The organism is Picosynechococcus sp. PCC 8807, from assembly GCF_001693295.1.
GTDB lineage: Bacteria > Cyanobacteriota > Cyanobacteriia > Cyanobacteriales > MRBY01 > MRBY01.
In genome coordinates this window covers 630,279-744,106 of sequence record NZ_CP016483.1, presented here as the reverse complement: position 1 = coordinate 744,106, position 113,828 = coordinate 630,279, and the positions used below count along the sequence as shown (strand labels likewise).

Below are 113,828 nucleotides of genomic sequence, written 5' to 3'. Positions count from 1 at the left end.
TGAATAAAGACCCTGGGGCCGAAGAAAAATTTAAAGAAATTAACCGTGCCTACGAAGTCCTCTCGGAACCAGAAACCCGGGCCCGCTATGATCGCTTTGGTGAAGCTGGTGTCTCTGGGGCTGGTGCTGCTGGCGCTGACTATGGCGACATGGGCGGCTTTGCTGATATTTTTGAGACCATTTTCAGCGGGTTTGGTGGTATGGGCACTGGTGCCACCGGGGGCGGCCGCCGACGCAGTGGGCCGATGCGGGGCGATGATCTCCGCCTAGACCTAAAGCTCGACTTTAAAGAAGCGATTTTTGGGGGCGAAAAGGAAATCCGTATTCCCCACCTAGAGACCTGTAAAACGTGCAGTGGCTCTGGAGCAAAGGCTGGTACTTCGGCAAATACCTGCGGCACTTGTAATGGCACTGGCCAAGTGCGGCGGGCGACCCGGACCCCCTTCGGTAGTTTTGCTCAAGTTTCCGTCTGTCCGACCTGTAATGGGGAAGGGCAAGTGATCGCCGAGAAGTGTGAATCCTGTGGTGGTGCTGGTCGCAAACAAGAAACGAAAAAGCTCAAAATCACGATTCCTGCCGGGGTTGATAGTGGCACACGACTGCGGGTATCGCGGGAAGGTGATGCTGGCGTTAAAGGTGGCCCCCCTGGGGATCTTTACGTTTACCTAGCCGTCAATGCGGATAAAGAGTTTCGTCGCGACGGTACTAATATCCTCTCGGAAATTGAAATTAGCTATCTCCAGGCAATTCTTGGGGATACGGTAAAGGTTAAAACCGTTGATGGTACAGAAGATTTGACGATTCCGGCTGGTTTACAGCCCAATAAAGTGCTTACGTTGGAAGGAAAAGGGGTGCCTAAACTGGGTAATCCAGTGAGCCGTGGTGATCATCTAATCACGGTAAAAGTCGTGATTCCAACGAAAGTAAGTCGAGAAGAAAAAGAACTGTTGCACCAACTGGCGAAATTAAAGGGAACCGAACACAGCAAAGGTGGTTTTGAAGGGTTATTGGGGAACCTATTCCATAACAAATGAGCAATCCGCAAGCATTAGAGGCAGACGCACGGTTAGATTTACGGGGGACTCCCTGCCCGATTAATTTTGTGCGCACAAAGTTACAACTCAAGAAAATGGCCGCCAATACCTTGCTCGAAGTGTGGCTCGATGCGGGGGAACCCATGGAGCAAGTGCCCGATAGTTTGACGATGGAAGGGTATTTGGTAGAAAAGGCGATCGCCCAACCGGAGGGCCACTACGTATTATGGGTACGTTGTCCGGCGACATGAGTGGTGGCTTAGTCCCAGAGAACTACCAGGGAACCGTAACGGCGGTTCAGGCAAACTTTTACCATGTGCAACTCCAAGCTGGGGCAGGACATTTGCTCTGTACAAGGCGAGCCCGCTTAAAAAAAATTGGTCAACGGGTCATGGTGGGAGACCAGGTCATCGTTGAAGAAGTTGATTTTCAAGATAGACGGGGAGCGATCGCCCAGGTTTTATCCCGCCGCACCGTTTTAGATCGACCCCCTGTAGCCAATGCCGACCAACTCTTACTGGTGTTTGCCCTAGCGGAACCATCCCTTGATCCCTGGCAACTGAGTCGCTTCTTAATCAAAGCAGAATCAACGGGGTTGCCGTTATTATTGGGTCTCAATAAACAAGATTTACTCTCTAAAAAAGAACAACATACCTGGGCTGAACGCTTACAGGAATGGGGCTATCGGGCTGTCTTTTTTAGTGTGCTCCAGGATGCTGGCATTGCCGCCCTAGAAGCCAGTCTTAAGGATAAAATCACCGTGGTGGCTGGGCCTTCGGGGGTGGGAAAATCAAGTCTGATCAACCGCTTAATTCCCCAGGTAGAGCTACGGGTGGGCGAAGTTTCAGGCAAATTGCAGCGGGGACGACACACCACCCGCCATGTGGAATTATTTCCGCTGCCCCAGGGGGGACTTTTGGCTGATAGTCCTGGGTTTAATCAGCCAGATTGGTCGGTGCTGCCCCAGGCGTTGGGGGGATATTTCCCAGAGATTCGTGCCCAACTCAAACAAGAAAATTGCCAGTTTAAGGATTGCCTACACCTGCAGGAACCCAACTGCGCGGTGGGACGGGATTGGGAACGCTATGAGATCTATGAAAAATTTCTCGAAGAGGCGATCGCCTACCGTGAAGCCCAGCAGCAGCAACGGGATGAAGAAGATCACCTCAAGATCAAAATTACAGCGGCGGGCAAACAAATCCACGAACCGAAACTAGCGACCAAAAAATATCGACGGACTTCCCGGCGGGAACGGCACCAAAATTTAAAAGATCTATACGAAAAGCAATCCCTCGATGAGTTGTATGGGAACGACGACGGCTAAATCTCTTTTACAATGAACAGTTACACAATACTGAGGTTGATGGTTCATGGCGGCAGTGTGGCAGCAGATTCTCTTTTTGCGCTTTCCCTTTGAGCCTTGGTTACGGGCCAGTGTCAGTTACCGGGTGTTTGGACTTTTGCAGGGCTGGCGGGGCGGCAGTTGGCTATTGCAGTGGGCAGAACCCCTGGGGGCAATGATTCTCTGTGTATTGTTGGTGGCAGCGCCCTTTGTCTCGACAACCTTAATCGGATTTTTGCTGTTGGCCTGTGCGGGTTATTGGATTTTGCTAAGTTTGTCTGATCTGCCCCTGGGACAAGTGACAGGAATTCATCTTTTGGTTGCGCTATATGGGGGCATCGCGGCGATCGCCACGGTCTTGTCGCCAGTTAAGGGGGCGGCCCTGTCTGGGTTGGTGCAGTTGTTGCTATATCTGATTTTCTTTGCGTTTTGTGCGCGGGTCTTGCGATCGCCCAAAATTCTCGCGGCGGTCATTTGGGTGTATTTAATGGTGTCCCTGGTGGTGAGCGGCTACGGCATTCGTCAGGAATTTTTTGGGGTAGAACAGTTGGCCACCTGGAATGATCCCTTGTCGGAGTTTGCCAACGATACTAGGGTTTACAGTTACCTCGGCAACCCGAATCTTTTGGCGGGTTATCTCCTGGGGGCGATCGCCTTTAGTGGTGTAGCGATGCTGATTTGGCGCACCAAGATCCAGAAAACTTTAGCAGCGGTCATGTTTGTAACCAATGCAGCTTGCCTATTTTTTACCGATAGTCGGGGGGGCTGGCTGGCGATGGTGGGAGCGGCCGTTGTGGGGGGATTATTACTCTACAGTTGGTATGGCGATCGCCTCAGTCCTTTTTGGCGTAAATGGTTGCTGCCCTTGTGTTTCGGCTTTGGGGCGGGGTTACTACTCATTGCGGTATTGGGCGTTGATGCCATTCGCCTACGGTTGCTGAGTATTTTTTCCTGGCGGGGCGATAGTAGTAATAATTTCCGGATTAATGTGTGGTTGGCGGTGCTGCGGATGATTGGCGATCGCCCCCTGCTGGGGATTGGGCCAGGCCATGATGCCTTTAATGCGGTGTACCCCCAGTATATGGAAAGTCGTTTTTCGGCCCTGAGTGCCTATTCAATTTTTCTGGAGACCGCTGTGGAAACTGGTTTACTGGGTTTGACCACATTTGTGTGGCTGCTGATCAATATCTTTAGCCAAGCTTTACAAAGCCTTAAAGACTTTCAGTCCCAGCATAAAATAGAAGGACTATGGTTAGTTGGGGCGATCGCCGCGATGACAGGACTGTTGATCCAGGGCCTCTTTGATACCGTTTGGTATCGTCCCCAGGTCAATACCCTCTGGTGGTTGATGGTGGGCATTATTGCCGCCCAGATCCCCCCGTGCCAACCCACTGGAAGAGACAACCCCAGCCCTTAATCTCGATTATTTTTCTGGCTGAGCTACCGGGGAACTTTTTGTCCCGTGGTTTCAGCGTGCGGCCTGAAATTTTGATCTGCATCTGCTCTTTGGAGAGGAGCGGTCTGATTTTTCTTCCCATTATCTCCTGCCCTGAGGTTTGCAATTTTGTCATGATTTTAGTCGGTGAGCACCAAGCCCATTTCCTTGAATTTTTCCTGGAGACCCTCCGGGGTATTGCCGCAGTGCAGGTTGCCCCCAGCGCCGCCCATCTGTCGGCTTTGGCGATCGCCAATCATCCAGAACTGATCATTGTGAACCTCGATTTTGTGTCCCGTCCGGAGCGCAAACTGTTTGCCCAGCTCAAAAGTGATCTGCACAGCCGCGATATCCCCCTGATTATTACCACCACGGATATCCATGCCCAAACCCGGGCCGAAGCTTTCTCGTTTGGGGCCGATGATGTGTTGCTATTGCCCTGCACCAGCACCGAATTACAAAAACGTGTCCAACAACAACTTAACCACAAACATCTCCAAGCCCTGTGGTCAAACCAAACCGAGCAACTGCAACGGACAATCACCCGCCAAAGAATTCTTCGCGTCGTGATCAATCGGATTCGTCGTACCCTCAACCTCAACGAAATTTTTCAGAGCACGACTAAAGAAATCCATGATGCCCTGCATTGTGACCGGGTGGTGATCTACAAGTTTAACCCCGACTGGAGTGGTCACTTTGTGGCTGAGGCCATGTCTCCCCAATGGCGATCGCTGATGAATGACGCCAGTGCGCGACAGCGTGAACTCCTAAAATATTCCGCAGTGCGTGATGACCGTTGTATTGTCAAAGTTTTTGAAAGTGAGCTACCGGGCTGGGTAGAAGATACCTATCTCCAGGAAACCCAGGGGGGCATTTATCGCCAAGGCAATACCTACCGGGCGGTCCATGATATTTACAAAGCCGGGTTTCCTCCCTGCTACATCGAGCTCCTCGAAAACTTCCAAGCCAAAGCCTATATCACCCTACCGATTTTTCTAGGCGATCGCCTTTGGGGACTCCTCGGCATCTACCAAAACAACGCCCCCCGCACCTGGCTTACCGAGGAAATCGAAATGCTGCGGCAGATCGCCACCCAACTGGGTGTGGCCCTCCAACAGGCCAAACTCCTAGAAACCCTACAGGCAGCCAAGGAAGAAGCAGAAAAGGCAAACCAAGCAAAAAGTCAATTTTTGGCCAATATGAGCCATGAACTCCGCACACCCCTCAGCGCTATTTTGGGGTTTACGGAGCTACTCACGGGGGATACTAACCTCACTGCCGATCAACTCGAATCCCTCGACATCATTACCCAGAGTGCCCAGCACCTGCTGAACCTGATCAACGATATTCTCTCCCTCTCAAAAATTGAGGCCGGGGAGACCAGCGTCCTTCGAGAAGCCTTTAATCTCGTTGAAGCTCTCAATGTTATCTACGATTTTGTTGTCCTTGCGGCGAAACAAAAGCAACTAGAACTGATCTTTGAGCGTGATGCCAATGTACCGGAGGTGATTTACCTCGATGAAAAAAAGCTCAAGCAAGTCTTAATCAATCTCTTGAGTAATGCCATTAAATTTACTGAGGTGGGTCGCGTTACCCTCAAAATTACCTATGATGCCCACCAACAGAACTTACACTTTGCCGTAATTGATACGGGGCCTGGCATCCCAGAACATGAGCAGAACAAATTATTTCAGGTTTTTCAGCAAACCAGCACAGGAATCCGTTCACGCCAAGGCACAGGCCTGGGTCTCGCCATCAGTCAGCAGTTGGTACAGCTCATGGGGGGAGAGATCCAGGTAACAACGGCAGAAAATCAGGGTAGTTGCTTTTGGTTTGAGCTCTCCCTCGCTTCGCCAGAAAAAGATCAAGCAGACATTTCAATTCAGGCTTTTGGAGAACACACGGGGCGATCGCCCAAAATTTTGCTCCTCAAGGATCAAGTCGAGCAGCGGGAATTACTCTGTCAGCGACTGGCCAGGGCTGGTATCGAAACCCAGGCGATCGCCATGGAAGCAATCTCCAATCACCCATGGCAACAATGGACACCAGACCTAATTTTGGTTGACCTGAAACTGGCCTCCGTCGATGGTGCGGAGATCTTGAGCAATATCCAACAACAGCTCCAAACAGTCCCCCTAACCGAAGACCCAAAACTCATCGTGATTACCGCCGATATCTTTCAAAATCAGCAAGATGAGCATTCGCGGTTAGCTTGTGATGACATTATTTATCACCCGGTCTCTTTGGAGGAACTTCTAGGTAAGGTTGCCCATCATTTAGAGCAACATAGGGGAATCTTGAATCCCGTTGATGCCCACCCAAAATCACAAACCTCCCCGTCCTAAATCCAGTTCGTTATGCTGAAGTTACCAGCGATTACCTTGTTTTAATCCCCTTGGCCTAAAGGCTACTAATCTTTAAATTTTGTCACCGCCGATGGCTTCTACTTCCCCGAAAAAACAACCGCCTCGCCTGATCACCTTTAAACAACTCATTAAAACCCACCATGGTCGCGCTTATTTCCTGGGTGGTAGTTGCTTGGCGATGTTAACCCTCACAAGTGTGGGCTTCGCAACCCTGGTCAATCCTCGGGTGCCGATTCCGGTGGTGGATAGTCTTTTGGGACAATTGCCAGCCCAGACAGCGGCGCGGGTTTTGGAGGAAACGGAATCCCCATCATCCCAAAAGGTCAGTGGTGCGGACGCCCCTCCGGCAACAACAACGCCGCCACCCGCCGAGACTAATGCTCAGACGAATTCCTCTGGGGGAGAACCGTCCGTGTTACCCCTCTGGATTTATGGAGTCATTGTGCTTTGTGCTTTGGTGGGGCCTTCTCTATTTACCTATGCCCTTTACCGACTCTATCAACAGTCCAGACGACGGCCTCAAATACAGAGACAAGCCTCTCCGGAAGTTGGGCGATCGCCGCTGCCGATGTCCCCTTCCCAAGACGGTTAAGGGCGAATTTATCGGGGGACGGCGGCCACCTCCCCTATAATGTGGAGGGTTAAAAAAACTTTTAGTGTATTTCCACAAACATATGGCTCTGTTGGATTCAAAAGGGCGTCTTTTCGGCAAAGTGAGCATCCTCGATCTGGGGGCGCTTCTGATCATTCTCGGCGTAATTTTTGGTATTTTTTTCCTCCCCGGTCGTTCGGGTTCCGTGGCCCAAATTGGGTCAGCCATGGAAGCGATCGAGGTGGAAGTCCTGGTGCGGGGCCTGAGTGTGAAGTCCCCAGAGACCTTTGTGGCAGAATTTCAAGGGTCTGAAACTACCTCCATCGTGATCCGCAATCAACCCTTTGCCAATGTCGGCATTAAGTCCATTGAGCTTTTACCCCGGACAACCCCTGTGCCCCAGCCGGACGGCTCTGTTTTACCGTTGAATGATCCCCGTCCTGAGGTGCAGAATATTGGGGATTTTCGGATTGTGTTAACCAGCGAAGCCCAGAAAACAGATAATGGCTATGTTTTTGGCAACAACAAGGTCAAAATTGGCCATACCCTGCGCCTTGAGGGGTTTAATTACGATTTCAATGGCAGCGTGATTGATATCCGGGCAGTGGAGAAATAGGCTCGACTCCATGGGCAAGTATTGGCGCATTTTAGGACTGTTTTGGAGTACGGCGATCGCCGCTGAATTGGAGTATCGTTTAAATTTTTTTATTGCGGCCCTCAGTAGTGTGGGGAATTTGGCGGGCAGCCTGTTCAGCCTCTTTTTGTTTTACCGCACGGGATATCAATTTTCCGGTTGGACTTGGCAAGAGGCGATGCTGGTGGTGGGCATGTTTACCCTCTTGCAGGGGGTGGCCAATACCTTCTTTTCGCCGAATCTCAACCGGATCGTGCAACAGGTACAGGAAGGCACCCTCGATTTTGTGCTGCTCAAGCCCATCAGTAGTCAATTTTGGCTCTCGGCGCGGATGATTTCCCCCTGGGGCTTGCCTGACTTGGTTTTAGGACTGGGAATTTTGATCTACATCGGGCTGCAGTTGGGTCTGTCACCGCTCAATTATGTGTTGAGCCTGATTCCCATCGGGTTTGGGATGTTGATCCTCTACAGCCTCTGGTTTATGTTGGGGGCAACGAGTATCTGGTTTGTGAAAATTTATAATGTCACCGAGGTGCTGCGGGGCTTCCTTGAGGCCGGACGTTACCCGATTGTGGCCTATCCGGGAGTCTTTCGTTTTTTCTTTACCTTCATTGTCCCCATTGTTTTTTTAACGACCATTCCTGCGGAAACCATGTTGGGGCGATCGCCTTTGGGGTGGATTGCTGGTGCCGGTTGTTTGGGCCTGCTGCTGCTGTTATTGTCTAATGTGGTGTGGCGGTTTGCCCTACGGTTTTATACCAGTGCTTCTAGCTGAAGCCTTAGCAAGAATTTAAACTTTGTCTCCTAGACTGCCGTTGTATGAAAAGAAAACCCATCCTATCGACCATTGGTTGGCGAGAATGTGTGGCGCTCCCGGATTTTCAGATCCCCGTGATTCGCGCCAAAATTGACACCGGTGCTGGCTCCTCTTCGATCCATGCCACCCGCATTCACTATTTTCACCAAGGCGATCGCGAGATGGTTCGTTTCCAAATTCACCCCCACCAGCACAATATCCATGACACCGTTACCATAGAAGCCCCTTTGGTCGAACACCGCAGCATCAAAAGTTCCAATGGCCAAAAGCAACTGCGGCCCGTCATCGAAACCCATGTTCAACTAGGCGAACACCGTTGGCTCATTGAACTCAATCTCACCAATCGCTCCTTAATGGGTTATCGGATGCTCCTTGGACGCCAGGCCCTGCGCAAACGATTCCTCGTTGATGTGAGCAAATCTTTTCTCCAAAGCCAACCGGATCATCCCCACCAACCATGAAAATTGCCATTCTCTCCCAAGATCCAAAACTCTATTCCACCCGTCGTCTCCGGGAAGCCGCCGAAAATCGCCACCACGACGTCCAGGTGATTAATTTCATGCGCTGCTACATGAACATCACCTCCCATCAACCCTTTGTCATTTACCAGGGGCAGCGGTTAGAAAATTTTGACGCGATTATTCCTCGCATTGGAGCATCGGCCACTTTTTACGGTACGGCGGTGGTGCGTCAGTTTGAAGTGATGGGAGGGTTTAGTGCCAATACATCCCAGGCGATTTCTCGGTCCCGCGATAAACTGCGATCGCTGCAAATTTTAGCCCGCAAAGGCATTGGACTCCCGGTGACAGGTTTTGCCCACGCGACCCAGGACATTGATGGCCTCATCGAAACCGTGGGTGGTGCTCCTGTCGTCATTAAACTTTTAGAAGGCACCCAGGGCATTGGTGTGGTGCTCGCGGAAACTCACCAGGCCGCCAAATCCGTGATCGAAGCCTTTCGGGGGTTGGATGCCAACATTTTGGTGCAAGAATACATCGCCGAAGCCAAGGGTACAGATATCCGCTGTTTTGTGGTGGGCGAGAAAGTCGTGGCGGCAATGAAGCGCCAGGGAGCAGAGGGAGAATTTCGGTCTAATTTGCACCGGGGCGGCAAAGCGGACAAAGTTCGACTCACCCCCGAAGAGCGCAGTACCGCTGTCCGGGCCGCTAAAGCGATGGGATTGCGGGTTGCTGGGGTGGATTTGTTGCGTTCAAACCACGGGCCTCTGGTGATGGAAATTAACTCTTCACCGGGATTAGAAGGCATCGAAAAAACCACCGGGGTTGATGTGGCCGGAAAAATTATTGAATATCTCGAAAAGAATGCCGCTCCTGGGAAAACCACCGATCGCATCCAGTATTAGAGGTCAGATTTTTGCCCACGGGCTAGAAGAAAAGCTGCAAAATTGTCTCAAGGCGATCGCCCCAGGTAAGTTCATCGTGGCGACCAAGGGGATCTTCAAGGGTAAAAAGATTCACATTTTCTTGGTATTGGAACTCTTCGATTAAAAGCGATCGCATTTCTTGGCCCCGTAATCTCGCCCGTGCCTCCTGGTGCTGGGCATCAGCCATTAAACCCCAGTCTAGGTAAATTTTGGGGCGCAGTTCAGGGTTGCTCAAAACGGGAGTCGCGGCAAAAACCAACGCCGAATTTTCAAGGGATATTTTAAAAGCTCCATCTAAACCATTTATGGACATGGGGTTTGCCTCCAGCCCCAGCCAAAAAGAGGGGGATAAAGCGGCCACTTGGGGAAACTGGCGGGGGTGCTGGGTAGCCGTGTAAAAAGCAGCCAACCCGCCTTGGGCAGCACCGACGATGAGCGTTTGATCGGTTTGGGTGCGGTATTGCTCATCGATAAAGGGTTTCAGTCCTTTGGCAAGATAACGGCTGTAATCAGCTAAACCACCACCTTGATCCGGGATGTGGGAATATTCGTAGCCATGATCATTGGGGCAAATGGCTACGACAATCAGTTTTTGCAATTGCTCCCGTAGATACAGCCGACTCAAGCGCTCTGCCACCTGCCAACATTGACCAAAATTCCCATCGGGGAAAAAAATATGGTCGCCATCGTTGCAGTAAAGTACGGGCAGGCGATCGCCAGTTACTTCATAATCTCGTGGTAAAAAGACATGAATTTTGCGGGGTTGATCAAAATGCGCCCCAAAACCCTTGAGTTGCAACTGATCATAGGTATGGAAAAAACCGCCCCAATGGCCCTGATCATGGAACCAAGCCCGTTGTCCACCTTTGTAAAATTCTTCTGCCATAGATGTTTTTTAACCTGCTGGGTTCAACCCATCCCCTAACCCAAAAATTCCAAAAACAACGGATGCTCACCTTCTACTAAGCCTAGGTTTTGCAGTGGAAAAAAGGGGATTTTCTCGCATTCTAGTGGCTTTTGCCAGAAACTTTTGCCCCTAGGGCCATTCCCACCAAAACAGTCCCTAAAGGATGATAAATTTGCCTGTCTGCTTCCCTTACAAATAGAAAATAACTGTTACAGTTCTTGACACTTGATCTATGGCGTAGGGGTCTGGTGATAGCATTTGCGAAACACCCTTTATTTAATAAAGATTTTTGAGCATGTCTAACGAGCTTACTGGAAAAACACCGAAATTCGGTGGCAGCACGGGTGGTCTACTCGCCGCTGCTGAACGGGAGGAAAAATACGCCATCACCTGGTCTAGCGCAAAAGAGCAGGTTTTTGAACTGCCCACCGGTGGTGCAGCGGTCATGAACGAAGGCGATAACCTCATGTACTTTGCCCGCAAGGAACAGTGCCTTGCCCTCGGGACTCAGCTGAAAACACAATTTAAGCCCAAGATTACCGACTATAAGATTTACCGTGTCTTCCCCTCCGGCGAAACTCAGTTCCTCTATCCTCTCGATGGTGTACCTTCTGAGAAGGTAAACGAAGGTCGCGAATACAAAGGGAAAGTTGACCGCAATATCGGGAGCAACCCCGAACCGGCAACCCTGAAGTTTTCTGGTGTGGCCCCCTACGAAGCCTAGATTTTTACCACAACAGTTCGGGCGGAAGTTGACAGTTTTAGTTTGAGTTATGAAGGCTTTCTTGGTGGCGGCGATTAGCCCAGACCGATGAAGAAAGTCTGTTATGATGAAAAGCTGAACAAAAGGCTTCCGCTTCTTTGTGTCTAGCTCTATTTTTACTTTTATCTACCGTCCCAGCGGCCCTCCATGTGCCCCAGGCGACCGACGCATTTCCTATGATTTTTCCTGATTTCGAGCAGTTTCGGCATCTCAGTCAACAGGGTAATTTTATTCCGGTCTATCAGGAGTGGGTGGCGGATCTCGAAACGCCAGTGTCGGCTTGGTACAAGGTTTGTGCAGATCAACCCTACAATTTTCTGTTGGAGTCCGTTGAGGGGGGCGAAAATATTGGTCGCTATAGTTTCCTCGGTTGCGATCCGGTTTGGGTCTTAGAAAATAAAGGCGATCGCACCACGCAAAAATTTCGTGATGGGGCCGTCCAAGAATTTAGCGGCAATCCCTTTGATGTGTTGGCCCAATGTCTCGCCAGCATTAAGCCTGTCCAACTGCCGGAATTACCACCGGGGATTGGTGGTCTATTTGGGATGTGGGGCTATGAGTTGATGCGCTGGATCGAGCCACGGGTGCCAGTGTACGAACGCCAAGAAGGGGATCTGCCCGATGGCCTCTGGATGCAAATTGATAGCTTGATTATTTTTGACCAAGTTAAACGCAAGATTTGGGTCATCACCTATGCTGACCTGCGGGATCCGGCGGTGCCCCTAGAAGAAGCCTACCTAAATGCCTGCGATCGCGTGACGAAATTAGTCCTCAAGCTCAAGTTGCCTTTGCCCGTTGCCGCCAAACCCTTAGAATGGCTCGCCAACCCAGACGGGGAAGCCCTCAAGTACGAAAGCAACACTTCCCAAGCACAGTTTTGCCAGAACGTCGCCAAGGCAAAGGAATACATTAAGGCCGGAGATATTTTTCAGGTGGTGCTGTCCCAGCGGCTCCAGACGAGCTACGAAGGCCATCCCTTTGATCTCTACCGTTCCCTGCGCCTGATTAACCCTTCCCCCTACATGTCTTTTTACAATTTTGGAGATTGGCAACTCATCGGTTCTAGCCCAGAGATTATGGTCAAAGCCGAGCAAACGCCAGACGGAAAACTCCAGGCGATGCTCCGACCGATTGCGGGCACTCGACGCCGGGGGAAAACCCAAGCTGAGGATTTAGCGTTAGAAAAAGACCTCTTGGCCGACCCTAAGGAAATCGCTGAACACGTGATGCTTGTGGATTTGGGCCGCAATGACCTCGGTCGCGTCTGCGAAAAAGGCACGGTCACAGTCGGGGATCTGATGATCATCGAACGCTATTCCCACGTGATGCACATCGTGAGTAATGTGATGGGAGATTTAGCCCCCGACCAATCGGCTTGGAATCTCCTCCAGGCTTGTTTTCCCGCCGGGACGGTCAGCGGTGCACCGAAAATTCGCGCTTTAGAAATTATCAACGAACTGGAACCCGAACGGCGCGGCCCCTACTCTGGCGTCTACGGTTACTACGATTTTGAAGGCCAACTGAATACGGCGATTACGATCCGGAGCATGATCGTGCGATCGCAGGGGAATCAGCACCAGGTCTTTGTCCAGGCGGGCGCGGGCATCGTCGCAGACTCCGAGCCGGAACGGGAATACCAAGAAACCCTTGATAAGGCCAGGGGGATGTTGGAAGCGATTCGCTGCCTTCAGGTTTAATGACGTCTGGGGACAGGGAATTTTAAAACATCGTTGAATCCAGGATTACAGCATCTCCCACTGAAATCTTGCCGGAGCTTGTGGGCATGAGGTTAATGCCAAAAAGAATGCCTTTGGCAGTGCGTCGAAAAGTGCCCAGAGTGCGGAGGGGTTCTTGAGTTGGGTGGCGATCGCCTGTGGTTTGATTTGTTGTAATCACAATGCAACGTTCGCAGGGTTTGGCGGTGACAAAGGTCGTGCCACCAATGTCCACAGTCTGCCAATGATCTTCCGCAAAGGGTTGTGCTGTCTCAACCACTAGGTTAGGACGAAACTGATTTATCGAAACGGCTGCCCCTAATTTTTCTTCCAGCAGCTTTAAAGAAGCAGTATTGGTGAGGAGCACCGGATAACCATCGGCAAAACTGACATTTTGGGTCTCCCATAGGGCATATTTTGGGTTAACGGGCCGGGGATGGTCGGGGGATTGGCGCACAAGACGGCAGGGGGTTTGTAGCACCTCCGAAAACCAAGCGGCAGCTTCAGGGCCTTGGTCAAGGGCTTGGGTCTGGTTGCGCCAGATTGTCACGGGTTTGAGGGAGCCTACGGTTTTGGGAGACAGTTTCAGGGGCGAAAAATCATCAAAAGTTAAGGTGAGATTATCCTCTATCATGTGGGGCTTAACCCTGGCCAGTTGGGGATATTGCCGTTGACTGAGAAATTTCCCGTCGGCATCAACAATCATCCATTGGCGATCGCCTTGAAAACCCTGGGTCAAAACCTCCACAGTCTCCAGAGAAATCCCGCCGCAGGACTTCACCGGATAAATCCATAAAGCCGTCACCCGTGCCACTCGCTAAACCTCTAACAAATCGTGTTGGGCCATATAGCTAAGGAGCCAACTGGCCATGGTCGCCCGCCGCGTCAGGCGCGGAATCAGTTGATCAACTGTGTAGCCCTTAAAGCCCATTTTTTCCTTGAGCAGAGCCTTATAGGGTTTGGGGATCGAGCGGGTCAGTTGCACCGTGGGGGGACGTTCCTCAATGAACTTAGGTGGTTCTGGATATTTTTCGGCCCAGGCTGGATCAACTTGGTCAAGATTCCAGCATTTTTGAGTTTCATCGTAACGGTAGCCGAGGTAATGCCAGACCAACTGATGGAGCGTTTCATCCTCAAGGCGATCGTCAATGATTTGCTGAATAGTGTCCGTTGTTAGGGGAGGCAAAGTCACGATAACAGAAAGAAAAAGTGTAGAGAAAGCTGGTTCAATTTTAGGCGATCGCCTCCACAAAATATGTGGCCGTTGCGCCGGATTCCCAAACCGTCTAGGTCACTCTCCAGGAAGTCTCGATGCGAGCAATAGAGATGGGACAATTCCTATCCAAATTTACTCAAAATCCGTAGCTGTGACCCTGGAGTGGCACAAACCGCACAGCGATCGCCTTTTCCATTTCCAAGTCAGTGCTGGTTTTGTGGAGGACTTCAAGGCGTTGGCCGACGGTGCCCACAGGTATTACCAGGTGACCGCCCACGGCCAATTGTTGCAGTAACGGTTGGGGCCGATGGTCTGGGGCCGCCGTAACAAGGATCGCGTCGTAGGGAGCAAATTCTGACCAGCCCTGGTAACCGTCACCAATCTTGTAGTGAATATTCTGATAGCCCAATGCTTCGAGGCGATCGCGGGCTTGCCGGGCTAATTCGGGCACAACTTCAACGGTAAAAACTTCCTGGGCAATTTCGGCGAGGATCGCCGCTTGATAACCGCACCCCGTACCAATTTCTAAAACTTTGCTGCTGGGCGTCAGGTGGGCCGCCTCGGTCATGTAGGCGACGATATAGGGCTGGGAAATAGTTTGGCCATAGCCGATGGTAAGGGGTTGATCGGCGTAGGCGAGATTTTGGAGAGAATCAGGCACAAAGCGATGCCGGGGCACTTGCTGGAGCGCGGCTAAGACGGCTGGATCGTTCACGCCCCTGGCGATAATTTGCTGCTTAACCATCCGCTGACGTAAAGCAACGGTGGGATCGGCACAGAAATCATTGGTGGGTGGAAGATCCATGGTCGCTGGCGAGGATCATTTCAGTATGAATCCTTCGACTTCCTCCTACCTCCATTGTACTCCTGGAATCTAGAGAAAGTCGGGCCGCTGTCGTTGGGTCGCTGTGAGGAATTGGGCGATTGCCTCCCAGTTTTCTGTTTCAAGATCTGCAATGACTTGATCTAACTGCTGCCGATAATGGGTGAGGGATTTTAACAACGCCTGTTGATTCCCCTGGGCCATCATCAACCCCAATTCTGGATTGCCACCGCCGACACGACTGGTATCCCGAAAGCCAGAACTCGCCAAGGCTTTAGCCATTTGTAGCACTTCCGGATTTATTTCCGATCCACAGGCCGCGATCAGACTCGCACTAACATAAACGGGTAAATGGGAAATCCAGGCCACCGCTTGATCGTGAATCTCCGGGGCGCAGCAGTAAAAACGACTCTGGAGCAGCGTGATTAAGTCCTTGAGGATTTTCACCGCATCAGGGGAAGTTTCATCGGTCGGCGTTAAAACGTAGGGTGCGTTGATAAACAATCCGGGGAGCGCGGCGTCAATACCCTGTTCGGCTGTGCCCGCCATGGGATGTCCCCCGACAAAGTTGGGCCACAGCGGGGCGATCGCCTGGACAATTTCCCCCTTCACCGAGGCCACATCGGTCAAAATCGCCGTGGATTTGAGGTGGGGAATAAGAGTTTGGGCCGTGGGCAAAATCGCTTTGATCGGCGTGCAGAGAAACACCACATCCGCATCCTTGAGAAGAGAAAAATCTGTGCTGGCTTGGTCGACAATTCCCTTCCTCAAGGCCGTTTCACAGGTTGTATTTTTCCGGGAAACACCCAATACTTCTAAGCCTTTTTCCCGAAAGGCGATCGCCAAAGATCCACCGATTAAACCCAGCCCGACAATGCCAATTTTCATGAATTTTTTCCCCATTAAAAATCCCCCGCACCGCAAGTGTGATCGGGGGAGCCGAACCCTGTCACGCGACAGCAATCACAAAAAAATTTAGAGGTCGCCGCGAATTTCTTCAACAACACCATCCCGGACCACAAGTTCAACATTCAGCTTGCGCACCAGATTATCGCCCACTTTCACTTCAAAGAAACTCTCCATCTGACCCTGGAGAAACTCTTGATCTAATTCTAAGTTTTGTACCTGTTGGAGCTGCTGGAGCACTTGGTTTTTCTTCTCAAGGAGTTCCCGCTTTTTTTGGTTAACCTGGAGTTGAATATTTTCCATTTGTTGAGCGACCTGGGGGGTATTGCCCTGTTGTTGAAGTTCACTAATGGTGCGATTTCCTTGGACATCCAGTTGTTGTAATTGACCATCAAAAGTCGCTATTTGTCCCTGGAGTTGCTGCTGTACTTCCTCTTTCCAGCGGGGGGTCACGATGACCTTCAGATTAATTGGGCGTTTGAGGGTAACAGTAGGCACTTGGTTTCCGTCCATGTGAATGTTTTCCTAGAGAAATGTAACTCGGTTTTGTTAAATCAGTGGGCTAAAGGTGCCCTATCTGCAAAATATTTTCAGGGTAGCATCAATACCCGAAGATTCCGCCATTCGGATCGCTTAATCTTTGTCGTAAAGGGAAGCAATTAAGGCCGCATATTTCTCTGCCACCACTGGCCGCTTTACCTTTAGCGTCTGGGTCATCAGGCCATTCTCAATGGAAAAAGGCTCTAGAATCAACGCAAAATCACTAATGCGGTCATCCACCCGATAGCCAGGCCGATTTTTAATTTCTCGATTCAGCTCCTGTTTAAATAAATTCAAGACTGGCTTACTGTACAAATCCGTTTGGGGCAGTTGTTCTGAAGGGGTGCCAAGATCTGGCAATTGCAAACCGAGGCCACCCTGGGACACCCACTGGCCGAGGGCTTCGAGGTTCGGCACAATTAAAGCACCGAGGGATTTTTGATCCTGGCCCACCAGCATAATTTGATCGATGTAGGGGCTGCGGGCGCAGGCATCTTCGATGGGTTGGGGTTCGATGTTTTCGCCGTTGGTGAGGACAATAGTATCTTTTGCCCGCCCAGTTAAAACGAGATCCCCTTGGGGCGTCACCCAGCCGAGGTCGCCACTGTCAAACCAACCTTCGGGGTCAATGGCCTTGGCGGTGGCTTCGGGTTTGCGGTAGTAGCCCTGCATCACCTGGGGGCCACGGATTAAAACCAGTCCCTTTTGGCCTTGGGAGAGGGTTTGTCGCGTTTCAGGATCAACAATGCGAATTTCGGTGCCCTTGAGGGCGGGGCCAGCGGAGCCACGCACATTGCGTTCTGGCCGACGGGCATTGGTCACTGGGGAGGTTTCAGTGAGGCCATAACCCACAAGGATATTGATCCCCACGATTTCAAAGAAGGTGTCGATGTGTTGGGCGAGGGAGCCGCCGCCGCTGATTACGTAGCGAATTTTGCCGCCAGTGGCCCCCCGAATTTTTTCGTAAACGAGTTTGTTGCCGAGGAGGTGAAAAGGATAAAGGGCGATCGCCTTTGCTCTAGCCATTAACCGCGTCAGGGAAGAAACATGGAAATGCTCCAGGCTGAGGTTGTTGGCGATACGCTGGGCCAGGACATAATTTTGGGAGCAGGTGAGGAAAAAGTTCACCAGCTTTTGTTTTTTGGCGGGTTGTTCCCGGAGATTTTTCTGCACTCCTTCGTAAATCGATTCCCAAATGCGCGGCACCGCAACCATGTAACCGGGCTTGTAGGTTTGGAGATCTTTTTTGATGTTGCGGATATTCGTATAAATTTGGGTGCAGCCCTGGGACAGGAGGAAATATTCAGCAGCCCGTTCATAGGAATGCCAGGTGGGGAGAATGCTGAGGGTGACATCGCCAGGATTCGGTTGAATCACCTGGTCGAGGTTGCGCACTTGGTAGAGGACATTGCCGTGGGAAAGCATCACCCCTTTGGGTTTGCCCGTCGTCCCAGAAGTGTAGATCAAGGTCATCAAATCTTGGGGCGATCGCCCAGGCATCGTCAGGGATTCTTGGCTGCCGAGGGTCATCAGTTGGGAAAAGTTAAAAATCGGGAGTTCCGTTTCTGGCACTTCTTCGTCGGTGAGGAAAATGACGGCCCTAGGTTGGAGATTTGTAATTTCTGGATTGAGGCGTTCAAAGGTTTTGCGGTCTTCGACGATGAGAAATCGACTTTCGCTGTCAGTATAGATGTAGAGCAGTTCTTGTTTTTCTGCCTGGGATGAGCGCACCGCATTCACGGCCCCCGCCGCAATACTACCCTGATCGGCGATGAACCAACGGGGGCTATTATCCGCAATCAGGGCGACTTTTTCCTGGGGTTGGAGGCCGAGGGCCTGGAGGCCAGCCCCAAATTGCTGAATCCCTTGCCAGAGCTGATGATAGGTCAGTTTGAATTCTGGTTTTTGGTGGGGATCATAGAGGGCAACAATGTCGGCATAACGCTCGGCGGCGATCGCCCAAATTTCTGATAAAGATTGGATCTGGTCGTAGGGAGCAGTGCTCATGGCAATTCCATTTAAAAGCGCAAAAAACAAGCCGAAATCATGGCTACAATCCTACTTTAAAACCAGATTTCACCCATCTCCCCAAAAGTAGACAGTTTTTCAAGTGTCACCCCCTTGGGATCGCCATCAACATTTCCTGACGAAGACCAGTGGCGATCGCCCTTGCAAGCTTTTGTGGAATCTGGAGGGGAGCTTATAATGATTTTTTTGCCACGGTAAGGAGCCGAAAACAGGATGAATGCACTCAAGGGTCGGGATCTTCTGAGCATTGCAGATCTCAGCAGCACAGAAATTATTGACCTGCTAAACCTGGCGGCAGATCTCAAACAGGGAAAAATCGCCCCCACCTGCCCCAAAACCCTCGGCCTGTTATTTTACAAAGCCTCTACCCGCACCAGAGTATCCTTTAGCGTGGCTATGTATCAACTGGGTGGCAATGTCATTGACCTGAACCCAAACCGCACCCAAGTGGGTCGCGGCGAGCCCATCGAGGACACCGCCAGGGTTTTAGACCGCTACCTCGATATTTTGGCGATTCGTACCTTCGATCAACAGGATCTCGAAACCTTCGCCGACTACTGTGAAATGCCGATTATCAACGCCCTCACAGATCTAGAACACCCCTGTCAGATGTTGGCGGATCTGCAAACGATGCAGGAAACCTTTGGCCAACTGGAAGGCCTCACCATGACCTATGTGGGTGATGGCAATAATGTCGCCCACTCGATCCTCCTCGGTGGCGCGTTAGTTGGCATGAATATTCGCATCGCTACCCCCAAAGATTACGAACCTAGCCCGAAAATTGTCGCCCAGGCCCAGGCCATTGCGGGCGATCGCAGTCAAATTTTAATTACCCATGATCCCAAGGAAGCCGCCGAAGGCTGCCACGCCATCTACACCGATGTGTGGGCCAGTATGGGCCAAGAAGACCTCGCCAACAGTCGCATACCCATTTTCCAATCCTACCAAGTTAACGCCGAACTCATGGCCCTTGCCGATAAAGAGGCGATCGCTCTCCACTGTTTGCCCGCCCATCGGGGCGAAGAAATTACCGCCGACGTGATGGAAGGCCCCCAAGCCAAAATTTGGGATCAAGCCGAAAACCGGATGCACGCCCAAAAAGCGCTGATGGCCAGTCTCCTTGGCATTGTCTAATTCTAATTACGGATCTAGCGGAGGGTGATTTGTAGCTGGAGATTGCTCATGCCCCACATCGCAAAAAATTTCCGCGATAGCTCTAGGCTGGCTTCGGTCATATCACCATCGGGAGCAACCAGCCCTCCCTCTAGGTAGCGACCCCCGTCCGTAACCAGATCAAGCCGTTGTTGATCGTTTTCGATCGGAGTTAAGACTAACTTCCCTCGCGCCAGAGTTTGACCGGCACGACTAATAATGGCACATCGCATCTTTTGGCGCTCTCCTTGAACTTGAATAAAAAAACCTTGTTGAGTATAGCCGAAAGCCCCGACCCCACAACATCCATTGGGGGATTTCTCACCTGTTTTCCCCTAGTCGATCTTGTTACGATACAAAGCAGTGCAACCCCACTTTTGGAGACAAAACACCACCATGACCGACAAAGTTGTCAAAACTGACGCCGAATGGCAAGCGCAACTTTCCCCAGAGGCCTACAAAGTTACCCGCAAACATGGCACCGAGCGGGCCTTTACGGGTGAATATCACGATTTTAAGGGGGAAGGCACCTACAATTGTGTGTGCTGCGGTGCGCCCCTGTTTACCTCGGAGACGAAGTTTAATTCGGGTACTGGCTGGCCGAGCTATTGGCAACCGGTGAATGATCAGGCGATCGCCGAAAAAAATGACTTTAGTTTCTTTATGAAACGGACAGAAGTGCTCTGCGCGAAATGTGATGCCCACCTGGGTCATGTATTTAACGATGGCCCCCCTCCCACGGGCTTGCGCTACTGTATCAATTCCGTGGCCCTGAAGTTTGAACCGAAGGCTGAGTAACACCCCTCTAACTCCCCTCCAGGGGAGAAGACCTCCGGCGGTACCTCCCTCTAGGGACATGCACCCTCCGCCTTCGGCACCTCCCTCTAGGGAGGATTTTTTTGTTATGACGTATTCGTTGATGATCCTCCCCTATGAAAACTCGCCTCGCTTTGACTATTGGTGATCCGGCCGGGATTGGCCCAGAGGTACTTTTAAAAGCTCTGGCGGATCCAGAAATTAGAGCGCTTTGTTCGATGACGGTCATTGGCGATCGCCCCTTGCTCGAAAAAACCTATCAGCACCTCAAAACTCGGACGGAATCTGATCTCCTTGATCCCAGTGAGTTAGAGATTGTCGAACCGAGTGGCAATGAATCTCTGAGAAATTTCACCTGGGGGGAAGGTTCGGCAGAAACAGGCGATCTCGCTTTCTGGTACCTCGACACGGCGATTGAAAAAACCCTGGGGGGAGAATTTTCGGGCATTGTCACCGCCCCCATTGCTAAATCCCTCTGGAAAGCAGCGGGCCACGACTACCCTGGCCAAACGGAGGTTCTCGCCCAAAAGAGCCAAACCACCCGCTATGGCATGGCTTTTATTGGCAAATCGCCCTATACGGGCTGGACATTGCGGAGCCTGCTAGCGACGACCCACATTCCCCTAAAAGCGGTGCCGGAAACCTTGAATCCAGGGCTGATGGATTTGAAACTTAGTCTTCTTTTGGAGTCGCTCCAGCAGGATTTTGGGTTAGAAAATCCCCAGGTGGCGATCGCCGGCTTAAATCCCCACAGTGGCGAAAATGGTCAATTGGGCACTGAAGAAATGGACTGGTTAGACGATTGGCTCCAGAGAGTACGACAACAATATCCGAAGGCTAATTTATCGGGGCTTTATCCCCCCGATACGATGTGGGTGAATGCGGGCAAAGCTTGGTATGGCAAACCAGAATTCAAACCCGCCGCCGATGCGTATCTGGCCCTTTATCACGACCAAGGGCTAATCCCAGTGAAACTGATGGCCTTTGACTACGCGATCAATACCACCATCGGTTTACCCTTTATTCGGACTTCCCCCGACCACGGCACCGCCTTTGATATTGCTGGTCAGGGCATTGCCAATCCCACCAGCATGAAAGAAGCGATTAAACTAGCCACAAACATTAGCCAAAATCGCGCCGCCACCACTGTCCCCCCACTTCTACCCCCCCCAGATCGCTCGTTGCTTGGATGAGGGGCGTTTTGTCCGGGGCGAATAGTTCGAGGGACATTTGGCCTCGCAGAGTATCCTGGCAACAAAACCGTAGGCCCGTGTGGGTCGGTGCTCGCAGGGGTTGTCCCGGTAGGTCGGTTTTCCCGCTGAGGTGAACCGTAAACCCTTGGCGATCGCCTGCGGTCATTTCCCACGTTCCCCAGGGCGAAAACTGCCAAGTAAGATTGCTTGTCCAGGGGGCAAATTCATAGAATTTTCCGTGGTGGTGAATGCCAATTAAACCCACTTCCTCTTCCCTCGCTAAAATTTGACGAATGCCACCAGCGGCAGTGAGGGCGAGATCTTTTTCTTCTTTGAAAGCATTGCAATTGAGCCAAAACCAAGCCTTTGGAAAGGATTTGCCCCAATTTTTTTCGCTATAGGCCGGGGCATCTCTGAATTCATAGCGTTTGCCCTGCCATTCGATCCAACCCGTACTCAACCCATGGGCGAGTAAAACTTGCCAACCGGGATCGTAAATGGGCAAAAAAGAATACCAATTGGCGGTCGGCTTAGCGGGCCTTCCCCAACCGTAGACCGGCTTTGTTTCGTAGTGCCAGTGGCAAATTTCTCCGCTGGCTGGATCGATAATACGGCCTTGGTTGAGGGTTGCCGTTGCCTGGTAGCCTTCGTGAATTTTCTCTTGGAAAACCCTGGGGGCGAGGGGTTGGGGTTTTAAATTGGGGGGGCAATGTCGCCAATGGCCCAGGGCGAGGCGTTGATGATCGGCCCAAAAATTTTCGACGTTTGGTAAGGTGCGCCAGAGATATTCATCCTGGAGGCCCAGAACTTGCACGGCACCACCACTATGGGGGCGATCGCCAAGGGGATCTTCGATGGAATACATGAAGGCAAAATTATCACCCAACTCCGGCAAGGTGACACGAAAGTACCAACCTTCAAAGAAACGGGGGGTGTGGTGATCCCAGTGGTAGCCACTGTGGGGTGGTTCACAAAAATTCATATAAAAAGGCGGTGATGGGCTTAAATCTAAAAACGATCTTAAAAAAAATTGCTTTTCGAGGTTCAGACGGGGGCGATCGCCACGGGTCTTCTTTTTTCTCGATAGGATAGGGACGATGGGGACGGCGTAGTTTTAGGAATTGATATGCAGCAGGAAGAAGATAGATATATGGCGACCGTGAATCAAGTTAAACAATATTTAGCCTACTGGTTTCAGGTGGGCAAACCGGTGATTTGTCCCAAGGGCGATCGCCAAATTTTACCGATGACCGTGCTCGAAGGAAATCAATATTCCCCAGATTTTGAGGCCTGTTGGCAAGACCTCAACGCAAACCGTGATTGTTATCTCCAGGGTACAACCCAAACCATCGCGGATCTGCTCTCAGAGCGCTGGGATATTGCCGATTGTCCCCGCTGTGCGATGCCGATGCCCTTCGATGCGGTGGGTTTGAAAAATGGCTGCCCCTGTGCGGATCTCGCAGATTGGCCGAATGTGAATATTCCCGTGCCCCACTGTCCTCACTATGCCCGCGACCAACTGTCTGCGATCCATAAACGCCTCCGGTCAAGGCAACACCATTCTGATCTATAGACCATAGCGCAGTCCGGTTTCCGTTAGGGAGTCACGTCCACCAGCATCAAATTCCATTGCCCCCGTCCGTTACTCTGGAAAGCGACCCGACGTCCATCGCCGCTAATGGTGGGATTTTGCACCGAACCCCGCAAATTCACCGTTAACAACTGCGATCGCCCCTGGTTGCGATCATAGACAAACACATCTTGGCGGCCCCGTTCGGTGGAAACATAGGCGATAAAACGGCCATCTTCACTGAGATCCGGTTGGTCTTGGCTAGAGTCGCGGCGGTTGAGATTAGGCAGGTTAACTAATTGATTAGTCTGGAGATCGTAGAGAAAAATATTGCGGCGGCCATCCCGTTCTGAGGCAAAGGCGAGATAACGGCCATCACCGCTGTAGCTCGGAAATTCTTCGGCAAAATTACTATTAATTCCCCCCGTGGCAATCTGGGGCTGATAGAACAAGGCTCGACCACAGCCCCCCAAGATCAATCCCATCGCGGCGATCGCCAACGGCCAAAACTTTTCCATCAGCTTAGTGGTCATTCGCCAAGATTGTGACCTGGGCATTGGGTTGATCCATAAATTTTTTGGCCTTTTGTTCAATGCGTTGGCGTTGTTTGAGGGCCAGGGAACAGGGGCTACCATAGCGCTGTTCGACCCGCTTACTGGCCAGGGTCAGGGCCGTTTGGGAGCGATGCACAAAATCCGCCAGGGCGTAGCCTTGTCCCACCTGAAAGTAGTCATGGACGACGGTGGAGGGGGAATAAAATTGATCCTGGGAGCCGTCGGGCCAAACAATATCAAAAGTAACGGCTGGCATAGAATTTAGGAGCCTCCGGTAAAGCCAGTGAGCGGAACATGGTCGAGGTGCCAAAAATCGAGGCTAGTTTCCCCCAGTTTAAAGGTCAAGGTGTGGCCTGGGGTGATGGTGGCGATCGCCTGAGCGACTAACCCCTGATCTTTGCACAACATCTGTACTTCAGAGACCTGCTCTGGCGGCACAGTCAGCAAAAACCCGTAGCTTGGAAAACTGAGGAGCCATTGTTGCAAATCGAGCTGTGGTGGACAGGGAACTGCGCCGATATCCAAGATGGCACCGCAATTAGACGTTTCTAAGAGCATCAAAGTTGTGCCGATAATTCCCCCCATACTGACATCTTTGCCAGCGCTACATAAACCCCGTTCAGCGAAGAGGGGCAGTAAATCCCATTGGGCCTGGAGTTGCGCTGGATCGGCTTGGGTGGCGGCATCCCAACAGTAGGGGAGGTGGGGCCGGGGTTGCCCCTGAAAATTAGCGACTAACACGAGGCGATCGCCCACCTGGGCATCAAAACTGGTAATCAGTCGTTTTGCCCGACCGAGAATCGCGACCCCCAAAGCATCATACGCACTATGGGTGTTGGTATGCCCCCCGACAATCGGTACCTGAAACTTTTCTGCCGCTGCCTGCATCCCGGCCCAAATCTGCCGCGCCTGCTGATCTCCACAGGCCCACAGAGCATCAACAACCGCCAAGGGTCGTCCCCCCATGGCATAAATATCACTGACATTCACGAGTACCCCACACCAGCCCGCAAACCACGGATCCTGCTGCACCAAGGCGGGGCTCATGCCCTCTGCGGCGAGAAGGAGAAAACCAGCTTGGTCTGGAATGGCTGCACAATCATCCCCAAGGCGAATGGCTTGCCCCTGGGCTGTAAATTGCCGTTGAAATTGCCGGGAAGCGAGTTGAATATCCCGTTTATGTAAAAGGCCCAAATTGTGGCGTAGGGTCTCTGCCAACTGGTGTAAGGTAATGTTCACGCCAAGTATTTCGATTATTTCTTCCTTTAGGAAACGAGCCAAGTCCCCAGGTCAAGTTGGGGTCGGGGATTCACTGCCGGTGGGTAAAAGTTTAAATCTGCCTCCATAAGATGATGGGGGCGATCGCAAATGTCCATTTCCGCCAGGGAATGCCAATGTTGCCGTTGGAAAAAACGCACATTCTGTCGCTGTACCGTCGCCAGAAACTTAGTACAGCCCCAACCATGGGCCGTTGTGACCGCTTTGTAGATTAATCCCTTACCAATGCGTCCCACGCGCCGAAACTCTGGCTGGACTCCCAGGCGACCACCATACCAAACCTGGGGCTCACTTTCGTAGATGCGCACAACCCCAACCACCTTACTCTGGGGGGATGAGCTCTTGTCTAAAGCGACAATCGGATAGGCAATGGGATCGAGGTCATCAAAATCATTCCCGTTAAAAATCCCCTGTTCTTCACAAAAAATATCCCGTCTCAGGGCAAAATAAGCGCGGATTTCCGCCGCAGACTGGGCCAGTTCAAACTGAAATCGTTGACGGCTCATTTCCCGTAACCTCCCTAATTTTCAAAGGTAGACAATGCTGAACAGGCACCACATTTTGCACAACCGGCTTTGATTGCCTGGGAAGACATCCCCGCCTCCTTAAGAATTTGACCCACCTTTTGGTAGAGAGCGAACATAAACTCTGGATCAGGGGCTGGATGGGTTGCCAAGGGCGTGCCAGAAATGGGGACAAAAGGCACCACAAAGGGATAAACGCCAAGGCTGACTAATTTCTCTGCCGCCGTCACAAGCGTTGCAAAACTATCTCCTAAACCTGCTAAAAGGTAGGTGCTGACTTGGGCCCAACCGAATACTTGCACTGCCGCTGCATAGGCTTGGTAGTAGTAGGAAACGGGGACTTCCGCTTTGCCCGGCATGATTTTGGCACGGACTGCGGGATCCACGGCCTCTAGGTGCATCCCTAAACTATCGACACCAGCGGCTTTTAAGCGCTCAAACCAGACAAAATCGGCGGGGGGTTCACATTGGGCTTGGATGGGAATATCGACTTTTGCTTTGATGGCAGCGGCACATTTGGTCAGGTAAGCTGCACCGCGATCGCCTGTGTTGGGAGTCCCTGTGGTCATGATTACCTGCTCAATGCCATCGAGCCGCACCGCCGCTTCCACAACCTCTGCTAACTGTTCCGGGAGTTTGCGGGCAATGGTGCGTTCAGCTTCTAGGGATTTTTCGATCGCACAAAATTGGCAGGCTGTACTTTCGTCCCGGTAGCGCATACAGGTTTGTTGCACCGTTGTGGCGAGCACATTATTGCTATGGAGAAGGGCAATTTTCCAGTAGGGAATTCCCTCTGCTGTCTCTAGGTCGTAGAATTTGGGACGTCCTTGCAGGGTAATGGGGGCAATCTCTTGGTGATGTTTCTGGAGCTTGGCTTCACTCCGTTGGGAATCTAGGGTGGCATGGTAAGGCGATCGCCCAGCGGTATTCGTATAAATAGGAACCATCACAGTGGTGCCAGCAATGGTCACTGCCCGGTGGTCTGAAGGCCCTGCCCCCCCTTGGCGTCCCGTCATCGTGGCCTCTGTCAGGCGGAGGCCGTGGGACTGGAGTTCTGTAATCAGACGTTGTTTATCCATGGGCATAGTCATAGGGATTGGTGATGGCGCGCTAGATTAGGGACAGGAGGCGGGAATATCTGGGGCCGGGGTATTCGGCAGTGGCGTTACTTCTGAGGGTAAGGGCAAGGAACTCGTGTTGAGGGTGGCCCAAGGTGCGTCATTGAGTTGTACCTGGAATAGATCAGGGCGGGAGTAATGTCCCACTGAATCCATCATTCGCTTGCGTTTGGTAATCAGGGAGAAATCTAAATCGGCGATCGCCAAACCTTCCCCTTCATAAATGGGGTCAGTTAAATGCTTACCTTCAGGGCTAATGATGGCCGTGTAACAACCACCACTGAGAGCCTTGTGCATTTTTTCATTGCTAGCTAATTGGGCCTTTTGTTCTGCCGAGAGCCACCCCGTCGCATTGACCACAAAACAGCCGGATTCAAGGGCATGGTGGCGCATGGTCACTTCCATCTGCTCCGTAAAAATTTGCCCCACCATGGATCCCGGAAATTGACCACAATGAATCTGCTCATGTTGGGCCATCAGACTATAGCGAGCAAGGGGATTATAGTGCTCCCAACAAGCTAAAGCACCCACACGGCCCACAGTCGTATCGACCGTCGTTAAACCAGCGCCATCCCCTTGACCCCAAACCATTCGCTCATGGTAGGTGGGAGTGATTTTGCGGCGCTTAAGGCGCAATGTCCCATCGTGATCAAAAATCAATTGGGTATTGTAAAGGGAACCCTCCTCCCGTTCATTCACCCCTAAAACCACGACCATGTCATGGGCTTGGGCCGCTTCAGCCACCGCTGTCGTGACGGGGCCAGGGACTGTGACTGCTTGCTCATAGAGCTGGAGATGGCTTTTCCCCATCAGCACAGGGGGCTCGATAAAAGAAAAATAAGGATAGTAGGGGACAAAGGTTTCTGGAAAGACAATCAACTGCACGCCCTCCTTGGCCGCCTGGGTAATTGTCTCCAGCACTTTTTCCGTCGTACCTGCACAACTAAACAAAACCGGACTAATTTGTGCCGCTGCCGCCCGAATTGTTTTCGAGGAATCAAGCATAATCGCTACCGGAAAAATAACAAACTCACGAAAAACGGATTTGGTAACCGAAAATATTCCAACAAAACCCTTTTAAAAAATACTCGGAAGTTTTTAAAGAGTGCAAAAAAAATCTAAAAGTTGTTCTTGTGAACTCTTTGGAAATTTTCGGAAGTAAAACCTTTGTTTTTACATCGTCCAGGTGTCAAGGATAAATGCCCCTTCTTTGCGGTGCATTAAAATTAAATCCATCACATCTAAGGGATTAATCGGGCGGATACCAGGAATCAAAGAAGGTTCTCCGTGGCCATAAAGAGCTTGTAGTGCAAAACGACAGGCATAGACCTTTCCGCCAGATTCCATAATCTTAACCAGGCGATCATTCATGGCTAAGTGCCCCGGAAAACCTTCATCGCCGAGTTTTGGAAAGCCCCGCTGAACCCCCAGAGTTACCCCAGGGCCATAAAGTAGCACAGACGTTTCAAACCCTTTTTTGATGAGGCGACTTGCTTGTAATAAATTGACTAAACCAATGGAACCTTCAAAGGCTACTGTATGAAAGGTAATCAGTGCTTTTTCGCCGGGCTCTGCTTGGACATCAGGAAAAACTTTTTCTTCGTAATCCACAAGAAAGTCACCGGTCTGATGAGCAGGGATTGTTACTTCAGGCATGGTCAATTTTCCTTTAGTTTTTAGGTTTTAATGCGTTGAGTTGTGCCTCACTTTAAAGGGATAATTCAAGGCGACCTGTATCATTGCTGACAAAAGGAGACCTTCTGTTTAAAGGAATAGTTTTTTGATTGAAAAGCCAATTTCTGGATTGTCTTTTTGGCTAGACTCAAGCTTGTTTGATAATAGCTATCTGAATGGTTTTGTCCTGATTAGAGGATAGTGATTGTGTCCTAAAAAGAACTATTGATTTCGCTAGGCTAGACCACAAAAATAGCGGCTATTTGGCAATAGTTCGTCGATCGCCTATGGGTAATCACAAACCGCTGGGATCGGTAACAATCCTTACAGGAACGGGGGTTGACCGGGTTTACAGTTAAGCCAAACACACCCAGGAACAGCGGCAATGCAGACCCATTACCCGGTAATAATTGTTGGGGGTGGCCAGGCGGGACTTGCCCTCAGCTATCTCCTCAAACAAAACAACATTGACCACCTTATTTTTGAGAAACATGAAATTGGTCATGCGTGGCGTAATGAGCGCTGGAATTCCTTTTGTTTAGTGACCCCCAACTGGCAATGTCGGCTCCCCGGTTTTCCCTATGCGGGGCCAAATCCTGATGGGTTTATGGCGAAGCAGGAGATTGTTTCTTACTTAGAAGCCTATGCCCGCTCCTTTAATCCTCCCATTCGAGAGGGGGTCACAGTCTCAAGGGTGAGTTCGTCTGGAACCCAGTTTGCAGTGGCAACATCCATCGGCGAATATACGGCTGATCAAGTGGCGATCGCCACGGGGGGATACCACGTTTCAAAGATTCCGCCCATCGCCGCCCAACTTCCCCATGAGTTGCAACAAATTCATTCCGTACAGTACAAAAATCCCCAGGATCTTCCCGATGAAGTCTTGATTGTGGGCACTGGCCAGTCGGGTTGTCAAATTGCGGAAGATCTTCATTTAGCGGGAAAAACAGTCCACCTCGTTACCGGTAGTGCGCCCCGGGCACCACGTCGTTATCGGGGTAAGGATGTGGTGGAGTGGCTCGAACTCATGGGCTATTATGACCTCCCCATCGACCAGCATCCCCAGAAAGAAACAGTCCGCCATAAAACCAATCACTACGTCACCGGGCGGGACGGAGGGCGTGATATTGATCTGCGCCGCTTTGCCCAACAAGGAATGCACCTCTATGGTCGCTTACAAGGTATTACCGGACAGACTCTCCACTTCGGGAACGATTTAAAACAAAATTTAGATCAGGCTGATGCCACCGTGGTGCGCATCCAACGTAATATTGATAAATTCATCGCCGATAATCACCTCACTGCTCCCCCAGAGGCCCATTATCAGCCCGTCTGGGAGCCAGAATTAGAACTATCATCCCTCAACCTCAAAGAAACTAATATTGGTGCAGTTATTTGGGCGACGGGCTTTCGCTTGAACTTTAGTTGGATTGATCTCCCCATCTTTAATGAATTGGGAGAACCCTTACATGACCGAGGGGTAACTGCCGTAGATGGATTATATTTCCTTGGTTTACCCTGGCTCTATACCTGGGGCTCTGGTCGTTTTTCCGGTGTCGCTCGCGATGCAGAATATTTGGCGACACAAATTACAGCAAGGCTTTTGGTTCCGGCTTCTGCTTAACAACCGAACGAAGGATTATTAATCCGGTTTCAGTTAAAAGACGTTCATTAGGAATTCTAAACTTCCTCAATCAAATAAAAACCGAGTTCCTGACTTAGTGGCGAGCAGTTTACTAAGTTATGATGATCATAGTTTTTCGATTTAAACATTATGGCTACTTCTGCTTTTCCTGTGCTGCAACGTTTGTCGAATTCCATACCGCTTGATGGTGCTGTTCAGCTTGATTTGGTGGAAGGGGTTCTGATTTTTCGAGCTTCAGTACAGGTACAGGCGCGGGTTGAAGTTTTGTTGGAGAAGCAGCAGTCTGAAGGATTGACCGAGGCTGAGGAGGAAGAATTGGACTGTTATGAAGAAATTGATGATTATTTGAGTTTTGTGAATCGGACAGTTCGTAATGCTGCTGCTGGGAGCATGGTGGCATAGGAAATGGGTAGGTCACCACTTCCAGAAAAAATTCAAAATAAAGTCAGAGCAAGGGCTAAGGGTCTATGTGAGTATTGTCATGGGGTGGAGTTATGGCAGTATGTTCGCTTCACGATTGATCATGTCATTCCACAGGCTCGGAGCGGTTCGGATGATGTGGAAAATTTGGCGTTGGCTTGTTTTCATTGCAATCATAAAAAGTCAAGTTTCGTGACAGGAGCTGATCTGCTGTCAGGGGCAGAAGTTCGCTTGTTTAACCCGCGTTGTGATCGATGGACTGATCATTTTGTTTGGGCAGAAGATGGAGTTATTTTGGTAGGTTTAACAGAAATTGGGCGGGCAACGATCGCCAGATTAGATATGAATCGGGAGCGCGTTCTGTTGATTCGGCAAGCGGATCGAGATGTTGGACGACATCCTCCGAAATTGGATCGGCTGTTGGGGGATAGTGGAACTAGCGATGATCGCGTTTAAATCAGACCTTGTTTTGTGGCTTGGTAAATGGCTTGGTAGCGGTTTTTAGCTTGTAGTTTACTCAAGGTGCGGTTTAGGTGGAATTTTACGGTACTTTCACTGATGTGGAGCTGCTGGGCAATGTCGCGATCGCGCAGCCCTTTGGTGAGGAGCGCTAAAACCTGACGTTCCCGTTGGGATAGTGATTCTTTTGATTTGTAGACTTGGGTGGTCGCTCCATAGGGCAAAGTAAGGCGAATTTGGTGAACTGCTTCCTGGGCGTTGATCCCGACATCGCAGTTCCCCCCAAGGGTTTGTACGAAAAATTCAATGTCGGCAAAAGGCGATCGCCCTGTGTTTTTCGTCGGGGTAGGGGCAGCGATGATGCCTTCGAGACAAATTTCCGTATCACCGTAGATGAGTCGGCAATAGTGACAGTTGAATTGATTGAGAATTTCTACGGTTTTAATCAAGAGATAGGTCGAACTCGGTGTCAGAGGTCGTTCCGTACCAATCAAACTAAGCTGGCTGGTACTTAAAAGGCTGCCCAGGTGATCCGAGAGGGGGTGAGATTCTCTTGTCTGGCTTTTGTTGGGATCTTGGGGGCTTTTTTGGGCGGCATCTAAGGCGATCGCCCCAGCCATACATAGCACCTGCAAAACCTCTAAAAATTCTGGTAAAAAAGTTTCATGGCTAAAGGCTGCTAACACACCAATAATTCGCTGTTGACTGGCAAGGGGATAACCCGCAAAACCTTGAATTTCGTTGGCGATCGCCCAGTCACGGTTTTTTACCCAAGCTTCTTCCGCCAGGTGATTACTCAGGAAAGGAATCCCATTTTTGGCAATTTTTCCGACCTTATAGGCGCCCATGGGAACCCGTGCAAAACTGCCGTTAATGTTTTCAGACAGACCCGATGAGGCCACTAACCGGAGAGATTCCTGATCTGGCTCAGTTAACCAAATTCGCGCAAAGGCGCAATTAAAGTCTTTAATCAATGCTTCGGTTAAACGTTTGGCGATCAGCGTTGGTTCCAGACAACCGGAAATGCCCTGGGTAATGCGCTGAACCTTTTGCAAATCAACAATCAAGCAAGCAGAATCAAGCACGGCATCGGTAAATTAAGCACAAATTCTCTTTCTAGTTAACGCGAGCCAGCTCACCTACGTCAGTCAGTAGTGAACATTAGTACAGAAACCCGCAATTATCTGGAACTTTGGAGGAGATTAATCCAGAAAAGTTTCAGCGACTCGCTCTCCCAGAAGATCCGCTTTCAGTAATTTGGCGTATTTGCGAATGCTGGCTGTTTTTCTTTTGACACCCTATAGATGGCTGAAGTCAAACTATAAACGCCTTAGAAAAAACCAAAGCCAATGCTGCTGATTTCGGGTTAATTTTTCTGCCCATTGATTGAAACGATACTTTTCCCGTTGAGACCAGCCTTGGGTTAATTTCTGGCTATGCCAAACCAAAACAGCACAGGTATAGGCGACACAGATCGTCAAGGCAACGCTGGCCCAGTAATGGTAACCGAGGCTCAAGCGCACCACGGCCCAGGTGAGATGATCACGCCAGAGGGCAAATTCTCCCCGCAACGCCCAAACGCCGTAGCTCCCCAAGATCAGCCACAGCAAGGCGACCAATAGCCAACGCCAGAGGAAAGTGAACCGCACCAGCTTGCGGGCCAAGGGACTGAAATGATGGTCTGTTGGTGCTTCCTGAAGTTGGCGATCGCCCATATTTTTTCACCCTAAACATCTTTACCGAGTGGGTCAGGCCAAATCCTGGGATTGCCGCCGTTACCGGGAAGTTCCCCTGCAATGGCTAGGACAATTTTGTAACATTCACCGCTTCTTTGGTGACCGTGGGGGGTTGGCCATTACGGTTACGCCACCAGGCCAAGAGGGTACTGGCGACAAAAATACTAGAGTAAGAGCCGCAAATAAACCCAATAATCAAGGCGAGGGCAAAAAACTTGAGGGTCGAACCACCGAACAAAAAGATCGCCACCAGCGGCAATAGGGTGGTGAGGGTGGTATTGATCGAACGGCCCAGGGTTTGCCGGACGGAATGATCAACAACTTGATCGATGTTGTCTCCCTCGTCGGCCTTGAGATTCTCACGAACGCGGTCATAAATGACTACCGTATCATTCACAGAAAAACCAATAATCGTCAGTAGGGCCACGAGGAAAAGGCTATCTACTTCAACGCCCAACACCAGACCGAGTAGCGCAAAGACACCAGCCGTGACCAGCACATCATGGAACAATGCGGCGATCGCAAACAGCGCATAATCGAACTGAAAGCGGATACTCAAGTAGACAATAATCCCGAAAAAAGAAACCAGGAGGGCGAGCATCCCTTGGACAAACAATTCCCGACCAATGGTTGGCCCCACCGAGTCAATTTGGATCGTGCCAGGATCTAGGGCGCCCACTTCGGATTCTAGGGCGTCGAGCAAACGGCTGCGTTGATCCACATCAAGCTGCGGCGTCCGCACCGAAAACGTTGTCCGCTCTTGGCCCAAAATTTGCACCGTACTACTGCCGACCCCCTGGTTATTCACCACGGTTTGAATTATCGCTGTTTCTAAAGGATCAGTACAGTTGCCAGCCACCGTACAGTCGAGGGCCACTTGGATTTTTGTGCCCCCAACAAAGTCGAGACTGGGTCGGAGGGGCGCTTGGAGTTGGTTGAAGGAAATGCCCATAAACAACACACTCGCAAGGATGGCGATCGCCGAGATGGACCACCAAAGGAGACGCTGTTTAATGACGCTAAATTTAAAAGTCATCGGGTTAACAACAGACTAGAGGGCAAAGAAAATTAGTTAGGGACTTTGGGCGCAAACAACTTGGGATTTTGACGCACCGCCGGTAAGCCCAATACCGTTAACAGCAGTAAAGTGCGGCTGCAAGTCACTGCCGTAAACATACTCACCCCCACCCCGATCGCCAAGGTCAACGCAAAACCTTTTACCAAACCCGAACCCAAGAAAAAGAGGGCCGCACAGGCGATCAAAGTGGTGACATTACTGTCGAGAATGCTGGAGAAAGCGTTAAAAAATCCCGATTCCACGGCCCGGTATAGGGTATTTCCCTTATAGATTTCCTCCCGGGTGCGCTCAAAGATCAGCACATTGGCATCCACGGCCATACCGATGCTGAGAATAAAACCAGCAATCCCCGGTAACGTCAGCGTAACCCCCACAAGGGAGTAGCAGGCCAAAGTGAGGAGGGTATAAACCACTAACGCCACATCTGCGATCAGCCCTGGCAAACGGTAATAGACTGCCACAAAGATCAACACCAGAATTAGGCCCGCAATCCCTGCATAGATACTTTGGCGAATGGAATCTTGGCCTAGGGTTGCCCCTACGGTACGGTTCTCGACCACGGCCACCGGGAAGGGTAACGACCCACCCCGAATCTGAATCGCGAGATCACTGGCCGTATCAATATCAAAGTTGCCGGTAATGGTCACGTTCCCTCCGGCGATCCCTTGGGCGGTATATTCTGGGCCAACGGTGGGGGCGCTGAGGAGGGCATCATCTAAGAAAATGCCGACACTCCGGCCTGTACCAGCTAGACCTTTTGTGATTTCTGCAAAAAGTTCGGCCCCTTCACTATTGAAATTGAGAAAAACTTGCCAACTGTTGCCCGTTTGGGTGGGGGCTGGTTGGGCATTGGTGACGTATTCGCCGACTAGACCAACGGGTTCAAACAGAGCGAGGATCTCTTGATCGAGACTGTCAATATTGGTTTCTAATTCTTCGATCTCGGCATCGCTAGCGGCAGGGCTTGCACTGCCACGGAGACTGGTTAACTGGGCGTCGAGTTGGCGACGGAGGGCGTACTTTTCTTGGAATTCGGCTTCGGTGCCAGGGTTTTGGGGCCGAAACTCGAGCTGGGCCGTGCCACCGAGAACCCGTTCAGCCTGCTCAGGATCTGTCACTCCAGGCAATTGCACGAGGATCCGGTCGTTCCCCACGAGTTGGGTGATGGGTTCGGCTACTCCTAGACCATTGATGCGATTTTCGATGACTCGCTTCACGGCAGCTGTATCATCGGCCTCAACGACGACTCCTTCGGCATTGGGTTGCACCTGGATCGTCAATTGGGCACCACCTTTGAGATCCAGACCGAGCTGGAGGGGTAAGGTTGTCAAAATCGTGATGGCGATCGCCACCAAAAAAAGAATTGCAACTATGATTAACCGTTGTTTTTGCATGATGGATCTAGGAGGATGAACCGCAGTTGGTCGCTGGTGTTTAGACGTTCAGGGCCAACATATTTTGCACTGCTTCGACGATGTTGTCCGGTTGGACGATGGTGAGTCGCTCCAGGGTACCGTTGTAGGGGGTGGGAATATCCTGGGACGAGAGACGCATTACGGGGGCATCTAATTCGTCAAACAGTTGCTCGTTGATCAAGGACATCACTTCCGCCGCAATCCCCGCCGTTTTCATACATTCTTCGACGATGATCACCCGGTGGGTTTTCTTCACGGATTTGGCGATCGCCTCCATATCGATGGGCTTCAGGGAGATGAGATCAATCAATTCTGGATCGATGCCTTGTTTTTCGAGGGTTTTAATCGCCTGGGTGCAATGGTGACGCATCCGCGAATAGGTCAGAATCGTCACATCTTTCCCTTCCCGTACCAATTCCGCCTTATCGAGGGGCAGCACATATTCCCCATCGGGCAAATTCTCTTTCAAGTTGTAGAGCAGCACGTGTTCAAAGAAAAGCACGGGGTTTTCGTCACGAATCGCCGCTTTTAATAAACCTTTGGCATTGTAAGGGGTGGAACAGGCGACGATCTTCAAACCAGGGACAGCTTGGAAATAGGCTTCTAGACGCTGGGAGTGTTCAGCCCCCAACTGCCGACCGACCCCCCCAGGCCCACGGATCACCATTGGAATTGTAAAATTACCGCCGGATGTGTAGCGCAACATCCCAGCGTTATTGGAAATTTGGTTAAAGGCCAACAGCAAAAAGCCCATATTCATCCCTTCGATGATCGGCCGCAGTCCAGTCATGGCAGCGCCAACAGCCATCCCGGTGAAGCTGTTTTCTGCGATGGGTGTATCCAGAACGCGCAGGTCACCATATTTTTTCGCAAGATCCTTCGTTACCTTGTAGGAACCGCCGTAATGACCCACATCTTCGCCCATAACGAAGACAGTTTCGTCACGTGCCATCTCTTCATCGATAGCTTGACGCAGCGCATTAAAAAGTAAAGTTTCCGCCATATGAAATCGTTCTAAAACCTATCGCAGCAAGTGACATCGTATCATTCCTGAGCCTTTCTTGCGCCATCAATCTAGGTGGGATTGAAGCCGATATTTTTAGGGCTCTGGGGCCGGATTGAGAAACCCCATCGGCAGGGAGGCTCTGTCCGGTGGCGATCGCCTTTTGCGGGGGGAATGGCCAACCAGCCCCAATGGTGATCGAAAAACCCTTAAATTTTTCCTAAAAAAATGCAATTTGTAATCCCAAGAAAAAGCAGCAATTCTGCGGTAATTCCACCAAAAAAATACGGTTTTTGTCATCTACAAACCCCTTGAAGATAGTAGACAATAAAAATGTAGCAAGAAGTCGATTCTCTTAGGAGGTCATATATGTCTTTAGTACATTTCTCGCCGTTTTCTGAACTAGAAACAGTTCAGACCCAAATGAATCGCATTCTCGATGAACTTGCCGGCTGGCAAGGGGAAGGTCGCTCCCCCTGGCGTCCCTCTGTCGAGCTACTCAATGGGGACGCAGAATTAACCTTAAAAGCCGCCCTTCCTGGCATTGCCGCTGACGATATCGATATTCAGTTGACCCGTGAATCAGTCCGCCTCTCCGGGGAATATAAATACGAAGAAGAAAAAGAAGATGAAGGCTGCTATCATTCTGAATTCCGCTATGGAAAATTTGACCGCACCATTGCGCTTCCGGTCGCCGTCGACCACGAAAATGCCACAGCAGAATTTAAAGATGGCATTCTTACCCTGAAGCTGCCCAAAGTTGTTCCCGCAGCGAAAAAAGTTGTCAAACTACAACTGGGTAAAAGCCCCGAAACTCAAAAAGCTCTCGAAGAACCGACTGAATAGTTCACGGACTGTCATTTTCCATGACGCCGTCAAAACATAAATACTGTGCTGGCCTTCCCCAAATTTTCGGGGAGGCCATTGTTTTTTTGAGTAACTGACAGGGCCTGCGCCAATGTGAATTTACAATAAAGTTTGGCTATATATCTAAAGAAGCAATGAAGTATAAAGCTTTTCTTTGAATTGTCCAGGAAAGCAATGCTCAACAGACCTGGAACTTTATCATGGAGGTAGTCAAGAAAACTGGGGATTGCTGGGGGGAGAAACATCATGAAGCAACTGTTGCCACTGAACCACCTACGGCCGATCACGTCGAAATCGGTTCGCCGCAGCCCAAAGACTGACCCATCAGGGCGAGCCAATGTATCATCGGAAGAGACAGTACTGCAATCAACAGAGATGATCCCGGACATGACTCCAGGCCGTGATTTTGAAACCTCCTTAGCTCCCGTAGAATCATCGTTACCGAAGCCAGAAATCCCCCCTGAACAGGTTGTTTTTGATTTCTTTGCCCAAACGCTACAAACCGCTTCTCTTGATGAGTTCTTGGGGTTATTTCAAGGGTTTTTCGTTGGTTATGACACGGCCCAATGTCCGGAACCCCTGCAACAAGCAAGTTATCAGCTGATTATTGGCAATCGGCGCACGGGATTTATTGCGGTTCTTAAACGGTGTTGTTATCTATTTATCGAAACTTGCCTTAATCAAGAAAGCATCCAGCACATTACTCAACTGGCCCATTTGCTGTTGACGCCAACATCGCAGACGGGTAATGCGTCGTTGACCACAGAGCGATTTCAGGATTGGCTACGGGGATTTATTCAGAGTGAGGAATGTCGGGTCTTGCGGGTCTTGGCGCCTCCTAGTGAGACAAATCAACGGACTTGGGGCGATCGCTATGTCGGTTTTATGTTATTTGCCCAAGCGACAGATCCACAATCTTCCCCCGAACAACAACGGGCCTCTAAGCTGCTTTACCAACTATTTAATAACCGCTATCGCTACCGCTTGGTGATGTACCTGTCAACGAAGGGAAAAATGACAGCGACAGGGGAGGCCATTAAAAATCCTACCCTCATTGAAGATGTAACCCTGAATCTGATTCACCGTTTAGTGGTTAAAAAGCAGCCCAGTTACCCAGATATCGCCACGCAATTTTTAGCCCAGACAGACGAGCACACCTTTGTCACTTGGCAGCCCTATTTTGTTGACTATTTGTTCTGTGCCATGACTTCACCACGCCGTTTGAAGTGGCTGCCCGATAAGATTTTGCAACATCTGAAACAGTGTTATCCCGCAGGAGACAGTATCACCCTAGACCGGGCGCTGATTACTGATGTTTGTCGCAATTTGATCCATTACCTACTCAATCCTGAACATTTGCAAGATTTATCCCATCCTCTGCCCGTTTTAATGATTCAGCGGGAATATTTAACCCACAGTATTTTGTTGTTGAAATTGGTATTGGTCGCGCCAGAAACCTATGGTGAACTGATGCAAGCCCTCAATCTTCTGCTCGGACAATATCAAGACCAGCCCAAGGCAGAGTGCCAGTGGCTCATGGGCTTTTTTGAGACGGTTCAGGTTATTTTGGCGTTGGTGCTGACGGCTCCCCAGTATTGCCCGGTTGTGCCTGAGTAGTCGTGGTTAACTTTAGGCAGTCCCTATCCAAAAGCTCGAAAAAAAAGGACAATAGAAAGGTTATTTTGATGTAAATCTTGATTTCTATTTGTTATGAGCGACAATCGACGTAGCCGGGTAGTCACCGAAGGTCATCAGCGGAGCCCAAACCGCGCCATGCTCCGGGCTGTGGGCTTTGGGGATGATGATTTTAGTAAACCAATTGTGGGCTTGGCGAATGGGTACAGTACGATTACGCCATGCAATATGGGAATCAATGACCTCGCCCAGCGAGCGGATAAGGCAATCCGGGAAGCGGGAGCGATGCCGCAGATGTTTGGGACGATCACCATTAGTGATGGGATCTCCATGGGTACGGAGGGGATGAAGTATTCTTTGGTTTCCCGTGATGTGATCGCTGACTCCATTGAGACGGCTTGTAATGGCCAAAGCATGGATGCGGTTCTCGCCATTGGCGGTTGTGATAAGAATATGCCGGGGGCAGTGTTGGCGATCGCCCGGATGAATATTCCCGCAATTTTTGTCTATGGTGGCACGATCAAACCCGGTCATTTAGACGGGGAAGATCTCACGGTGGTCAGTGCGTTTGAGGCAGTGGGTGAATTTAGCGCCGGAAAAATCGACGAAGAAAGATTATTAGCCGTTGAGAAAAATGCTTGTCCGGGAGCGGGTTCCTGCGGCGGCATGTACACTGCCAATACGATGTCCTCGGCTTTTGAGGCGATGGGGATTAGTTTGCCCTACTCCTCGACGATGGCTGCCGAAGACGAAGAAAAAGCTGTCAGTGCGGAAGAGTCGGCACGCGTTTTGGTCAATGCGATCAAGAAGCAGATCCTGCCGAAGGACATCCTCACGCGCAAGGCATTTGAAAACGCGATTTCTGTGATTATGGCCGTGGGCGGCTCGACAAATTCAGTCTTACATTTGTTGGCGATCGCCAATACTATCGGTGTGGATCTTACCATTGATGACTTTGAAACCATCCGCCAGCGCGTCCCCGTCATCTGTGACCTCAAGCCCTCTGGTCGCTACGTGGCTACCGATCTCCACAAAGCGGGCGGCATTCCCCAGGTGATGAAAATGCTCTTGGATCACGGTCTTCTCCATGGCGACTGTCTAACAATTACTGGCAAAACCGTCGCTGAAACCCTCGCTGACATTCCCAGCGAACCCTCTCCCGATCAGGATGTGATTCGTCCTTGGGATAAGCCGATGTACGAAAAAGGACACCTGGCGATCCTCAAGGGCAACTTGGCCGAAGAAGGTTCCGTCGCGAAAATTAGCGGCGTAAAAAATCCCCGGATCACTGGCCCTGCCCGTGTTTTTGAGTCCGAAGAAGAATGTCTCGATGCAATCCTGGCTGGCAAGATTGTTGCTGGTGATGTGGTGATTGTTCGTTACGAAGGGCCGAAGGGTGGCCCCGGAATGCGGGAAATGCTAGCGCCCACCTCCGCAATTATTGGCGCTGGTCTAGGGGATTCTGTCGGTCTGATCACCGATGGTCGTTTCTCTGGCGGAACCTATGGTCTCGTGGTCGGACACGTTGCCCCTGAAGCGTTTGTGGGTGGCAATATTGCCCTCGTGGAAGAAGGAGACAGCATCACCATCGATGCCCACGAAAAACTGTTGCAAATCAATGTTTCTGATGAGGAGCTGGCAAAACGTCGTGCCGCTTGGAAACCCCGTGAACCTCGTTATAAGCGTGGTGTTTTGGGTAAATATGCCAAGATTGTTTCCACCAGTAGTAAAGGTGCAGTGACAGATATCGATCTGTTCTAAACGATTCAAAGTTAAAAGGGGCTTAATTATTTAATTAAAGCCCTTTTTTATTGAGGCACTCTTCTTATTAGATAGATTCATGACACCCCCTATTCAAAAAAGCCTTGATAATTTTCTTGAAGATGACAACTTTAAAGTTGTGATAGTCAAAGGCTCATGGGGTGCAGGAAAACATTTTTCATACAGAAATATTTGCAAGAAAAAAATCAAAACTTGGTTTTCGAGCTTATTCCTACATATCATTATTTGGCATCAAGGATATTGATAGCCTCAGGCATCAAATTTTCATTAATTTTGAGCCTTTAAAAGAAGAAGATTTAGCTAGTAACAGTCTAAATATAGTCAAACCTTTTTTAGACAGCAAATAAATGATTATTTAAAGCTAAATGGCTAATATCAAACAACTCCCTAATGATGTCATCCAGTTAATTGCGGCCGGTGAAGTGATTGATTCCCTAGCGGCAGTGGTACGGGAGTTGGCAGAAAATGCCATTGATGCCGGGGCGACACGCATTAACATCGATATTCAGCCCCAACGTTGGCAAATTCGCGTTGTAGATAATGGTCAGGGAATGGATTTGGAGGATTTGCAACAGTGCGCCCTCCCCCACCGGACAAGTAAGATTGGCGATCGCCAAGATTTAGCCCACATCAAAAGCCTCGGATTCCGGGGGGAAGCTCTCCACAGCATTGCCCAGGTGGCGAAGCTGACCATCGCCAGTTGCCAAGATGGGCAACCCGGTTATCAACTCACAGTGCAGCAAAATCATGTTTCGGAACCACTGCTCAAGCCGATGGCCGTGGGAACGATGGTGACGGTGACAGATATTTTTCAGAATTTTCCGGTGCGACGCCATGCCTTACCGGCGATCGCCCAGCAATTAAAAACCGCCCAGCAAATTATTTATCATTTAGCTTTATGTCAGCCACAAATTACTTGGCAAGTGACCCAAAATAATCAACCCTGGTTTGCCATTAGTGCTGGAAAAAATGCCCAGGATATTTTGCCGCAACTGCTGAAATCAATTAATATTCAAGACTTACTTTATCGGTGCTATCAAGCCGCAGATTTTCTAACAGAATATCAGCCTAGTTTTGTAACAAGTTATTTAGAATTAATCCTTGGTTTACCAGACCGTTGTCACCGCCACCAAGCTGACTGGTTAAAGCTTGGCATAAACGGAAGAATTGTGAGATTTTCGGCCTTAGAGCAGGCGATGATGAAAGCTTTTTCTCGCACACTGCCGCGCGATCGCCATCCCGTTTGTTTTGTCCATCTCCACGTGCCGCCAGAACAAATCGACTGGAATCGTCACCCTGCAAAAAGTGAAATTTATCTGCAAAATCAAGCCCTCTGGCAGGAGATTATCCCTCAGGCGATCGCCAAAAGTTTAAGTTTTAGTGAAGTGAGTTTGCCGCGTATCGAAAATCAACGGGTTTTAAATCTCATTCAAGCCGCAGAAAAATCAGAAAGTTATTCACTTAAATCATTAGAAAAACAAGCCGATATTACCTCAGAAAATCCATTAAAAAAATCCTTAAAAGTGATTGGTCAAGCTCGCAATACCTATATTTTAGTGGAGCATACCGAAGGGATTTGGCTGGTAGAACAGCACATTGCCGATGAGCGGGCAATCTATGAAGATTTACACAAAAATTGGCAGTTGGTTTCTCTCTCCCAACCGATACTTTTAAACCATTTATCTCCTAAGCAAATCGAGCAATTAACAGAGAATATTGGCCTTGAACTGGAAGTTTTTGGGGAAAATATTTGGCGAGTGAATACCATTCCGAGCGCTTTGCAAGATAATCCTGACTTAGAAGCAGCTTTACTAGAACTCAGCCTAGGGGGAGATCTCGATGCCGCCCAGGTAGCGATCGCCTGCCGGACTGCTGTCCGTAATGGCACACCGCTAGATTTCCCAGCCATGCAAACAATTATTGATCGTTGGCAAGGGTGTCAAAATCCAAGCACCTGTCCCCATGGACGACCCATTTATCTGGCCCTAGAAGAAACATCCCTTTATCGTTTTTTCCGTCGCCATTGGGTTTTGGGCAAGAGCCATGGCATTACCGAAAAATGAGTATTTTAAAAGTTAATTGACCTTTTACCGTTATCTAGAAAAAAATGCTTGAGCTTGACCAGATTTTTGTCACTGCTGCCCAAATGCAGCACCTTGAAACAGCAATTTTTAACCAAGGAATGCCGATACCAGCCCTTATGGAAAAGGCGGCGGGGTTAATTGCCCAATATATTCAAAATCATTATCCTTTAAAAGATTATCGAAAAATTAGCGTTTTAGTGGGGCCTGGTCATAATGGTGGCGATGCCTTAGTTGTTGCGCGGGAGTTATCTTTTGCGGGTTATGAAATATGCTTATTTCGTCCCCTAGAAAAGCTAAAATCCCTGACCCAAAGCCACTGGGATTATGCACAATTTTTAGGAATTCCCCATACAAAAGATCTTGATATTTTTCTGGAAAGTCATTTAATTATTGATGGTTTATTTGGCTTTGGTTTAACACGGCCGATTACGGGAGATTTAGGTTTATTAATCGATGAACTGAATGAATCAGGACGGCCCATTGTCAGTATCGATTTGCCTTCGGGGCTCCATACCGATACCGGGGCAGTGTTGGGTACAGCGATTCAAGCAACGGAAAGTCTTTGTTTAGGGCTTTGGAAACGAGCCTACGGCCAGGATGCCGCCACGCCTTATCTAGGTAAAATTAACCGCCTTGATTTTGGTATTCCCTCCCATTTAATTGCAGAAACTTTATCTGCCAAAAATACGATTCAAGGCATTTCCCAAAGCTTGTTACAACGTTTGTTACCCCTGGGGCGATCGCCGTTAACCCATAAATACAAACAGGGCCATTTATTGCTCATTGGTGGCTCCCAAACTTACCTGGGCAGTGTGCTGCTGGCGGCTTTGGGGGCGCGGGCAACGGGGATTGGTATGCTCACCATTGCGGTGCCAGAATCCTTGAAATTATTGGTGGTGGCCCAACTGCCGGAAGCCTTGGTGCTTGGTTGCCCGGAGGATGAAACGGGGGCGATCGCCCAACTGCCAAGCCTAGACTTTTCCCGATATCAAGCGGTGGCCTGTGGCTGTGGTCTGACCCTTGCGGGGGCGACTAATTTAATGCCTGACCTCATGCCGCGGGAAGTGCCTCTAGTGTTAGACGCCGATGCCCTCAATTGGCTAGCCGAGGAAGATTTAGAAGTGCTTCAAAACCGTCATTTCCCCACAATTTTGACGCCCCATCTCGGCGAATTTAAGCGTCTATTTGCTGACCAAATCCCCATCACCGCCGACCGATTCCAGATGACCCAAAAGGCGGCCCAACTGACCGGGGCGATCGCCCTTTTGAAGGGGGCAAAAACTGTTATTGCCCGTCCCGATGGCGTGACCCATTGCATTACAGAAAGTACCCCAGCTTTAGCTAGAGGCGGTAGTGGCGATGTTCTCCTTGGTTTAATCGGTGGCCTTTTGGCCCAACATCCAGAAGCACCCTTAGAGGTCGCTACAGCAGCCGCTTGGTGGCACGCCCAGGCCGGAATTCGCGCCGCCCAGGCCAGAACTGTTGCCGGGGTTGATGGGGTCACGTTGGCGGAATTTCTCGTTGAAGTTTTACAGCAATGGCAAACAAAATCTGTCTGAGCGTAAAAGAAATAAGCTAGGGAGACGGTTGAAAAACTTGCAGCAAAATCTTTAGGGGCGGTTTTTGCCAGTAATCAATGTGGGAGACGATCAAGTTATCAGCGTTGATTTCCAAAAGACTATGGCCAGAAATGCGTAATCGGGGTTGCCAGGGCAGAGGACAGGTCATGGATAAAGTCCACTCGCTGCGGATGGTCTGTTGAGTTTGCTGGAGGTCGTGGAGTTCCAAGTGAATATCCCGAAACCAGCGCCCTAAAAAACCAATCATTTTTTGATAGCGATCGCGCCCCCGGAACCGATTGAGGGGGTCTTGGAAAAAAACATCGTCACTGTAGATGGCAAAGGTTTGATCCTGGGGAAAGTTTTGGTAATCCTGGCGCAAGATATCAAGGAGATCCATCGACAAAACCGGTAACTACTGGGTACTAATTTCAAGGCGGGCTTGGCTGCTGGTTTCCGTTGTGTCTTCTGGGGGGTCAGCGGCGGCTTGTTCACCATAGCCCACCACGAGCCAACGATAATCACCGGGGAGAGCCTCGGCCAGGTAAGTTTGGACGGCCTGGGCCTGCTGTTGGGCAAGGCTTGTCGCTTTAGTGGCATCGTCCCCAACTTGATAACTGCGAATGGTGATCGTTTGCCGCTCCTGTTGCTGGAGATCGATGGCGATCGCCCCAAGAATTTCGGCGGCATCGGCGGCGAGTTGCCCATCGGCACTAAATAGGGCATTGCTGGGCAGGGTGATTTTTAACGGTTCTGGATTTTGCGAAGTTGCTGCGGGGATCGCCTGGGGGTCAAAGGTGCTGGGATCAGCGGCGAGGAGTTCGGTCAAATTGTTGAGGCGATCGCCGAGATCCGCCTGTTGTTGACTCAGATCGAGTTCTGCCTCTAGTTGTTGGGTGCGCGCTTCGAGGACATCCAGTTGGGCCTGAATACCGGCAATTTCTTGTTCGATGGCGGCCCGGTCTTCAGCCGATAATTCAGCAATGGTTTCGTTGAGGGTCGGCTTAGCGATTCCAGCAGAATTTGTCGCCCATAACCGTAAAAATAATGGCGGTTTTGGCGCGGCCCGTGGCATAAAATGACCCACCAGGATCCCCAAGGCGATCGCCCCGAAACCAGAACCCAGCAAAAGCGCTGTGCGGCCCAAGGTTGCGATGATCCATTTTGTTACAGAAAAGCGGGATTTCGTTGACGGTATTGGGGGGTGGGGTGAAGATGAACTCACAGTTGTCGTCGCCATCGGCACAATAATTTATCGCTATTCTAATGCCCTAGAGACCCCACCGCTCAGGTTTATGTAAACCATTTCCTGGCCGTTCTATCCTTTTTTTGCCGCTCTTTCCCCCCCTGAGATCATGTCTATCTCCACCGCCGACCCCCAGCTCATTACGGATCCACTCCACAGCCCTTTCCCTATCCCTTGGCAGTGGATTTTAGAGACCCAAGCTACGGTGGCCGCCGGGAACCAGAGTAGTGCCGATGTGTGTCGCAGTCCTGCCTTAAATAATGGTCGCCATCAGTACGCCGCCTACAGTCGTATCCAGTTAGCACTGCGCCCGCAACTCCAGGAAAGTCAGGTCACCAGTGTTTTATTTGTGGAAAATTTGCAAACAGGCATTTTAAGCACGGTAATGGCGCGATCGCCCCTCGCTCCCCAAGCATTTCAAGAAGTCGAAGGTAACGATGCTGCAGGTTTAATTTCGCTATTGATTCCCGTATCTTGGTCTGCCGATGGCCAAAGGCTCCTGGCGCGGCAGTTTGAAGGCTTTTTTAACAGTGGCGTGATGTCAGATTTTGCGGTGGTCTGGGATGCCAAAACCCAACGGAGTATCACCCTCCAACCCAATATCGAAGCCGAATATAGCCATGCCATTTTGTTGGGCTGGAGCGAGCAATATGCTGAGGATGTCCTATTCCAAACCGGGGTGATGGGGGAGGAAACCTGGCCCATTTGGCGGGTGAGTCCCAGTGGGGATACAAACCTTGCCAGGGAAAATCACGGCGTGGTCTACGGTGATCTCCTTTCTCCAGCTTGGTTTGGCAGTGACGGGGAATTTAACATTTAATGTCAACTTCGGAAAAAACTGCGGCGATCGCCCCCAGCCCCTTTTACACTGACTAAAAACGATATAAAGATTTTTATCGAAACTTGCTATGACACAGTTTTGGTCAGAGATTGCTCCCCAGGCCTATTTTTGGTTCAAGGCTTTCCATATTATCGGTGTGGTGGTTTGGTTTGCGGGGTTGTTTTACCTCGTGCGCCTTTTTGTCTACCATGCCGAAGCCGAAAAGGAACCCGAACCCGCCCGGAGCATCCTCAAAAAACAATATGAGTTGATGGAAAAGCGCCTCTACAACATCATTACCCAACCGGGAATGTTTGTGACTGTGGCCATGGCGATCGCCGTGATCAGTACCGAACCGGGGGTTCTAAAAGCCTGGTGGCTCCATGCGAAATTGGCCTTGGTTGTCCTGTTATTGGTCTACCATTTCTTCTGCGGACGGATTATGCGCAAGCTGGCAGCAGGCACTTGCACCTGGACAGGTCAACAGTTCCGCGCCCTCAACGAAGCGCCGACCCTCCTGTTGGTAACCATTGTGATGTTGGCCGTGTTTAAAAATAGTTTGCCCCTCAATTGGACAGGGGGTTTAATTCTGGCGTTGATTGTTTTTATGGCCGCCGCAATCCAACTCTATGCGAAAAAACGTCGTAAGGATCAAGAAAAACTCCGGGAAGCCCAGAGCCAAGTGGCCACCTCTAATCCTTAAAATCAGCCCTTGATTTTGTGCGTTTAAACCAAGTAAAAGTCCCTGGATTCTGTCAAAAATCTAGGGACTTTGCTATGTACATCAAGCTTAAAATTCAAACAAGAAAAACCCAATCACTTTTCAATGGCTTACCATTTTTTGTAGGGTAAAAATTTGCCGCACATGGTTACTTGCACGCGATCGCCTTTGGGGTCTTCGACCTTATCCACTTCAATGGAAAAATCAATGGCACTCATGATCCCATCGCCGAATTTTTCGTGGATCACTGCTTTGACTGGCATCCCATACACTTGCATGATTTCGTAGAAGCGATAGATCAACGGATCGGTTGGAATGACGGGCTCTAGGGAACCTTTGAGGGGCGGTTCGGTAAGTGCTGCGGCGAAATCTTCCGGTAAACCGACGGCGGTGACGAGGGTTTTTGCTTCCGTCTCATCGGCACTGGCTTGACGGTAGAATACAGCAGCGACCCAAGTTTCATCGCGGCCAACTTTTTCGCCGAGGGTCGCAAAATTAAGACCTGTTGCTTTTTTGGCAGCAAGTAACTTTTCGGTAATTACGGCGATCGCCATAGAAATGTTTCTCCGTTATCAAATAAATTCAACTGCACAGAATTGGCGGACAATTTGAGTAATTAATCAGAGCAAATTTGTCCGGGCCATATCACGAAATATCAGCCTCTAACTTGATTTACTGAAATAATTTTTGTGAGGAAAATGTTCCAGTAAGTGTTAGGAGGAAGACTTTTGTGGAGTGGTTGCTTGCTATTAAACGGTTTAAAAAATCAACGCAATGTAATTAAAGATACGCTTTTAAATGGCAACAATTGTATGTTGAACCTGGGAAACTATAACAAAAATCAACACTTCACGACAAAAGCACATCGAATTAATCCTAAAAATACATGATGCAAATTGTCGCTCCGGCCGATGTAACTAAAGCTGGGCGATCGTCTTTCCCTCGGCTGACCCCGATTTGACAATGTGTTTTTAAAACACCACAATAGGGGTGTGGCGAAAATATCTGTTGCCAATTGAGGTGTCGATGATGGCGAACCAACTCCCCATTCCTGCTTTTTTTAATCCCCAGACCGTTGGTGAGATCTGGCGTGTCCCCTATCTAGACCGGGCTGCCGCGGCTGAAACCTGGGCCAAGGAACACGGGATTCAGCCGGCCACCACTGACCGCTGTCGCGTTTGTCTGCTGATGGTCGATGTGCAAAATACCTTTTGTATCCCGGAGTTTGAACTGTTTGTCGGCGGCCAATCGGGACTGGGGGCCGTGGAAGATAACCGACGTTTGTGTGAATTTATCTACCGAAATCTCGGAACAATTACCACCGTTACCCCCACCATGGACACCCACAAGGCGGTGCAAATTTTTCACCCGGTCTTTTGGGTCAATGGAGCAGGCGAACATCCCCAACCCGCGAGCAATATTAGCTTTGCGGAGGTTGAACAGGGTCTTTGGCGCGTCAATCCGGCGATCGCCTTTAGTACGAAGCACGACTACGAAGACTTACAACAGTATGCCCGCCATTACACCGCCCAACTCAGCCAAGCAGGGAAATATCCCCTGACGATTTGGCCCTACCACGCCATGCTCGGAGGAATTGGCCATGCCCTTGTGCCAGCGGTGGAAGAGGCTCTGTTTTTCCATAATTTAGTGCGCCATAGCCAAACCCATTTTGAAATTAAAGGAGATAATCCCCTCACGGAAAATTATTCTGCGTTGCGGCCAGAGGTCTTAGACGATGCCCATGGACAACCCATTGCTCAGGAAAATACCCGTTTCCTGCAAAAATTGTTGGCCTTTGATGCGCTGATTATTGCGGGGCAGGCGAAAAGTCACTGTCTAGCCTGGACGGTGGACGATTTACTCTCGGAAATTTTGCGTCATGATCCAGCCTTAGCAAAGAAAGTTTATCTTTTGGAGGACTGTACTTCTCCGGTCGTGATTCCTGGGGTAGTTGATTTTACAGCCCAGGCCGATCAAGCCTTTGATCGATTTGCCGCCGCCGGGATGCAGCTTGTCAGTTCGACGATGGCGATCGCCGATTTTCCGGGGTTAAATCTTTAGTTGTCTGGGGGAGGGAATTGTGTACAATCTAGCCAACGTGAAAACCTCCCCTACAATAGGAAAATAACAATACACAGACAAAAGAAGGGTCTATGGCTACGGAAAAGACGGCAAGTGAAGCGGCTTTATCGGAACGGGAGATCGAAATTGTCGATTTGGTGGCAGCGGGTCTGACGAACCATGAGATTGCGGCGCGCCTCGACATTAGCAAGCGCACGGTGGACAACCACATTAGTAATATTTTGACAAAAACGGCGACGGATAATCGCGTTTCCCTGGTGCGCTGGGCGTTACAGTGGGGGAAAGTGTGCCTGGATAATGTGAACTGTTGTGCCCTCCCGAATCAGTCCGCTACCTCGGATTCATGAACCATGCTTGGGCGATCGCCCTTCTAGGGATTTTGTGTATCGGCTGCCAGAGTACCAGTTTTGTGACGCCCCCAGCCGACCCCCTTGGCAATAATCTCAATAGTCTCCATAGCGAAAAAAATCCCCGCCTTTCCGATGAAGGCCGTTACCTGGTCTTTAGTAGCGATCGCCGCCAACAACGGCGTATTTTTTTGTATGATCTCGCCCAACGCAAGCTTTTGCCCCTGCCCGGTTTAAATCAACCCAATGTGTTCTATGACCAGCCAGACATTAGCCGTAATGGTCGCTTCATTGTCTACACTTCCGAGCAGGAAGGAAAAACCAATATTTATCTCTACGACCGCCAAACCTTCCAAAGCCAAAATCTGACCCGTACCTACATCGGTCAAGTGCGTAATCCTACCGTTAGTGGCGATGGTCGTTGGATAGCTTTTGAAGGCGATCGCACGGGGCAATGGGATATTGAAGTGATTGACCGCGGTGTTCAACCGGATTTAGTCGAAGCAGAATAAACCAAACCCCAAGACCCACTCGCGCGATATCTTGGGGTTGAATTTTATGTATTGTCCAAGGCATTGAAGTCTTACCCTCAATCGAGCCATAGGCCTACAGCTTAATGATTTCAAAAGCGGCCAAAGCAACGGCGATCGCCCCTAAAATCAAGGTGCCAGCCCCAGCAATGGTAACCGTTTTCCCGATCACGCTGACCCAGGCAGGGGCGACCCATGGCGCTTCACCCCGTTCTTGGAAATAGCCCAGATCTTCTAATTGTTGACGATAATCAGCGTCATAACGGGGCATCCGTGCAAAGGGCAAATTTCCTTCTGTGCGTTGGGGTAAGATGCGTCGCCGCTGATAAGGAACAGTATCTAAGCCAAAATTGTCGAGATATTCCTCAGAGTTTAAGAGAGCATCCACAAAGCCATTTAAACCCTGGGTCGCCAACAAAATTGACCAAGCCAGAACCTCTTTCTGACCATAAACATCCCGGCCCAGTACCCGCTGCACGCACATCCGCACAAAGCGATAGTTATTGTTCACGTCATAGTTCCGTTGCCGAAAAGACTCAGACAATAACAACGCCCGGATAAAGTCTTGGACGGTAATAAAACCTGATTTCAGCTTAGATTCTTGAACTTTTAGGCGATTTTGTTCAAGCATCTGCTGCTCATTGAAAATTTGACGATAGGCCGCCTGGATTAAGGTCTCAAAATCTGTTTTTGCAAAAGCCGATTCCACGCTAAATTGCTTGGGACTTTCTTCACTGCCGATAAAAAAATCTTGTACCCGTTGATTCTGAGAGCTTGGTTCGTAGGTCAATAGAGGTATAGTCATTTTTTTATAGTAAGTATTGACTTTATAAAATGAAAAGAATTAAGTTTATAAAAACTATAGACTAGACCAGGCAAAGTTTCGGGAAAGTTGCTTTTTTTAAAGTAAGGTTTATTTTTTTTAAGTTTTCACCACAATCCCCCTAAGGGTCTATGGACAATAGTACACTCGCCATTTAAGAAAGTATGATTTTTCCTATTTTTAGTTGCAAATTACAATAAGAAAACAAAAATCATATAACGATTCATAATTCAGGCAATCTCAAAAATATCATTGACAAATAAAGAAATAATTCTTGTTCAATTAGGAAAATATAAGCCTAATTCCCCGAAGTTTTATTGACTTAAATATTGGTCTCTTTGGATCTTTTGCCAGGGATGAAGCGGTAAGCATAAGTACTATTAAGATCTTATTGCAATGGAGCCAGATTGACACAGCCAATCTTTTGAAAATTATGTCAAGCGCTTTAGCCCATCGCCTTGATAGCCGATCTCTTGATGAATCATTGTGGCTGTATCCATCGATTGAGCATTGACCACTCCATAGCTTGGTGAGGAGGATGTTCGTGACCTGTGGGCATTTCCACTGGTGGGGAGTTTGCTTAATGGGTTCGAGGGTCGTGTCGTCACACCATTAGCGGACACAGAGGGAGACGGTTTTCTATTGGGGAAAATTACGGGGCAGTAAGCACTAGGTAATGCCACCCATGAGGAGATAAAAGCGCGCATGAACAACCTGGCGCAGGTCAGTGGGACAGGAGCTTGCTAGATTGAACTGGGGGAAGTAGGGGTTTGATGAGAGACCATTGGTCATTGGTGAGGTCTGTCGGATAGGATGCAGACATGATTTTTTTGTTTAGAGATTTTAGTACTTTTAAAGACTAAACCTCTTTTTTTCTGCCTGCCATATCTTTCTCAGGGATCTTCTAAAATAACAAAATTGCTCAGAATTGTGGGAAAGTCACGTTAATGATGGGATTTGTTTACGATTTTAGTCAACTACCAAACTACCTTGAAATTCTCCGGAAAAAGTTAAAAATTGCCGTAATTCATGGGGGTGACAAAGCAGCGCAGGGGGCCGTAATCTACCAAACCCACAATCCCCGCTCCACCAAAACCTACGAAGTGGTAGCCCATGACATTGCTGCGGCCCTCGAAGATTTAGAGTTTCAGCACGTATTTGTGTTGCCCGATGATGCCACGTTAGGCGATCGCCTCCGGAAACATCAAATTCATTTGGCTTGGCTGAATACCGGTGGGGTTCAGGGTTACAATCCCGTCTGCCACACCCCGGCAATTTTAGAAATGTTGGGGGTACCCTATATCGGCCATAACCCTTTAAATAGCTCGATTTTAGATAATAAACACAGCTTTAAACGGGAACTGCAAGGGCTCGGTTTTCCCACTGCGCCGTTCATGATTTGGCATCCAGCCCAGGGGAAATTTACTGCCAAGGACAACGCTCGTTTCCAGCAGACTTTTGGCGATTACCAGGGCAGTTTTCTGGTTAAACCCGTGTCTGGTCGTGCCTCTTTGAACATTCATTTTGTGGATCAGCCCCAGGATCTTGGTGAGGCGATCGCCAACATACATCAGCAAACCCACAACACCGCTTTGATTGAACCCTTCTTAACCGGGCGCGAATTTTGTGTCTCTGTGTGTGGCTATGTGCGCCATCGTCAAGGGCAGTTTGAAAAATTAGAATCTCCCTTTACGTTTTCGATTTTAGAGCGTCTTTTAGAAGCCGATGAAAAGATTTTTACCTCGATGGATAAAAAGGCAATTACAGGCCAAAGAATTCGCTTTTTAGATGATAGTGACCAAGCCAAAGAAAAACTAGCAAAACTCGCCCAACAAGTCTACTGGGAATTTAGTTTAAATGCCTTAATTCGTATCGATGCCCGGATGGATGCGATGGGAAATATCCAAATTTTAGAGGCTAATCCCAAACCCGATCTTAAGCGGCCCGCTGCCAACGTCACTAGCCTCGTCGCCCAGGGACTATCAGAAGAGGGGATGACCTACGAGGATTTAATTTTGTCGCTGATTAGCGATCGCCTAGATTATTTATTGACCAACCACACCCAGATTATTCCCCACATTACGGCCCTGCTTAATCCCTAAAGGTGCTTTTCTCCCAAGGCTCAAGGGGACTTCATAAATCTATTTACATCGGGGGCGATCGCCTGCTATATAATTAGACTCTGTTCGGTTTTATCGGGGATCAGCCGATAAAAGCAATGGGGAAAGAACGGTGCAAATCCGTCGCTGTCCCGCAGCTGTAAGGAAATTTTCAGCAATTTCTAAGTCAGAATGCCCGCCGAGCCAAGTGTAAACGTTTTAGTAATTACCCATCTGCGAGGTACGGATGATGTTTTCTTTTAGCACCCAGTCTTTTTCTGCTGCCCATAATTTCTATCTTCTGAGACTGCAATATCGCCGCAATCAGCAAAACCAGTCTCGTTAGCGAGTTTGTCTTAAATATTGCTTTAACCCGTTATTCCATCAGCATTAGCCTCATTCAATGGGGTTGAGAAATGCATCGATTTTGGTGAATCAGAAAAAAATTGACGATATTTTAATCGCTCAACTGCTTTGCTTTTCTTAAGGTTATTGATCAAGGCTTTTATGACCTAAAAAAGTCTTGCCATTACTCCATGAATTCTCCCTTCATTACATTAAAAATTAGCCCAAAATATTCTTAGATGACGTCATTTTTTACGCCCCAGACGATTTGCTTTACGATTGTTTGTTTTCTCTGTAGTAGTACTGCTGTTTTTGCTCAAGAAGAGAACGATCTAGATGATGAACAAGAGACCGTTGATTTTGAACTAACGGTCATTGACCAGCTATTAAATCAACCTGTATATGCTCCGTCACGCCAGGAAGAAACGGTTCAAGATGCGACCCGTGCGGCCTATGTGATTAACCGGGAGCAAATTGAAGCCCAAGGGTATCGCACCGTCAACGAAGCCTTGAAATATTTCCCTGGGATTTTTATTGATAGCACGGCTGGATCTCGCCTCGGTGCCCAAAGTTCTCAGATTTTTCGGGGGGCTAATAGTTCTTCTCAAACATTAATTTTGCTTGATGGCAGGCCGCTTAATCGTTTCGATTCAGGGAACTTTGATCTGTCTAATTTGACTACCGATAATGTCGAACGCATTGAATTAATCCCTGGGGGCAGTTCGGTGCTGTTTGGTTCCAATGCCATCGGCGGCGTGATCAATATTGTGACGCGCCAACCCGGATTTAACCAACCAGTTGCAGTAGAGACCGGGGTCGATCTGGGGAGCTTTGGCTACAATCGCCAGAATATTGGGGTAAGTTTTGGTGCGGAAACCCAGGCAGTGCGACTGGCCTATGACCGCACCGCCGCAGAAAATGATTTTGACTATGACATTGCAGCACGGGGTTTGTCGGGTGTCCGGGATAATGCGGCGACGAATATCCAAAACGTGAATCTCCAGGTGGTTAATCAGTTAGGCGATCGCCACCGGTTGCGCTTCAACGGCATCTACAGCAGTAAGGATTTAGAAATTCCGAGCAGTGTTTCTTCCCCAAGTCCAAATGCGACCCAATACGACAATAATTGGTTGTTGTCCCTGGATTTAGAGTCTCGCCTGGGGAATAGCGATGATTCTCTGCTGACGACAAGATTATTTGCCGACTTAAATGATTTTCGTTTCTTTGATGAGAATCAATTTGGAACAACCGATGCCCGCTATGAAAACAATTCTTTTGGTGCCCAGATTCAGCACAATTGGCAACTGGATGAAACCCAAAATCTCACCTATGGTTTTGATTACCGCTATTTGACTGCAAAAGCAGAGGATCCTGGCGTATTTGGCTTTAGTTACGACGAAAACCTCAGTCAAGGGGCCATTTTTGCCCGCTATGGCCTGGATATTACCCCGGAACTGGCTTTAAATCTGGGCGTGCGCCAGGACTTTAATAGTTTGGCCGATGGTTCGGTCACATCACCCAGCGCAGGGTTTGCCTGGCAAGTGGGAGAATCAACCCGAATTCGGGGGAACTATGCCCGCAACTTCCGGGTGCCAACTGCCGTGGATCTCTATTTTCCGGGGTTTAGCAATCCTGATTTAGTGCCGGAACTGGGGAATAGTTTTGATCTGGGTGTTGACCACCGTTTTTCGGATCGTGCTTTGGTGCGGCTGACTTATTTTAATAACACCCTCGATGATGCCATCGTTTTTGATCTTGGGACATTCACTCCCCAAAATGTCCGGAAAGCCCGCAATCAAGGTTTAGAAGCAGAGGTGACGTTGCAATTGTCTCGATCTCTTTCTGCCTTTGCTAACTACACTTGGAACAACTCAGAAATTCTTGCCGATGCTGATCCGACAGTGGTTGGTAATGAGGTCGCCTTTGCGGGGACAGATTATTTCAATGTGGGTCTTGCCTACGAAAATCCCCAGGGAATTTATGCCGGAATTTTCCTGAAACGGGTGGGCGATCGCCTGACAAATAATGCCAATACTGAATCCTTGGCAGGCTACACAAACCTGGATCTGCGGGCGCGCTATCCCATCAGTGATACCGTAAATTTAACGGCGAGTGTGGAAAATTTGTTTGATGCGGATTTTGAAACATTCCCGGCTTACCCTGGAGTGGGGCGTCGGTTTCAGATTGGTGTCAATGCTCAATTCCGTTAAGCTGCTTTGTTTCGTTTCCCAATTTTGCCCACAATTTCCTATGGTTCTCATTGCCCAAATTACTGATACCCACCTCCTCGATCACCGAGAGGCCGAAATGCGCGGCGTTAAAACCAATGCGTCTTTCCAAGCAGTCCTGGCGGCGGTGCAACAGTTTAAACCAGATCGGCTGATTTTGACGGGGGATCTGGCCCATCGGGGTGAGGCGATCGCCTATGAACGGTTGCGGGATTTGGTCGAAGCAACGCGGATTCCTAGCTATTGGCTGCCGGGGAACCACGACAATCCAGAATTGATGGCCGAGATTTTGCAGGGGGATTATCTTTCGCCAGACAAGAACGTTTCTTTGGGGAACTGGCAACTGTTGCTGTTGGATTCGTTTCTTGAGAACCCAGAATATGGCGAGGGTTTTTTAGATACGGCACAACTGGCTTGGCTCGCGGAAAACCTAGAACAATATCAAACTTCTCCGGTGGCGATCGCCATCCATCACCATGTGGTGCCAGCGGGGGTTGATTGGCTCGATCAAATCGATGTGACCAACCGCGTCGAATTTTGGCAGATTGTGCAACATCATCCCCAGGTGAAAACAGTTTTCTTTGGCCATGTGCATCTGGAATACAGCGTCACCCAAGGGGGAATTCCTTGTTTTGGTACGCCATCAACTTGTACCCAAGTGACGCCCCCGGATCAAGAATTGCGGGAAGGCGATCGCCAACTGTGGGAACAACCAGGTTTCCGTCTGTTTGAACTCCAGGATGATGGTCGCTTCCAGACAAAAGTCCAACGCATTCCGTGGTTTGAGTAGGAGAAAAAACGATGCGTTTCCCCTTCTTGCCACACCGTTCGATTCCTCTGCTGGGCCTAGGTTTATCCCTGTGGCTAGGGGGTTGTGGCCCCACCCAACAAACCGTAGAAACCCCAACACCGACGGCGGCCTGTGTCGAGAATTACGATCCGGCGGTGGATTATTTCCCGGATAAGGTGACGCCAGAATTTGCCAGGGGCTTTCAGGTGGCATACCATGGCCATTACAAAGTGGTGACGGTGCGGCAACCCTGGGAAACGGCCCAGCAGGATTTAACCTATGTTTTTGTGCAGTGTGGTACGCCCATTCCGGAGGGTTATCCAGAGGCGACCATCGTTGAAGTGCCCGTCAACCGGGTGATTGCCCTTTCGACGACCTATTTACCCCATTTGGAAGTTTTAAAGCAGTCGGAAAATTTGGTGGGGGTAGGCGATCGCCAATTGATCTATAGTCCTGAGATCCGGGCGGCCATTGAAGCAGGCGACATCCAAGAAGTCGGCAACCTCCAGCTAGACCGGGAAGCGATCCTGAGTCTCCAGCCCGATGTGATTTTGAATTATCGCCTCGATGCTAGCGAAGGGAACAATACCAGCGCCCTAGATTCTTTGGGGTTAACGGTGGTGTTAGACGCGGCTCACCTGGAACCCACTCCCCTGGGCCGGGCTGAATGGCTCAAGTTTACGGCTCTCCTCTTTAACAAAGAAGCTGAAGCCAATGAGATTTTTGGGGCGATCGCCAACCGCTACCAAGCCCTCGTGAACCAAGTTAAAGATTTAGACACCACGCCAACGGTGCTGAGTGGGTCGCCCTACCAAGGGGTTTGGTATGTGCCGGGGGGCAAAAGCTATGTGGCCCAACTGCTGCGGGATGCGAACGTGAATTACCCCTGGGACGCGACAACGGCCCGCTTGAGCTTACCTCTAGATTTTGAGGCTGTTCTAGGTCGGGCAAAAACAGCGGATCTTTGGCTGAATGTGAATCCTGATTGGCAAACCACTGCCGATATTTTCCAGGAAGACCCGCGCTATGAACTGTTTGAGGCAGTACAAAACCAGCAAGTCTATGCCGCCAACAACCGGGTTGCGCCTGGGGGAGGCAATGATTTTTGGGAAGGGGGCACCCTCAATCCTGATGTGATCCTTGCCGATGTGATCAAAATCGCCCATCCGGATCAATTACCTGACCACGAGCTTTATTATTACCGTCACTTGCAAGATTCCCCGTGAAAATTCCCTACACCACGACCCCTCTAACTTGTTTATCCCTACCGGAACTGCGGTGGCGATCGCCTTCGTTATTTATTCTGCTGGGGGGATTGTGGGGGGTTTTATTTTTCCTCAGTTTGAGTCTGGGCTCGACGACCATTCCCTGGGATCAACTATTGGCGATCGCCTTGGGCCAACCCATTGACAATCCGGTGTGGGCAGAAATCGTTTGGCAACTGCGCTTTCCACGGGCGATCGCCGCCACCTTTGCCGGGGCAGCCCTGGGGATTAGCGGCCTCCAGATGCAAACCCTGTTTAATAATCCCCTCGCTGGCCCCTTTGTGTTGGGCATCAATTCTGGGGCGAGTTTGGGGGTGGCCCTAGTGCTGTTGGGAACGGGTTTTATGGGCGGTCTTTTTGGAAATTTGAGTGTGGCGATGGCAGCGAGCTTGGGGGCGGTGGCGGTGTTGCTGCTCGTTTTGGCGATCGCCCGTCGAATTCCCCACAATGGCACCCTACTAATTTTGGGGTTGATGCTCGGCTATGTCAGCAATTCCCTCGTCACATTGCTGTTGCACTTTAGCCCCACGGAAGCGCTACGCCTATATCTCAGTTGGACGTTTGGCAGCTTTGCGGAAATCCAGCGGGAACAGTTGCCTATCTTTATGGTGTTAATTTTTGCGGGGGGACTCCTGGCTTTTTTTCAGGCGAAACCTTTGAATGCGCTGCTTCTCGGCAAGCAGTACGCCCAAAGCGTGGGCCTCAACCTTAAGGCAACCCGTCGTCACATTATTGTCAGTACGGCGCTCTTGGCGGGATCTGTCACGGCATTTTGTGGCCCGATTTCTTTCTTGGGGATTGCGGTGCCGCACCTCTGCCGGGGCTTACTGAAAACGGTTGATCATCGGCTGTTGGTGCCAGCGGTGACTTTATTGGGGTCTAGTCTGGCGTTGCTGGCGGATATTATTGTGCAATTGCCGGGAAGTGAATTAACATTACCCTTGAATACGGTGACAGCGATGTTTGGCGCACCAATTATTGTGGTCTTAATTTTGCGTCGACATCGTTAAATCTAGGCCAGGGTATTCTGTAAATTCGGTTTTATCCGATAAGAGTAATGCTTGAAACGAATGACCTCACGAATTACATCCAACAATTTACACAGCGGGAATGATGTCATGCAAAGCTTTAAAATCTGTATATTACCTCCATAAAGGAATTATACGGATTTTGTTTGGACAATACCCATTTTGTGTGTTTGTACAGAAATACTCTACATAAAAATAACAGAGAGGGCATTATACAGAAATCATCTCTATAATACATAGTTATCTGTAAGAAAAAGAACAAGCTGATGATAAAAGAAAAATATAAACAATTTTTCTTACACCGCCAAGTTGGAGGGATAAGAATAATAGCTATACACAAACGTTAGGCAACATTAAAAAATGAAAATTTACTTATCAAAAGCCATATTAATTAATAGAGCCCCGTTCGAGCATATTGAGTTAGACTTTAACGAGAACGAGATTGCAGTGTTGACTGCAATAAATGGAAGTGGTAAAACCACATTACTTTCTCATATAGTTGATTCTTTTTATGAAATGGCACGTCCTCATTTTCCAAATGAATTTGAAGAAAGAGAAAATAAATATTATCGTGTTTCATCATCCATTTATAACATAGACTACAATCAACCATCCATTGTCTATTTAAGGTTTATGACCGAACAAGGGAATGTTGACTATATTGACATAAGAAATCAGTGTACTGAAGAACATTATAATGAATCTATAGAATTAGAAGGCAAAATTACGTATGGCCAGTTTTCAGGTGACTTGCAACAGGCAAATGGTGTTAAAAAGTTATCTAATAATTGGAATCAAGAACTAGCATGGAATATCTTCAATAAAAATGTTCTTACTTTTTTCTCCCCATATAGATATGAAGCACCAGGTTACTTGAATGATCCTTATAAAGTCAGCTTAGATTTTAGAAAAACATCTGGTTTTAGTGGATACTTGCGAAATCCAATAGAGGTGGTTTCAGGCTTGGAACAGTTTGCAAATTGGATACTTGATATAGTATTAGATTTGAGATTGACTTCCAATCCTAATGATCAGATCATATTCTTGAACTTAAATACAATTCTCACACAAACACTGATATCCAGAAATTATGGAAATCTAAGGTTTGGTATTGGTCCTCGAGGATTGGGAAGTACAAGAATTCAGGTAATGGAGCAAGCTGAAGGTGGAAAAAGCATATATCCTTCAATATTTAATCTTTCATCAGGTGAATCGGCTCTATTATGTTTGTTTGGTGAATTATTAAGACAAGGTGATAATATTCAAAGTAATATTCCTCTCAACAATATTTATGGGATAGTTTTAGTAGATGAAGTGGATAAACATCTCCATATCAAGCTTCAGAAGGAAATTTTACCGACTCTTATCAATATTTTCCCAAATGTTCAATTCATAATGAGTTCACACTCTCCTTTTCTGAGTATGGGCTTAGCCGAAGTTGCTCAAAATAGATCCAAAATAATTGACCTTGATAATCTAGGAATATCAACAGATCCAACATCGAATGAACTATACCTAGAAGTTTATAACATGATGATAGGTGAAAACGATAGATTTAAGGAGCTGTATGAAGAAGTAAATGCGAAAATAGAGGAAAGTGAAGTCCCATTGATAATAACTGAAGGTAAAACTGACGTTCAACATCTAAAGAAAGCTCAAGTTGCGCTTAATATTGAAGATTGTAATATTGATTACTATGAAATCGCAGATAATTGGGGAGATTCTAAGCTTAAGATATTACTAGAACAGCTTTCTAAGGTTAATCAAAATAGAAGAATAATTGGAATCTTTGATAGAGATGTTGCTTCTATAGTTGGAGATATTGAACAAGGAGGTCAACACTTTAAAAATTACTCGAACAATGTTTTTGCTTTCTGTATTCCAGTTCCTCCGGGTAGAGAAGATTATCAAAACATTTCAATTGAGTTTTATTACTCAGATCAAGACATAAAAAAAGAAAAAGACGGCAAAAGTCTATTCTTCGACAATGAGATTGATTATTTATTTAATAAAAGCACCAACAGACCAGAGTTTAGAAGGCTTGATGAAAAGCGTATAGAAGATGAGCACTCAAAGAAAATATTTGACGAGCAAAAGATGTGTGAAGTTGCAGATTGGATTCACTCAAAGGCAAATTTTGCCAATCTCGTGTTGACTGATGAAGATTTCAATAATGAAATAGACTTCAGTTCATTTGAGCTAATATTTGATAGGATTAAAGAAATTATCGCGTTAAATTGAATAAAAAATGTTGCCTAATAAAACCTAAACTACGTTTCAATGAAGTTGAGCCAAACCGTTGAGAGGAATAGATGATAGTAAGAAAAACAGATAACAAATACAGGCAATGTAAGGATAAGGCGATCGCTGATGAGTTTTACCTTCCGAACCGTGGTAAGAAGTTGCGGCTGGGAATGGCGATCGCCATTGTCGTAAGTTTGGTTGAGTAACAGCAATCCTTATCTGTAGGCTATGATCGAAGCGCAACCCAACAGTGCATACTGGGAATGCTTTTCAGTGTCGGACGAACCAGAGTTAATTCCATGAAATTAGACCGTATCAGCAGCAATCCCAATCGGATGAATGGACAGCCTTGCATTCGTGATACGCGCCTTACCGTACGTCGCGTGCTTGAACTACTGGCAACTTACCCCGATCACCAAGAACTGTTACAAGAGTTTCCCGAACTGGAAGAGGCTGATATCCAAGAAGCCTTGATTTTTGCCTCCTCTTACTTGGATGATCGCATTTTAGAACTACCTCAAAGTGATGAAACTGCTGCTTGATCAGGGCTTGCCACGCTCTGCGGCAATGTTGCTCAGTGAGGCTGGAATCGATACGATTCACGTTGCTGAGATTGGTTTGTCAGCAGCAGATGATACCGACATCCTTCAAAGAGCAAAAGATGATGAGCGTGTAGTTGTTACTCTTGATGCCGACTTCCATGCTTTACTGGCTCTAAGTGAAGCGGCTTCTCCTTCCGTAATTCGCATCCGCATTGAAAGATTGCGTGCTCAAGCATTAACCAATCTGCTCTTAAAAGTTCTTGGTGAAGTGACAGAGGATTTGGAACAGGGGGCGATTGTGACAGTTGAAATGAGTCGAGTTCGTATGCGCCGTCTCCCATTGATGAAAGAATACTAAATTCAATCGTTAAAAGGCTATCACAGGCAAAAAAACAGAAGAATAAAGCGATCGCCCTACATTGAATATTCGTCACAGGAATCTTGGCAGTTTTAGCTACTCAACTGTGCTGGAAGTGCTTTTTGAATGTCGTGCTAGATTTATGACTGAATGAATACCTTATAAAAATTATTTTGCCATGAAGCGTTGGCTTGGCATTGATCCTGGTTTAGCGATTATTGGCTGGGCGGTTCTCGAAGAACAGGGACAAACGCTGCCACAAATCCTTGATTACGGCATTATCGAAACAGCCAAAGATTTATCGACGCCCCAACGACTCCTAGAGATTGAACAGGACTACACAGAAATTTTGGGGGAATTTCACCCAGAGGCGATCGCCATCGAGATGCCCTTCTTTAGCCGTCAGATCAAAGCCGCAGGGGGCGTATTGCAGGGTCTAGGCATTTTAAACTTGGTTAGCCTGCGAGAATTAAATATCGAACCGATTTATCTGCACCAATCCAGTTGGAAATGCCACATCGGTAATGCAAAGGCCGATAAGCGGGAAGTAGCGACCCTCGTGCAGTCGATTTTTGGGATGGAGACGATGCCTATCGATGATAGTGTCGATGCCATTGCGATCGCCTATGCCGCCGCCTGTGGTTTGCGCAATGACATTCGGTAAGTGAAAATTCCCCAGTCCAGCAGAGACAACGGATAACATAGAATAGCGACCTGCTAAACTTTTTGGAGCAATTTTAAGGAGCATATTTCAACCATGGATCAGGTGAATGGTGAACAACTCGAACCGATGAAACTTCCCAAAACCAGTGAATCAGACACCCTCAAGCGGATTCGCCACACCACCTCCCACGTCATGGCGATGGCTGTCCAAAAGCTATTTCCCGACGCCCAGGTCACCATTGGTCCTTGGACAGAGAATGGGTTTTACTACGATTTCGATAAGCCAGAACCTTTTACGGAAGCGGATCTCAAGGCGATCAAAAAAGAGATGGTGAAAATCGTCAAGAAAAAATTGCCTGTGATCCGTGAAGAAATTTCCCGCGCCGAAGCCGAAAAACGGATCAAGGAAATTAACGAACCCTACAAACTCGAAATCCTCGCAGGAATTCACGACCCCATCACCCTCTACTACCTCGGCGATCAATGGTGGGATCTTTGTGCTGGCCCCCACGTGGAAAATACCGGTGATATTAACCCCAAGGCGATCGCCCTCGAATCGGTCGCCGGAGCCTACTGGCGGGGTGACGAAAATAACCAGCAACTCCAGCGTATTTACGGCACCGCTTGGGAAACCCCCGAACAACTCAAAGAATATCAACGCCGCAAAGAGGAAGCCCTCAAACGCGACCACCGCAAACTCGGTAAAGAATTGGGTTTGTTTATGTTTTCCGATCAAGTCGGCCCCGGTTTGCCCCTCTGGACACCGAAAGGGACGCTGATTCGTTCTACGCTGGAAAATTTCCTGAAAACAGAACAAACCAAACGCGGTTACCAAGGCGTAGTCACCCCCCACATCGCCCGTGTGGATTTATTTAAAGTCTCCGGTCACTGGCAGAACTACCGCGAGGATATGTTCCCGATGATGGCAGACGGCGAGGCAGAACGGGCGGCGGAACAGGGTTTTGTGATGAAACCGATGAACTGCCCTTTCCACATCCAAATTTATAAAGATCAACTGCGCTCCTATCGGGAATTACCAATCCGTCTGGCGGAATTTGGCACAGTTTACCGTTACGAACAGTCCGGTGAATTGGGTGGTTTAACGCGGGTGCGGGGCTTTACGGTGGACGATTCCCACCTGTTTGTCACCCCCGACCAATTGGAGGAAGAATTTTTTAACGTTGTCGATTTAATTTTGACCGTCTTTAAGAGTTTGCAACTGAAGAATTTCAAGGCGCGACTGAGTTTCCGTGACCCCAACTCCGATAAATATATTGGCTCTGATGAGGTCTGGGAAAAGGCGCAAAACGCGATCCGTAAAGCCGTCACCAAGCTTGACATGGACTATTTTGAAGCCGAAGGGGAAGCCGCTTTTTATGGGCCGAAACTCGACTTTATTTTCCAAGATGTCCTCGAACGGGAATGGCAACTGGGCACGGTGCAGGTGGATTACAATCTCCCCGAACGCTTTGAATTGGAGTATGTTACCGAGCATGGCGATCGCCAACGCCCGATCATGATCCACCGCGCGCCTTTCGGTTCCTTGGAGCGATTGATCGGCATTCTGATCGAAGAATATGCGGGTGATTTTCCCCTGTGGCTCGCCCCCGAACAGGTCAGAATTCTCCCCGTTAGCGATGAATTTTTCGACTATGCCAAAGCCCAAGCCGACAAACTGCAAGCCGCTGGCATCCGGGCGATCGCCGATGCTTCTGGGGAACGTCTGGGCAAATTGATCCGCAACGCCGAAAAACAAAAAATCCCCGTGATGGCGATCGCCGGGGCGAAGGAAGTGGAAGCCAACAGCTTAAGCATTCGTACCCGTGCCTCTGGGGAATTAGGGGCGATCGGGATGGATGAAGTGATTTCCCGTTTAGTGGAAGCGAATACAAACCACACCAATTTCTAATCGAAATCCATAGGGGTTTACCGTGGTAAACCCTTTTTCAACTCCATTACGAGGGCTAGATTATGACCCAAACAAAATCAAAAACCCTCTATGATCAAGACTTTTATCAATGGATTGAACAAACCATCTCCCATTTAAAATCAGGCAACTTAGAAGCCCTTGATCGAGACAATTTAATTGAGGAGATAGAGGCTTTGGGGAAGCGAGAAAAACGCGAATTAGAAAGCCGTCTAAGCACTTTATTTGAACATGCCCTCAAACGAAAATATGTCCCTTTAGAAGAGTGCTATCGGGGTTGGGAAGTCACCCTTCGACGTGCCCAAAAAGAAATCCTAAAAATTCTCCGCGACTCTCCTAGTCTTAAAGGCTATATGCAAAATATTTTCTTAGAGTGCTACCAAGAAGCCCTTGAAAATATGCAAATTGAATATGATGTAGAATTCCCGCAAAATTATCCTTTCCCTACAGACTGTACTCAGTTACTCACGCAGTCTCTCGCTCCAGTTAATCAAGCATCAGAATATTAATTTTAATTATTTTATTTAATTATTTATGAGTATTATCACCCTCCAATCCATCAAGAAAGATTTCGGCATCAAAGAAATTCTGCGGGATGCCAGTTTTAGTATCGATGACGGCGAAAAAGTCGGCTTGATTGGGGTAAATGGGGGTGGCAAATCAACCCTTTTAAAAATGATTGCGGGGATTGAACCCATTGATGGGGGACAGCGGTTAGTTCGTTCTGGGGCAAGGATTATTTATCTACCACAACAGCCGGAAATTGATCCAGAAAATACCGTTTTAGATCAGATTTTTGCCAATTGCAGTGAACAAATGAAATGGGTTAAAGCCTACGAAGATTTATCTCATAAAATGGCAAAAGCTTCTGGCGATGAATTGAATAGTCTCATGGGCAAATTATCCAGTATTACCGAAAAAATGGATGCCCTTAATGCTTGGGAAGTGGAAACCAATGCCAAGATTATTTTAAGTAAATTAGGGATTGATGATTTTGAAACAAAAGTCGGTGATTTATCCGGCGGTTACCGCAAACGGATTGCCCTTGCTTCTGCCTTGTTATCAGAACCTGATTTGCTCCTAATGGATGAACCAACCAACCACCTAGATGCTGATTCAGTGGAATGGTTAGAGGGCTATTTAACCCAATTTTCAGGCGCATTATTATTAATTACCCACGACCGTTATTTCCTCGATAAAGTCACAAATCGGATCATCGAAATTGATCGCGGTGATCTCTATACCTACGCCGGAAATTATTCCTATTATCTAGAGAAAAAAGCACTGGCAGAAGAGGCCGCAGTTAGCAGCCAACAGAAACATAAAGGGGTATTGCGACGGGAATTAGAATGGCTCAAGCGGGGGCCGAAGGCAAGAAGTACAAAGCAAAAAGCGCGCATTGATCGAATTTCTGATATGCAGAATAAAACCTTTAAGGAAGCCCAAGGCAAAGTTGAGATCGATACACCGGGGCGGCGCATTGGCAAAAAAGTTGTTGTCGTCAAAAATCTCTCTAAAAGTTTTGGCGATCGCCCCATTATTAAAGACTTCAGTTATGAATTCAACCCCGGCGATCGCCTCGGTATTATCGGCGGCAATGGGGCGGGTAAATCGACCTTTTTAAATCTGATTACAGGACGACTCGAACCCGATAGCGGCACAGTAGAAATCGGCAGTACGATTCATATTGGTTATTTTGACCAACATTCCGATGATTTACTTGATGAAGCGACACAAAATCAACGGGTGATTGATTACATCAAAGATGTTGCCACCTATGTACAAACGGCGGATGGCACACAAATTACAGCGTCCCAAATGCTAGAACGATTCTTGTTTCCGCCCGATCAACAATATGCGCCGATTCATAAACTTTCTGGGGGTGAAAAACGACGTTTATTTCTGCTAAAAGTGCTGATGGGTGCGCCGAATTTACTCATTCTTGACGAACCTACGAACGATTTAGATGTACAAACCCTTTCTATTTTGGAAGATTACCTCGAAGACTTTAATGGCTGTGTGATTATCGTTGCCCACGACCGTTATTTTCTCGACCGGACAGTGAACATGATTTTCGCCCTCGAAGGCAATGGGCTACTGAGACAATACCCCGGTAATTATTCCCTTTATTTAGACTATAAACAGGCAGAAGCCGCCCAAAATCCACCGGAAAATCCTCCCCCAAAAGAGGCGATCGCCAAACCACAAACCCCTAGCAAGCCAAAAGCTGCTCCATCCCGTCGCCTGTCAAACTACCAACGGCGGGAACTAGAACGTCTCGAAAATGAGATCATTCCTGAGCTAGAAATTCAGCGGGAAGCATTACAGATGGAACTCAGTAACCAAGTGGACTATGAGCAATTGCAGACCCTTTCCTTAAAATTAGAAGCCCTAAATCAAGACATCGAAGCAAAAACAGAACGGTGGTTAGAACTGGCAGAAATGGAGCATTAACCATCGTCTTTAAAGCCACAAAAAAGCCCTAGACAACACATCTAAGGCTTCCGTAAATAGGTTCTAAATTAGAACGGAGAGAGAGGGATTCGAACCCTCGTTAGAGTTACCCCTAAACAGCATTTCCAGTGCTGCGCCTTCAACCGCTCGGCCATCTCTCCAGATGGGGCATGGTTAATGATTATACAATAACTAAAGGAAAAGGCAAATTTTTATTTTTTCTGCTGTAACCATGGCTAAAACTCACAAAATCACGATTAATTACCGGCAAATTAACGAAACCCAGACTTTTACCGTCCCTGAGGACGAATTCATCCTGCGGAGCATCGAAAAACAAGGGTTTCAGATTCCCTTCTCCTGTCGCAACGGGGCCTGCACGACTTGCGCTGTGCGGGTTTTGTCCGGGGATCTCGAACAAAAATATGCCATGGGACTTTCCCCGGATCTGCAACGCCAGGGTTATGCGCTGATGTGTGTGAGCCATGCCAAAAGTGATTTGGTGGTAGAAACCCAGGATGAGGACGAAGTGTATGAACTCCAGTTTGGGCGCAACTTCGGTAAGGGCAAGATTCGCTTTGGCCTACCCCTTGATGAAGACTAACGGCATTTAGACACCCCCATTATCAACTCTGATCCTGGGGCGATCGCCACTTCCTTGGATTCCAAACTTTGCCCATCTCCTTTTAAATATCTCTATGGCCCTTCCCTCCCTACCCGAACGCCAAACTTACCTCGACATTGCCACAGAAGCCGCCCTCAGTGCTGGCGCAATTCTCAGAAAATACTACGGCAACCTCCAGCAAATTCGAGAAAAAGCAACCCCAGGCGACCTGATCACAGAAGCGGATACCACCTCCGAAGCCGCCATTATCGAGCTGCTCCAAAGACATCTACCGGATGTGCCGATCCATGCCGAAGAAGCAGGCCAGTTAGCCATAAATCAGCCCAGTCCTTACCTCTGGATGATCGATCCCCTCGATGGCACGGTGAACTATGCCCATGGCTATCCGATGTTTTCGGTTTCCATTGCTCTGTTATATGCTGATGAACCGTTAGTCGGCGTTGTTTACAATCCCTACCGCGATGAACTCTTCCGCGCCGCCCAAGGATTAGGGGCCACCCTAAATCGCCAACCGATCCAAGTTTCAAAAACAGCTCAGCTACAAAATAGTCTCCTTACCACTGGCTTTGCCTATGATCGCCGACAAACGAAGGATAATAATTACCGTGAATTTTGTTACCTCACCCACCAAACCCAGGGGGTCAGACGGGGCGGATCGGCGGCCCTTGATCTCGCGGATGTGGCCTGTGGTCGCTTAGATGGTTACTGGGAACGGGGCATCCAACCCTGGGATATGGCAGCGGGCATCTGCATTTTGCGGGAAGCGGGCGGCCTCGTCACTAGCTACGATCAAACCCCCCTCGATATGGGCAGTGGTCGGCTCTTGGCGACGAATGGCAAAATTCATACCCCGTTGAGTGTCGCCCTCCAAGAGGCCCAAGGATGGTTTCAGAGTTATTATGCTGCGGATTCATAAAAACCATCATTAAACGGTTGTACCTTTTTTAGAATCAGTCATAATTAGGTCAATGGGACCCCCACAAACATATGTCGCTTGCCATTAACCAAGGATTATTTGCTCGAAAAATTGCCGACCATTTTGCGGTGCTCGGCTTGCCCATTGATGCGAATCCAAAAGTCGTGCGCAAAGCCTATTTACAAATTGCCCAACGGCTCCACCCGGATACCTGTACCCTAACCCAGGCTCTGGATAAACGCTTGGCCAGTGAATTTTTGTCAAAGCTCGTGAATCCGGCCTACGAAAAACTATCTAAACCGGCTTCCTGGTCGGAATACCAAGTGATTCTGGTGCAATTGAGTCAGCAATTGAGTAATGAGACAGATAACCTTGTCCTCACTACGACGGAAGCCCAGGAACTCCTCGATACCCCAGGGAATATTTCGGCGCTCTACCGGGAGAAGGTGGCCGCTTTGGCCCAGGCAAATTACCAAACGATGGCTACAGTCCCCCAGGCGATCGCCACCTTAAGCGAACTGAACCTCGTCTATCTCCAATACCTAGGCAAGGTTAAAAAAGTCGAGACAAAAGAAACCATGCCCCAATATCCTGGGGAAACCATGGCGACATCAGGCGCTACCGTCAGCCCGCCGCCGCCGAAAAATACCAGCACATCTTCCCTAGACGCAGCCCTCTGGCGGGGAGAAGAACACCTAAAAAAGAAAAACTATGCCAAGGCCGTGCTGGAATTCCGAGATGCCCTTCAACTCGATCCCAACTGCATCAAGGCCCACGCCCTCATGGGACTGTCCTATCTCAGCCAAAACCAACTGGCAATGGCCAAGGTGCATATCAAAAAAGCTTACCTCTCCAAACCAACAGATCCCCTCGTGCGCCAAGCCAAACAAGCTCTCGAAAAAGTGATGGGCAGCGCCCTAGAGACCCAACCAGGGGCCAAGAAAGGGAGCGCCGATAAACAAGGGGGTTTATTTGGCGGTTTGTTTGGCGGGAAAAAGAAGTAGAATAGGCGACGGCAAAGCTCAACATACGGATTTCATGATTCATCAACCCCCCGCAGGTGCCAGGGATTTATTACCCCTCGAAGTTGCTCAAAAGGCCTGGATTAATGACAATCTCCAACGGGTTTTTCAACAGTGGGGCTACCAGCGGATCGTCACCTCTACTTTGGAATGGTTGGAGACGCTCACGGCTGGCGGGGCGGTGGATCGCACAAAGGTCATTCAACTACAAACGGCAGAAAGTCAAGCTTTGGGTTTGCGCCCAGAGTTAACGGCCTCGATCGCCAGGGCGGCTGTCACCAGAATGGCCGAAAATACCTTTCCCCAACGGCTTTGTTACCGGGCCAATGTGTTTCGCCATCCCCCCCGGGGCAGCCACGGCAAACAAATGGAGTTTTACCAAGCGGGGGTAGAGTTACTCTTTGCGGCAGGAATTGTGGCGGATGCAGAAATTTTATTGCTCTTGGCAGATTCCCTCGATGCCCTGGGTTTAGAAGATTGGCAGTTAATTTTAGGGGAGGCGGCCCTGGGGCGATCGCTCTTGGATCCGTTTCCTGAACCAGTAAGAGAAACAGTTCGTCATTGTGTGGCCAATTTAGACCGGGTTGGGTTGCAGGAATTACCCCTGGATGAGGATCTCAAGGCCTATGCCCTGGACATTTTTGATCTGCGTGGCGAGCCGGAAACCGTATTGGCGCGGGTGAGTCAGTTTGATCTGGGGCCAGAGGCGCAGGAAATCGTCGCGAATCTTAAGGCTCTCTTTACGTTATTGGCTGGGAGTACCCGGAAACAACTGCCAATTATCTTGGATTTAACCCTAATTCAGACCTTTGATTACTACACGGGCATTGTGTTTGAGGTGGTTAATTTTGCCAATCATCAGTCTTATATCTTGGGTCAAGGTGGCCGCTATGATCAGCTTCTGGGCTTGTATCATCCCCAACGGGAAAATCACCCCGGTATTGGCTTTTGCTTGAATATTGAAGAACTACACACCTGTCTGTTGACAAGTCCCCAACTGCCCAAACAACTCGCTGGCAGTGCTTGGCTGGTGATTGCGACGGAACCTAATGCCCAGCAGCAGGTATTTCACTATGCCCAAACCCTGCGTCAAGGGGATGAAATGGTGCGCGTCGAAGTGGAACTGGGAGGGCGATCGCCTGCCGAAATTTATGCCTATGCCCGCAGCAGCCACATTACCCACCTCGCCTGGATTGACCCCAGTGGCGAACCCAAACTCGAAACCCTCTAACTTAAATTCTTTTTCCTTAAGATTTTTGAATCACTGCTAACGAAAAAATGCTTACCATTGCCATTCCCAAAGGTGGCCTCCTCCCAGAGGCGATCGCCCTCCTCCAACAAGTCGGGTTAGACTTTAGCGCCTTCCTCGATAAAAAAAATCGCCAACTGCAAATCACCGATCCCACTGGCACCGCCCGGGCGATGCTCGTGCGCACCCATGACGTTCCTGTCTATGTCGAATATGGCCAGGCCCAACTGGGCTTTGCAGGTTACGATGTCCTCCGGGAGAAAAAACCCGATGTCGCGAATCTGTTAGACTTAGGATTCGGTGGTTGTCGCCTCTCCGTTGCCGTCCCCAAGGCCAGCCCCTACAAAAATCCCCGGCAACTCCCCCCCAACTGCCGTGTAGCCTCCAAATTTGTTAATTGCGCCAAAGACTACTTCCGCGATCTCGATCTCCCCATCGAAGTCATCCCCCTCCACGGCTCCGTCGAACTCGGCCCCATTACCGGCATGTCCGAGGCGATCGTTGACCTTGTTTCCACTGGGAATACCCTCAGGGAAAATAACCTCGAAGAAGTTGAAGTGCTCTTCCATAGCACCGTTCGCCTCATTGCCCACCCCACCAGTTACCGCGCCAACCGTCACAATATGCTCGATTGGGTGCAAAAATTGGAGCAAATCCTCTAAATTTTTGGGCAAATGGTAACAAGGTTTGCTGACAAATTCCTAAAAAATATTTCAGCATCGCCCCAAGATCCGTTACAATGCATTAAGAAATCGTTCCTAGATCTTGACCTGAACTCCGTTCTTTACTAGAAACTGCATGACCACAAAACCGACAATCGCCATTTCCCATCTTGGTTGTGAAAAAAACCGCATCGATTCCGAACACATGATTGGGCTATTGGTAAATGCTGGTTATGAGGTCGATGCAAACGAAGAACTGGCCGATTACGTCATCGTCAACACCTGTAGCTTCATCGAGGATGCCCGTGCCGAATCTGTGCGTACCCTAGTGGAATTGGCAGAGGCAAACAAGAAAATCGTCATTTCCGGTTGCATGGCGCAACATTTCCAAGAGCAGCTTTTAGAAGAATTGCCTGAAGCTGTCGCCCTCGTAGGCACTGGGGATTATCACAAAATTGTTGACGTGATTCAACGCACTGAACAGGGCGAAATTGTAAAGGAAGTTTCCCAAGAAATCACCTATATCGCTGACGAAACTGTGCCCCGCTACCGCACCACCAACGAAGCGGTGGCTTATCTCCGGGTGGCGGAAGGCTGTGATTACCGCTGTGCCTTTTGCATCATTCCTCACCTCAGAGGGGATCAGCGATCGCGCCCCATTGAGTCCATCGTGGCCGAAGCCAAACAATTGGCTGAGCAAGGCGTCCAGGAAATTATTTTAATTTCCCAGATCACCACCAACTACGGCAAAGATATCTACGGCAAACCCAAATTGGCAGAACTCCTCAGAGCCTTGGGTGAAGTCGATGTGCCTTGGATCCGCATCCACTATGCCTATCCGACGGGGTTGACCCCTGAGGTAATCGCGGCGATGCGTGATACCCCCAACGTTATTCCCTATCTGGATCTCCCGCTACAACATTCCCATCCAGATATTCTTCGGGCGATGAATCGTCCTTGGCAAGGTCGCGTCAATGATCGAATCATTGAAGACCTGAAAGAGGCGTTACCCGATGCAATTTTGCGCACCACCTTTATCGTGGGTTTCCCCGGCGAGACGGAAGAACACTTCCAGCACCTCGTGGATTTTGTGAAACGTCACGAATTTGATCATGTGGGTGTGTTTACTTTCTCGGCTGAGGAAGGAACCCCTGCCATTGATTTACCGAACCAACTACCGCAATCTGTCAAAGATAGCCGTCGGGATGCTCTGATGGAAATTCAACAACCGATTGCTGCCCGCCGCAATGAACTTTGTGTCGGACAAACGGTGGATGTGCTGATCGAACAGGAAAACCCAGCGACTGGTGAATTAATCGGGCGATCGCCTAGATTTGCCCCGGACGTTGACGGACTGGTATATGTCACCGGAGAAGCCTCCCTCGGCAGTATTGTCCCTGTTCAAATTACCGCTGCGGATATTTATGACCTCTACGGCACCATCGTGGAAGCATAACTAGACCGTTCAGCCACACCCCCGGCATTGTCCAGACTGCCAAGAAGCATCCAATCGGTTTTATTTCAAAGAACCCAGTTTGGGAAAAGGGTTGGGGGAGGGATCGCCCTTAAACAAGACGCATTCCCAATTTTTGTCAAACCTTAGCAAAAACCCATCCATAAACCTTACAACTTTTTTATGACCACTTCTTTTCAAACCATCGGCTTATCCGACGCCCGCGTTGACCTGTTAGAAAATATTGGCTTCGAGAAGCCCACCGAAATTCAAAGTAAAGCGATCCCCGCAATCCTCGAAGGACGGGACGTGGTGGGACTATCCCAAACAGGTACAGGTAAAACCGCCGCCTACTCCCTGCCTTTCCTTGAAAAAATTGACCTGGAACAAAAGACCGTCCAGGGTTTGATTCTGACCCCCACCCGTGAACTGGCGGTGCAGGTGACCCAGTCCCTCAAGGAATTCGCCGTGGATCGTCGTCTTTGGGTGCTCACCGTCTGCGGTGGTCAATCCATGGAACGGCAAATTCGCAGCCTGCAAAAGGGCGTCCACATTGTTGTGGGTACGCCGGGCCGGGTCATCGATCTCCTCGAACGGGGTAAGTTGTCCTTTGAAGAACTCCGTTGGGCAGTGCTTGACGAAGCCGATGAAATGCTCAGTATGGGCTTCATTGATGATGTGAAAAAGATTTTGCGTCAGTCCCCCAAAACTCGCCAAACGGTTTGTTTCTCGGCGACCATGCCCCCCGCAATCCGGGATCTGGTGGAAAATTTCCTCAATGACCCGATCAACATCACGATCAAACAGCCCCAGGTCACGCCTGACCGCATTGCCCAAGAAGTCTATATGATTCCGCGCGGTTGGTCAAAAACCAAAGCCCTCCTGCCCATCTTGGAAATGGCAAACCCAGAGTCGGCGATTATCTTCGTGCGCACGAAACGTACAGCTTCGGAGTTGACCAATGAGTTGGTTGAAGCGGGCCAAAGTGCCGATGAGTACCATGGCGACCTCAACCAAAACCAACGGGAAAAACTGGTACGTCGCTTTAAGGATGGCAAGATCAAGATGATTGTCGCCACGGATATTGCGGCGCGGGGTCTGGACGTGGAAAACCTCAGCCACGTGATTAACTTTGATTTACCAGATAATACGGAAAGTTACATTCACCGCATCGGTCGGACGGGTCGGGCTGGTAAAACGGGAACGGCGATCGCCCTCGTCGAACCCAGCGATCGCCGGTTGTTGCGTCAAATTGAACGGCGCGTCAAACAGTCCCTCAAAGTTTCGACTATTCCGAGCCGCACTGAAGTAGAAGCCCAACGGGTGACCCGCCTGGAAACCCAAGTACGGGAAGCCTTGGCTGGAGAACGGATGGCCTCTTTCTTGCCGATTGTGAAGCGTTTGGGTGATGAGTATGATCCCCAGGCGATCGCCGCAGCGGTATTGCAGATGATGTACGACAATAATTCCCCCGAATGGCTCAACGAAGATTGGGAAGTACCGGAAGTCAACACCAAGACAGGTCTCCCCAAGCCGACGAAAAAAGGTGGCCGCAGCGGACGTCGTTCTAACTACAAAGGGAGTGGCGGTGGCTACAAAGGCGATCGCTCCCGGGGACGCCGTTCCTACAGTTCCAACCATTCCTAGAAATGTGATATCGCTGACTCTTCAGGTGAGCCAACTCACTAAATCTAGGGGAATGCGACAAGCACTATAGAAATAAAAAAGAGCCTCCATTTCTCATCGGAAATGGAGGTTTTTCTTTGGGTAAGGCTTTAAAAAAATGCAGCTTTAGTGGTGTGTTTAAAGCACGGCAATACATTCAATTTCGACGAGGACATCCTTTGGCAGACGCGCTACTTCTACGCAAGCGCGGGCGGGGGCAGTGGCTTCATCAAAGTAGGTGGCATACACAGCATTAACCGCCGCAAAATCATTCATATCCTTGAGAAAAACGCCCGTTTTCACAACATTTTCCCAGGTGGCGCCAGCTTCTTTTAACACCGCCGCTAAATTTGCCATGACTTGTTTCGTTTGGGCTTGGACATCCCCCTCAATAATTTGGCCCGTGGCGGGATCAAGGGCAATTTGGCCAGAACAAAATAACATCTTGCCTGAAGCGGCGATCGCCTGGTTATAGGGGCCAACGGGGGCGGGGGCATGATTAGTTTGAATAACTTGTTTTTCCATCACTAAATTCTTAAAACCGTTAAAAAATTGCAGATCACGTTAAGCACCCAAACGGGGACGCATCCCGTGGTGGCGGTAAGACCAATAATCCTGCAAAATGCGCCCATGATCAAAACATAAATTTTGCGGAACTTCCCACGGCTGAAAAATGCCGACCGTTTTCGCATCATCTGCCGCTTTGGGGTCTCCCATTGCCGTCGCGATAAAGACCACACTAATGGTGTGTTGGCGCGGATCACGGGCAGGGTCGGAGTACACACCCAATTGCTCAACCAATTGCACCTCTAGGGAGATCTCCTCTAAAGCTTCCCGTTTGGCAGCTGTCTCTACTGTTTCGCCATAATCCACAAAGCCCCCTGGAATTGCCCAACCAAAGGGTTCATGTTTGCGTTCAATCAAAATAATTGGTCGATGGGGGCGATCGCAGAGTTCAACAATGATATCGACGGTGGGAGCGGGATTACGGTAAGCCATGGCAGAGAAAGGCAATTGCAACCAGGATCATAGCAGTTTCTCTGAAGCCAGTTTGCAGACTTATTGTCTTTTTAGGAATTTTTTCGGGCCATGTTCGCTAGCTCAATTTGGCGCGCCCGGAGATGTTGCCAACTGCTGCCAGCTCCTTCGACGATGCCCCTAGCGATTAACCCAAGGGCCCGGCCAATCACATTGGTCAGCACATAAACTAAAATTTCACCGAGCCAGGCCACGAGGGCGCGAATCCGGGGGGCAAGGGCATCCCTCAGTTCCAGGAGAATCGTCACCAGCCAGGGAATCCCCTCAAGGTTGGCGAGTTCTGCGGATCGGGGTTGGTAAACGGCCGTTTGCACGATGCCGACTGGACTAACGCTCAAAAATTGATGTTGACTTTCAAAAATGGCCTTCGGTTCTAACCAATATTTGCGCAGGCGATAGGCCCACGATAGATCATTGCGAAAACGGGCAATGTTGCGGGAAGAGCGCAGTTTTGGCTGGTAAATTTCTGCCTTGAGTAATTCTGGCTCCGGTAGGGTATTCAAGATAAATTGCAGGATATCGTTACCGACGGTGATCAACAAATTTTCTAAAATGAGTTGGCTGCGTCCCAGGGCTTCCCTGGCCTCAAGACGATAGGTGACATTATCAATCTTGAGGGGCTGGTCTTGTAGTAGATAGGCGAATAAGTCGTCGCTTTGGGGTAGTCTTTGGTTTAGGTCTGGGGCATTGGCGATCGCCACCCGATTGAGCAACTCCAAAAAGCCCTCGGCCTGATTGTCAGCGGTGAGGTGGTAGCGGCCAATAAATTCCTGGGCGCTAAATTTCCAGAGGTTACGAATGCTGCGTTGATGTTGGGCTTGGAAGGCTTCGGGATCTAAATTTTTCCACTGGGGATCATTAAAAATAAAATTGAGTTGTTGCAGAATGATATAAAGCAGTTCCCGCCGTTTTTCTGGGGTGACAATCTCTAGTTCTAGGCTACTGCCAGTGGCATTTTTCAGGGAGCCATTGAGCTTCACAAAGGTCTTTTCGAGGAGAATTTGCCAGCGGCTATTGGTCGTCGTGATCTCTACGGGTGAGGCAATGGCGATCGCCCCGGCGGGAGGCGTTTGGGGCTGGGCGGGAGGAACTGTATTGAGGAAAATGGCACTTTGGGGCAGACAATGGCGCAGGAGCCAGGCTGCTGTTTTGAGTTCCCGTTGTTGTCCAGCGAAAACTGCACGGTACAGGGGCGGGAGATTCTCTTGGGCGAGGTAGGTTTCGACGCGATCTAGGGCTGTGTAAATCTGGTTAAGGCCCCGGCGACGCATTCCAGCGAACAAATTTTGGTTAATGCCCTGGGGACGTTGGGACCAAACTTTACCACCAGCGGCGATGGTACTCAGCTCCGGGACGAGATCGGCGATCGCCAAGCCTTTCGGGAAATAACCTGCTAGTCCATCCCGTTTCGCCTGTAAGATCCGCTCTGAATCCAGTTGTGCCGTGCAGAGGACTAGGGGCGTTGTGGGGTAAAGGCGTTGCAGTTCGCGGTATCGACGCCAATGACGATCCCCCTGCCAGGCGGGATCACAGAGAATCAGATCCAAATCCTTGCGGGGGGATGCTGCCAAAATGGTGCTGAAATTTTCTGCGGCGATCGCCCAATCCGTTTCCTGGGCCAAAGCGGTACAAAAGCCTAGACGAAAAATGGGATCATCATCTACCAACAGCAGTTTCATGGGAAGCTTACGAATGTCTTACACTGAGTTACCAATGCTCCCAGTGTACTGGTTGACGCCTGTAATACATCGCTCCCCACAAACTTCTTGCGGATTTTTTGCTTAAGGGCCACTTGTTAACCCCTTCAGGACGACGAAACTAGATGAGCGCGGGGTTTGAATTATTCCCCAATAATTTCAGGCTGAGTCAGTTCGTCGGACATCTCAATAATGGCGCGGATCGGCGGCTTCATTAACGGATCTTCAACAGCATCAAATTCTTCGTAACGGCGGCGCTTAGCCCGCTGAGCCACCTGCACAGTAATGCGGTAACGATTGGATGCGGCCTGCATGAGATCTTCAGCCCGGTGCATAATTTCTGCAGAATCGAAGGAGCTACGTTTTTGCATACGAGGTGGTAATAAATCTGTGGGTTGGGTGTTCAGGCTTTCCATTATAACGGTGTGGGGGAGTTCGCCTGGTTATTCTTCCATGAGGCGATCGCGCTCTAGAAGCAGTAAATCTCGCAGTTGATTCGTATCCAGTTCCGTCAGCCAATTTTCTCCCGTATCAACGGTTTGTTCGGCCAGTTCTTTTTTGCTGGCGATCATCGCACTAATTTTTTCTTCGAGGGTGCCGGTACTGACGAATTTATGCACCTGGACATTTTGCTTCTGGCCAATGCGGAAGGCGCGGTCGGTGGCCTGGTCTTCTACCGCCGGATTCCACCAGCGATCGACGTGGAACACATGGTTGGCGCGGGTTAAATTCAATCCGGTGCCCCCTGCTTTGAGGGACAGGATAAAAATGGGGGGGCCATTGGGATCATTTTGAAAGCGATCGCACATCTGTTGGCGGGTCTCCCGTCGGGTCGCTCCGTAGAGGAAAAGGACATCCTGGCCGAGGCGTTCCTGGAGGTAGGGTTGGAGCAGTTTCCCCCATTCAGAAAATTGGGTGAAGATCAAGGCGCGATCGCCTTCGGAGATTAATTCTTCGAGCATTTCTTCGAGGCGGAGTAGCTTGCCGGAACGGGGGGCAAAATTTTTGCCGAGTTTGGGTTTGCTCTGGAGCAGTACAGGGTGATTACAAAGCTGTTTGAGCCGTAGCAGCAGGGTGAGAATTAAGCCGCGCCGTTGGATGCCGTCGGTGTTTTCGATTTCCGCAAGGGATTCATCCACCAGTTTTTGGTAAAGGTTGGCTTGGTCTTTCGAGAGACTACAAAAGACTTCCATTTCCTGTTTTTCGGGCAGGTCTTGGATAATTGTCTTGTCGGTCTTGAGGCGACGCAGGATAAAGGGTTGGGTCAGCTTACGGAGGCTCTGGAGGGTTTGGCGATCGCCATATTTTTCGATGGGAATTGCAAAGCGCCGTTGGAAAAATTGTTGCGTACCGAGGAAATTGGGATTGAGAAAATCAAGGATTGACCAGAGTTCCTTGAGGCGATTTTCCACAGGGGTTCCCGTGAGGGCAATGCGAAAACCACTGTCGAGGGCGCGCACCGCTTGGGACTGTTTCGCCTGGGGATTCTTGATATTTTGGGCTTCGTCGAGGATCATGCCTTGCCAAGACACCGTCGCTAAATCTTTTTGATCCCGGAAAACCAAGGAATAGCTGGTGAGAATCACATTATATTTTTGAGCTGTGCTCGCAAAGGTTTTTCCTTTGGCGCGGCGATCGCCATGGTGAATCAAGGTTTTTAAGCTGGGGGCAAACTTGTGAAGTTCTCGTTCCCAGTTACTGACCACGGAGGTGGGACAGACCAATAGCACTGGCTGGGTTAGTTTTTTGTTTTCCTGGAGGGTCAATAAAAAGGCGATCGCCTGAATCGTTTTTCCCAGGCCCATATCGTCGGCGAGACAAGCCCCCAAGCCCCATTTTTGTAAAAAGCTCAACCAGCTCATCCCCTTGTGCTGGTAGGGCCGGAGCGTCCCTTGCAGAGAGTCAGGCGGCTCAATTAGCTTCAGGGCTTCATTATTCGTTAGATGGTCAAGGAGTTCTCGCAACGCCCCCGACGCCTCAAAGCCAACCACGGGCAACTTCGCAAACACCTGGCCCGGTTCTGCTCCCAAGCGCAGGGCGTCCTCGACCCGCAGCGGTTGTTCAGCCATTTTTGTTTGGTAAATTTCCTGGGCGGCCCGCACATCGGTGGGTTGGAGGGCGAGCCATTGACCATTGACTTCAACCAAAGGCGATCGCCGCGCGAGGAGATCCTGAAATTCCCGTTCTGTGAGAGTCGTTTCGCCAACGGCCACCTCTAGTTTGTACTGCAATAGACTCTGGAGATTTAACCGACTTTCATCTTTGACCTGGGCAGAAATTTTAATGCCAAGGCGTACTTCATTACTCCCGGCCTCTAAACCTTCTGGTAGGATGACCCCCAGGCCCTTATCGCGCAGTTGCCAGGCCACCGAACGGATAAACTCATAGGCTTGGATCGCATCGAGGGGACAACCACAGGGCTGCGGCCCCCCTAAACTTTCACCAATGGGCTCGTACAACCGAGACGCCAGGCCTAGACCCTTTAATAAAATTTCCTGGGGTTGGCTGGGATCTTGCCAAACCTGATCCGCCGTGACAATACTTGCCGCATTTCCCAAGGCCTGCAAACCATATTGCAATTGCCAATGGTCTTGGGCGACGGTGGGGGGCAGCAGTTGAAAACAGGCGCGAAATAGGGGCTGATTCAGGGCAAAATCCGGCGGATTTACCAAATATTCCCGCACGGGGAATGTCCAATTTTCGTAGGCATGGCCCAGTTGACGGGGCAGATCTTCAAAGGTGGCCTTGGCTTTGGAAAGGCGATCGCACCAGGGAAACACCACAGAGGTTTTCGGAAAATTTTGTAGGGGCTTGGCATGGGGACGCACCTGGGCATCGACCATCGCCGTGAGAAAACTCAATAACACCTGGGCTGGCGTTTGACCGACCGCACAAATGCCTGGCATCTGTTGCAAAAACTGGGCAAACCGCTGTTGTTCTGTGACGCTATCTAACAAAGGTACCCACGTCGCCAGGGCTTCTCCCGTTGGGAGGGGGGTCACATGGGGCAGAAATTTACGCCGCACAACTAAATCAAGGCTCCAGCGGCACACCTGCCACCAAAACCGGAGATCCCCCGCGAGGGCGTCATCGGTGAGGGGTAATGTTTGAATAATATTCGTGGCTTGGCGAGCGTTTAGGGCGAGGCCCATAATTTGCCAGTCGGCCCAATCGAGCTGATCGGGAATCTGGGGTTGATTAGACAAGAGTGGGATCGAGGGTTTGGTCTTGGTGCCTTTGGTACTGGGTAGAGAAAGCGTCGTTTCTAACCACTGGGCATTTTCCGGCACCGTCACCCCATAGGCCTGGAGTTGGGTTTCGAGGCTTTGGCGATCGCCCCCAAAGGGATAAGCGGGCGGGCTGACTGCGGACTCACTGCGCCAGACCTCACTCCACAGAAAAAAGTAGGATTGCTGTGCCTGAAAGATCCAAGTGCCGTGTACCAGTGCCATAGACAATATGTATTTGTCGAGAAAAACGGACGCAGCAGGATTCGAACCTGCGACCGACCGCTTAGAAGGCGGTTGCTCTATCCACTGAGCTATGCGTCCAAGGGTTTTGGGCTAATAAAGTATAGCAGATTGAAGTTTGGCTGTAGACCCCGATCTATCTCCATTGCCGGGGATAAAATTCTACTCGTTGCGGAGGGCAACAATCGGGTCTAAACGGGCCGCTTGCCGCGCCGGAAACACCCCAAAAAATAAGCCAATTCCCCCAGAAACACCTACCGCCATCACAATCGCTGTTACAGAAATAGGGGCCGCCAGGGGGGTCAAGACATTGGCGAGAAATACGCCCCCCAAGCCTAGACCTGTCCCAAAGATCCCACCAATCCCTGCCAGGATCACCGATTCAATCAGGAACTGATACAAAACGTCGTTTTCTGTGGCACCAAGGGCTTTACGGAGACCAATTTCTTTTGTCCGCTCGGTAACAGACACCAACATAATATTCATGATGCCAATCCCACCAACGAGGAGAGAAATACCGGCGATCGCCGCCAACATCGTGGTTAAAGCCCCGGTAATTGTATTCGCCACGTCCAATAAATCCTGTTGACTTTGGACGCTAAAATCATCCTCATCGACGATCTTATGGCGGAGCCGCAATAGATTTTCGATCTGAAAGGTCATCGCCCTGACTCGGTCTTCACTTTCACCGGAGACGGAAATAAAGGTTAACTCCGTGCCATAGGGAGACGTGCGTCCCACCACCTGGTTCGACATTGTGGTGAGGGGCATATAAACGGCGTTGTCCTGGTTTGTGCCAAAGGAAGCCCCCTTTTCTTCGAGAACACCAATCACATCGAAGGTAAGATTTTTGACCCGGAGTTTTTGGCCCACCGGCTCGATATTAGGGAAAAGCTCCGTGGCAATCTCAGACCCAATCACGGCGACGCGCTTATTGCGTTCCACATCACTGTCGGTCACAAACCGGCCTTGGGCTAGGGTAAATTCGCGTACATCAATGAATTCGGGGGTAATCCCCAAGAGCAAAGAATCTTTATTAATCCCCCGAAATGTCACTAAACCACGACTATTAATCTGGGGCGCCACCGCCGCCACATTCGGCACCTGTTCGGCGATCGCCTGGGCATCTTCCCAAACGAGGGTCTTGGGTAAATCAATGGTGGTGCGTTGGGCCGCCCGGGAGCCGGGAATGATAAACAAAACATTGGAACCGAGGGATTCAAACTGCTCTGTGGCTAATTTTTGGGCACCTTGGCCTAAACCGACCATGGCAATCACGGACGCATTACCGATGATGATGCCGAGCATCGTTAAACCACTGCGCATTTTGTTGGTGCGGAGGGTGGCGATCGCCATTTGTAAATGCTCAAACAGATGTAATCCCATGGGGCCGTCGTCGATAAAGGTGCTTCTTCTCTACTGTACGCAAAAGACCCAAGCCCTGGCAGAATTTTGTCCGAAAAAAGCTCAATGGCTCACGAGGCAATCATACTGACTCTGGTTAATGCGACCCGCTTGGAAAAGGGTTTCGGTGATTTCAGAAATGGTTAAAATGGCGTGGGCTTGATATCCTTGGGCCTGGAGCCGATCCTTAACGCCCGCTTCGTGGTCTATGAGAACTACCATCTCCTGCACGGTGAGGCCCGCCGACTCCAGTTTTTTCGCCCCCTCAACGATACTTTTGCCCGTAATCAGCACGTCATCGACGACCAAAATCGTTTCCCCTGGCTCAAAATGGCCCTCAATCACCCGCCTCGTCCCGTGGGCCTTGACTTCCTTACGGGGGAAAATCATCGGGTAATTTAATTTCAGAGCCAACCCCGTTGCCGTCGGGAGCGAACCATAGGGAATCCCGGCGATACGGTCAAATTTCAGGTTTTTGGCGATCGCCCCGTAGGCATTGAGCACCTGGTTAAAAACCTGGGGGTTAGAAATAATTTTGCGCAGATCAATGTAATAGGAAAACGTCGCCCCAGAGGCCTGGACATATTCTCCAAAGAGCAGACAGCCCAGGTCAAACAACTGCACGATCAACTCCGCCTGGGGGTGCGCTGCGGGGAAATTTGTCGGTACTTGGAGCAAATCACAGCGGGCATTACTGGGGGTATAACGCTGGCGAATGTCTTCAATCTTTTGCCGTAGCTGGGCGACGGGTTGCCGACAATCGGTTTGACTCAGGTCATCGTTAGGAATGGGAATTAAGAGGCCAGACCCATTGGAATTTAAGCCCTGGTGAATGATTTCTTCGAGGTTTTCGCTCCGTTGCCAGATACTGCGGGCGAGGATCCACCGTTCTGGGGCAATGGCACGCACTTGACGAAAGACCGCCGGGCGATCGCCCCCAATTTCTAGGAAAAGTTGTTCCGGGGTGCCCCACTGTTTGATTTCTTGGATCAGGTGCAGATAAAAAGGCCGTTGCGGGTCGGGGTAATTTTGCAGGGGAAAGGCACCGGGGTTAGAGGTGCGACATTGCAAGAAAACGCCTTTGTCGGGATAGAGCAAAAAAGGGGCAACGTGGTCTTGGCCGGGGTAGGCGCTGAGGGTAACTGCATCCACTTGCCACACCTCAAAAATCGCCTGGGCGAAAAGGCTGCTGGTATTGAGATCGGCGTGTTTCGCATCGAGAATAATGGGGATATCAGGCGGAATATGGGCTAAAACCGTTTCTAACAGTTGCAACCCCGGCACCCCTAAGGCTTGATAAAAACCGAGGGTCGGCTTGTAGGCACAGACAAGATCCTGGGTCTGGTCAATGATCCCCAAAAGCCACGTTTTCAGGTTCTGAATTAAATCTCCGGTGCGCAAAGAATCCGGCAGCATTTCCGGGTTCGGATCGAGACCCGCCACGAGGAGGGTGTTTTGGGCGGCGATCGCCCCGGTGAGTTTTTCGGTGAAAGTTGCGGGTGCTAGCTCCAATCCTGTTGCTCCTCGCCATGGCGTAGATGTTTGTAGGCCCGCCCGGCCGCATGGATTTCCCTTGTTTTGGCGAATAAAACGTCCTCCGTCAAGCCCCACTGTTGGAACAGCAATTTCAAATCCTGTTGAATTTCCCTTGCCCCAGGGAAGCCGTTATAGCGCAGATGGAGCCGTGCCAATTCCACCAGGGCATTTTCTGTGGGTTCTCCCTTGAGGAGACTATCCACAATCAGGCGATCGCGGTTGGCTTGGGGATGGACTTGATCTTGTTGGGGCATCGGCGCGAATGGAACTAACAGTGCAAAAAGGGCTAAATCATGGCGCAAGACTGAAGGAATGTCTTCGTCAACTATTGCGTTAAGCCGTGCTTGAGGGCGTAGCGTACCAATTCTGTCCGACTATTGGTTCCCGTTTTGCTAAATAGGCGACTAACATACTTTTCAACGTTGCGGACGCTGGTTTCTAGCTCCTTGGCAATTTCTTTATTCATCAGTCCCTGGGCCACGAGATCGAGGACGCTTTGCTCCCTAGGGGTCAGGTCAATTTTTAAAGGCGGTGGGGTGGTGACCAGTTGATTTTGCTGGCCGAGGAATTGCTTAATCTCCCGGAGATCCTGGGCGATGCCTTCGAGGTTACTGCCGCCACCGTCTTGTTGTTCGGCGATCGCCGCTTCTCTGGTGAGGAGATTTTTGACAATGGCTTCGAGTTCTTCGGGTTCAAAGGGTTTCGGTAAATAGGCATCACAGCCCGCTTGGTAGCCTTGGATGCGATCGCCAGTCATGCCACGGGCCGTTAGAAAAATTACCGGAAGCGTTTTAAAGCGTGGATCTTCACGCAGTTGCCCCAAAAACTGATAGCCATCCACCTGGGGCATCATAATGTCAGAGATGACCAAGTCCGGTGTAAACGTTTGCAAAACATCCCAGGCTTTTGTGGCATTCTCAGCGGTGGTGACGGTTAGGGCTTCATCATCTTCTAAATAGGCTTGAACCGCCTCCCGGACGCCCGGTTCATCATCGACAAGCAAAATATTGTAGCGTTTATCCATCGCCCATTTTCCCCTTACGAAAGCGCATGATCTTGCCCCTGATTATAGCTTTTCACGGTTTCGCCCTCTGTTATTCTTTGTCGGAAATCACACCATGCTCAAGGTTTTCGTGTATGGCACCCTCCAGCCAGGAGAAGCAAATTTTCCCCGCTACTGTGCCCCCTATCACCCCCACATTGAGAAGGCTTTCATCCCAGGGAAGCTTTATCAGTTACCGGTGGGTTATCCGGCCCTCACCCCAGAACCGGGTTGGGTAGAAGGTTGTCTGTTGCGATTCAGGGATCCCAAGGTTTTAGAGAGACTAGATGTCCTTGAAGATTATCAACCGGGGCGATCGCCAAGCCTCAATGAATATCAACGGCGTCAAGCGCCTGTTTACACGGAGACAAAAACGATCCTGACGGAGGCTTGGGTCTATGGGATGACCCCAGAAAAGGTTGCCCAACTGGGAGGGACGCCTTTTTCTGGTTCCCGCTGGACGGCTAACCAAAACTTCTCGAACTTCTAGGTGGGGCTAGAGTCACCATACCAAATGGCTTCAATTTGCTGGGCGATCGCCACCAATGTTTCCCGGTCATTCGTCTCACTTAAAACTGTGACATGACCCAGTTTGCGGCCTGGGCTGGCGCTGGTTTTGTCGTACCAGTGGACATGGCTATGGGGAAACTGGGTCAACATCTGCCGCTTGTGGGCATAATTCCCCGTACTGTGCTCAAACCCTAGTAAATTCACCATCACCGCCCCAGGGGTGATCATCTTGGGGTTCCCTAAAGGCAAATCGGCGATCGCCTGGAGTTGCATTGCAAACTGCGAAGTCTGACAAGCATCCAAACTAAAATGGCCGGAATTGTGGGTGCGGGGGGCGATTTCATTCACCAACACTTGTCCTTCGGGAGTGAGAAACAACTCAATCCCCATAATGCCCACCAGATTTAACCCTTCAGCTAGGGTGCGGGCAATCTTTTCGACCTGATTCACCACATCTTGAGCGATCGCCGCAGGGGCCAGCACCCAACGACACACTTGATCAATCTGTTGGGTTTCCACCGTCGGAAAGGTGCGAATTTCTCCCCGGCGGTTGCGGGTCACCATCACCGCTAATTCCTGCTCAAAGGGCACAAACGCTTCTAAAAGTAAGGGAGTATCAGCTAAATCCGTTGGTAAAGTCTGTAACGCCGCAGCATCTTTCACGATAAATGTCCCTTTTCCGTCATAACCATGGCGACGGGCCTTCACGACCAGTGGAAATTCCCAACCAGAGGGTAGCGGTTCCCCCAGTTGCCAAGGGACAAAGGTCGGCACCGGAATGCCGAACCGTTGACAACAGCGCCGTTGATCATATTTATCCAAGAGGGCAGCGAGAAAAGGCAGAGAAGGGAAGAATTTTGCCCCCCGTTTAACGAGGGTATCGAGGGCTTCGAGATCAACAAATTCATTTTCAAAGGTGACCACATGGCAGTTTTCCACCAGCTTGGCCGTAGACTCTAGATCGTCGATCGCCCCAATGATCACCTGATCGGCATTAGAAACCGCCGGATCACTGGCGTTGGGTGTTTGTACCCACAGTTCCATGCCGAGGCTCCGGGCTTCTGCTCCCATCATCCAGGCGAGTTGTCCGCCGCCAATGACACCCACTTTATGTTTCATGCTCTTGTTTTGCCGTTTTTATATGGATTGCCCGTGCCCCATTAAACCCTAGGAGGGCTGCCGGATGTCAATTGTCTAGATCCGCGAGCCTAAGCCTGAGCTTTAGTTGTCTCTGGGGCAGACTGGGTCTCAGAGGTGGTACTCTCTCTGGTTGCTTCTGTGGAAACCATCGCCGCCATTAACTGGTCTGGGTTGACGGTAAAGGGTAGACGATGGATGTCTGACTGGGGCTGACAGGTGATCTCTGCCACCTGGCGCAGCTCGGCCAAGGTCATTGTATTCAGACCGAGATCAGCGAGGCTCTTCGGCAAGCCAATATCGCGGTAAAACTGGAGGAGCTGTTGGCGGGCGGTCTCAGCCAGTTGACTTTTTTGGCAAATTTCTTCGAGGCGGAGTTGCACCAAAATGCCATAGGCAACTTTTTCTCCGTGCAAAATGCCATGGGCCGCAGGTAGGTGGGTTAATCCGTTGTGAACCGCATGGGCGGCCACAGTGCGACAGTTTGCCCCTCCCAAGCCACCGATCACGCCAGCGAGGAGAACTGTCGCATCAACGACTTCCTGCCATTCGGGACTGTGGACATCGGCGATCGCCTGGGAGGATTTTTGAAAGAGGAGATCCCGGAGAATCCGCGCTTCTTGGACGGCGGCAATGGTGAGGGTCTGGGGGGAATGGCCACTGCTGACGGAAGCTTCGTACCATTTGGCGATCGCATCCCCAATCCCGGCAATCAGAGTCCGTTGCGGCGCCGTGCGTACCAATTCGTAGTCCAGAATCAACAGATTCGGGCATTGCTCCAAGGCCACATCATATTGAAAGGCCCCTTGATCAGAATAAATATTCGACAGAGCTGTCCAAGCAGCACAAGTAGCCGCCGAGGTGGGCACGGTCACAATGGGGCAACGTTGCTGATGGGCAAGGAGCTTGGCTGTATCGAGGGCCTTACCGCCGCCGATGCCGATGACAAAATCTGCTTTGTGGGCTTTGAATTTTTTGTTGAGTTCCTTGAGGGACGCTTCGGAACAGTCAGGACTGTAGCTGCCACTGGCGAGATCGAGTTTTTCTTGCTCGGCTAGGGTTTGGAGCGGATCTGCCAATTTTTCGAGGCTCTGCTGCCCTCCCACCACAAAAGGACGTTTTCCCCACCGGGCGATCGCCGCACCAGCTTGGGCCAGGGCGTTATTTCCCTTGAGCACTTGGGCCGGCGCAATCAGCACTTGCATGGGAACAGTTTGGGTTTGAGTAGCAGCAGGCTTTTTCATGGGTATTGGTAGCGAAGAAATGGCGACGAAACGGGTGAAATAAACTTCCCTAGATCCTAACTAATCGCATTGGGTTGGGGCAGCTTTTTGAGATTTTCTGGATAAAGCTGAATGTCCAGGGCCCCATTTTCGCGGTCGGCAATGGCGCGTTGGACTTGACCTAGATAGAGGGGTTCAGAAACGCCGGGTTCGGGATGGCTCATGACCCGGAGGCGCACGGTAAATTTATTATCCCCATTGCCAATGCGGCCGTAGGAAAAGAGGTCATTGGAAGCTTGGCGGAGGGTTGCATTGACTTCCTCGGCAGTCACTTCAGGCTTCACGGAGACAACGGCTAGGTTGGCACCATTGTCGTAAACCAGGGCATAGCGCACGGCCCCCGGCACGACACTACGGCTAAAGAGTCCTAAGCTGAGGCCAAACAAACCAATGGTAAGCACAATCATAAAGCCGGTGGTGCCGACTAAGCGGAAACGGATGCCCCACTTAAAAAGAAACGCGGCGATCGCCAAGACCGCAAAGAATAAGGTGGCGTAGGCAGACCACTGGGTATAAAGGGCAAAATCTAAATTTTCCATGGGTCAGTTCGGTAAAAACGTTTTGGCACAAGGCCAGTGCAGTTAATTAAGGGATCATTAAAAGTTGTGGCTTCCATTATCCCAGCAAGGGCCCCAAGAAAAAACCAGCGAGGCGATCGCTGGCATGACTCAAGCTTGTTGTTGTTTTTGCATCGAAAAAATACAAGATTTCAAACCACGCGTTCCCAGCACGAAGCCCGAAATATTTCTTTACACAACGCTAAGTGTAGCAGAACATACCATTTTTGATCAGGGAATTTTTCAACTTTTCGCGATATTTTCCCTCAGCCTGGGTCATGTCACATAGATTTATCACTGGGGAGATTTAGAATAATTGCCAATCCCGCGAAGATAAAGCCTTGAGCCGTTCTAGCCGCTGGGTGAGGTAGTGACGATCCAGTTGGCTGTTGTTAAAAATTTGAATACTGGTGAGACTGATGCGCCACGACCAAATATAAGCCAGTTGGGTGAGGGCCTGGAGGGCCGCCTGTTCCTGGGCGACAAAGGTGGTTTGGGACTCATAGCCCGCGATAAAGGCTTCTCGCACCCGTCGCTGGAGACCTGTGGTGAGTGCCCCCTGGAAAAATTTGCCAATTTCAAAGGCGCGCCAACCGTAGCCGCATTGGTCAAAGTCGAAGAGGGTGAGCTGATGATCTTCGGTGAAATGGACGTTGCCGCAGTGGGCATCACCCCAACAGACCGACCAGAGGGGCTTTTCCTTGGGGAGTTGCGCTAAAGTTTCACGGATTTTGTGGGCAATGTCCTGCATGAAACCCCAATCCCGGGGGCGATCGCCAAAAAACGGCAAAATCACGCCCAAGGATTCATCCAACAAATACTCAAGGTCTAGGGGTTTGCGCGGGTGGTCACAGATAAAGTCTTGGCTGACCTGATGGATCTGCGCCACCACTGCCCCTAAATGATGACTTTGGCTTTCGTTCCATCCCCCTAGGGCAATTTCTCCTGGGGCAAAGGGAAACAGAGTGGCATAGCGATCGCCTTCTGGAGCCTGAATTTTGACCGCCCATTCACCAGCTTCCGTCGGTAAAGGAGCCGCCACCGGTAAACCCTGGGCCTTGAGAAAATTTAAAAAATCGAGCTCGAAAAAAATTTCCGTGGGCGATCGCCAATGGTGATGGGAGACCCGCAAGACAAACGTATCCTGGGCTGCTTGCACAAAATAAATATCACTCAAGCCCCGATTCCATAACTCACATTGGCTGACGGTCTTAAGGCCATATTGCGGCAGCACACGCTCCCGGAGGGCGATCGCCGATAGCGTGGAGTAAATGACGGGGAAATCCGAGCAGACCATAGACCGCAGCCCCTCAGGTGCAGGACAAATCAACTATCAACCTAAAAAGATATGGGCCAAAAATCTGTAGCCCATGGCACCATCTTCCAGAACATCAAGAAAAAGTTTGCAATTCTTTTCTAAAATGGGATAAACGCTTACACTTGCAGCTTTTGTCAACCTCGAAAAATAAAATGTTGCAAATTGTTACAAAACTTGTTAATCTTGAATCAAGATAAAAAACAACCTAATTTACCCCAGATAAAAATATGGCTAAAAAATACCAAGGCAACATCATCGACGACCAAGGCAAAATGAATACCTTTGCCGTAGAGCCCACCGTTTACGTCCAAGAAAATCCCCGCGTCGGCTTTACCGAATACGCAGAAAAATTCAATGGTCGCGCCGCAATGATCGGTTTTGCTTCTTTACTTCTTCTCGAAATCTTCACCGGCCATGGTGTCATTGGTATTTTTCAGTAAGACCAACAGCTTTTAATTTTTTCAAACAACATCTCAACAGCATAAGTTTGTCTAGGGCGGCCCTTGGTCGTCTTTTTTTTCGGCAAATTTCCTTAAAATAGAAGTCGCTGCCCGGCGCTCCCGGTTAACTTTTTTAATTTCTCATTCAGATATTTAACGCCCATGCCCGTCCTTGTCGTCGCCACCGGAAACCCCGGTAAATTACAGGAAATGCAAGCTTATCTCCAGGATTTGCCCTGGGAATTGCAGCTCAAGCCCCCGGAACTCGACATTGAAGAAACAGGCACAACGTTTCTCGAAAATGCAGCTCTCAAAGCCTCTCAGGTGGCAAAGGCCCTCAACCAATGGGCGATCGCCGATGATTCTGGTTTAGTCGTCGAAGCCCTCAACGGTGCCCCCGGTCTGTATTCAGCCCGCTACGGCACCACCGACCAAGAACGCATTGAACGTCTGTTAACGGAACTGGGCAACAACCCCAATCGCCGCGCGAAATTTATCTGTGCAGTGGCGATCGCCAAACCAGACGGTACCATTGCCGCCCAAGTGCAAGGAGACTGTCCCGGAGAAATCCTCCCGGAACTGCGGGGGAGAGGGGGCTTTGGCTATGACCCCATTTTTTATGTGCCAGAATATCAACAGACCTTTGCGGAAATGTCAGCGGCGCTCAAACATAACGTCAGTCACCGGGGCCAAGCCTTTGCACTGCTGTTGCCGCGTCTTGCCACACTCCTCGATTAACGATGCCTGCTCCCCCAACCCCAGAAGATCGCAACCCTGAAGCGTCCCTCCGAGAACTCCTTACCCTTGGGAGCATGTTTATCTGTGCGATCGCCCTCTTGATTTGGCTATTAAACTTCAGTGTCAACTGGCTCATTGTCCAGATGCCCGTGAGTTGGGAACAACGGTTAGGGCAAGCCCTGGTCAAAATCTACGAACCCCAAGCCGAACCTTCGCCTGCCCAAGATGAACTAAATGCCCTGCTTGACCGCCTGGAAGCAGAAATTCCTACTGGCGCTAAAGAAAAACGCGACTACCAACTCCTCTATATTCCCCAGCATGTGGTTAATGCCGCGGCCCTGCCGGGGGATACGGTATTGGTCTATCAAGGGTTGTTAGATCAAATGGACTCAGAAAACGCCTTAATGATGGTGTTGGGCCATGAAATCGGTCACTTTGCCAACCGAGACCACCTGCGTAATATTGGTCGGGCTCTCGTAATCCGTACAGTGATTTCCTCTATTTTTGGTGATGTCAGTTGGTTGGGAGATGTCGCGCAAATTGTCAGTACCTCGCGCTTTTCCCAAGCCCAAGAAAAACAAGCCGATGAATATGGTTTAGATTTGCTCTATGCCACCTATGGACAGGTCGCTGGTGCAACGGATTTCTTTGAGGCGATGAGCCAAAAACAAGGGGCCAATTGGGATTTTCTTGCGACCCACCCGGCCCCCGCAAAACGAGTGCAACACCTCAAAACGTTAATTCAGCAAAGGGGCTACCCCATCGGTGAATATACCCCTCTGCCAGAGGTATTAACCCAAGATTAATCTACCGCTGTTTGGGATGATTTTCCCCCAAACAAGGCGAAAGCCTACTCAGGGGAGCAGGCTTACAATCCAAATTTAACTAACAAAAAGATTTACCAAACAACAAAACGAGGTTAACAACGAACCCAACAAGCGCTTCTCGAAAAACGGTACCTAACAGGCAGTGATTATAGCCCGATTACCCGATTCCGTTAGGGGGAATAACCGAGTCTATCTTCAACTTGAAATGTTGAGAAGGACTTCTGGGCGAGACCGAACAAAGGAGGTACAACCGCTCAATCTCTTCGTCCGAATAAAAGCTTTTTCAGAACTTTTATTTTGTACCTTGCTTATAAGGTATCAGCAAAGATAGGTAGCGGTGATGGATACTTTATATCTTGTAATATTTGCTTATCGATCTCGTGGGCGATGTTGGCAACTCTTCTGAGGGAATAAGGGTTTAGGACTACATTCGGTCTAACACCTCAATCCCCAGGAGAGATAAACCCAACTTGAGGGTGCGTGCCGTGGTGTCGGCGAGGATTAACCGGGAAATGCGGCAATCGCCTTCGGCCTTGAGGATCGGGCAAGCCTCATAAAATTGGTTGAATTTGCGGCTGAGGTCATAGAGATATTCACAGAGGCGATTGGGCATCAGATCCTGCTCAACGCTCATCAGGACTTCACTCAGTTGCAGTAAGTGTTTAGCCAGGGTCAGTTCAGCGGCCTCTTCAAGAATAATCGGCGTATCGGTGGGTAGGGTGCTGAGGTCAATGCCCCCTTGGCGACTGACCCCTTGGACACGCACATAGGCATAGAGCATATAGGGGGCGGTGTTGCCCTGGAGCGCCAACATTTTATCGAAGCTAAAGATGTAATTACTGGTGCGATTTTGGCTCAGGTCAGCATATTTCACAGCCCCAATCCCAACCACTTGGGAGACTTTTTCGACGAATTCTGCTGTTTCTTGGCGTTCATCTTCGGCGAGACGTTTTTCTAAATCAGCGCGGGAGCGGTTAACAGCTTCATCCAATAAATCCTTGAGCTTGATCGTATCGCCAGCACGGGTTTTGAGCTTTTTGCCATCTTCCCCTTGCACAAGACCGAAGGGCACATGGACAACTTCCACATCATCGGGTAAGAACCCAGCACGCTCTGCCACCTGGAACACCTGGGCAAAATGTCCGGCCTGGCCAGAGTCTGTCACATAGATGATCCGTTTGGCCTGATCTTCCTTGATGCGATAACGAATTGCTGCTAAATCAGTGGTGGCATAGTTAAAGCCCCCGTCAGATTTTTGGACGATCAATGGTAGGCGATCGCCATCTTTATTTTTAAAACCTTCGAGAAACACACATTGCGCCCCGGCATCTTCTTCTAATAAACCCACTTCGTCCAATGCTGTTAGAACATTTGCTAGATATGGATTGTAAAAAGACTCGCCCCGTTCGGTTAATTTGATATCTAGAATATCGTAGATTTTTTGAAATTCCCGGCGGGATTGTTCACAGAGCAATTGCCACGCTTTTTGACTTTCTTCGTCCCCGGATTGCAATTTTACGACTTGATTTCGAGAGGCTTCTTTAAAGGCTTCATCTTCATCAAAACGCACCTTTGCTTTCTTATAAAATGCGACCAAATCACCAATGTCGAGGGCATCTGCTTTCGTTAAAGCATCAGGGTAAACTTCCTTTAAATAGGTAATCAACATCCCGAATTGGGTGCCCCAATCCCCCACATGGTTGAGGCGTAAAACATTCTGGCCCCGAAACTCTAAAATCCGCGCAATAGAATCCCCAATAATCGTTGAGCGGAGGTGGCCGACGTGCATTTCCTTAGCAATATTCGGACTAGAAAAATCTACAATGACTTTCTGGGGATTTTCTGCTGGCTCAATGGCTAGGTGATCGCTTTGCTGAACTTCCTTTAAAAGTGTGGCTAAATAGCTCGGTTTGAGGCTGAAGTTAATAAAACCAGGCCCGGCAATGGTCGGATTTTCACAAGTATCAGCGACATCTAAAGCTTCGATAATACTTTGGGCAATTTCTCTAGGATTTTTCTTCAGTGTTTTCGTTAGCGATAGGGCGACATTAGACTGATAATCACCAAATTTCGGATTACTAGCAGGGACAACAAGGGGATCAGTATCTTTAAGATCTTCGCCAAATGTCTTGATCAGAGCCTCAGAAACAGCCGTTTTTAATTGCAATAAAATAGACTTCATGATAAATAATTACTTTTTAAACTTTGACGATATAAAATTTTTTTTATGCTTTATTTGCTGCAAAGCAAGTTTTACAAATGGGCTTAACAAGTGATGTCTTCACTTCCAGGCCACATTGGTGACAATATTTTTCTGGATGTTTACGATTTTTGAATTTCACCCAAGCAACATAGCATTTAGAACACAAGGGACGGTGAGTATTTAAGGGGATATCGCCGCGACAACGAATACAAAAGGCTTTTGTTTCTGTTACTTGATTATCTTGAGATACAGTATTTTGTTTATGGGGCGGAGATTCTAAAGGCTCACCCGTCGCGTCACAACGTTGAGCAGCGGCAAGAATTGATTTTACTTCTCGACAAGTATCGACATATATTTGATTGTCTACTTGTCGATTAATTAAGATTCCCATTTCGCGATTATTCTTCTCTGAAAATTCATACATATTCATTGAAGTGATAATCATTTCTTGTTTATTAAAGTAGCATTTTGCATGAAGATTTGGAGAATAAAAAATTTCCAGGTTCTTAAAATTTTTCACTACTTCAATTTCTGCTTGTCTAAGTTTATTTTGACTATAAACAACAACAATCTTAATATTTCTGCGCTCTGCATCCTGTAACCTTTCTAATAAAATTCTTAAAAGGAACAAATAGGGGATGATATTTGTTTTAGCACCAATAATGATTTGTTCAATGTGATAAGAAGTGCCAGATGTAGTTAAAAACTTAGCCATGCTTTTTGTTAATCTTGAATGTATTCTGTGCCGGAAAGAAGGGCGATTTCTGCTTTGACAAATTCCCGTCCGAGATATAGGGCATGATCTAACTTGGAAATGGGACAAGGATCGGCTTTTTCGGTGATTTCAATGCCTAATTCTTTTGCGGTGCGGCCAGCGTAAACAGTGACATGAGTCCGTTCTAAACTACCTTTGCAGGCGAGGACTTCTCCGGTTTCTGGATCTGTGGCTAAACCTTTGTCGTTAATCGTATTGGTGTAATGTTTCGCGCAAATTAAACCCTGTTCACGGTCTATGTAGATAATAAAATAACCGTCGGGATCGAGGTCAATAAACCGATTAGATAATTCGTTGTCAAGTTTAGCCCGTTCTTCGGCGTTAACAGTCATGGTGAAGGCAAGTAATCTTGGATGGCGTTTGGCACAGCTTTTTAGTATAGCCTACGGGGTTTCGTCACCAAAAATTCTTGAACTAAAAGGCGATCGCCTGAAAATCACCAAATTTTTGCGAGGGATAACGTAAATCCTGGCAGTTCAGGATCGGCACTGACTGTTTCCGGATTTTCAAGGATTTGGGGCGATTGCTGGGGTCGATAAATGTGGACGGTGCGGTTTTGGCGATCAATGAGCCAAGCCAAAGACACACCATTTTCCAGATATTCCACCATTTTTGCTTGTAGCGTTTTGAGGGAATCACTTTTGGAACGCAACTCAATCACAAAATCGGGACAAATCGGCGCAAAGGAATTTTTTTCCTCATCGCTTAGGCTGTCCCACTTTTCACGGCGCATCCAAGACGCATCGGGGGAGCGGGTCGCGCCATTAGGCAACGTAAAACCGGCACTCGAATCAAAGCCTAATCCTGTACCATCTTTTTCTGTCCAGATCCCTAACTGAATTGCCAGGTTAAAATTTCGATTGCCAGTATCCGAAGTGGCAGGGGACATAATGATGACTTCTCCTGTGGCAGTTTGTTCGATGCGTAATTCAGGGTTAGCGCGGCAAAAGGCGTAAAATTCATCTTTTCCCATTTTGGTGATCGCCGGAAAAGAAACCTCAAGAGGAGCCAGATTGCTTTGAATCAAGAGAGTGGTTGCCATGGTATGTTTTCCCGTGAGCCAGATGGTTTTATTGTAGCCTTGCCCCCAGAAGGAAAAATAAAGGCGATCGCCTTTGTAGACAATCGCCCCTGAAGCTTTTATGGATTTAAAATCGCCTAAATTTCGGCCATTGCTCCTTTGGCCATGGCGGCGATCGCCTGATCCGTGGCCTTGGGCAGACGATAATATTTACCCCCCGCTTTAGCCGCTAATTCTTTACCGAAGCCAGAGGAAATAAACTTCTTCTCTGTGTCAATAATCAGCAGTTTCATCCCAGAAGCACGGATTTTACCGGCAATATCTAGAAGTTCCTCTTTGATATCAGGTTTTTCCTCCCCTTCCTCTGGTTTTTCGCCAAGGGAACGAGAGAGGGGAATATTGCCCCGACCATCAGTAATCGCAACAATGACCACTTCACCCACATCACCGGACATTTGCGCATTCACACCGATATGCACAGCTTGGGTTAACCCATGGGACAGCGGTGAACCACCACCACAGGGCAACGTTTCCAATCTATTGCGCGCCAAAGTAATCGAACGGGTAGGGGGTAAGAGCACCTCCGCCATTTCACCCCGGAACGGGATCAACGCAATTTGGTCACGGTTTTCATAGGCTTCTGTCAGCAGACGCATCACCGCCCCTTTTGCTGCCTGCATTCGGTTCAGGGCCATAGATCCAGAGGCATCAACAAGGAAAATCATCAAAGCCCCTGCTTTACGGGCCATCCGTTTAGAGCGCAGATCACTTTGCTCGACGATCACTTTTCGCTCAGGGTGTCGCAGTCGTCGCGCCTTTTGGTAGGGAGCCGCCGCCCGCAGGGTCGCATCCACTGCAATGCGTCGCACTTTCCCCCTCGGTAACATCGGCTTAATGTAACGGCCCCGGTCATCGGAGAAAATTAAGCCCCGTTTCCCGGAGTTGCCTTTGTTTTGCATCATTTGGGCAAAGGCGAGAATCCCTGGGTCAAGCACAACTCCTTCTGGGTCAAACACAAATTCTTCGGGAATCGTCGGCTCCTGTTCCGGCTGTTCCTCTTGGTCTTCGTTTTGATCGTCGTCGTCTTGATCCTCTTGATCTTCGTCCTGGGATTGATCCTCCTCGTCCTGTTGATCGTCTTGGGATTGAGGGGGTGGCGGCGGTGAAGGTGGCTGCATATCCTCATCCTCTGGGGTGGGGATTGTCGTGGCCCTGGGCAAAATCACCAGTTCAACTGCTGTGCGGAGATCATCGGCAATTACTACATTCCGGCCATCAAGGGCAGCGGCAGCCATGGCAACGCGCACGGCAAACAGTTCGGCCCGGTGACCTTCGACACTACCACGCACTGCTTCGCTCACGAGGTAAGCCACTTGATCTTTGCTGATTTTGACTTCCTTGAGCCATTCCCGGGCCAGGATAATTTGGGTGCGGAGGGCATCAAGGTCTTCTTCATAGCTTTGAAGAAAATCCTTGGGAGCCGTGGCATATTGCACGACTTGATCCACTGCTGCGACCCGTTCTTCGAGGCTGAGGGGGCGATCGGCGGACAGGGTAATGGCGATGCGATCGCGGAGGTGTTCCCGCAGATTTCCTTCTTCGGGGTTATAGGTGGCAATGAGGAGGGGCCGACAGGGGTGCGAAAAACTAATACCTTCCCGTTCGATTTGGTTGCGTCCTTCGGTTAAGACCGTCAGGAGTTGGTTAGCAATTTGGTCATCAAGGAGGTTGATTTCATCGATGTACAACACACCCCGATGGGCTTGGGCCAATAGACCAGGTTGGAAAACAGGTTCTCCCTGGCGCACGGAAGCTTCGACATCCACAGAACCCAAGAGACGATCTTCGGTAACGCCCAGGGGAATTTGCACAAAAGGCGCGGCAATCACTTCTGTGGGAATGTTTTCGCTGGCCGTTTCACCATAGGTCGCTGCGGTGAGATCGTCCCAATCACTGCGGTTCTGCACATCACAGTTAAAGGGATTGTCCTTAATAACTTCGATGGGGGGCAAAAGAGAATGGATTCCCCGGGCCATCACGGATTTTGCGGTGCCCCGTTTCCCGGCGATCGCCACCCCACCAAGGGCAGGATCAACGGCCCCCAGCAGGAGAGCAGTTTTGATTACATCTTGACCAACCACCGCTGTTAGGGGAAAGGTCGTGCGCGATGTCGTGAGAGTAGGCATCTATCAAAAAAGTTTTTATAAAAAGTTTGGCAATGTGGAAATGAAAAGATGATTAAAACGTAGGGGTTTACCATGGTAAACCCCCACCCAATGAAAAATTGATTAGAACTTACACATAGTTCACCAAGCGGGCAAAACTCTCTGCCTCTAGGCTCGCACCACCTACCAAGGCTCCATCAATTTCGGGCTGGGCCATAATCTCATCAACGTTATTCGGTTTAACGGAACCACCATATTGAATGGTGATATTTTTATTGGTGAGTTTTTCGCGGATCAGACCAATGACTCGGTTTGCTTCGGTGGCATCACAGGTGTCACCTGTGCCAATGGCCCAAATGGGTTCGTAGGCAACAACCAAGTTATTTTGATCAATATCGACTAAATCTTGCTCCAACTGGGCAAAAATCACCGCTTCCGTTTCGCCAGCATCCCGTTGGGCTTTGCTTTCACCAACACAGAGAATCGGGGTTAGACCGTGGCGTTGGGCCGCTTTAAGGCGTTGATTTACGGTTTCATCGGTTTCACCAAAATATTGCCGTCTTTCGCTATGGCCCACAATGACATAACGGACGCCCATTTCCGTCAGCATTGACCCGGAGATTTCCCCAGTAAAGGCACCTTCGTCAGCCCAGTGGATATTTTGTGCTCCTAGACGTACCCGCGTTCCGTGGAGACTCTTGGACATTAAGCCTAAATCGGTAAAGGGCGTACAGAGTACCACTTCTCGTTCTTCATGGTCATCGGCGATTTTGGGCAGTAATGCTTTGAGAAAGTCTAAAGACTCGGCTTGAGTCTTATACATTTTCCAATTACCCGCAATAATGATCTTTCGCACGGCTTTCCTACTAATGCTTTCCTTACAATGCACAGGGATCCAGTTTACCCCATTGCCGAAGCGGTGCTAATGGGGGGTCGGCTTCTCCGGGAAAGAGAGTAAACCGTGATCGCCATCTAAAATTACCGGAACCCCCACGGGTAGAGCGGCATTAGTACCATCATGACCAAAGGGCAACTCGGCGACGATCGGAATGTTTAAATCCTGGAGGCGATCACCTAAGACTTCCATAACGCTAAAACTGTCCGCTGAACCCAACTCATCACATTGGCTAAAACGACCGAGGGCAATGCCTTTGATTTTCTCAAAAGCCCCCAACAGTCGCCATTGGGTTAACAGGCGATCAATGCGGTAAGGCGCTTCTGTCACATCTTCGAGGGCCAAAATTATATTCTTAAAATTCGGCTGTAATGGTGTTTTGAGAATGTGGGTTGCCACCGTCAAATTTGCGGGCAATAAAATTCCTTCAGCTTTGCCATTGCCCCAACCCTTTCCTTGGAGCGCTTCAAGGGGTTTTCCCGCCAAGAAATCAAATAATCTTTGCCTAGACCAATCGGGTTCTGCCGCAAAAGTAGTTAAAACGGGGCCGTGGATACTGGCAATGCCCACCATGCCTAAACTCCACAATAGACTGGTGATGTCCGAAAAGCCGATCAGCCATTTGGGAGTCACTTGGTCGATTTTCCAGTCCCAATCTTCTAGGAGGCGCATCCCGCCATAACCGCCTCGCGCACAGAGAATGCCTTTGCAATCTGGGTCAAACCAAGCTTCTGCCAAGGCATCCCGTCGCCCCTGATCGTTGCCCGCTAAATAGCCCCAGCGCGCATCCCAACCCGCTGTGAGTTCTACCCGATATCCTTGCGATCGCCAAATATTTACCCCAGCCCAAAAGGCATCCTGCTCTAGCAAGCGGCCACTAGGGGCAATCACTTTCAATAAATCCCCCGGTTGTAACCAAGGGGGCAGCATCAGTTTATTCATTCAACATCAACGGGCCAATTGGTGAGATCCAGCTTATTCTTTCTCTTGACTGGCGAGTTTATTTTTGTTTTCCCAGCGCCAGAGAAAAATCATTAACCCCACAACCCCAGCCTGCACCGCCAGATTCGGAATCGCTTGGTCTAAATCTCGCCCAGCGGCAATTTGCAACAGAAAAATCATCCCCCCAACGCCCCCAGACAACCCAAAGCATAGATAAATAAATTGGCGGAGCGAACGGTAAGGATTTTTGGCTTCCGCCCGTAGACGGGCCATTTTTTCGGGGGTGAACTTTTGACTCATGGTTGTATCAATTGCGAGGGATTAACCAGCGTTAACCCCTACAGAACAAAGAAATTAACGGATTAAATTTTGGAAAAAAGCCAGGTTGACGGTGTCGCGCACGATGAGAAAAACCCCAAGGCCAAGTAACAGAACTAAGCCCGTTTGCATAATGTTTTCCTGGAGGCGCATCGGCAGAGGTTTACCGCGAATTCCTTCTACTAGGAGAAAGGCCAGTTGGCCGCCATCTAAAGCGGGTAAGGGCAAAATGTTAATAATCGCCAGGTTAATGCTAATGAGTGAACCAAATTGAAACAGATTACTCAGATCATCTTTTGCTAAATCGGCTCCCACCGCCACGATCGCCACGGGGCCAGCCACCTGTTGGGCTGTTTCTTGGAAATTGAAGATGAGTTGACCAAAGCCTTGCACTGTGAGACTGGCAAGCCGCTGAAACTCCCGGGAGCCTGCCTGGAGGGCCGCAATGGGGTTACCGGCACGGTTGCGCACAATTTCACCATTGGGAGCTAACATCACCCCAATTTTTCCTTGCCCATCACTCCCCGCATCGGGGGTTACATCTACAGTGAGCGTTGCTTCGCCCCGTTGGAGTTGCAGATTAAGGGTTTCGTTGGGAGCCTCTTGAATCAGCACCCGCAATTCCTCAAGGGCGGCTTGGCCACTGGGGAGGGTTTGGCCATTAACAGCTAGGACAATATCTTCGCTTTGAATACCTGCTGCGGCTGCCGGGGAGTCTACTTCGGTTAATACTTGGGGAATGCGTACACCCGGTTGATAGTTAATATCTTGAAAACCCACGGTGCCTGCCTGTACCACGAGGAGGAAGTAGGCAAAAATTAAATTGGCAATGACCCCGGCACTGATCACGATCGCCCGGTCAAAGACGGGACGATTACGCAAGAGGTTCGGGTCTTCTGGGGGAATATCACTGTCTGGGTCGTCATCGGGGAAGCCCACATAGCCACCGAGGGGGAAGGCGCGCACCGCATACTCGGTTTCTTTGCCTTGGTATTTGAGCAGGGTCGGCCCAAAGCCAATGGAAAAGCGGTTGACATGGATATTTTGAAGTCGGGCTGCTGAGAAGTGACCCAACTCATGGATCACGATGAGGAGTGCCAAAACTGCGATCGCCGCCAGTACGGACATAACGTTCTCTTGATGTTGTAGTGATTTTTTATGTTCTAGCTATTGTAGGCGATCGCCATCGGAGTTATGGGAGAAAGACCTGGGTGAGCGGCAGCCTCAAAATTGAGATGTTAGAATCAGCGGCGACAAAACCTTTAAGAAACATTAAGTTTTTTGCCTGCTATTCCCCTCCTTGGTGCTCTCCTATGGCTCAGCAATTTCATCTCCCCATCGGTGCCTGTTTATCCCTAACCCTGGCCTTTGTTTCGACGGGATGCGCCCTCGAACAAAATAGCAATGCCCAACCAGCGGGCCGCCTAGAACAGTCAGACCAACCGCCCCTAGTCAAGGTGGCGATCGCCACTGGGACAGAAACAGCCCCCACCGCCAGCTATACCGGCACCACCATGGCCCTGAAACAAGTGGTAGTCCGCTCCCGGGTCGAGGGACAATTGCTCACCCTCAATGCAAATGTGGGAGATTTTATCCGCCAAGGTCAACTGCTCGCCGCCGTGGAACAGGACTTACCTCGCACCGATGTCAGTGAAGCCCAAGCTGAACTGGCCGCCCGGCAATTTGAAGTAAAAGAAGCAGAATCCGTTCTTGCCGAAGCCAAAGCCCAGGTAGAACGGAACCGGGCCGAACTCAAACAAGCCGAAGCCGATGCCCGCCGTCTCCAGCAGTTAGCCGAAGCGGGGGCAATCACCGCCCAACAAGCTGAAGTCGCCCAAACCCAGCAAGCCACCGCCGCCCAGGTGCTAAAGGCCAGCCAAGAACAAGTCATTACCCGCCAACAGGCGATCGCCGCCACCAAGCAACGGGTGACGGCTCAACAAGCGATCCTCGCCCAGGCCCAAGAACGCCTCACCTATACCCAAATCACAGCGCCCCAAAGTGGCATTCTCCTCAGTAAGCAAGCCGAAGCTGGCGATACGATTCAAGGGGGGCAAACCCTCGTCGAAATTGGCGATCTGAGCGCCATTAAGGTTGAAATCCAAATCTCTGACCGGGATCTGAGTCAATTTGCCCAAGGTCAACGGGTTAATGTGGCCCTCGATGCCTTCCCTGGGGAAACCTTTCCCGGCGAAGTCACCCGCATTTCTCCTGTGGCCGATGCCGCTGCCCGTTTAATTCCCATTGAAGTGACCATTCCTAATCCCGCAGGAAAAATTGCCACGGGATTACTGGCGCGGGTCAGCCTTACAGATCCCAACCTCACCACGGCTGTCATGATTCCCGCATCCGCCCTCACCACGGGGAATAATGGCAACCAGACGACGGTATTTGTGCCCGTTACCCAAGGAGAAACAACAACTGTGCAAGCGCGTCCGGTGCAGGTCGGCCCCGAAGATAATGGCATGGTCGCCATCTTGAGTGGCCTCAGTGCCGGGGAACGATATGTTGTCCAAGGCGATCGCCCCCTGGAAACTGGACAAACAGTCCGCTTAAGTTTGCTGTCCGAATAACCATAAAATATCAATTATTTTTGATTTAATGTCCCTCACCCAAGACCTAACCTTAATTTTGCAGGGCTTCAAAGCCTTAGGAGATCCCATTCGTTTGGAGATTCTGGAACGGTTGCGCGCCCAAGAATTATGTGTGTGTGAATTGTGTGATGTCTTGGATTTAAAGCAGTCCAAACTTTCTTTTCACTTGAAAATTCTTAAAGAGAGTGAGTTGGTACTGACCCGACAAGAAGGCCGCTGGATTTACTATCGGCTGAATTTGGCCCAATTTATCGCCCTAGAATCTTATTTGGCAGCATATCGGCGTTTTGGGGAAATTTTACCTGCTCGTCCCTGTGCGGACTAAAACCTCAACCCGGAATATAAATCAATTTTTTTTGATATATTGAGTCCTGTAAGCCTCAGCAGGATTTTTTTAGTCATGGTTAAAACCAAGGCGGTGCAGGCAGGGGGACAGCTCAATATATTTGAGAAATACCTGACCCTCTGGGTGGCCCTTTGTATCGTTGCGGGGATTTTGCTCGGTCGTCTCTTTCCGGCGATCGCCCAAAGCCTCGATGCCCTCAGTCTCTACAATGTGTCGTTGCCGATTGCGGTGTGTCTATTTTTTATGATGTACCCGATCATGGTGAAAATTGACTTTTCCCAAGCCGTCAAAGCAGCCCAAACCCCAAAGCCAGTGACCCTCACGTTGGTGATCAATTGGTTGATTAAACCCTTTACGATGGTCTTTTTTGCCCAGTTTTTTCTGGGGTATTTATTTCGGCCTTTGCTCAGTGCCACGGAGATCATTCGGGGGACAGAAATTGCCCTGGCGGATTCCTATATCGCGGGCTGTATTTTGTTGGGAATTGCCCCCTGTACGGCGATGGTGCTGATGTGGGGCTATCTGTCCTACAGTAACCAGGGTCACACTTTGGTGATGGTGGCAGTAAATTCTTTGATGATGCTGTTTGTCTACGCGCCCTTAGGGAAATGGCTCCTGGCGACGAATAATCTGACGGTGCCCTGGCAAACCATTGTGTACTCGGTTTTGATTTATGTGGGTTTACCGTTAGCGGCGGGCATCTTGAGTCGGCAATGGCTGCTGCGTCGCTATGGTCGGGCCTGGTTTGAAACCCAGTTTTTGCAGTTTCTTACCCCGGTGGCAGTGCTGGCATTATTAACAACTTTGGTGTTGCTCTTTGCTCTCAAGGGGGAATTGATCATCAATCAACCCCTCCACATTCTGCTGATCGCCATCCCGCTCTTGATCCAAACTAATGTCATTTTTGCGATCGCCTATGTTGCGGCCCAGAAGTTGGGATTTACCTATGAAGATGCAGCTCCAGCAGCCTTGATTGGGGCGAGTAATCATTTTGAGGTGGCGATCGCCACGGCGGTGGTGCTGTTTGGGTTAAATTCTGGGGCTGCCCTCGCCACGGTGGTAGGAGTTTTGATCGAAGTGCCAGTGATGTTGATGTTGGTGAAGGTGTGCCAGAGAACTGCTTTTTGGTTTCCCCGGGAGCCGGAAAAAGCGACGCTCCCCGATCCCCGTTGTCTTAATTCGTGCAATTTTTAGGGAAGCAAAACCTGCCATGAAAAAAATTATGTTCGTCTGTCGGCGCAATTCCTGTCGCTCCCAAATGGCGGAGGGTTGGGCGAAACATCTCGGTGCAGACAAGGTGATCGTCCACAGTTCTGGTCTCGAAGCTTCGCGGGTCCATCCAGGGGCGATCGCTACCATGGCTGAAGTGGGTCTTGATCTGACGCCGCAAACCTCTAACGCTTTGGCCGAATTTAACCCAGAAGATTACGATGCGGTGATTTCCCTCTGTGGTTGCGGGGTCAATCTGCCCGCCGCCTGGGTGACACGGCCCCTCTTTGAAGATTGGCAAATTCAAGATCCCGATGGACAGCCTCCCGAAATTTTTCGAAATGTCAGAGATGAAATACAAGGACAAGTCAACCAGTTGCTAAAAAAGTTAACATCTTAGGGTGATTTGCAGGAGGTAGCGATTTTTTGGCTAAATTGACAAATTTTGAACCAAAGATTGCTCCCTAATGTCTAAAAAGTAGCTTCTTCTTGTCCAATTTCCCGGTGCATCCGTCATGAGCGCAAAATCGAATCTAAGCTTGACGACCCTCGCCATCCGGCGTCATATCGGCACCCTGATGTTGGCGATCGCCGTCGTGGTGATGGGATTTTATGCCATCTTCAGGATGCCCGTGGATTTACTCCCTTCCATTACCTATCCGCGCATTGGTGTACGGGCTGATGCCCCTGGGGTTGTCCCCGCAGTAGCCGTTAACGAAATTACTAGACCCCTCGAAGAAGCCCTCGCCGCCACGGAAGGGGTGACTCAAATTTTTTCCCAGACCAGGGAAGGCCGGATCAGTATCGATCTCTTTTTTCAGCCTGGCGCCGATGTCGATCAAGCCCTGAACGACACAACAGCAACCCTCAACCGGGCGCGCAATTCCCTCCCCGACAACATCAGTCAGCCTAGGGTATTTAAGTTTGATCCGTCCCAGTTGCCTGTCTACGAGATGGCCTTAACCTCCAGTACCCTGGCGCCAGTGGATCTACGAATTTTCGCTGATAATGACCTGGCGCGAGAATTAATCCGGGTGCCGGGGGTCGCCAATGTGGATATTTCCGGTGGGGTTGAAGAAGAAATCCAAGTTAACCTCGATTTAGAACGCCTCCAAGCCCTGGGTTTAGATGTCCCCACGGTACTCAACGCCCTGGGGGAACGGAACCAAGATGCTTCTGGTGGTTTGTTGCGGGGTGGTGATCAAGAATCCCTCACCCGCCTGTTGGGACAATTTAATGACGTAACGGAAATTCGTAACTTACCGATCCGCCTGGGCACCCCAGAAAATCCCCAGACGATCACCCTCCAGGATGTGGCCCAGATTACGGATGGCACGGTGGAGGAACGGTTAGTCGTTACCCTCAATGGCCAACCAGCGGTGAAGGTGAGCGTCCAGAAACAACCCGATGCCAACACGGTGCAAGTGGTGGATGGGGTGAAAGCAAAGTTAGCAGAACTGCAACAATCCGGCCTGATCCCTGCGGATATGGATCGTACGGCAACCTTAGACGAGTCGGTGTTTATCCGCAGTTCAATTCAGAATGTGGCGGTGTCAGGATTGACCGGGGCAACCCTCGCGGCGATCGCCGTTTTATTGTTTCTAGGCTCAGTACGCCAAACCCTCATTATTGTTTTGTCTATTCCCCTGGCGACGTTGACGGCACTGATTTTGATGTTTACCTTCAATCTCTCCCTCAACGTGTTTAGTTTGGGGGGCCTAGCCCTGGGGGTCGGGGTCGTGGTGGATAACGCCATTGTGATGCTCGAAAATATCACCGCTGGCGCCGAAAAAGTGAAGTCCGAGCATGGTTCACGCCGGAAATTGCAGCGCACCGTCGAAGCCAGTAGTCAGGAGTTGGAATCGGCCTTATTTGCCTCGACGACGACAAACCTGGTTTCCGTGTTGCCCTTTTTATTAGTGGGGGGCTTTTTAGCGCTGATTTTTAGCGAACTGATTCTAACTATTAGTTTCTCGGTGGCTGCTTCTCTGATTATTGCTCTGACGGTGGTACCTGCCCTTTCTTCACGACTACTCGCGGTACGTTGGTCTAGTAACCTCCAGCGGGCGCTGCCGATTCAGTGGTTTGGTGCTTTTATCAATCGTTTAACGACCCTCTATAGTCGCGTTTTGGGCCTGATTCTGCGGCGGAAATTATTGGTGATTGCCGGGGCGATCGCCATTTTTGGGGGCAGCAGTTTGTGGATGGTGGGCCAATTGCCCCAGGAAATTTTACCCCGGATCAATACAGGCCAAGCGGAATTACGGGCGACCTTCCCCCCAGGCACCACAGTCGAAGAAAACCGCACAGTCATGCAAGCTGTAGAAGAGTTGCTGCTCGCTCAACCAGAAACAGAGTATGTTTTTACCACTTCCGGGGGGGCTTTATTCGGCACTTCAACGGTCAGTAACGCGCTGCGGGGGTCGAGTAGTGTCACCCTCAAGCCTGGCAGCAATGTCCAAGCCTACACCGACCGGATCAATCAGCTCGTGGCCGAACAAATTCCGGCGATTGGCACCTCAATTCGGATGCGACCGGGCAGTGTGCGGGGCTTGATTTTGAGTAATTCTCCGTCCCGGGCCGATGTGGATGTGATGCTCCAAGGTGCAAATACAGACATCCTTGAGCAGGCGGGCGCACAGGTTTTAGCGGCCCTGGAGTCCCAGGCAACCCTCGCTAGCTATGAACCCGATGCGGCTCCCCCCCAACCGGAAGTACAAATCCGCCCCGATTGGCAACGGGCTGCTGCCCTAGGTCTTTCTGCTGAAGCGATTGGCAGCACGATTCAAACGGCCCTCGATGGCTCTGTGCCCACCCAACTGCAACGGGGCGATCGCCTGGTGGATATCCGTGTCCAACTCGAACCCCAGACCATTCAACGGGCCGCCCAATTACGAAGTATTCCTTTATTTACCAGCACCCGACAACCGGTACAACTGGGGGATCTCGCCACCATTACCTCCGGTGATGCCCCAGGGGAAATCCAACGCATTAACCAGCGACAGGTGTTGATCCTCGAAGGAAATCTTGTTGAAGGGGCCAGCCTGAGTGACGCCCTCAGCGAAGTAAATCAAATCATTGCCGGTCTTGAGTTGCCAGCAGGGGTGAGCCTCTTGCCCAGTTCGGCAGCAGAAACTAATCGTCAAATTCAACTGGCCCTCCAACTCCTTGGGGGGATGGCGGCTTTCCTCGTGTTTGTGGTGATGGCGGTGCAATACAACTCCCTCATCGATCCGTTGGTAATCATGCTGACGGTGCCCCTAGCTTTGGCGGGCGGCATTTTAGGTCTATTCGTTACCCAGACAGCGATTGGGGCGACGGTGATTGTTGGGGCGGTGCTATTGGTGGGGATTGTCGTTAACAACGCGATCATCATGGTGGAATTGGCGAACCAAATTCGAGAACGCGATCGCCTGAGTTACCGGGCAGCGATTTTGGAGGCGGCCCCCCAGCGTCTCCGGCCGATCCTCATGACAACGATTACGACGGTCTTGGGCTTATTTCCCCTGGCTCTGGGCATTGGCGAAGGATCAGAATTTCTCCAGCCCTTGGGGGTTGTGGTCTTCTCTGGCCTTTCTTTGGCAACGGTGTTGACCCTCTTTATTATTCCCTGTTTTTATACCCTGCTCCATGAACTGGGTACCCCCCGCACCAAGCGTCCCCGCCCGGTGGTTGTAGAAGAAGAGCTGCCGACTAAAGTCCTACGTTAGGGCCGAAAAAGTGCTTAGAAAAATCCCTCTACAATGGGGAAATGATCTTCGTTATGAGAAAAAATTGCCATGGGCGATCGCCTCCTGTTTCACCTTGCAATTCCGATTACTGACCCAGTTGTCGCCAAAAAATTCTATGCCGATGCCCTCGGTTGCACGGTGGGACGAGAAAATAGCGGGGCGGTGATTTTTAACTTCTTTGGTCATCAACTGGTGGCCCATGTCACCAAGGAACCCCTCCGCCCCCAAAAGAGCGTTTATCCGCGCCATTTTGGTCTAAATTTTCTCGATGAACAGGATTGGCAACAGGTCTTAAATCGGGCAGAAAACTATCAACTCCCCTTCCGCGATCGCCCCCGCCTCCGGTTTCCGGGAAAATTAACGGAACATCGTACTTTTTTCCTCGAAGATCCGTTTTTTAATCTATTGGAATTCAAATGGTATCGCCATCCAGAGGCAATTTTTGGTGGTCGAGAAATCACCGAAATTGGCGATCGCCCCGAAACTCACTAGGTTTTGCTTTGAGATTATGAGGCTTTAGTAAGTTGCATCACTATTATTGATGCTGTTGGTCGTCAAAAAAATAAAGGGGTAAAAATCGCCCAATTTAAGTGCTTTATTTGGTGACGACATAAAAGCTTGCGGGATGCGCAGCTAACGCTTAGCCACGGCCAATGACATTCAATTACAGAAAAATTGCAGGCATTCCAATGGTTTGTTTCAGTTCTTCTGGTTAGATCAATTGGTTTTTGCCGGAGGATTTAGTGACAAGTAGTAGTTTAAAGTTTTTTGACTTAAACTAAGTCATTAGCTCCTAGGCCGCGCAATTTTTCCCGTTGCCAAGCTCGCTAGTGGGCAATTTTTAAACTATTTTCAGCTGGACCCTTAGAAGCTAATGTTCGCTTTTCGAGATTTTCTTACTTTCAGTACCAGTGGCCTCGTGGTCCTCTCTGGTGGTGGGGTGGCGATCGCCCAAACAACCCCGCCGCAAATCGCTACGCCAGAGCCTCCCGTCGGTCAGGCCCCCCAGGCGCCATTGCCACCATTGGCCACTCCTGGCGTTGATCTCCTCGATACAGCAGCCTTTTTACCCAGCCTCGGTGGTCTCAGCCAGCCCACAACCCTGGCGGCTCTGCCCCTACCTGCCGCAGATCTCGATTTAACGCCGACTGCTCACCTCGGCACCATCCAGGCCCCTGCGCCCCTCCTCGCCCAGGGAGATGCCACAGAAACCCCCTCAACAACGGGAGTCGATGTAACGCTGCCCACCGCAGAGACAAACCGGACAATTCCCCTTGTGCAACCCTTACCGCCGGATCGGGTGATTAATGAAGATCTAAATCAGCTTCTAGAACCCATTGAGAATCCGGCAGTGACAGTCCCCCAGGAGGCCACAGCGGTAACGGCTGACAATGTTGTTGACCTGACCCTAGAAGAAACAATTCGTCTGGCCCTAGAGCGTAATGAAACGCTCCAGGAAGCCCGTCTGAACTACGACCGATCAGAGGAATTTGTGCAAGAGGCGATCGCCGCCGAATACCCAAACCTCAGCAACCAATTCGACATTACCCGCACCGACAGCGCCAACGGAGAACTCCAGGCTCGGAACCTAGGCAGGGACAACAACGCGACCACAGCGATCAATGGCCGTCTCGAAGTCAGCTATGACATCTATACCGGGGGGCGTCGCTCTGCCCAAATTGAAGCGGCCCAGACCCAATTGCAAATTGCCGAACTAGACATCGAGCGCCTCACCGAAGAAACTCGTCTAGCCGCTGCGGTGAACTATTACAACCTCCAGAGTGCCGACGCCCAGGTGGTTATCGAGCAAAGTTCGGTGTTTGATGCCACCCAGAGTTTACGGGATGCCACCCTACTAGAACAGGCAGGCTTGGGCACAAAATTTGATGTGTTGCGGGCCGAGGTCGAACTCGCCAGCGCCCAACAGCGGCTCACCAGGGCTGAAGCCACCCAAAGAACCGCCCGGCGTCAACTGGCTCAACTCCTGAGTTTGGAACCGACCATCGATCCCCGCACCGCCGATGAGATTAACCTCGCTGGAAGATGGGAAATTTCTCTAGAAGAAACCATTGTCCTGGCACTGCAAAACCGCCAAGAATTGCGCCAGCAGCTCCTCCAGCGGGAAGTTGATGGTTACCAGGAACGGATTGCATTGGCTGCCGTTCGACCTTTGGTCAGCGTTTTTGCGAATTATGATGTCTTGGAAGTGTTTGATGATAGCCTTGGCCCCGCCGATGGGTTAACGGTTGGGGCCCGGATGCGTTGGAATTTCTTTGATGGGGGTGCAGCGGCCGCCCGGGCAAATCAAGAAAAAGTTGATCAGGCGATCGCCGAAAATCGTTTTGCTAACCAAAGAAACCAAATTCGCCTGGCGGTGGAAACAGCCTACTATGACTTTGAAGCCAGCGAACAAAACATCACGACGGCAGCCGCCGCAGTCACCTTAGCAGAAGAAAGTTTACGCCTGGCTCGTCTGCGCTTTAATGCGGGAGTCGGCACCCAAACCGATGTAATCTCTGCCCAAACGGGTCTGAATACGGCCCGGGGGAACTATCTCCAGGCAGTCACCGATTACAATCGTGCCTTTGCCCAACTGAAGCGGGAAGTCGGTTTAGGGGATGCGGTGATTGCCCCGGCGGCTCCCTAGGGATTATTGAGCGATCGCCTTGGTTTGCAGCCAGGTTTCAATTGCCTTGGCGATCGCCCCGGCGAGTTCTTCCTGGGCCTGGGGATCGGTAATCCACTCAAACTCCGTGGGATTAATCATAAAACCCAACTCCATCAAGACCGCCGGAGCTTCCTGGGGCCGGGTTAGGGCTAGGTTATTCCAAAAGACACCATAACTGGGACGGCCTAACTGCGTCGTTAGGTCGTCGTGGAGAAACTGTGCCAGGTCATGGGCCTGGGGATGGTACCAAAACATCCCGATACCCGCCGTATTTTCTGCGTCCCCCGCATCGGGCAGGGCGTTGTAATGGACAGACAGGGCCAAAGTGGGCTGGAGGTCGCGAATCGCGGCCTGGCGATCGCCTAGGGATAAATCTTGATCCGTGGTACGGCTGAGGATCACTTCCGCGCCCTTGGCTTCCAGTTGTTTTTGAATTTTTTGGGAAATGAGCAAATTAATTGCTTTTTCAGGGTAGCCCGTTGGCCCCAAGGCACCGGATTCAGCCCCCCCATGGCCAGGATCGAGCCAAATGGTCGCGCCCCGGAGCGAATTCCCCTGGAGTTGTGGTGGGTGCCGGAGGGACAGAATTAAATTGCTGCCTTCATAACGCAGTGAATGGCCCCATTGTTGGTCTGTTTTGAGGCGAAAATCATAGCGGATCGTTTCTGGATCAATCTGCGCCCAGTCGAGGCGGCGGATAATTGGACTTTCGTCTAGGTAAATTGTGTCGGTTTGGGCGATCGCCTGGTGGAGAGTCAGACTAAAGGTGTCGTCATTTTGACTGACGGTAACTGGTACAGGTCTTTGGAGGGGAAAAATAACGTTTGTTTCTGTGGCGGTGGTTTGCGATCGCAGGCTACGAATCAATGTCGTCGGCGGCACTGCACCCTGGATCGGTGTGGTCTCCGAAGCGCGAATCCAAGCGCCATAGTCTAAACGCAGCCAATCCCCTTCTTTACCAGTAACCAAGGCCTGGGTTCCCTGGGGCAAAGGCGTGAGGCGGGAAAAATTGGTACTGGGGCCTGTGCGGGCCACCCCTGCGAGACTGGTGACGGCGATCGCCTCAGTATTTTGGGCGTCTAAAATTTCGATGCGACCAGGGCTGGTGGCGGTACTGGTTTGCCCCTGGACATTCATCTGGTAACGGGCTTGGCCGAGGTTGCCGCCTTGGGTAAAGCGCTGACAGCCCCCATAGGTTCCCGTGAAAACTTCGGCAGGAGCTTCATTTTCTAGGGTTAAGACGGCAGCATTACTGGGCAGCGTCACCGTGGTCTGGGGTTGTAGGGGAAAAGATTTTCCGCCGAGGGCAACCCTAACTTGGGCCTGGGCTGGCCCCTGGACTTGGAAACAAATTGTCTCGTCGGTTTGCCGGGCAATATCCACCGCCGGGAAAGGGGCTTCGAGTTGGTTGGGCGGCATTGTATTGTTAGCCAAACGCTCAACGGTGAGGGTTTTTGTTTCCGTCTGTCCCGAAGGCTGACGATAGGTCAGGGTGATTTGGTTTTGACCCACCGCCAAGGGCAAACTGGGGGCAAAATGGCCCAAGTCACTCCGGGTAATCGGTTCACCATTGATCGCCACAGTGCCCGCCGCTGGGGCTGAGCCAATCAAGAAAATCTGGGCGGCGCTGGTTTGGTGATTGTTTGGGGGGTAGACCAATTGGAGGCGATCGCTCTGGCGGAGAAACTGGGCGATCGCCGGAAAGGTCAGGGCCACGGCAATACCAGAACTGAGGGCGATCGCTTTAAACATAAATCTTGTCCTTAACTTTTTAAGCTTACAAAGGCCATCTCCATCGAGACAGCGTTCTTTGAGGCGTTGAAACCTAGAGGGTACTATCCCCCTGAACCACCTGTTTAATGGTCGTAAAACTTTCGAGGCCAATTAAACCCCGGCGATTTCCCTTTTGGTTCGAGACCCCAAGAAATACCGAATCGCTCCCCAAGGGATGACGCGAAAAACAAGGGGAGGCATTGATATAGATCAAGGCACTATCGAGTCCCATGGAAAATTGCCGACTTTCATGGTAGGACTCCGTGACAATACAATCAGCATGGCCACCGGAGTTGCAATTAATTTCAGTGATGGCTGCGGCCAGATCCGGCACCCGTTTAAACGCCACAATTTTTTCCAAATAGGCCTGCTGCCATTCTTCTTCAGTGCCAATGGGGGCGAGGTGTTCAGGAAATTCTTCGACGAGGGACGCATCCCCCCGTAGCTCAAAGTCTTGTTCTTGGAGGGATTTAAACAGACTAATTAAATGGGATGTTTTTTGCTCAGGACACACCAGGACTTTTTCGATGGCATTGACGGCATCGGGTTCGTAATTATGGCTGTCTTGGATCACCCAACTGGCCAATTCCAGATCACCGCTGGGGGCGAGGTAGAGGTAGCAATTGCCTACGGTGGTTCTCAGGACAGGGGTGGTGGCGTGTTGCACCACCTGTTGAATCATGTTGGGACGGCCATAGGGAATGATCAGGTTCAAGTAGCGATCCTGGGCCACTAGCTGTTGTACGGTACAACCTTCCTCAGAAGAGAGAGATTCTAAACAGCCTGCGGGTAAACCCTGGTCAGCAAGGGCCGTTTGCATAATCTCGGCGATCAGGTGATTGGTATGGCTGGCATCACCGCAACCACGAATTACGAGGCTATTGGCTGTCTTTAAACAAAGTCCAGCGGCGATCGCCCCTAATTCGGGCAAGGCTTCATGGATCAGACAAATCACCCCCAGGGGCATCCGTTGGGAATAGGTCTGGTAACCGCTAATTTGATAGGTCGCATTTTTCACCCGTTGCAGCGGATCGGGTAGTTTTGGCAGTTGACGCAGCAGACGCACTGTTTTTTGCAGCCGTTCGGGGGTCAACTTTAACCAATCCAGAATCAGCTTCGGCACGGCCATTTCGCGGCTGGCCTCTAAATCCTTGGTATTCGCTTCGAGGATGACGGAAATATTGGCCTCTAGGGCGGTGGCGATCGCCTCAATACCCAGATGACGTTCACTACCTTTGAGTAACTCTAATTCTAGGGAAGCCTGATGGGCCCGCTGCAAGGCTGCCGTAATCGGATCACTGCTCTCTAACGGGGGAGTAGATGCCATTTGATTACCCATGAAGTCCCAATGTACTCGCGAAAGTTTGCGTAAAGCCTCACCAGATCATACTGATTGCCCTAGGGGATCGCAAGAACCTGCCAGCTAGCAAGGTTGCTTTCTCCCAACTTTTTTGCCAAAAAGACCAGTTGCTCTTATTAAAATATGTTTTCTGTATCAAATTTTACAGAAAATAAAATATAATGAGGTGAAGGACAAAGCATAAAACACAAATCCCCCGTGTTTCGCGGTCGGTCAGGAGCAAAACCATGAGAACCCAACAACAAGCCCGTGCATTAATGATGCGCCATCACCACGCCATTAAAAATCGTCAGATGTCTCTCCTGAACCGTTCTGCCACAGAAATCGGCATGGCACCAGAAGGAGACTATCAAGGCACGATCCAAGGTAAACTCCCTCGTCAAGTGCGTGCGGACTATGGCCCTAGTCATGCCACCATGAGCTAACGAAATTTACTGGGAAAATTCTGTTTTCTAAAAAATTATCGATGGTCACCGCCGTTTCAGGATGGTGGCTTTTTTCGGCAGTATTACAAACGCTGGCTCCATTGGTCTTGGGATAAAAAGGGGCGATCGCCACTGATGGTTGCCACGGGTTCGGTGAGGGTAAAATCTCCGGCTTGAATCCATTGTTTGAGGGTTTCTGCCACTTGATCCGCGAGATATAGACTTGTGACCGGAGCAACTT

Annotated in this window: 112 protein-coding genes, 2 tRNA genes and 1 riboswitch (2 of these 115 cut by a window edge); of the genes, 61 read left to right on the top strand and 53 right to left on the bottom strand. The window is 49.8% G+C overall.

Annotated elements, in window-relative coordinates; all coding sequences use genetic code 11:
- The 10 genes from dnaJ to rimK all read left to right on the top strand — a co-directional run.
- Positions 1-1,034 carry the 3' portion of a molecular chaperone DnaJ gene (gene dnaJ, locus AWQ24_RS03585; protein WP_065710208.1) on the top strand. The gene continues 103 nt to the left of window position 1, outside the view, so 1,034 of the gene's 1,137 nt are visible here — the last part of the coding sequence; its start codon lies off the left edge, out of view; it ends in the stop codon at positions 1,032-1,034.
- Positions 1,031-1,285, top strand: coding sequence for a sulfurtransferase TusA family protein (locus tag AWQ24_RS03580; protein ID WP_062432624.1), 255 nt, complete (start codon positions 1,031-1,033; stop codon positions 1,283-1,285). Before dnaJ ends, AWQ24_RS03580 begins: the two co-directional genes overlap by 4 nt.
- A complete protein-coding gene (rsgA, locus tag AWQ24_RS03575) occupies positions 1,261-2,358 on the top strand; it encodes a small ribosomal subunit biogenesis GTPase RsgA (protein WP_065716032.1) in 1,098 nt (365 codons plus the stop codon). The genes AWQ24_RS03580 and rsgA overlap by 25 nt, the downstream gene beginning before the upstream one ends.
- Positions 2,359-2,404: 46 nt before the next feature.
- Positions 2,405-3,793, top strand: coding sequence for an IctB family putative bicarbonate transporter (locus AWQ24_RS03570; protein ID WP_065716031.1), 1,389 nt, complete (start codon positions 2,405-2,407; stop codon positions 3,791-3,793).
- A 152-nt stretch (positions 3,794-3,945) separates the two neighbouring features.
- A complete protein-coding gene (locus AWQ24_RS03565; RefSeq protein WP_065716030.1) occupies positions 3,946-6,156 on the top strand; it encodes an ATP-binding protein in 2,211 nt (736 codons plus the stop codon).
- A gap of 91 nt (positions 6,157-6,247) precedes the next feature.
- Entirely contained in the window at positions 6,248-6,769 is a 522-nt protein-coding gene (locus AWQ24_RS03560) for a hypothetical protein (protein ID WP_065716029.1), read from the top strand.
- An 82-nt stretch (positions 6,770-6,851) separates the two neighbouring features.
- Positions 6,852-7,385: a DUF4330 domain-containing protein gene (locus tag AWQ24_RS03555; protein WP_062432590.1), complete on the top strand. Its 534-nt coding sequence runs from the start codon at positions 6,852-6,854 to the stop codon at positions 7,383-7,385.
- A 10-nt stretch (positions 7,386-7,395) separates the two neighbouring features.
- The gene (locus tag AWQ24_RS03550) at positions 7,396-8,178 is read left to right on the top strand and encodes an ABC transporter permease (RefSeq protein WP_065710202.1); all 783 of its coding nucleotides are present in this window, start codon (positions 7,396-7,398) and stop codon (positions 8,176-8,178) included.
- 44 nt (positions 8,179-8,222) lie between these two features.
- On the top strand, positions 8,223-8,681 hold the full coding sequence (locus AWQ24_RS03545) for a RimK/LysX family protein (RefSeq protein WP_012306314.1): 459 nt from the start codon (positions 8,223-8,225) through the stop codon (positions 8,679-8,681).
- Positions 8,678-9,583 (top strand): 30S ribosomal protein S6--L-glutamate ligase, encoded by a 906-nt coding sequence (gene rimK, locus AWQ24_RS03540; protein WP_012306313.1) that lies wholly within the window; start codon positions 8,678-8,680, stop codon positions 9,581-9,583. The genes AWQ24_RS03545 and rimK overlap by 4 nt, the downstream gene beginning before the upstream one ends.
- Positions 9,584-9,605: 22 nt before the next feature.
- Here rimK and AWQ24_RS03535 read toward each other — a convergent pair whose 3' ends face one another.
- On the bottom strand, positions 9,606-10,490 hold the full coding sequence (locus AWQ24_RS03535) for an alpha/beta hydrolase (RefSeq protein WP_065716028.1): 885 nt from the start codon (positions 10,488-10,490) through the stop codon (positions 9,606-9,608).
- Between the two features lie 316 nt (positions 10,491-10,806).
- On the opposite strand from AWQ24_RS03535, the gene AWQ24_RS03530 reads away from it, so the two are divergent.
- Together AWQ24_RS03530 and trpE are read left to right on the top strand one after the other, a co-directional pair.
- Positions 10,807-11,235 (top strand): photosystem I reaction center subunit II PsaD, encoded by a 429-nt coding sequence (locus AWQ24_RS03530; RefSeq protein WP_012306311.1) that lies wholly within the window; start codon positions 10,807-10,809, stop codon positions 11,233-11,235.
- Positions 11,236-11,450: 215 nt separating this feature from the next.
- Positions 11,451-12,971, top strand: coding sequence for an anthranilate synthase component I (trpE, locus tag AWQ24_RS03525; protein WP_065717292.1), 1,521 nt, complete (start codon positions 11,451-11,453; stop codon positions 12,969-12,971).
- A gap of 22 nt (positions 12,972-12,993) precedes the next feature.
- Here the strand turns inward: trpE and AWQ24_RS03520 are convergent, their stop codons facing one another.
- The 6 genes from AWQ24_RS03520 to AWQ24_RS03495 all read right to left on the bottom strand — a co-directional run bounded on the left by AWQ24_RS03520 (position 12,994) and on the right by AWQ24_RS03495 (position 18,481).
- Positions 12,994-13,803, bottom strand: coding sequence for an MOSC domain-containing protein (locus tag AWQ24_RS03520; protein WP_065716027.1), 810 nt, complete (start codon positions 13,801-13,803; stop codon positions 12,994-12,996).
- 3 nt (positions 13,804-13,806) lie between these two features.
- Positions 13,807-14,184: a DUF1823 family protein gene (locus AWQ24_RS03515; protein ID WP_041443776.1), complete on the bottom strand. Its 378-nt coding sequence runs from the start codon at positions 14,182-14,184 to the stop codon at positions 13,807-13,809.
- A gap of 157 nt (positions 14,185-14,341) precedes the next feature.
- Positions 14,342-15,010, bottom strand: coding sequence for a protein-L-isoaspartate(D-aspartate) O-methyltransferase (locus AWQ24_RS03510; RefSeq protein ID WP_012306307.1), 669 nt, complete (start codon positions 15,008-15,010; stop codon positions 14,342-14,344).
- 69 nt (positions 15,011-15,079) lie between these two features.
- Complete coding sequence (locus AWQ24_RS03505; protein ID WP_065716026.1) at positions 15,080-15,916, bottom strand: prephenate/arogenate dehydrogenase; 837 nt, start codon at positions 15,914-15,916, stop codon at positions 15,080-15,082.
- Between the two features lie 87 nt (positions 15,917-16,003).
- Positions 16,004-16,447 carry a YlqD family protein gene (locus tag AWQ24_RS03500; RefSeq protein ID WP_012306305.1) on the bottom strand — a complete coding sequence of 148 codons (444 nt, stop codon included), beginning with the start codon at positions 16,445-16,447 and terminating at the stop codon, positions 16,004-16,006.
- A gap of 120 nt (positions 16,448-16,567) precedes the next feature.
- Positions 16,568-18,481: a long-chain fatty acid--CoA ligase gene (locus AWQ24_RS03495; RefSeq protein ID WP_065716025.1), complete on the bottom strand. Its 1,914-nt coding sequence runs from the start codon at positions 18,479-18,481 to the stop codon at positions 16,568-16,570.
- Between the two features lie 234 nt (positions 18,482-18,715).
- Here AWQ24_RS03495 and argF point away from each other — a divergent pair, with 234 nt between their 5' ends.
- Positions 18,716-19,636: an ornithine carbamoyltransferase gene (gene argF / locus AWQ24_RS03490; protein ID WP_065716024.1), complete on the top strand. Its 921-nt coding sequence runs from the start codon at positions 18,716-18,718 to the stop codon at positions 19,634-19,636.
- 14 nt (positions 19,637-19,650) lie between these two features.
- On the opposite strand, the gene AWQ24_RS03485 is transcribed toward argF, so the two are convergent.
- Positions 19,651-19,887: a hypothetical protein gene (locus tag AWQ24_RS03485; RefSeq protein WP_062432576.1), complete on the bottom strand. Its 237-nt coding sequence runs from the start codon at positions 19,885-19,887 to the stop codon at positions 19,651-19,653.
- A 163-nt stretch (positions 19,888-20,050) separates the two neighbouring features.
- Between AWQ24_RS03485 and msrB the strand changes: the two genes are divergently transcribed.
- Positions 20,051-20,452 carry a peptide-methionine (R)-S-oxide reductase MsrB gene (msrB, locus tag AWQ24_RS03480; protein ID WP_012306301.1) on the top strand — a complete coding sequence of 134 codons (402 nt, stop codon included), beginning with the start codon at positions 20,051-20,053 and terminating at the stop codon, positions 20,450-20,452.
- 134 nt (positions 20,453-20,586) lie between these two features.
- The gene (gene pdxA, locus AWQ24_RS03475) at positions 20,587-21,663 is read left to right on the top strand and encodes a 4-hydroxythreonine-4-phosphate dehydrogenase PdxA (protein ID WP_065716023.1); all 1,077 of its coding nucleotides are present in this window, start codon (positions 20,587-20,589) and stop codon (positions 21,661-21,663) included.
- On the opposite strand, the gene AWQ24_RS03470 is transcribed toward pdxA, so the two are convergent.
- Positions 21,593-22,645 carry a tocopherol cyclase family protein gene (locus AWQ24_RS03470; RefSeq protein ID WP_065716022.1) on the bottom strand — a complete coding sequence of 351 codons (1,053 nt, stop codon included), beginning with the start codon at positions 22,643-22,645 and terminating at the stop codon, positions 21,593-21,595. The genes pdxA and AWQ24_RS03470 overlap by 71 nt on opposite strands.
- 168 nt (positions 22,646-22,813) lie before the next feature.
- Here AWQ24_RS03470 and AWQ24_RS03465 point away from each other — a divergent pair, with 168 nt between their 5' ends.
- Positions 22,814-23,236, top strand: coding sequence for a hypothetical protein (locus tag AWQ24_RS03465; protein ID WP_012306298.1), 423 nt, complete (start codon positions 22,814-22,816; stop codon positions 23,234-23,236).
- A gap of 23 nt (positions 23,237-23,259) precedes the next feature.
- Here the strand turns inward: AWQ24_RS03465 and AWQ24_RS03460 are convergent, their stop codons facing one another.
- From AWQ24_RS03460 to AWQ24_RS03430, 7 genes are all read right to left on the bottom strand, one after another.
- Positions 23,260-23,751: a PD40 domain-containing protein gene (locus tag AWQ24_RS03460; RefSeq protein ID WP_157096825.1), complete on the bottom strand. Its 492-nt coding sequence runs from the start codon at positions 23,749-23,751 to the stop codon at positions 23,260-23,262.
- A 4-nt stretch (positions 23,752-23,755) separates the two neighbouring features.
- A complete protein-coding gene (locus AWQ24_RS03455) occupies positions 23,756-24,043 on the bottom strand; it encodes an MSMEG_0570 family nitrogen starvation response protein (protein ID WP_065716020.1) in 288 nt (95 codons plus the stop codon).
- 5 nt (positions 24,044-24,048) lie between these two features.
- Complete coding sequence (locus tag AWQ24_RS03450; RefSeq protein WP_083993484.1) at positions 24,049-25,026, bottom strand: sll0787 family AIR synthase-like protein; 978 nt, start codon at positions 25,024-25,026, stop codon at positions 24,049-24,051.
- Between the two features lie 26 nt (positions 25,027-25,052).
- Complete coding sequence (locus AWQ24_RS03445; RefSeq protein WP_065716019.1) at positions 25,053-25,571, bottom strand: MSMEG_0567/Sll0786 family nitrogen starvation N-acetyltransferase; 519 nt, start codon at positions 25,569-25,571, stop codon at positions 25,053-25,055.
- A 14-nt stretch (positions 25,572-25,585) separates the two neighbouring features.
- Positions 25,586-26,680 carry an MSMEG_0568 family radical SAM protein gene (locus AWQ24_RS03440; RefSeq protein ID WP_315862311.1) on the bottom strand — a complete coding sequence of 365 codons (1,095 nt, stop codon included), beginning with the start codon at positions 26,678-26,680 and terminating at the stop codon, positions 25,586-25,588.
- A gap of 24 nt (positions 26,681-26,704) precedes the next feature.
- The gene (locus tag AWQ24_RS03435; RefSeq protein ID WP_065716018.1) at positions 26,705-27,712 is read right to left on the bottom strand and encodes a Nit6803 family nitrilase; all 1,008 of its coding nucleotides are present in this window, start codon (positions 27,710-27,712) and stop codon (positions 26,705-26,707) included.
- A gap of 168 nt (positions 27,713-27,880) precedes the next feature.
- Entirely contained in the window at positions 27,881-28,363 is a 483-nt protein-coding gene (locus AWQ24_RS03430) for an MSMEG_0572/Sll0783 family nitrogen starvation response protein (protein WP_012306292.1), read from the bottom strand.
- Between the two features lie 403 nt (positions 28,364-28,766).
- Here AWQ24_RS03430 and AWQ24_RS03425 point away from each other — a divergent pair, with 403 nt between their 5' ends.
- The 3 genes from AWQ24_RS03425 to AWQ24_RS03415 all read left to right on the top strand — a co-directional run bounded on the left by AWQ24_RS03425 (position 28,767) and on the right by AWQ24_RS03415 (position 30,902).
- On the top strand, positions 28,767-30,005 hold the full coding sequence (locus tag AWQ24_RS03425; RefSeq protein WP_065716017.1) for an MSMEG_0569 family flavin-dependent oxidoreductase: 1,239 nt from the start codon (positions 28,767-28,769) through the stop codon (positions 30,003-30,005).
- A 150-nt stretch (positions 30,006-30,155) separates the two neighbouring features.
- Complete coding sequence (locus tag AWQ24_RS03420) at positions 30,156-30,428, top strand: hypothetical protein (RefSeq protein WP_065716016.1); 273 nt, start codon at positions 30,156-30,158, stop codon at positions 30,426-30,428.
- A 3-nt stretch (positions 30,429-30,431) separates the two neighbouring features.
- The gene (locus AWQ24_RS03415; RefSeq protein WP_065716015.1) at positions 30,432-30,902 is read left to right on the top strand and encodes an HNH endonuclease; all 471 of its coding nucleotides are present in this window, start codon (positions 30,432-30,434) and stop codon (positions 30,900-30,902) included.
- On the opposite strand, the gene AWQ24_RS03410 is transcribed toward AWQ24_RS03415, so the two are convergent.
- The 5 genes from AWQ24_RS03410 to AWQ24_RS03390 all read right to left on the bottom strand — a co-directional run bounded on the left by AWQ24_RS03410 (position 30,899) and on the right by AWQ24_RS03390 (position 36,137).
- Positions 30,899-31,990, bottom strand: a complete 1,092-nt coding sequence (locus tag AWQ24_RS03410; RefSeq protein WP_065716014.1) for a LuxR C-terminal-related transcriptional regulator — start codon at positions 31,988-31,990, stop codon at positions 30,899-30,901. The genes AWQ24_RS03415 and AWQ24_RS03410 overlap by 4 nt on opposite strands.
- 234 nt (positions 31,991-32,224) lie before the next feature.
- Positions 32,225-32,620: a hypothetical protein gene (locus AWQ24_RS03405; protein WP_012306287.1), complete on the bottom strand. Its 396-nt coding sequence runs from the start codon at positions 32,618-32,620 to the stop codon at positions 32,225-32,227.
- Between the two features lie 85 nt (positions 32,621-32,705).
- Entirely contained in the window at positions 32,706-33,677 is a 972-nt protein-coding gene (gene secF, locus AWQ24_RS03400) for a protein translocase subunit SecF (protein ID WP_065716013.1), read from the bottom strand.
- Between the two features lie 32 nt (positions 33,678-33,709).
- Positions 33,710-35,113 (bottom strand): protein translocase subunit SecD, encoded by a 1,404-nt coding sequence (secD, locus tag AWQ24_RS03395; RefSeq protein ID WP_012306285.1) that lies wholly within the window; start codon positions 35,111-35,113, stop codon positions 33,710-33,712.
- Positions 35,114-35,153: 40 nt separating this feature from the next.
- Positions 35,154-36,137: an alpha-ketoacid dehydrogenase subunit beta gene (locus AWQ24_RS03390; protein WP_012306284.1), complete on the bottom strand. Its 984-nt coding sequence runs from the start codon at positions 36,135-36,137 to the stop codon at positions 35,154-35,156.
- Positions 36,138-36,506: 369 nt separating this feature from the next.
- Here AWQ24_RS03390 and AWQ24_RS03385 point away from each other — a divergent pair, with 369 nt between their 5' ends.
- From AWQ24_RS03385 to AWQ24_RS03360, 5 genes are all read left to right on the top strand, one after another.
- Entirely contained in the window at positions 36,507-36,983 is a 477-nt protein-coding gene (locus AWQ24_RS03385; RefSeq protein WP_065710181.1) for an Hsp20/alpha crystallin family protein, read from the top strand.
- Between the two features lie 267 nt (positions 36,984-37,250).
- Positions 37,251-38,621, top strand: a complete 1,371-nt coding sequence (locus tag AWQ24_RS03375) for a hypothetical protein (protein WP_232318861.1) — start codon at positions 37,251-37,253, stop codon at positions 38,619-38,621.
- A gap of 93 nt (positions 38,622-38,714) precedes the next feature.
- Positions 38,715-40,400 carry a dihydroxy-acid dehydratase gene (gene ilvD, locus AWQ24_RS03370; RefSeq protein ID WP_030005899.1) on the top strand — a complete coding sequence of 562 codons (1,686 nt, stop codon included), beginning with the start codon at positions 38,715-38,717 and terminating at the stop codon, positions 40,398-40,400.
- 386 nt (positions 40,401-40,786) lie between these two features.
- Positions 40,787-42,484: a DNA mismatch repair endonuclease MutL gene (gene mutL / locus AWQ24_RS03365; RefSeq protein WP_065716010.1), complete on the top strand. Its 1,698-nt coding sequence runs from the start codon at positions 40,787-40,789 to the stop codon at positions 42,482-42,484.
- Between the two features lie 44 nt (positions 42,485-42,528).
- Positions 42,529-44,064, top strand: coding sequence for a bifunctional ADP-dependent NAD(P)H-hydrate dehydratase/NAD(P)H-hydrate epimerase (locus AWQ24_RS03360; protein ID WP_065716009.1), 1,536 nt, complete (start codon positions 42,529-42,531; stop codon positions 44,062-44,064).
- A 16-nt stretch (positions 44,065-44,080) separates the two neighbouring features.
- Here the strand turns inward: AWQ24_RS03360 and AWQ24_RS03355 are convergent, their stop codons facing one another.
- Both AWQ24_RS03355 and AWQ24_RS03350 read right to left on the bottom strand, forming a co-directional pair.
- Positions 44,081-44,464: a DUF2358 domain-containing protein gene (locus tag AWQ24_RS03355; RefSeq protein WP_065716008.1), complete on the bottom strand. Its 384-nt coding sequence runs from the start codon at positions 44,462-44,464 to the stop codon at positions 44,081-44,083.
- A 15-nt stretch (positions 44,465-44,479) separates the two neighbouring features.
- A complete protein-coding gene (locus tag AWQ24_RS03350; RefSeq protein WP_198161504.1) occupies positions 44,480-45,211 on the bottom strand; it encodes an OmpA family protein in 732 nt (243 codons plus the stop codon).
- Positions 45,212-45,218: 7 nt separating this feature from the next.
- Between AWQ24_RS03350 and AWQ24_RS16385 the strand changes: the two genes are divergently transcribed.
- From AWQ24_RS16385 to hemJ, 3 genes are all read left to right on the top strand, one after another.
- Entirely contained in the window at positions 45,219-45,365 is a 147-nt protein-coding gene (locus tag AWQ24_RS16385; protein WP_156785464.1) for a hypothetical protein, read from the top strand.
- 54 nt (positions 45,366-45,419) lie between these two features.
- Positions 45,420-46,130, top strand: coding sequence for a hypothetical protein (locus AWQ24_RS03345; RefSeq protein WP_062432515.1), 711 nt, complete (start codon positions 45,420-45,422; stop codon positions 46,128-46,130).
- Between the two features lie 88 nt (positions 46,131-46,218).
- A complete protein-coding gene (gene hemJ, locus AWQ24_RS03340; RefSeq protein WP_065716006.1) occupies positions 46,219-46,833 on the top strand; it encodes a protoporphyrinogen oxidase HemJ in 615 nt (204 codons plus the stop codon).
- Between the two features lie 128 nt (positions 46,834-46,961).
- Here the strand turns inward: hemJ and cynS are convergent, their stop codons facing one another.
- Entirely contained in the window at positions 46,962-47,405 is a 444-nt protein-coding gene (cynS, locus tag AWQ24_RS03335) for a cyanase (protein WP_012306272.1), read from the bottom strand.
- A gap of 475 nt (positions 47,406-47,880) precedes the next feature.
- On the opposite strand from cynS, the gene AWQ24_RS03330 reads away from it, so the two are divergent.
- The 3 genes from AWQ24_RS03330 (at position 47,881) to AWQ24_RS03320 (ending at position 49,792) form a co-directional block, all read left to right on the top strand.
- Positions 47,881-48,912: an isochorismatase gene (locus AWQ24_RS03330; protein ID WP_065717289.1), complete on the top strand. Its 1,032-nt coding sequence runs from the start codon at positions 47,881-47,883 to the stop codon at positions 48,910-48,912.
- Positions 48,913-49,004: 92 nt separating this feature from the next.
- Positions 49,005-49,280, top strand: a complete 276-nt coding sequence (locus tag AWQ24_RS03325) for a LuxR C-terminal-related transcriptional regulator (RefSeq protein WP_012306270.1) — start codon at positions 49,005-49,007, stop codon at positions 49,278-49,280.
- Entirely contained in the window at positions 49,277-49,792 is a 516-nt protein-coding gene (locus tag AWQ24_RS03320; RefSeq protein ID WP_065716005.1) for a PD40 domain-containing protein, read from the top strand. Before AWQ24_RS03325 ends, AWQ24_RS03320 begins: the two co-directional genes overlap by 4 nt.
- 94 nt (positions 49,793-49,886) lie before the next feature.
- Here AWQ24_RS03320 and AWQ24_RS03315 read toward each other — a convergent pair whose 3' ends face one another.
- Complete coding sequence (locus AWQ24_RS03315) at positions 49,887-50,615, bottom strand: phycobilisome rod-core linker polypeptide (protein WP_065716004.1); 729 nt, start codon at positions 50,613-50,615, stop codon at positions 49,887-49,889.
- A 965-nt stretch (positions 50,616-51,580) separates the two neighbouring features.
- Here AWQ24_RS03315 and AWQ24_RS03310 point away from each other — a divergent pair.
- From AWQ24_RS03310 to AWQ24_RS03285, 6 genes are all read left to right on the top strand, one after another.
- Positions 51,581-52,735, top strand: coding sequence for a D-alanyl-alanine synthetase (locus tag AWQ24_RS03310; protein WP_065716003.1), 1,155 nt, complete (start codon positions 51,581-51,583; stop codon positions 52,733-52,735).
- 68 nt (positions 52,736-52,803) lie between these two features.
- Positions 52,804-52,951, top strand: a riboswitch (cobalamin riboswitch).
- Between the two features lie 365 nt (positions 52,952-53,316).
- Positions 53,317-55,287, top strand: coding sequence for a TonB-dependent siderophore receptor (locus tag AWQ24_RS03305; RefSeq protein ID WP_065716002.1), 1,971 nt, complete (start codon positions 53,317-53,319; stop codon positions 55,285-55,287).
- Between the two features lie 40 nt (positions 55,288-55,327).
- The gene (locus AWQ24_RS03300) at positions 55,328-56,095 is read left to right on the top strand and encodes a phosphodiesterase (RefSeq protein ID WP_065717288.1); all 768 of its coding nucleotides are present in this window, start codon (positions 55,328-55,330) and stop codon (positions 56,093-56,095) included.
- 11 nt (positions 56,096-56,106) lie between these two features.
- Positions 56,107-57,321, top strand: a complete 1,215-nt coding sequence (locus tag AWQ24_RS03295; RefSeq protein ID WP_065716001.1) for an ABC transporter substrate-binding protein — start codon at positions 56,107-56,109, stop codon at positions 57,319-57,321.
- The gene (locus AWQ24_RS03290) at positions 57,318-58,370 is read left to right on the top strand and encodes an iron ABC transporter permease (protein WP_065716000.1); all 1,053 of its coding nucleotides are present in this window, start codon (positions 57,318-57,320) and stop codon (positions 58,368-58,370) included. Before AWQ24_RS03295 ends, AWQ24_RS03290 begins: the two co-directional genes overlap by 4 nt.
- A gap of 378 nt (positions 58,371-58,748) precedes the next feature.
- Complete coding sequence (locus tag AWQ24_RS03285; protein ID WP_065715999.1) at positions 58,749-60,629, top strand: AAA family ATPase; 1,881 nt, start codon at positions 58,749-58,751, stop codon at positions 60,627-60,629.
- A gap of 29 nt (positions 60,630-60,658) precedes the next feature.
- Here AWQ24_RS03285 and AWQ24_RS16195 read toward each other — a convergent pair whose 3' ends face one another.
- Positions 60,659-60,844 carry a hypothetical protein gene (locus tag AWQ24_RS16195; protein WP_157096823.1) on the bottom strand — a complete coding sequence of 62 codons (186 nt, stop codon included), beginning with the start codon at positions 60,842-60,844 and terminating at the stop codon, positions 60,659-60,661.
- A gap of 87 nt (positions 60,845-60,931) precedes the next feature.
- Here AWQ24_RS16195 and AWQ24_RS03280 point away from each other — a divergent pair, with 87 nt between their 5' ends.
- From AWQ24_RS03280 to AWQ24_RS03255, 6 genes are all read left to right on the top strand, one after another.
- The gene (locus tag AWQ24_RS03280; protein WP_012306261.1) at positions 60,932-61,174 is read left to right on the top strand and encodes a DUF433 domain-containing protein; all 243 of its coding nucleotides are present in this window, start codon (positions 60,932-60,934) and stop codon (positions 61,172-61,174) included.
- Complete coding sequence (locus tag AWQ24_RS03275; RefSeq protein WP_065715998.1) at positions 61,158-61,532, top strand: DUF5615 family PIN-like protein; 375 nt, start codon at positions 61,158-61,160, stop codon at positions 61,530-61,532. The genes AWQ24_RS03280 and AWQ24_RS03275 overlap by 17 nt, the downstream gene beginning before the upstream one ends.
- Before the next feature lie 178 nt (positions 61,533-61,710).
- Entirely contained in the window at positions 61,711-62,196 is a 486-nt protein-coding gene (locus AWQ24_RS03270; protein WP_065715997.1) for a crossover junction endodeoxyribonuclease RuvC, read from the top strand.
- A 93-nt stretch (positions 62,197-62,289) separates the two neighbouring features.
- Positions 62,290-64,104, top strand: a complete 1,815-nt coding sequence (gene thrS / locus AWQ24_RS03265) for a threonine--tRNA ligase (RefSeq protein WP_065715996.1) — start codon at positions 62,290-62,292, stop codon at positions 64,102-64,104.
- A 62-nt stretch (positions 64,105-64,166) separates the two neighbouring features.
- Complete coding sequence (locus AWQ24_RS03260) at positions 64,167-64,631, top strand: DUF29 domain-containing protein (protein WP_065715995.1); 465 nt, start codon at positions 64,167-64,169, stop codon at positions 64,629-64,631.
- 25 nt (positions 64,632-64,656) lie between these two features.
- A complete protein-coding gene (locus AWQ24_RS03255) occupies positions 64,657-66,576 on the top strand; it encodes an ABC-F family ATP-binding cassette domain-containing protein (protein WP_065715994.1) in 1,920 nt (639 codons plus the stop codon).
- 74 nt (positions 66,577-66,650) lie between these two features.
- Here the strand turns inward: AWQ24_RS03255 and AWQ24_RS03250 are convergent.
- Positions 66,651-66,737, bottom strand: a tRNA-Ser gene (locus tag AWQ24_RS03250).
- Between the two features lie 71 nt (positions 66,738-66,808).
- Here AWQ24_RS03250 and AWQ24_RS03245 point away from each other — a divergent pair.
- The 7 genes from AWQ24_RS03245 (at position 66,809) to AWQ24_RS03215 (ending at position 74,147) form a co-directional block, all read left to right on the top strand.
- The gene (locus AWQ24_RS03245) at positions 66,809-67,177 is read left to right on the top strand and encodes a 2Fe-2S iron-sulfur cluster binding domain-containing protein (protein WP_012306254.1); all 369 of its coding nucleotides are present in this window, start codon (positions 66,809-66,811) and stop codon (positions 67,175-67,177) included.
- Positions 67,178-67,271: 94 nt separating this feature from the next.
- The gene (locus AWQ24_RS03240; protein ID WP_065715993.1) at positions 67,272-68,114 is read left to right on the top strand and encodes an inositol monophosphatase family protein; all 843 of its coding nucleotides are present in this window, start codon (positions 67,272-67,274) and stop codon (positions 68,112-68,114) included.
- A 71-nt stretch (positions 68,115-68,185) separates the two neighbouring features.
- A complete protein-coding gene (locus AWQ24_RS03235; RefSeq protein WP_065715992.1) occupies positions 68,186-69,118 on the top strand; it encodes a J domain-containing protein in 933 nt (310 codons plus the stop codon).
- Positions 69,119-69,152: 34 nt separating this feature from the next.
- Positions 69,153-70,367, top strand: a complete 1,215-nt coding sequence (locus tag AWQ24_RS03230) for an ATP phosphoribosyltransferase regulatory subunit (protein ID WP_065715991.1) — start codon at positions 69,153-69,155, stop codon at positions 70,365-70,367.
- A 47-nt stretch (positions 70,368-70,414) separates the two neighbouring features.
- Positions 70,415-71,047: an ATP phosphoribosyltransferase gene (hisG, locus tag AWQ24_RS03225; RefSeq protein ID WP_012306250.1), complete on the top strand. Its 633-nt coding sequence runs from the start codon at positions 70,415-70,417 to the stop codon at positions 71,045-71,047.
- Positions 71,048-71,183: 136 nt separating this feature from the next.
- Positions 71,184-72,503, top strand: coding sequence for a 30S ribosomal protein S12 methylthiotransferase RimO (gene rimO / locus AWQ24_RS03220; RefSeq protein WP_065715990.1), 1,320 nt, complete (start codon positions 71,184-71,186; stop codon positions 72,501-72,503).
- Between the two features lie 180 nt (positions 72,504-72,683).
- Entirely contained in the window at positions 72,684-74,147 is a 1,464-nt protein-coding gene (locus tag AWQ24_RS03215) for a DEAD/DEAH box helicase (RefSeq protein ID WP_012306248.1), read from the top strand.
- 156 nt (positions 74,148-74,303) lie between these two features.
- On the opposite strand, the gene AWQ24_RS03210 is transcribed toward AWQ24_RS03215, so the two are convergent.
- The 10 genes from AWQ24_RS03210 to AWQ24_RS03165 all read right to left on the bottom strand — a co-directional run bounded on the left by AWQ24_RS03210 (position 74,304) and on the right by AWQ24_RS03165 (position 84,334).
- The gene (locus tag AWQ24_RS03210; RefSeq protein WP_012306247.1) at positions 74,304-74,690 is read right to left on the bottom strand and encodes a RidA family protein; all 387 of its coding nucleotides are present in this window, start codon (positions 74,688-74,690) and stop codon (positions 74,304-74,306) included.
- A gap of 39 nt (positions 74,691-74,729) precedes the next feature.
- Complete coding sequence (locus AWQ24_RS03205; RefSeq protein WP_012306246.1) at positions 74,730-75,164, bottom strand: NUDIX hydrolase; 435 nt, start codon at positions 75,162-75,164, stop codon at positions 74,730-74,732.
- A gap of 71 nt (positions 75,165-75,235) precedes the next feature.
- Positions 75,236-76,882: a DUF3685 domain-containing protein gene (locus tag AWQ24_RS03200; protein WP_062432453.1), complete on the bottom strand. Its 1,647-nt coding sequence runs from the start codon at positions 76,880-76,882 to the stop codon at positions 75,236-75,238.
- A gap of 161 nt (positions 76,883-77,043) precedes the next feature.
- Positions 77,044-77,271: a DNA-directed RNA polymerase subunit omega gene (locus AWQ24_RS03195; RefSeq protein WP_012306244.1), complete on the bottom strand. Its 228-nt coding sequence runs from the start codon at positions 77,269-77,271 to the stop codon at positions 77,044-77,046.
- Between the two features lie 72 nt (positions 77,272-77,343).
- Positions 77,344-80,352, bottom strand: a complete 3,009-nt coding sequence (locus tag AWQ24_RS03190) for a DEAD/DEAH box helicase (protein ID WP_065715989.1) — start codon at positions 80,350-80,352, stop codon at positions 77,344-77,346.
- A gap of 26 nt (positions 80,353-80,378) precedes the next feature.
- A tRNA-Arg gene (locus AWQ24_RS03185) sits at positions 80,379-80,451 on the bottom strand.
- A gap of 81 nt (positions 80,452-80,532) precedes the next feature.
- Positions 80,533-81,756 carry an ABC transporter permease gene (locus tag AWQ24_RS03180; RefSeq protein WP_065715988.1) on the bottom strand — a complete coding sequence of 408 codons (1,224 nt, stop codon included), beginning with the start codon at positions 81,754-81,756 and terminating at the stop codon, positions 80,533-80,535.
- An 81-nt stretch (positions 81,757-81,837) separates the two neighbouring features.
- Entirely contained in the window at positions 81,838-83,286 is a 1,449-nt protein-coding gene (locus AWQ24_RS03175; RefSeq protein ID WP_065715987.1) for a bifunctional orotidine-5'-phosphate decarboxylase/orotate phosphoribosyltransferase, read from the bottom strand.
- Positions 83,277-83,564, bottom strand: coding sequence for a DUF3288 family protein (locus AWQ24_RS03170; RefSeq protein WP_065717287.1), 288 nt, complete (start codon positions 83,562-83,564; stop codon positions 83,277-83,279). Before AWQ24_RS03170 ends, AWQ24_RS03175 begins: the two co-directional genes overlap by 10 nt.
- A gap of 71 nt (positions 83,565-83,635) precedes the next feature.
- Positions 83,636-84,334: a response regulator transcription factor gene (locus tag AWQ24_RS03165; protein WP_012306239.1), complete on the bottom strand. Its 699-nt coding sequence runs from the start codon at positions 84,332-84,334 to the stop codon at positions 83,636-83,638.
- Positions 84,335-84,428: 94 nt separating this feature from the next.
- Here AWQ24_RS03165 and AWQ24_RS03160 point away from each other — a divergent pair, with 94 nt between their 5' ends.
- Positions 84,429-84,842: a gamma-glutamylcyclotransferase gene (locus tag AWQ24_RS03160; RefSeq protein WP_065715986.1), complete on the top strand. Its 414-nt coding sequence runs from the start codon at positions 84,429-84,431 to the stop codon at positions 84,840-84,842.
- On the opposite strand, the gene AWQ24_RS03155 is transcribed toward AWQ24_RS03160, so the two are convergent.
- The 4 genes from AWQ24_RS03155 to AWQ24_RS03135 form a co-directional block, all read right to left on the bottom strand.
- Positions 84,839-85,981 carry a 5-(carboxyamino)imidazole ribonucleotide synthase gene (locus AWQ24_RS03155; protein ID WP_065715985.1) on the bottom strand — a complete coding sequence of 381 codons (1,143 nt, stop codon included), beginning with the start codon at positions 85,979-85,981 and terminating at the stop codon, positions 84,839-84,841. The two genes, AWQ24_RS03160 and AWQ24_RS03155, sit on opposite strands and share 4 nt — an antisense overlap.
- A gap of 89 nt (positions 85,982-86,070) precedes the next feature.
- Positions 86,071-87,243, bottom strand: a complete 1,173-nt coding sequence (locus tag AWQ24_RS03150; RefSeq protein WP_065715984.1) for an iron-containing alcohol dehydrogenase family protein — start codon at positions 87,241-87,243, stop codon at positions 86,071-86,073.
- A gap of 56 nt (positions 87,244-87,299) precedes the next feature.
- Positions 87,300-87,821, bottom strand: coding sequence for a Ycf51 family protein (locus AWQ24_RS03145; RefSeq protein ID WP_012306235.1), 522 nt, complete (start codon positions 87,819-87,821; stop codon positions 87,300-87,302).
- A 325-nt stretch (positions 87,822-88,146) separates the two neighbouring features.
- Positions 88,147-89,136 (bottom strand): phosphotransferase enzyme family protein, encoded by a 990-nt coding sequence (locus AWQ24_RS03135; RefSeq protein ID WP_065715983.1) that lies wholly within the window; start codon positions 89,134-89,136, stop codon positions 88,147-88,149.
- A 248-nt stretch (positions 89,137-89,384) separates the two neighbouring features.
- On the opposite strand from AWQ24_RS03135, the gene AWQ24_RS03130 reads away from it, so the two are divergent.
- The 3 genes from AWQ24_RS03130 to AWQ24_RS03120 all read left to right on the top strand — a co-directional run bounded on the left by AWQ24_RS03130 (position 89,385) and on the right by AWQ24_RS03120 (position 91,141).
- Positions 89,385-89,597, top strand: coding sequence for a high light inducible protein (locus tag AWQ24_RS03130; RefSeq protein ID WP_012306233.1), 213 nt, complete (start codon positions 89,385-89,387; stop codon positions 89,595-89,597).
- 162 nt (positions 89,598-89,759) lie between these two features.
- Positions 89,760-90,335, top strand: a complete 576-nt coding sequence (rdgB, locus tag AWQ24_RS03125) for an RdgB/HAM1 family non-canonical purine NTP pyrophosphatase (RefSeq protein ID WP_065715982.1) — start codon at positions 89,760-89,762, stop codon at positions 90,333-90,335.
- 2 nt (positions 90,336-90,337) lie between these two features.
- Entirely contained in the window at positions 90,338-91,141 is an 804-nt protein-coding gene (locus AWQ24_RS03120) for a M48 family metallopeptidase (protein ID WP_065715981.1), read from the top strand.
- A 445-nt stretch (positions 91,142-91,586) separates the two neighbouring features.
- On the opposite strand, the gene argS is transcribed toward AWQ24_RS03120, so the two are convergent.
- The 9 genes from argS to rseP form a co-directional block, all read right to left on the bottom strand.
- Positions 91,587-93,344 carry an arginine--tRNA ligase gene (gene argS / locus AWQ24_RS03115; RefSeq protein WP_065715980.1) on the bottom strand — a complete coding sequence of 586 codons (1,758 nt, stop codon included), beginning with the start codon at positions 93,342-93,344 and terminating at the stop codon, positions 91,587-91,589.
- A 43-nt stretch (positions 93,345-93,387) separates the two neighbouring features.
- Positions 93,388-94,080: a phospholipase D family protein gene (locus AWQ24_RS03110; RefSeq protein WP_065715979.1), complete on the bottom strand. Its 693-nt coding sequence runs from the start codon at positions 94,078-94,080 to the stop codon at positions 93,388-93,390.
- Positions 94,081-94,088: 8 nt separating this feature from the next.
- Entirely contained in the window at positions 94,089-94,472 is a 384-nt protein-coding gene (locus tag AWQ24_RS03105) for a DUF4346 domain-containing protein (protein WP_065715978.1), read from the bottom strand.
- Between the two features lie 104 nt (positions 94,473-94,576).
- Positions 94,577-95,182, bottom strand: a complete 606-nt coding sequence (locus tag AWQ24_RS03100; protein WP_065715977.1) for a Uma2 family endonuclease — start codon at positions 95,180-95,182, stop codon at positions 94,577-94,579.
- A gap of 116 nt (positions 95,183-95,298) precedes the next feature.
- Complete coding sequence (gene bchD / locus AWQ24_RS03095; RefSeq protein WP_065715976.1) at positions 95,299-97,347, bottom strand: magnesium chelatase ATPase subunit D; 2,049 nt, start codon at positions 97,345-97,347, stop codon at positions 95,299-95,301.
- A gap of 109 nt (positions 97,348-97,456) precedes the next feature.
- The gene (tpiA, locus tag AWQ24_RS03090; protein ID WP_065715975.1) at positions 97,457-98,182 is read right to left on the bottom strand and encodes a triose-phosphate isomerase; all 726 of its coding nucleotides are present in this window, start codon (positions 98,180-98,182) and stop codon (positions 97,457-97,459) included.
- A 66-nt stretch (positions 98,183-98,248) separates the two neighbouring features.
- Positions 98,249-99,154 carry an LD-carboxypeptidase gene (locus tag AWQ24_RS03085; RefSeq protein ID WP_065717286.1) on the bottom strand — a complete coding sequence of 302 codons (906 nt, stop codon included), beginning with the start codon at positions 99,152-99,154 and terminating at the stop codon, positions 98,249-98,251.
- A gap of 42 nt (positions 99,155-99,196) precedes the next feature.
- Positions 99,197-99,463, bottom strand: coding sequence for a DUF3493 domain-containing protein (locus AWQ24_RS03080; protein ID WP_065710141.1), 267 nt, complete (start codon positions 99,461-99,463; stop codon positions 99,197-99,199).
- A 54-nt stretch (positions 99,464-99,517) separates the two neighbouring features.
- The gene (rseP, locus tag AWQ24_RS03075) at positions 99,518-100,609 is read right to left on the bottom strand and encodes an RIP metalloprotease RseP (protein ID WP_062432414.1); all 1,092 of its coding nucleotides are present in this window, start codon (positions 100,607-100,609) and stop codon (positions 99,518-99,520) included.
- 185 nt (positions 100,610-100,794) lie between these two features.
- On the opposite strand from rseP, the gene AWQ24_RS03070 reads away from it, so the two are divergent.
- The 7 genes from AWQ24_RS03070 to AWQ24_RS03040 all read left to right on the top strand — a co-directional run bounded on the left by AWQ24_RS03070 (position 100,795) and on the right by AWQ24_RS03040 (position 110,008).
- Entirely contained in the window at positions 100,795-102,054 is a 1,260-nt protein-coding gene (locus tag AWQ24_RS03070; RefSeq protein ID WP_065717285.1) for an efflux RND transporter periplasmic adaptor subunit, read from the top strand.
- Between the two features lie 28 nt (positions 102,055-102,082).
- The gene (locus AWQ24_RS03065; RefSeq protein WP_030005849.1) at positions 102,083-102,400 is read left to right on the top strand and encodes a helix-turn-helix transcriptional regulator; all 318 of its coding nucleotides are present in this window, start codon (positions 102,083-102,085) and stop codon (positions 102,398-102,400) included.
- 75 nt (positions 102,401-102,475) lie between these two features.
- Positions 102,476-103,615 (top strand): ACR3 family arsenite efflux transporter, encoded by a 1,140-nt coding sequence (gene arsB / locus AWQ24_RS03060; protein WP_065715974.1) that lies wholly within the window; start codon positions 102,476-102,478, stop codon positions 103,613-103,615.
- Positions 103,616-103,631: 16 nt separating this feature from the next.
- On the top strand, positions 103,632-104,030 hold the full coding sequence (gene arsC / locus AWQ24_RS03055) for an arsenate reductase, glutathione/glutaredoxin type (protein WP_012306219.1): 399 nt from the start codon (positions 103,632-103,634) through the stop codon (positions 104,028-104,030).
- Positions 104,031-104,145: 115 nt separating this feature from the next.
- Positions 104,146-107,340, top strand: coding sequence for an efflux RND transporter permease subunit (locus AWQ24_RS03050; protein ID WP_065715973.1), 3,195 nt, complete (start codon positions 104,146-104,148; stop codon positions 107,338-107,340).
- A gap of 69 nt (positions 107,341-107,409) precedes the next feature.
- Entirely contained in the window at positions 107,410-107,853 is a 444-nt protein-coding gene (locus AWQ24_RS03045; RefSeq protein WP_065715972.1) for a VOC family protein, read from the top strand.
- 382 nt (positions 107,854-108,235) lie between these two features.
- Positions 108,236-110,008, top strand: coding sequence for a TolC family protein (locus tag AWQ24_RS03040; protein WP_065715971.1), 1,773 nt, complete (start codon positions 108,236-108,238; stop codon positions 110,006-110,008).
- Between the two features lie 3 nt (positions 110,009-110,011).
- On the opposite strand, the gene AWQ24_RS03035 is transcribed toward AWQ24_RS03040, so the two are convergent.
- Positions 110,012-111,781: an N-acetylmuramoyl-L-alanine amidase gene (locus AWQ24_RS03035; protein WP_065715970.1), complete on the bottom strand. Its 1,770-nt coding sequence runs from the start codon at positions 111,779-111,781 to the stop codon at positions 110,012-110,014.
- A 73-nt stretch (positions 111,782-111,854) separates the two neighbouring features.
- Positions 111,855-113,129, bottom strand: a complete 1,275-nt coding sequence (locus AWQ24_RS03030) for a glutamate-5-semialdehyde dehydrogenase (RefSeq protein WP_012306214.1) — start codon at positions 113,127-113,129, stop codon at positions 111,855-111,857.
- A gap of 260 nt (positions 113,130-113,389) precedes the next feature.
- Between AWQ24_RS03030 and AWQ24_RS03025 the strand changes: the two genes are divergently transcribed.
- Positions 113,390-113,587: a hypothetical protein gene (locus AWQ24_RS03025; RefSeq protein WP_012306213.1), complete on the top strand. Its 198-nt coding sequence runs from the start codon at positions 113,390-113,392 to the stop codon at positions 113,585-113,587.
- Positions 113,588-113,670: 83 nt separating this feature from the next.
- On the opposite strand, the gene AWQ24_RS03020 is transcribed toward AWQ24_RS03025, so the two are convergent.
- On the bottom strand, positions 113,671-113,828 hold the 3' portion of the coding sequence (locus AWQ24_RS03020; protein WP_012306212.1) for a homocysteine biosynthesis protein. Its footprint extends 1,036 nt past the window's final position; only the last 158 of its 1,194 coding nucleotides appear in the window; its start codon lies off the right edge, out of view — the gene reads right to left on this strand; the stop codon is at positions 113,671-113,673.

What these genes read in the sequence shown, in the direction of transcription:
- AWQ24_RS03495 (WP_065716025.1), bottom strand. Translation starts at nt 18,481, where the DNA reads ATGAGCACTGCTCCCTACGACCAGATCCAATCTTTATCAGAAATTTGG.
- cynS (WP_012306272.1), bottom strand. Translation starts at nt 47,405, where the DNA reads ATGGCGATCGCCGTAATTACCGAAAAGTTACTTGCTGCCAAAAAAGCA.
- AWQ24_RS03500 (WP_012306305.1), bottom strand. Translation starts at nt 16,447, where the DNA reads ATGGACGGAAACCAAGTGCCTACTGTTACCCTCAAACGCCCAATTAAT.
- AWQ24_RS03100 (WP_065715977.1), bottom strand. Translation starts at nt 95,182, where the DNA reads ATGGCAACCACTCTCTTGATTCAAAGCAATCTGGCTCCTCTTGAGGTT.
- AWQ24_RS03255 (WP_065715994.1), top strand. Translation starts at nt 64,657, where the DNA reads ATGAGTATTATCACCCTCCAATCCATCAAGAAAGATTTCGGCATCAAA.
- AWQ24_RS03120 (WP_065715981.1), top strand. Translation starts at nt 90,338, where the DNA reads ATGCCTGCTCCCCCAACCCCAGAAGATCGCAACCCTGAAGCGTCCCTC.
- AWQ24_RS03230 (WP_065715991.1), top strand. Translation starts at nt 69,153, where the DNA reads ATGATTCATCAACCCCCCGCAGGTGCCAGGGATTTATTACCCCTCGAA.
- rseP (WP_062432414.1), bottom strand. Translation starts at nt 100,609, where the DNA reads ATGTCCGTACTGGCGGCGATCGCAGTTTTGGCACTCCTCATCGTGATC.
- AWQ24_RS03390 (WP_012306284.1), bottom strand. Translation starts at nt 36,137, where the DNA reads ATGGCGGAAACTTTACTTTTTAATGCGCTGCGTCAAGCTATCGATGAA.
- AWQ24_RS03405 (WP_012306287.1), bottom strand. Translation starts at nt 32,620, where the DNA reads ATGGGCGATCGCCAACTTCAGGAAGCACCAACAGACCATCATTTCAGT.
- secD (WP_012306285.1), bottom strand. Translation starts at nt 35,113, where the DNA reads ATGCAAAAACAACGGTTAATCATAGTTGCAATTCTTTTTTTGGTGGCG.
- AWQ24_RS03505 (WP_065716026.1), bottom strand. Translation starts at nt 15,916, where the DNA reads ATGAAAATTGGCATTGTCGGGCTGGGTTTAATCGGTGGATCTTTGGCG.
- AWQ24_RS03510 (WP_012306307.1), bottom strand. Translation starts at nt 15,010, where the DNA reads ATGGATCTTCCACCCACCAATGATTTCTGTGCCGATCCCACCGTTGCT.
- AWQ24_RS03330 (WP_065717289.1), top strand. Translation starts at nt 47,881, where the DNA reads ATGGCGAACCAACTCCCCATTCCTGCTTTTTTTAATCCCCAGACCGTT.
- AWQ24_RS03565 (WP_065716030.1), top strand. Translation starts at nt 3,946, where the DNA reads ATGATTTTAGTCGGTGAGCACCAAGCCCATTTCCTTGAATTTTTCCTG.
- AWQ24_RS03200 (WP_062432453.1), bottom strand. Translation starts at nt 76,882, where the DNA reads ATGAAACTGCTGTTGGTAGATGATGATCCCATTTTTCGTCTAGGCTTT.
- thrS (WP_065715996.1), top strand. Translation starts at nt 62,290, where the DNA reads ATGGATCAGGTGAATGGTGAACAACTCGAACCGATGAAACTTCCCAAA.
- AWQ24_RS03155 (WP_065715985.1), bottom strand. Translation starts at nt 85,981, where the DNA reads ATGAAACATAAAGTGGGTGTCATTGGCGGCGGACAACTCGCCTGGATG.
- AWQ24_RS03260 (WP_065715995.1), top strand. Translation starts at nt 64,167, where the DNA reads ATGACCCAAACAAAATCAAAAACCCTCTATGATCAAGACTTTTATCAA.
- AWQ24_RS03110 (WP_065715979.1), bottom strand. Translation starts at nt 94,080, where the DNA reads ATGGCTAAGTTTTTAACTACATCTGGCACTTCTTATCACATTGAACAA.
- AWQ24_RS03165 (WP_012306239.1), bottom strand. Translation starts at nt 84,334, where the DNA reads ATGGATAAACGCTACAATATTTTGCTTGTCGATGATGAACCGGGCGTC.
- AWQ24_RS03040 (WP_065715971.1), top strand. Translation starts at nt 108,236, where the DNA reads ATGTTCGCTTTTCGAGATTTTCTTACTTTCAGTACCAGTGGCCTCGTG.
- secF (WP_065716013.1), bottom strand. Translation starts at nt 33,677, where the DNA reads ATGACTTTTAAATTTAGCGTCATTAAACAGCGTCTCCTTTGGTGGTCC.
- AWQ24_RS03470 (WP_065716022.1), bottom strand. Translation starts at nt 22,645, where the DNA reads ATGAATTTTTGTGAACCACCCCACAGTGGCTACCACTGGGATCACCAC.
- pdxA (WP_065716023.1), top strand. Translation starts at nt 20,587, where the DNA reads ATGAAAACTCGCCTCGCTTTGACTATTGGTGATCCGGCCGGGATTGGC.
- AWQ24_RS03570 (WP_065716031.1), top strand. Translation starts at nt 2,405, where the DNA reads ATGGCGGCAGTGTGGCAGCAGATTCTCTTTTTGCGCTTTCCCTTTGAG.
- AWQ24_RS03295 (WP_065716001.1), top strand. Translation starts at nt 56,107, where the DNA reads ATGCGTTTCCCCTTCTTGCCACACCGTTCGATTCCTCTGCTGGGCCTA.
- argS (WP_065715980.1), bottom strand. Translation starts at nt 93,344, where the DNA reads ATGAAGTCTATTTTATTGCAATTAAAAACGGCTGTTTCTGAGGCTCTG.
- AWQ24_RS03180 (WP_065715988.1), bottom strand. Translation starts at nt 81,756, where the DNA reads ATGGGATTACATCTGTTTGAGCATTTACAAATGGCGATCGCCACCCTC.
- AWQ24_RS03555 (WP_062432590.1), top strand. Translation starts at nt 6,852, where the DNA reads ATGGCTCTGTTGGATTCAAAAGGGCGTCTTTTCGGCAAAGTGAGCATC.
- AWQ24_RS03215 (WP_012306248.1), top strand. Translation starts at nt 72,684, where the DNA reads ATGACCACTTCTTTTCAAACCATCGGCTTATCCGACGCCCGCGTTGAC.
- AWQ24_RS03560 (WP_065716029.1), top strand. Translation starts at nt 6,248, where the DNA reads ATGGCTTCTACTTCCCCGAAAAAACAACCGCCTCGCCTGATCACCTTT.
- AWQ24_RS03270 (WP_065715997.1), top strand. Translation starts at nt 61,711, where the DNA reads ATGAAGCGTTGGCTTGGCATTGATCCTGGTTTAGCGATTATTGGCTGG.
- AWQ24_RS03105 (WP_065715978.1), bottom strand. Translation starts at nt 94,472, where the DNA reads ATGACTGTTAACGCCGAAGAACGGGCTAAACTTGACAACGAATTATCT.
- argF (WP_065716024.1), top strand. Translation starts at nt 18,716, where the DNA reads ATGAATGCACTCAAGGGTCGGGATCTTCTGAGCATTGCAGATCTCAGC.
- AWQ24_RS03135 (WP_065715983.1), bottom strand. Translation starts at nt 89,136, where the DNA reads ATGGTCTGCTCGGATTTCCCCGTCATTTACTCCACGCTATCGGCGATC.
- AWQ24_RS16385 (WP_156785464.1), top strand. Translation starts at nt 45,219, where the DNA reads ATGATCCATTTTGTTACAGAAAAGCGGGATTTCGTTGACGGTATTGGG.
- AWQ24_RS03285 (WP_065715999.1), top strand. Translation starts at nt 58,749, where the DNA reads ATGAAAATTTACTTATCAAAAGCCATATTAATTAATAGAGCCCCGTTC.
- AWQ24_RS03025 (WP_012306213.1), top strand. Translation starts at nt 113,390, where the DNA reads ATGAGAACCCAACAACAAGCCCGTGCATTAATGATGCGCCATCACCAC.
- msrB (WP_012306301.1), top strand. Translation starts at nt 20,051, where the DNA reads ATGACCGACAAAGTTGTCAAAACTGACGCCGAATGGCAAGCGCAACTT.
- AWQ24_RS03375 (WP_232318861.1), top strand. Translation starts at nt 37,251, where the DNA reads ATGAAGCAACTGTTGCCACTGAACCACCTACGGCCGATCACGTCGAAA.
- AWQ24_RS03445 (WP_065716019.1), bottom strand. Translation starts at nt 25,571, where the DNA reads ATGAGCCGTCAACGATTTCAGTTTGAACTGGCCCAGTCTGCGGCGGAA.
- AWQ24_RS03325 (WP_012306270.1), top strand. Translation starts at nt 49,005, where the DNA reads ATGGCTACGGAAAAGACGGCAAGTGAAGCGGCTTTATCGGAACGGGAG.
- AWQ24_RS03430 (WP_012306292.1), bottom strand. Translation starts at nt 28,363, where the DNA reads ATGCCTGAAGTAACAATCCCTGCTCATCAGACCGGTGACTTTCTTGTG.
- AWQ24_RS03145 (WP_012306235.1), bottom strand. Translation starts at nt 87,821, where the DNA reads ATGGAAAATTTAGATTTTGCCCTTTATACCCAGTGGTCTGCCTACGCC.
- AWQ24_RS03130 (WP_012306233.1), top strand. Translation starts at nt 89,385, where the DNA reads ATGGCTAAAAAATACCAAGGCAACATCATCGACGACCAAGGCAAAATG.
- AWQ24_RS03240 (WP_065715993.1), top strand. Translation starts at nt 67,272, where the DNA reads ATGGCCCTTCCCTCCCTACCCGAACGCCAAACTTACCTCGACATTGCC.
- AWQ24_RS03050 (WP_065715973.1), top strand. Translation starts at nt 104,146, where the DNA reads ATGAGCGCAAAATCGAATCTAAGCTTGACGACCCTCGCCATCCGGCGT.
- AWQ24_RS03080 (WP_065710141.1), bottom strand. Translation starts at nt 99,463, where the DNA reads ATGAGTCAAAAGTTCACCCCCGAAAAAATGGCCCGTCTACGGGCGGAA.
- AWQ24_RS03030 (WP_012306214.1), bottom strand. Translation starts at nt 113,129, where the DNA reads ATGGCATCTACTCCCCCGTTAGAGAGCAGTGATCCGATTACGGCAGCC.
- AWQ24_RS03190 (WP_065715989.1), bottom strand. Translation starts at nt 80,352, where the DNA reads ATGGCACTGGTACACGGCACTTGGATCTTTCAGGCACAGCAATCCTAC.
- AWQ24_RS03455 (WP_065716020.1), bottom strand. Translation starts at nt 24,043, where the DNA reads ATGCCAGCCGTTACTTTTGATATTGTTTGGCCCGACGGCTCCCAGGAT.
- rdgB (WP_065715982.1), top strand. Translation starts at nt 89,760, where the DNA reads ATGCCCGTCCTTGTCGTCGCCACCGGAAACCCCGGTAAATTACAGGAA.
- AWQ24_RS03530 (WP_012306311.1), top strand. Translation starts at nt 10,807, where the DNA reads ATGTCTAACGAGCTTACTGGAAAAACACCGAAATTCGGTGGCAGCACG.
- AWQ24_RS03360 (WP_065716009.1), top strand. Translation starts at nt 42,529, where the DNA reads ATGCTTGAGCTTGACCAGATTTTTGTCACTGCTGCCCAAATGCAGCAC.
- AWQ24_RS03035 (WP_065715970.1), bottom strand. Translation starts at nt 111,781, where the DNA reads ATGTTTAAAGCGATCGCCCTCAGTTCTGGTATTGCCGTGGCCCTGACC.
- bchD (WP_065715976.1), bottom strand. Translation starts at nt 97,347, where the DNA reads ATGCCTACTCTCACGACATCGCGCACGACCTTTCCCCTAACAGCGGTG.
- AWQ24_RS03305 (WP_065716002.1), top strand. Translation starts at nt 53,317, where the DNA reads ATGACGTCATTTTTTACGCCCCAGACGATTTGCTTTACGATTGTTTGT.
- AWQ24_RS03345 (WP_062432515.1), top strand. Translation starts at nt 45,420, where the DNA reads ATGTCTATCTCCACCGCCGACCCCCAGCTCATTACGGATCCACTCCAC.
- AWQ24_RS03440 (WP_315862311.1), bottom strand. Translation starts at nt 26,680, where the DNA reads ATGACTATGCCCATGGATAAACAACGTCTGATTACAGAACTCCAGTCC.
- ilvD (WP_030005899.1), top strand. Translation starts at nt 38,715, where the DNA reads ATGAGCGACAATCGACGTAGCCGGGTAGTCACCGAAGGTCATCAGCGG.
- AWQ24_RS03045 (WP_065715972.1), top strand. Translation starts at nt 107,410, where the DNA reads ATGGGCGATCGCCTCCTGTTTCACCTTGCAATTCCGATTACTGACCCA.
- AWQ24_RS03070 (WP_065717285.1), top strand. Translation starts at nt 100,795, where the DNA reads ATGGCTCAGCAATTTCATCTCCCCATCGGTGCCTGTTTATCCCTAACC.
- mutL (WP_065716010.1), top strand. Translation starts at nt 40,787, where the DNA reads ATGGCTAATATCAAACAACTCCCTAATGATGTCATCCAGTTAATTGCG.
- AWQ24_RS03420 (WP_065716016.1), top strand. Translation starts at nt 30,156, where the DNA reads ATGGCTACTTCTGCTTTTCCTGTGCTGCAACGTTTGTCGAATTCCATA.
- AWQ24_RS03195 (WP_012306244.1), bottom strand. Translation starts at nt 77,271, where the DNA reads ATGCAAAAACGTAGCTCCTTCGATTCTGCAGAAATTATGCACCGGGCT.
- trpE (WP_065717292.1), top strand. Translation starts at nt 11,451, where the DNA reads ATGATTTTTCCTGATTTCGAGCAGTTTCGGCATCTCAGTCAACAGGGT.
- AWQ24_RS03245 (WP_012306254.1), top strand. Translation starts at nt 66,809, where the DNA reads ATGGCTAAAACTCACAAAATCACGATTAATTACCGGCAAATTAACGAA.
- AWQ24_RS03485 (WP_062432576.1), bottom strand. Translation starts at nt 19,887, where the DNA reads ATGCGATGTGCCATTATTAGTCGTGCCGGTCAAACTCTGGCGCGAGGG.
- AWQ24_RS03235 (WP_065715992.1), top strand. Translation starts at nt 68,186, where the DNA reads ATGTCGCTTGCCATTAACCAAGGATTATTTGCTCGAAAAATTGCCGAC.
- hemJ (WP_065716006.1), top strand. Translation starts at nt 46,219, where the DNA reads ATGACACAGTTTTGGTCAGAGATTGCTCCCCAGGCCTATTTTTGGTTC.
- AWQ24_RS03150 (WP_065715984.1), bottom strand. Translation starts at nt 87,243, where the DNA reads ATGAAAAAGCCTGCTGCTACTCAAACCCAAACTGTTCCCATGCAAGTG.
- AWQ24_RS03170 (WP_065717287.1), bottom strand. Translation starts at nt 83,564, where the DNA reads ATGCCCCAACAAGATCAAGTCCATCCCCAAGCCAACCGCGATCGCCTG.
- arsC (WP_012306219.1), top strand. Translation starts at nt 103,632, where the DNA reads ATGAAAAAAATTATGTTCGTCTGTCGGCGCAATTCCTGTCGCTCCCAA.
- AWQ24_RS03355 (WP_065716008.1), bottom strand. Translation starts at nt 44,464, where the DNA reads ATGGATCTCCTTGATATCTTGCGCCAGGATTACCAAAACTTTCCCCAG.
- AWQ24_RS03275 (WP_065715998.1), top strand. Translation starts at nt 61,158, where the DNA reads ATGAAACTGCTGCTTGATCAGGGCTTGCCACGCTCTGCGGCAATGTTG.
- rimO (WP_065715990.1), top strand. Translation starts at nt 71,184, where the DNA reads ATGACCACAAAACCGACAATCGCCATTTCCCATCTTGGTTGTGAAAAA.
- AWQ24_RS03315 (WP_065716004.1), bottom strand. Translation starts at nt 50,615, where the DNA reads ATGACTATACCTCTATTGACCTACGAACCAAGCTCTCAGAATCAACGG.
- AWQ24_RS03280 (WP_012306261.1), top strand. Translation starts at nt 60,932, where the DNA reads ATGAAATTAGACCGTATCAGCAGCAATCCCAATCGGATGAATGGACAG.
- rimK (WP_012306313.1), top strand. Translation starts at nt 8,678, where the DNA reads ATGAAAATTGCCATTCTCTCCCAAGATCCAAAACTCTATTCCACCCGT.
- AWQ24_RS03160 (WP_065715986.1), top strand. Translation starts at nt 84,429, where the DNA reads ATGCTCAAGGTTTTCGTGTATGGCACCCTCCAGCCAGGAGAAGCAAAT.
- AWQ24_RS03210 (WP_012306247.1), bottom strand. Translation starts at nt 74,690, where the DNA reads ATGGAAAAACAAGTTATTCAAACTAATCATGCCCCCGCCCCCGTTGGC.
- rsgA (WP_065716032.1), top strand. Translation starts at nt 1,261, where the DNA reads ATGGGTACGTTGTCCGGCGACATGAGTGGTGGCTTAGTCCCAGAGAAC.
- AWQ24_RS03300 (WP_065717288.1), top strand. Translation starts at nt 55,328, where the DNA reads ATGGTTCTCATTGCCCAAATTACTGATACCCACCTCCTCGATCACCGA.
- AWQ24_RS03425 (WP_065716017.1), top strand. Translation starts at nt 28,767, where the DNA reads ATGCAGACCCATTACCCGGTAATAATTGTTGGGGGTGGCCAGGCGGGA.
- AWQ24_RS03310 (WP_065716003.1), top strand. Translation starts at nt 51,581, where the DNA reads ATGATGGGATTTGTTTACGATTTTAGTCAACTACCAAACTACCTTGAA.
- AWQ24_RS03460 (WP_157096825.1), bottom strand. Translation starts at nt 23,751, where the DNA reads ATGGAAAAGTTTTGGCCGTTGGCGATCGCCGCGATGGGATTGATCTTG.
- AWQ24_RS03535 (WP_065716028.1), bottom strand. Translation starts at nt 10,490, where the DNA reads ATGGCAGAAGAATTTTACAAAGGTGGACAACGGGCTTGGTTCCATGAT.
- AWQ24_RS03550 (WP_065710202.1), top strand. Translation starts at nt 7,396, where the DNA reads ATGGGCAAGTATTGGCGCATTTTAGGACTGTTTTGGAGTACGGCGATC.
- AWQ24_RS03320 (WP_065716005.1), top strand. Translation starts at nt 49,277, where the DNA reads ATGAACCATGCTTGGGCGATCGCCCTTCTAGGGATTTTGTGTATCGGC.
- AWQ24_RS03580 (WP_062432624.1), top strand. Translation starts at nt 1,031, where the DNA reads ATGAGCAATCCGCAAGCATTAGAGGCAGACGCACGGTTAGATTTACGG.
- AWQ24_RS03415 (WP_065716015.1), top strand. Translation starts at nt 30,432, where the DNA reads ATGGGTAGGTCACCACTTCCAGAAAAAATTCAAAATAAAGTCAGAGCA.
- AWQ24_RS03205 (WP_012306246.1), bottom strand. Translation starts at nt 75,164, where the DNA reads ATGGCTTACCGTAATCCCGCTCCCACCGTCGATATCATTGTTGAACTC.
- AWQ24_RS03465 (WP_012306298.1), top strand. Translation starts at nt 22,814, where the DNA reads ATGGCGACCGTGAATCAAGTTAAACAATATTTAGCCTACTGGTTTCAG.
- AWQ24_RS03385 (WP_065710181.1), top strand. Translation starts at nt 36,507, where the DNA reads ATGTCTTTAGTACATTTCTCGCCGTTTTCTGAACTAGAAACAGTTCAG.
- hisG (WP_012306250.1), top strand. Translation starts at nt 70,415, where the DNA reads ATGCTTACCATTGCCATTCCCAAAGGTGGCCTCCTCCCAGAGGCGATC.
- arsB (WP_065715974.1), top strand. Translation starts at nt 102,476, where the DNA reads ATGGTTAAAACCAAGGCGGTGCAGGCAGGGGGACAGCTCAATATATTT.
- AWQ24_RS03545 (WP_012306314.1), top strand. Translation starts at nt 8,223, where the DNA reads ATGAAAAGAAAACCCATCCTATCGACCATTGGTTGGCGAGAATGTGTG.
- AWQ24_RS03065 (WP_030005849.1), top strand. Translation starts at nt 102,083, where the DNA reads ATGTCCCTCACCCAAGACCTAACCTTAATTTTGCAGGGCTTCAAAGCC.
- AWQ24_RS03435 (WP_065716018.1), bottom strand. Translation starts at nt 27,712, where the DNA reads ATGCTTGATTCCTCGAAAACAATTCGGGCGGCAGCGGCACAAATTAGT.